At 56.3% G+C, this 113,841-nt stretch carries 106 protein-coding genes, 1 pseudogene and 1 riboswitch (1 of these 108 only partly in view); of the genes and pseudogenes, 41 read left to right on the forward strand and 66 right to left on the reverse strand.

Annotated elements, in window-relative coordinates:
* Positions 1-84, forward strand: a riboswitch (TPP riboswitch). This riboswitch is flagged as partial in the annotation.
* A gap of 58 nt (positions 85-142) precedes the next feature.
* The 4 genes from ACN0V1_RS09090 to ACN0V1_RS09105 all read left to right on the forward strand — a co-directional run bounded on the left by ACN0V1_RS09090 (position 143) and on the right by ACN0V1_RS09105 (position 5,584).
* Positions 143-916 (forward strand): 3-oxoacyl-ACP reductase, encoded by a 774-nt coding sequence (locus tag ACN0V1_RS09090; protein ID WP_417544691.1) that lies wholly within the window; start codon positions 143-145, stop codon positions 914-916.
* A complete protein-coding gene (locus ACN0V1_RS09095) occupies positions 916-2,229 on the forward strand; it encodes an LLM class flavin-dependent oxidoreductase (RefSeq protein WP_417544692.1) in 1,314 nt (437 codons plus the stop codon). The genes ACN0V1_RS09090 and ACN0V1_RS09095 overlap by 1 nt, the downstream gene beginning before the upstream one ends.
* 86 nt (positions 2,230-2,315) lie before the next feature.
* Positions 2,316-3,236 carry a lysophospholipid acyltransferase family protein gene (locus tag ACN0V1_RS09100; protein ID WP_417544693.1) on the forward strand — a complete coding sequence of 307 codons (921 nt, stop codon included), beginning with the start codon at positions 2,316-2,318 and terminating at the stop codon, positions 3,234-3,236.
* A 473-nt stretch (positions 3,237-3,709) separates the two neighbouring features.
* Positions 3,710-5,584, forward strand: a complete 1,875-nt coding sequence (locus ACN0V1_RS09105) for a hypothetical protein (protein WP_417544694.1) — start codon at positions 3,710-3,712, stop codon at positions 5,582-5,584.
* Between the two features lie 23 nt (positions 5,585-5,607).
* Here the strand turns inward: ACN0V1_RS09105 and ACN0V1_RS09110 are convergent, their stop codons facing one another.
* Together ACN0V1_RS09110 and ACN0V1_RS09115 are read right to left on the reverse strand one after the other, a co-directional pair.
* Positions 5,608-6,063, reverse strand: a complete 456-nt coding sequence (locus ACN0V1_RS09110) for an MgtC/SapB family protein (protein WP_417544695.1) — start codon at positions 6,061-6,063, stop codon at positions 5,608-5,610.
* Positions 6,064-6,102: 39 nt separating this feature from the next.
* Positions 6,103-7,269, reverse strand: coding sequence for an AI-2E family transporter (locus ACN0V1_RS09115; protein ID WP_417544696.1), 1,167 nt, complete (start codon positions 7,267-7,269; stop codon positions 6,103-6,105).
* A gap of 238 nt (positions 7,270-7,507) precedes the next feature.
* Between ACN0V1_RS09115 and ACN0V1_RS09120 the strand changes: the two genes are divergently transcribed.
* From ACN0V1_RS09120 to ahpC, 4 genes are all read left to right on the forward strand, one after another.
* Positions 7,508-8,518: a DctP family TRAP transporter solute-binding subunit gene (locus ACN0V1_RS09120; RefSeq protein ID WP_417544697.1), complete on the forward strand. Its 1,011-nt coding sequence runs from the start codon at positions 7,508-7,510 to the stop codon at positions 8,516-8,518.
* Positions 8,519-8,579: 61 nt separating this feature from the next.
* Positions 8,580-9,074, forward strand: a complete 495-nt coding sequence (locus ACN0V1_RS09125; protein ID WP_417544698.1) for a TRAP transporter small permease — start codon at positions 8,580-8,582, stop codon at positions 9,072-9,074.
* The gene (locus tag ACN0V1_RS09130) at positions 9,064-10,368 is read left to right on the forward strand and encodes a TRAP transporter large permease (RefSeq protein WP_417544699.1); all 1,305 of its coding nucleotides are present in this window, start codon (positions 9,064-9,066) and stop codon (positions 10,366-10,368) included. Before ACN0V1_RS09125 ends, ACN0V1_RS09130 begins: the two co-directional genes overlap by 11 nt.
* A 143-nt stretch (positions 10,369-10,511) precedes the next feature.
* Entirely contained in the window at positions 10,512-11,075 is a 564-nt protein-coding gene (ahpC, locus tag ACN0V1_RS09135; protein ID WP_417544700.1) for an alkyl hydroperoxide reductase subunit C, read from the forward strand.
* A 110-nt stretch (positions 11,076-11,185) separates the two neighbouring features.
* On the opposite strand, the gene ACN0V1_RS09140 is transcribed toward ahpC, so the two are convergent.
* Together ACN0V1_RS09140 and ACN0V1_RS09145 are read right to left on the reverse strand one after the other, a co-directional pair.
* Positions 11,186-14,044 carry a cation-translocating P-type ATPase gene (locus tag ACN0V1_RS09140; protein WP_417544701.1) on the reverse strand — a complete coding sequence of 953 codons (2,859 nt, stop codon included), beginning with the start codon at positions 14,042-14,044 and terminating at the stop codon, positions 11,186-11,188.
* 77 nt (positions 14,045-14,121) lie between these two features.
* The gene (locus ACN0V1_RS09145) at positions 14,122-14,853 is read right to left on the reverse strand and encodes a DUF3581 domain-containing protein (protein ID WP_417544702.1); all 732 of its coding nucleotides are present in this window, start codon (positions 14,851-14,853) and stop codon (positions 14,122-14,124) included.
* A 267-nt stretch (positions 14,854-15,120) separates the two neighbouring features.
* On the opposite strand from ACN0V1_RS09145, the gene ahpF reads away from it, so the two are divergent.
* Positions 15,121-16,686 (forward strand): alkyl hydroperoxide reductase subunit F, encoded by a 1,566-nt coding sequence (ahpF, locus tag ACN0V1_RS09150; protein ID WP_417544703.1) that lies wholly within the window; start codon positions 15,121-15,123, stop codon positions 16,684-16,686.
* 17 nt (positions 16,687-16,703) lie between these two features.
* Here ahpF and ACN0V1_RS09155 read toward each other — a convergent pair whose 3' ends face one another.
* The 3 genes from ACN0V1_RS09155 to ACN0V1_RS09165 form a co-directional block, all read right to left on the reverse strand.
* Positions 16,704-17,375, reverse strand: coding sequence for a transglutaminase-like domain-containing protein (locus tag ACN0V1_RS09155; protein ID WP_417544704.1), 672 nt, complete (start codon positions 17,373-17,375; stop codon positions 16,704-16,706).
* Positions 17,376-17,484: 109 nt separating this feature from the next.
* Positions 17,485-18,219, reverse strand: coding sequence for a TrmH family RNA methyltransferase (locus ACN0V1_RS09160; RefSeq protein WP_417544705.1), 735 nt, complete (start codon positions 18,217-18,219; stop codon positions 17,485-17,487).
* Positions 18,216-19,853, reverse strand: a complete 1,638-nt coding sequence (locus ACN0V1_RS09165; RefSeq protein WP_417544706.1) for an NAD(P)/FAD-dependent oxidoreductase — start codon at positions 19,851-19,853, stop codon at positions 18,216-18,218. Before ACN0V1_RS09165 ends, ACN0V1_RS09160 begins: the two co-directional genes overlap by 4 nt.
* 184 nt (positions 19,854-20,037) lie before the next feature.
* Here ACN0V1_RS09165 and rlmE point away from each other — a divergent pair, with 184 nt between their 5' ends.
* A complete protein-coding gene (gene rlmE, locus ACN0V1_RS09170) occupies positions 20,038-20,658 on the forward strand; it encodes a 23S rRNA (uridine(2552)-2'-O)-methyltransferase RlmE (RefSeq protein ID WP_417544707.1) in 621 nt (206 codons plus the stop codon).
* A 26-nt stretch (positions 20,659-20,684) separates the two neighbouring features.
* Here the strand turns inward: rlmE and ACN0V1_RS09175 are convergent, their stop codons facing one another.
* Positions 20,685-21,713 carry a histone deacetylase family protein gene (locus ACN0V1_RS09175; protein ID WP_417544708.1) on the reverse strand — a complete coding sequence of 343 codons (1,029 nt, stop codon included), beginning with the start codon at positions 21,711-21,713 and terminating at the stop codon, positions 20,685-20,687.
* Between the two features lie 162 nt (positions 21,714-21,875).
* Here ACN0V1_RS09175 and ACN0V1_RS09180 point away from each other — a divergent pair.
* The 9 genes and pseudogenes from ACN0V1_RS09180 to ACN0V1_RS09220 form a co-directional block, all read left to right on the forward strand.
* A pseudogene (locus tag ACN0V1_RS09180) lies at positions 21,876-22,046 on the forward strand (ferritin); the annotation flags it as partial.
* A gap of 98 nt (positions 22,047-22,144) precedes the next feature.
* The gene (locus ACN0V1_RS09185; RefSeq protein WP_417544709.1) at positions 22,145-23,671 is read left to right on the forward strand and encodes a flavin-containing monooxygenase; all 1,527 of its coding nucleotides are present in this window, start codon (positions 22,145-22,147) and stop codon (positions 23,669-23,671) included.
* 190 nt (positions 23,672-23,861) lie between these two features.
* The gene (locus tag ACN0V1_RS09190) at positions 23,862-24,317 is read left to right on the forward strand and encodes a DUF302 domain-containing protein (RefSeq protein WP_417544710.1); all 456 of its coding nucleotides are present in this window, start codon (positions 23,862-23,864) and stop codon (positions 24,315-24,317) included.
* Between the two features lie 213 nt (positions 24,318-24,530).
* Positions 24,531-25,385, forward strand: coding sequence for an IclR family transcriptional regulator (locus ACN0V1_RS09195; RefSeq protein ID WP_417544711.1), 855 nt, complete (start codon positions 24,531-24,533; stop codon positions 25,383-25,385).
* A gap of 339 nt (positions 25,386-25,724) precedes the next feature.
* On the forward strand, positions 25,725-26,882 hold the full coding sequence (locus ACN0V1_RS09200; RefSeq protein WP_417544712.1) for a TAXI family TRAP transporter solute-binding subunit: 1,158 nt from the start codon (positions 25,725-25,727) through the stop codon (positions 26,880-26,882).
* Positions 26,883-26,959: 77 nt separating this feature from the next.
* A complete protein-coding gene (locus ACN0V1_RS09205; RefSeq protein WP_417544713.1) occupies positions 26,960-28,903 on the forward strand; it encodes a TRAP transporter permease in 1,944 nt (647 codons plus the stop codon).
* A 27-nt stretch (positions 28,904-28,930) separates the two neighbouring features.
* Complete coding sequence (locus tag ACN0V1_RS09210) at positions 28,931-29,614, forward strand: 3-oxoacid CoA-transferase subunit A (RefSeq protein ID WP_417544714.1); 684 nt, start codon at positions 28,931-28,933, stop codon at positions 29,612-29,614.
* Complete coding sequence (locus ACN0V1_RS09215; RefSeq protein ID WP_417544715.1) at positions 29,601-30,242, forward strand: 3-oxoacid CoA-transferase subunit B; 642 nt, start codon at positions 29,601-29,603, stop codon at positions 30,240-30,242. Before ACN0V1_RS09210 ends, ACN0V1_RS09215 begins: the two co-directional genes overlap by 14 nt.
* Positions 30,243-30,294: 52 nt before the next feature.
* Positions 30,295-31,644: a hypothetical protein gene (locus ACN0V1_RS09220; RefSeq protein ID WP_417544716.1), complete on the forward strand. Its 1,350-nt coding sequence runs from the start codon at positions 30,295-30,297 to the stop codon at positions 31,642-31,644.
* A gap of 14 nt (positions 31,645-31,658) precedes the next feature.
* On the opposite strand, the gene ACN0V1_RS09225 is transcribed toward ACN0V1_RS09220, so the two are convergent.
* Entirely contained in the window at positions 31,659-31,829 is a 171-nt protein-coding gene (locus ACN0V1_RS09225; RefSeq protein ID WP_417544717.1) for a hypothetical protein, read from the reverse strand.
* Positions 31,830-32,073: 244 nt separating this feature from the next.
* Between ACN0V1_RS09225 and ACN0V1_RS09230 the strand changes: the two genes are divergently transcribed.
* Positions 32,074-33,390 carry a DEAD/DEAH box helicase gene (locus ACN0V1_RS09230; protein WP_417544718.1) on the forward strand — a complete coding sequence of 439 codons (1,317 nt, stop codon included), beginning with the start codon at positions 32,074-32,076 and terminating at the stop codon, positions 33,388-33,390.
* Between the two features lie 91 nt (positions 33,391-33,481).
* Here ACN0V1_RS09230 and ACN0V1_RS09235 read toward each other — a convergent pair whose 3' ends face one another.
* Together ACN0V1_RS09235 and ACN0V1_RS09240 are read right to left on the reverse strand one after the other, a co-directional pair.
* Positions 33,482-34,141 (reverse strand): OmpW/AlkL family protein, encoded by a 660-nt coding sequence (locus ACN0V1_RS09235; protein WP_417544719.1) that lies wholly within the window; start codon positions 34,139-34,141, stop codon positions 33,482-33,484.
* A gap of 157 nt (positions 34,142-34,298) precedes the next feature.
* A complete protein-coding gene (locus ACN0V1_RS09240; protein ID WP_417544720.1) occupies positions 34,299-34,769 on the reverse strand; it encodes a winged helix-turn-helix transcriptional regulator in 471 nt (156 codons plus the stop codon).
* A gap of 153 nt (positions 34,770-34,922) precedes the next feature.
* Here ACN0V1_RS09240 and ACN0V1_RS09245 point away from each other — a divergent pair, with 153 nt between their 5' ends.
* From ACN0V1_RS09245 to ACN0V1_RS09255, 3 genes are all read left to right on the forward strand, one after another.
* Positions 34,923-36,035, forward strand: coding sequence for an NADH:flavin oxidoreductase (locus tag ACN0V1_RS09245; RefSeq protein ID WP_417544721.1), 1,113 nt, complete (start codon positions 34,923-34,925; stop codon positions 36,033-36,035).
* Positions 36,036-36,137: 102 nt separating this feature from the next.
* On the forward strand, positions 36,138-36,446 hold the full coding sequence (gene bamE, locus ACN0V1_RS09250) for an outer membrane protein assembly factor BamE domain-containing protein (RefSeq protein WP_417544722.1): 309 nt from the start codon (positions 36,138-36,140) through the stop codon (positions 36,444-36,446).
* A gap of 86 nt (positions 36,447-36,532) precedes the next feature.
* A complete protein-coding gene (locus ACN0V1_RS09255) occupies positions 36,533-37,072 on the forward strand; it encodes a hypothetical protein (RefSeq protein WP_417544723.1) in 540 nt (179 codons plus the stop codon).
* 102 nt (positions 37,073-37,174) lie between these two features.
* Here ACN0V1_RS09255 and pntB read toward each other — a convergent pair whose 3' ends face one another.
* Positions 37,175-38,572 carry a Re/Si-specific NAD(P)(+) transhydrogenase subunit beta gene (pntB, locus tag ACN0V1_RS09260; RefSeq protein ID WP_417544724.1) on the reverse strand — a complete coding sequence of 466 codons (1,398 nt, stop codon included), beginning with the start codon at positions 38,570-38,572 and terminating at the stop codon, positions 37,175-37,177.
* A 12-nt stretch (positions 38,573-38,584) separates the two neighbouring features.
* The gene (locus ACN0V1_RS09265; protein ID WP_417544725.1) at positions 38,585-40,162 is read right to left on the reverse strand and encodes a Re/Si-specific NAD(P)(+) transhydrogenase subunit alpha; all 1,578 of its coding nucleotides are present in this window, start codon (positions 40,160-40,162) and stop codon (positions 38,585-38,587) included.
* 159 nt (positions 40,163-40,321) lie between these two features.
* On the opposite strand from ACN0V1_RS09265, the gene ACN0V1_RS09270 reads away from it, so the two are divergent.
* Both ACN0V1_RS09270 and ACN0V1_RS09275 read left to right on the forward strand, forming a co-directional pair.
* Positions 40,322-40,960, forward strand: a complete 639-nt coding sequence (locus tag ACN0V1_RS09270) for a MarC family protein (RefSeq protein ID WP_417544726.1) — start codon at positions 40,322-40,324, stop codon at positions 40,958-40,960.
* 9 nt (positions 40,961-40,969) lie between these two features.
* Positions 40,970-41,533 carry a gamma-glutamylcyclotransferase gene (locus ACN0V1_RS09275; protein ID WP_417544727.1) on the forward strand — a complete coding sequence of 188 codons (564 nt, stop codon included), beginning with the start codon at positions 40,970-40,972 and terminating at the stop codon, positions 41,531-41,533.
* 135 nt (positions 41,534-41,668) lie between these two features.
* Here ACN0V1_RS09275 and ACN0V1_RS09280 read toward each other — a convergent pair whose 3' ends face one another.
* Positions 41,669-42,586 (reverse strand): DMT family transporter, encoded by a 918-nt coding sequence (locus tag ACN0V1_RS09280; protein WP_417544728.1) that lies wholly within the window; start codon positions 42,584-42,586, stop codon positions 41,669-41,671.
* A 122-nt stretch (positions 42,587-42,708) separates the two neighbouring features.
* Here ACN0V1_RS09280 and ACN0V1_RS09285 point away from each other — a divergent pair, with 122 nt between their 5' ends.
* Complete coding sequence (locus ACN0V1_RS09285; protein WP_417544729.1) at positions 42,709-43,662, forward strand: LysR family transcriptional regulator; 954 nt, start codon at positions 42,709-42,711, stop codon at positions 43,660-43,662.
* Between the two features lie 5 nt (positions 43,663-43,667).
* Here the strand turns inward: ACN0V1_RS09285 and ACN0V1_RS09290 are convergent, their stop codons facing one another.
* The 12 genes from ACN0V1_RS09290 to ACN0V1_RS09345 form a co-directional block, all read right to left on the reverse strand.
* Positions 43,668-44,606, reverse strand: a complete 939-nt coding sequence (locus ACN0V1_RS09290) for an ornithine cyclodeaminase family protein (protein ID WP_417544730.1) — start codon at positions 44,604-44,606, stop codon at positions 43,668-43,670.
* 12 nt (positions 44,607-44,618) lie between these two features.
* A complete protein-coding gene (locus ACN0V1_RS09295; protein ID WP_417544731.1) occupies positions 44,619-45,539 on the reverse strand; it encodes a branched-chain amino acid ABC transporter permease in 921 nt (306 codons plus the stop codon).
* A 7-nt stretch (positions 45,540-45,546) separates the two neighbouring features.
* Positions 45,547-46,443 (reverse strand): branched-chain amino acid ABC transporter permease, encoded by an 897-nt coding sequence (locus ACN0V1_RS09300; RefSeq protein ID WP_417544732.1) that lies wholly within the window; start codon positions 46,441-46,443, stop codon positions 45,547-45,549.
* 38 nt (positions 46,444-46,481) lie between these two features.
* Positions 46,482-47,699: an ABC transporter substrate-binding protein gene (locus tag ACN0V1_RS09305; protein WP_417544733.1), complete on the reverse strand. Its 1,218-nt coding sequence runs from the start codon at positions 47,697-47,699 to the stop codon at positions 46,482-46,484.
* Positions 47,700-47,765: 66 nt separating this feature from the next.
* Positions 47,766-48,485 carry an ABC transporter ATP-binding protein gene (locus ACN0V1_RS09310; RefSeq protein ID WP_417544734.1) on the reverse strand — a complete coding sequence of 240 codons (720 nt, stop codon included), beginning with the start codon at positions 48,483-48,485 and terminating at the stop codon, positions 47,766-47,768.
* On the reverse strand, positions 48,475-49,248 hold the full coding sequence (locus tag ACN0V1_RS09315) for an ABC transporter ATP-binding protein (RefSeq protein ID WP_417544735.1): 774 nt from the start codon (positions 49,246-49,248) through the stop codon (positions 48,475-48,477). The genes ACN0V1_RS09310 and ACN0V1_RS09315 overlap by 11 nt, the downstream gene beginning before the upstream one ends.
* A gap of 247 nt (positions 49,249-49,495) precedes the next feature.
* Positions 49,496-50,266 carry an ABC transporter permease gene (locus ACN0V1_RS09320; RefSeq protein ID WP_417544736.1) on the reverse strand — a complete coding sequence of 257 codons (771 nt, stop codon included), beginning with the start codon at positions 50,264-50,266 and terminating at the stop codon, positions 49,496-49,498.
* A 2-nt stretch (positions 50,267-50,268) separates the two neighbouring features.
* Positions 50,269-51,252, reverse strand: a complete 984-nt coding sequence (locus ACN0V1_RS09325; protein ID WP_417544737.1) for an ABC transporter substrate-binding protein — start codon at positions 51,250-51,252, stop codon at positions 50,269-50,271.
* Entirely contained in the window at positions 51,249-52,022 is a 774-nt protein-coding gene (locus tag ACN0V1_RS09330) for an ABC transporter ATP-binding protein (protein ID WP_417544738.1), read from the reverse strand. The genes ACN0V1_RS09325 and ACN0V1_RS09330 overlap by 4 nt, the downstream gene beginning before the upstream one ends.
* Positions 52,023-52,271: 249 nt before the next feature.
* A complete protein-coding gene (locus ACN0V1_RS09335) occupies positions 52,272-54,773 on the reverse strand; it encodes an acyl-CoA dehydrogenase (RefSeq protein WP_417544739.1) in 2,502 nt (833 codons plus the stop codon).
* Positions 54,774-54,900: 127 nt separating this feature from the next.
* A complete protein-coding gene (locus ACN0V1_RS09340; RefSeq protein ID WP_417544740.1) occupies positions 54,901-55,791 on the reverse strand; it encodes a prenyltransferase in 891 nt (296 codons plus the stop codon).
* An 11-nt stretch (positions 55,792-55,802) separates the two neighbouring features.
* The gene (locus ACN0V1_RS09345) at positions 55,803-56,690 is read right to left on the reverse strand and encodes an AEC family transporter (protein WP_417544741.1); all 888 of its coding nucleotides are present in this window, start codon (positions 56,688-56,690) and stop codon (positions 55,803-55,805) included.
* Between the two features lie 204 nt (positions 56,691-56,894).
* On the opposite strand from ACN0V1_RS09345, the gene ACN0V1_RS09350 reads away from it, so the two are divergent.
* Complete coding sequence (locus ACN0V1_RS09350) at positions 56,895-58,097, forward strand: MalY/PatB family protein (protein WP_417544742.1); 1,203 nt, start codon at positions 56,895-56,897, stop codon at positions 58,095-58,097.
* Here ACN0V1_RS09350 and ACN0V1_RS09355 read toward each other — a convergent pair.
* From ACN0V1_RS09355 to ACN0V1_RS09365, 3 genes are read right to left on the reverse strand one after another with little or no spacing between them, the layout of a single operon-like run.
* The gene (locus tag ACN0V1_RS09355; protein ID WP_417544743.1) at positions 58,081-58,434 is read right to left on the reverse strand and encodes a hypothetical protein; all 354 of its coding nucleotides are present in this window, start codon (positions 58,432-58,434) and stop codon (positions 58,081-58,083) included. The genes ACN0V1_RS09350 and ACN0V1_RS09355 overlap by 17 nt on opposite strands.
* Before the next feature lie 21 nt (positions 58,435-58,455).
* A complete protein-coding gene (locus tag ACN0V1_RS09360) occupies positions 58,456-59,397 on the reverse strand; it encodes a DMT family transporter (RefSeq protein ID WP_417544744.1) in 942 nt (313 codons plus the stop codon).
* Positions 59,398-59,443: 46 nt separating this feature from the next.
* Positions 59,444-60,892, reverse strand: a complete 1,449-nt coding sequence (locus ACN0V1_RS09365; RefSeq protein WP_417544745.1) for a succinylglutamate desuccinylase/aspartoacylase family protein — start codon at positions 60,890-60,892, stop codon at positions 59,444-59,446.
* Positions 60,893-61,094: 202 nt separating this feature from the next.
* Between ACN0V1_RS09365 and ACN0V1_RS09370 the strand changes: the two genes are divergently transcribed.
* Positions 61,095-61,253 carry a YqaE/Pmp3 family membrane protein gene (locus tag ACN0V1_RS09370; protein WP_144777495.1) on the forward strand — a complete coding sequence of 53 codons (159 nt, stop codon included), beginning with the start codon at positions 61,095-61,097 and terminating at the stop codon, positions 61,251-61,253.
* Between the two features lie 17 nt (positions 61,254-61,270).
* On the opposite strand, the gene ACN0V1_RS09375 is transcribed toward ACN0V1_RS09370, so the two are convergent.
* Positions 61,271-62,908 carry an MBL fold metallo-hydrolase gene (locus ACN0V1_RS09375; protein ID WP_417544746.1) on the reverse strand — a complete coding sequence of 546 codons (1,638 nt, stop codon included), beginning with the start codon at positions 62,906-62,908 and terminating at the stop codon, positions 61,271-61,273.
* A gap of 166 nt (positions 62,909-63,074) precedes the next feature.
* On the opposite strand from ACN0V1_RS09375, the gene ACN0V1_RS09380 reads away from it, so the two are divergent.
* Positions 63,075-63,500, forward strand: coding sequence for a thioesterase family protein (locus ACN0V1_RS09380; protein WP_417544747.1), 426 nt, complete (start codon positions 63,075-63,077; stop codon positions 63,498-63,500).
* Here ACN0V1_RS09380 and ACN0V1_RS09385 read toward each other — a convergent pair.
* The 5 genes from ACN0V1_RS09385 to ACN0V1_RS09405 all read right to left on the reverse strand — a co-directional run bounded on the left by ACN0V1_RS09385 (position 63,486) and on the right by ACN0V1_RS09405 (position 68,250).
* Entirely contained in the window at positions 63,486-64,778 is a 1,293-nt protein-coding gene (locus ACN0V1_RS09385) for an MATE family efflux transporter (protein ID WP_417544916.1), read from the reverse strand. The genes ACN0V1_RS09380 and ACN0V1_RS09385 overlap by 15 nt on opposite strands.
* A 311-nt stretch (positions 64,779-65,089) precedes the next feature.
* Positions 65,090-65,587: a thiol peroxidase gene (gene tpx / locus ACN0V1_RS09390; RefSeq protein ID WP_417544748.1), complete on the reverse strand. Its 498-nt coding sequence runs from the start codon at positions 65,585-65,587 to the stop codon at positions 65,090-65,092.
* Positions 65,588-65,656: 69 nt separating this feature from the next.
* On the reverse strand, positions 65,657-66,868 hold the full coding sequence (locus tag ACN0V1_RS09395; protein ID WP_417544749.1) for a Bcr/CflA family multidrug efflux MFS transporter: 1,212 nt from the start codon (positions 66,866-66,868) through the stop codon (positions 65,657-65,659).
* A gap of 222 nt (positions 66,869-67,090) precedes the next feature.
* On the reverse strand, positions 67,091-68,002 hold the full coding sequence (locus ACN0V1_RS09400) for a LysR family transcriptional regulator (RefSeq protein ID WP_417544750.1): 912 nt from the start codon (positions 68,000-68,002) through the stop codon (positions 67,091-67,093).
* Positions 67,999-68,250 carry a hypothetical protein gene (locus ACN0V1_RS09405; RefSeq protein WP_417544751.1) on the reverse strand — a complete coding sequence of 84 codons (252 nt, stop codon included), beginning with the start codon at positions 68,248-68,250 and terminating at the stop codon, positions 67,999-68,001. The genes ACN0V1_RS09400 and ACN0V1_RS09405 overlap by 4 nt, the downstream gene beginning before the upstream one ends.
* A gap of 76 nt (positions 68,251-68,326) precedes the next feature.
* Between ACN0V1_RS09405 and ACN0V1_RS09410 the strand changes: the two genes are divergently transcribed.
* Positions 68,327-69,220, forward strand: a complete 894-nt coding sequence (locus ACN0V1_RS09410) for an acyltransferase (RefSeq protein ID WP_417544752.1) — start codon at positions 68,327-68,329, stop codon at positions 69,218-69,220.
* A 34-nt stretch (positions 69,221-69,254) separates the two neighbouring features.
* Here ACN0V1_RS09410 and ACN0V1_RS09415 read toward each other — a convergent pair whose 3' ends face one another.
* The 10 genes from ACN0V1_RS09415 to folE form a co-directional block, all read right to left on the reverse strand.
* On the reverse strand, positions 69,255-69,476 hold the full coding sequence (locus ACN0V1_RS09415) for a hypothetical protein (RefSeq protein WP_417544753.1): 222 nt from the start codon (positions 69,474-69,476) through the stop codon (positions 69,255-69,257).
* 72 nt (positions 69,477-69,548) lie between these two features.
* Positions 69,549-71,525: a ribonuclease R family protein gene (locus ACN0V1_RS09420; RefSeq protein ID WP_417544754.1), complete on the reverse strand. Its 1,977-nt coding sequence runs from the start codon at positions 71,523-71,525 to the stop codon at positions 69,549-69,551.
* 70 nt (positions 71,526-71,595) lie between these two features.
* Positions 71,596-73,314: a diguanylate cyclase domain-containing protein gene (locus tag ACN0V1_RS09425; protein ID WP_417544755.1), complete on the reverse strand. Its 1,719-nt coding sequence runs from the start codon at positions 73,312-73,314 to the stop codon at positions 71,596-71,598.
* 189 nt (positions 73,315-73,503) lie between these two features.
* On the reverse strand, positions 73,504-73,953 hold the full coding sequence (locus tag ACN0V1_RS09430; protein ID WP_417544756.1) for a DUF411 domain-containing protein: 450 nt from the start codon (positions 73,951-73,953) through the stop codon (positions 73,504-73,506).
* A 141-nt stretch (positions 73,954-74,094) separates the two neighbouring features.
* A complete protein-coding gene (locus ACN0V1_RS09435; RefSeq protein ID WP_417544757.1) occupies positions 74,095-76,734 on the reverse strand; it encodes a heavy metal translocating P-type ATPase in 2,640 nt (879 codons plus the stop codon).
* Positions 76,735-76,740: 6 nt separating this feature from the next.
* On the reverse strand, positions 76,741-77,172 hold the full coding sequence (locus ACN0V1_RS09440; RefSeq protein WP_417544758.1) for a MerR family transcriptional regulator: 432 nt from the start codon (positions 77,170-77,172) through the stop codon (positions 76,741-76,743).
* Positions 77,173-77,393: 221 nt separating this feature from the next.
* Positions 77,394-77,714 (reverse strand): hypothetical protein, encoded by a 321-nt coding sequence (locus ACN0V1_RS09445; RefSeq protein WP_417544759.1) that lies wholly within the window; start codon positions 77,712-77,714, stop codon positions 77,394-77,396.
* Between the two features lie 51 nt (positions 77,715-77,765).
* Positions 77,766-78,203: a CoA-binding protein gene (locus ACN0V1_RS09450; RefSeq protein ID WP_417544760.1), complete on the reverse strand. Its 438-nt coding sequence runs from the start codon at positions 78,201-78,203 to the stop codon at positions 77,766-77,768.
* A gap of 51 nt (positions 78,204-78,254) precedes the next feature.
* Positions 78,255-78,629: a dihydroneopterin triphosphate 2'-epimerase gene (gene folX, locus ACN0V1_RS09455; RefSeq protein WP_417544761.1), complete on the reverse strand. Its 375-nt coding sequence runs from the start codon at positions 78,627-78,629 to the stop codon at positions 78,255-78,257.
* Positions 78,630-78,654: 25 nt separating this feature from the next.
* A complete protein-coding gene (gene folE, locus ACN0V1_RS09460; protein WP_417544762.1) occupies positions 78,655-79,224 on the reverse strand; it encodes a GTP cyclohydrolase I FolE in 570 nt (189 codons plus the stop codon).
* Positions 79,225-79,420: 196 nt separating this feature from the next.
* On the opposite strand from folE, the gene ACN0V1_RS09465 reads away from it, so the two are divergent.
* On the forward strand, positions 79,421-80,335 hold the full coding sequence (locus ACN0V1_RS09465) for an alpha/beta fold hydrolase (RefSeq protein WP_417544763.1): 915 nt from the start codon (positions 79,421-79,423) through the stop codon (positions 80,333-80,335).
* A gap of 16 nt (positions 80,336-80,351) precedes the next feature.
* On the opposite strand, the gene ACN0V1_RS09470 is transcribed toward ACN0V1_RS09465, so the two are convergent.
* The gene (locus tag ACN0V1_RS09470; RefSeq protein WP_417544764.1) at positions 80,352-81,419 is read right to left on the reverse strand and encodes a GGDEF domain-containing protein; all 1,068 of its coding nucleotides are present in this window, start codon (positions 81,417-81,419) and stop codon (positions 80,352-80,354) included.
* 200 nt (positions 81,420-81,619) lie between these two features.
* Between ACN0V1_RS09470 and ACN0V1_RS09475 the strand changes: the two genes are divergently transcribed.
* Entirely contained in the window at positions 81,620-82,702 is a 1,083-nt protein-coding gene (locus tag ACN0V1_RS09475; RefSeq protein WP_417544765.1) for a patatin-like phospholipase family protein, read from the forward strand.
* A gap of 19 nt (positions 82,703-82,721) precedes the next feature.
* On the opposite strand, the gene znuB is transcribed toward ACN0V1_RS09475, so the two are convergent.
* The 11 genes from znuB to pilG form a co-directional block, all read right to left on the reverse strand.
* Positions 82,722-83,546, reverse strand: coding sequence for a zinc ABC transporter permease subunit ZnuB (gene znuB / locus ACN0V1_RS09480; protein WP_417544917.1), 825 nt, complete (start codon positions 83,544-83,546; stop codon positions 82,722-82,724).
* On the reverse strand, positions 83,533-84,345 hold the full coding sequence (znuC, locus tag ACN0V1_RS09485; protein ID WP_417544766.1) for a zinc ABC transporter ATP-binding protein ZnuC: 813 nt from the start codon (positions 84,343-84,345) through the stop codon (positions 83,533-83,535). The genes znuB and znuC overlap by 14 nt, the downstream gene beginning before the upstream one ends.
* Complete coding sequence (locus ACN0V1_RS09490) at positions 84,338-84,829, reverse strand: Fur family transcriptional regulator (RefSeq protein WP_417544767.1); 492 nt, start codon at positions 84,827-84,829, stop codon at positions 84,338-84,340. The genes znuC and ACN0V1_RS09490 overlap by 8 nt, the downstream gene beginning before the upstream one ends.
* 86 nt (positions 84,830-84,915) lie before the next feature.
* Entirely contained in the window at positions 84,916-85,377 is a 462-nt protein-coding gene (locus ACN0V1_RS09495) for a chemotaxis protein CheW (RefSeq protein WP_417544768.1), read from the reverse strand.
* An 11-nt stretch (positions 85,378-85,388) separates the two neighbouring features.
* The gene (locus tag ACN0V1_RS09500) at positions 85,389-86,468 is read right to left on the reverse strand and encodes a chemotaxis protein CheB (RefSeq protein WP_417544769.1); all 1,080 of its coding nucleotides are present in this window, start codon (positions 86,466-86,468) and stop codon (positions 85,389-85,391) included.
* Positions 86,468-93,868, reverse strand: a complete 7,401-nt coding sequence (locus ACN0V1_RS09505) for an Hpt domain-containing protein (protein WP_417544770.1) — start codon at positions 93,866-93,868, stop codon at positions 86,468-86,470. The genes ACN0V1_RS09500 and ACN0V1_RS09505 overlap by 1 nt, the downstream gene beginning before the upstream one ends.
* Before the next feature lie 11 nt (positions 93,869-93,879).
* Positions 93,880-94,779 carry a CheR family methyltransferase gene (locus ACN0V1_RS09510; protein ID WP_417544771.1) on the reverse strand — a complete coding sequence of 300 codons (900 nt, stop codon included), beginning with the start codon at positions 94,777-94,779 and terminating at the stop codon, positions 93,880-93,882.
* Between the two features lie 27 nt (positions 94,780-94,806).
* Positions 94,807-96,882, reverse strand: a complete 2,076-nt coding sequence (locus ACN0V1_RS09515; RefSeq protein WP_417544772.1) for a methyl-accepting chemotaxis protein — start codon at positions 96,880-96,882, stop codon at positions 94,807-94,809.
* A 91-nt stretch (positions 96,883-96,973) separates the two neighbouring features.
* The gene (locus ACN0V1_RS09520) at positions 96,974-97,519 is read right to left on the reverse strand and encodes a chemotaxis protein CheW (protein WP_291947639.1); all 546 of its coding nucleotides are present in this window, start codon (positions 97,517-97,519) and stop codon (positions 96,974-96,976) included.
* 20 nt (positions 97,520-97,539) lie between these two features.
* Positions 97,540-97,902, reverse strand: a complete 363-nt coding sequence (gene pilH / locus ACN0V1_RS09525) for a twitching motility response regulator PilH (protein ID WP_144777547.1) — start codon at positions 97,900-97,902, stop codon at positions 97,540-97,542.
* Positions 97,903-97,934: 32 nt separating this feature from the next.
* Positions 97,935-98,327: a twitching motility response regulator PilG gene (gene pilG, locus ACN0V1_RS09530; RefSeq protein WP_100689151.1), complete on the reverse strand. Its 393-nt coding sequence runs from the start codon at positions 98,325-98,327 to the stop codon at positions 97,935-97,937.
* A 299-nt stretch (positions 98,328-98,626) separates the two neighbouring features.
* Here pilG and gshB point away from each other — a divergent pair, with 299 nt between their 5' ends.
* The 8 genes from gshB (at position 98,627) to ACN0V1_RS09570 (ending at position 104,626) form a co-directional block, all read left to right on the forward strand.
* Positions 98,627-99,586: a glutathione synthase gene (gene gshB, locus ACN0V1_RS09535; protein ID WP_417544773.1), complete on the forward strand. Its 960-nt coding sequence runs from the start codon at positions 98,627-98,629 to the stop codon at positions 99,584-99,586.
* Between the two features lie 45 nt (positions 99,587-99,631).
* Positions 99,632-100,498 (forward strand): TonB family protein, encoded by an 867-nt coding sequence (locus ACN0V1_RS09540; RefSeq protein WP_417544774.1) that lies wholly within the window; start codon positions 99,632-99,634, stop codon positions 100,496-100,498.
* Positions 100,495-101,061 carry a YqgE/AlgH family protein gene (locus ACN0V1_RS09545; RefSeq protein WP_417544775.1) on the forward strand — a complete coding sequence of 189 codons (567 nt, stop codon included), beginning with the start codon at positions 100,495-100,497 and terminating at the stop codon, positions 101,059-101,061. The genes ACN0V1_RS09540 and ACN0V1_RS09545 overlap by 4 nt, the downstream gene beginning before the upstream one ends.
* Positions 101,054-101,500 carry a Holliday junction resolvase RuvX gene (gene ruvX / locus ACN0V1_RS09550; RefSeq protein ID WP_417544776.1) on the forward strand — a complete coding sequence of 149 codons (447 nt, stop codon included), beginning with the start codon at positions 101,054-101,056 and terminating at the stop codon, positions 101,498-101,500. The genes ACN0V1_RS09545 and ruvX overlap by 8 nt, the downstream gene beginning before the upstream one ends.
* Positions 101,500-102,009, forward strand: a complete 510-nt coding sequence (pyrR, locus tag ACN0V1_RS09555) for a bifunctional pyr operon transcriptional regulator/uracil phosphoribosyltransferase PyrR (RefSeq protein ID WP_417544777.1) — start codon at positions 101,500-101,502, stop codon at positions 102,007-102,009. The genes ruvX and pyrR overlap by 1 nt, the downstream gene beginning before the upstream one ends.
* Positions 102,010-102,036: 27 nt before the next feature.
* Positions 102,037-103,050 (forward strand): aspartate carbamoyltransferase catalytic subunit, encoded by a 1,014-nt coding sequence (locus ACN0V1_RS09560; protein WP_417544778.1) that lies wholly within the window; start codon positions 102,037-102,039, stop codon positions 103,048-103,050.
* Positions 103,047-104,348, forward strand: coding sequence for a dihydroorotase (locus tag ACN0V1_RS09565; protein ID WP_417544779.1), 1,302 nt, complete (start codon positions 103,047-103,049; stop codon positions 104,346-104,348). The genes ACN0V1_RS09560 and ACN0V1_RS09565 overlap by 4 nt, the downstream gene beginning before the upstream one ends.
* 200 nt (positions 104,349-104,548) lie before the next feature.
* The gene (locus ACN0V1_RS09570; protein WP_417544918.1) at positions 104,549-104,626 is read left to right on the forward strand and encodes a hypothetical protein; all 78 of its coding nucleotides are present in this window, start codon (positions 104,549-104,551) and stop codon (positions 104,624-104,626) included.
* 33 nt (positions 104,627-104,659) lie between these two features.
* On the opposite strand, the gene ACN0V1_RS09575 is transcribed toward ACN0V1_RS09570, so the two are convergent.
* The 8 genes from ACN0V1_RS09575 to mutM form a co-directional block, all read right to left on the reverse strand.
* Positions 104,660-104,932: an HU family DNA-binding protein gene (locus ACN0V1_RS09575; RefSeq protein WP_291948377.1), complete on the reverse strand. Its 273-nt coding sequence runs from the start codon at positions 104,930-104,932 to the stop codon at positions 104,660-104,662.
* Positions 104,933-105,385: 453 nt separating this feature from the next.
* A complete protein-coding gene (locus tag ACN0V1_RS09580; RefSeq protein WP_291948379.1) occupies positions 105,386-106,483 on the reverse strand; it encodes a histone deacetylase in 1,098 nt (365 codons plus the stop codon).
* Between the two features lie 213 nt (positions 106,484-106,696).
* Positions 106,697-108,229: a phosphoenolpyruvate carboxykinase gene (locus ACN0V1_RS09585; protein WP_417544780.1), complete on the reverse strand. Its 1,533-nt coding sequence runs from the start codon at positions 108,227-108,229 to the stop codon at positions 106,697-106,699.
* A 174-nt stretch (positions 108,230-108,403) separates the two neighbouring features.
* Entirely contained in the window at positions 108,404-109,258 is an 855-nt protein-coding gene (gene hslO / locus ACN0V1_RS09590) for an Hsp33 family molecular chaperone HslO (protein ID WP_417544781.1), read from the reverse strand.
* A gap of 79 nt (positions 109,259-109,337) precedes the next feature.
* The gene (gene hslR, locus ACN0V1_RS09595) at positions 109,338-109,745 is read right to left on the reverse strand and encodes a ribosome-associated heat shock protein Hsp15 (RefSeq protein WP_417544782.1); all 408 of its coding nucleotides are present in this window, start codon (positions 109,743-109,745) and stop codon (positions 109,338-109,340) included.
* A gap of 41 nt (positions 109,746-109,786) precedes the next feature.
* Entirely contained in the window at positions 109,787-110,476 is a 690-nt protein-coding gene (yrfG, locus tag ACN0V1_RS09600) for a GMP/IMP nucleotidase (protein ID WP_417544783.1), read from the reverse strand.
* Positions 110,477-110,581: 105 nt separating this feature from the next.
* Positions 110,582-110,914: a hypothetical protein gene (locus tag ACN0V1_RS09605; protein ID WP_417544784.1), complete on the reverse strand. Its 333-nt coding sequence runs from the start codon at positions 110,912-110,914 to the stop codon at positions 110,582-110,584.
* Between the two features lie 203 nt (positions 110,915-111,117).
* A complete protein-coding gene (gene mutM / locus ACN0V1_RS09610) occupies positions 111,118-111,930 on the reverse strand; it encodes a bifunctional DNA-formamidopyrimidine glycosylase/DNA-(apurinic or apyrimidinic site) lyase (protein ID WP_417544785.1) in 813 nt (270 codons plus the stop codon).
* A gap of 161 nt (positions 111,931-112,091) precedes the next feature.
* Between mutM and ACN0V1_RS09615 the strand changes: the two genes are divergently transcribed.
* Positions 112,092-113,270: a fatty acid desaturase gene (locus ACN0V1_RS09615; protein ID WP_417544786.1), complete on the forward strand. Its 1,179-nt coding sequence runs from the start codon at positions 112,092-112,094 to the stop codon at positions 113,268-113,270.
* On the opposite strand, the gene rsmD is transcribed toward ACN0V1_RS09615, so the two are convergent.
* Positions 113,246-113,841, reverse strand: the 3' portion of a protein-coding gene (gene rsmD / locus ACN0V1_RS09620; protein ID WP_417544787.1) for a 16S rRNA (guanine(966)-N(2))-methyltransferase RsmD. The gene runs 64 nt beyond the window's last position; the window shows 596 of its 660 coding nt (coding positions 65-660); its start codon lies off the right edge, out of view; the stop codon is at positions 113,246-113,248. The two genes, ACN0V1_RS09615 and rsmD, sit on opposite strands and share 25 nt — an antisense overlap.

The following is a 113,841-nucleotide window of genomic DNA, read 5'->3' on the forward strand; positions in this document are numbered from 1 at the left end:
GGGTGTCCTGCTTGCAGGGCTGAGATAACACCCGTTGAACCTGATCCAGTTCACACTGGCGAAGGGATGTCAGCCGCCGGCACATACAAGATAGTGCGCCGCATCTGCCTATTCATACCTTCGCCTCATTTTTGAGGTGTCCATGCAAAATTCTTTACGTCTTGATCAACAACTTGTGCTGGTAACTGGCGCGGCCCGCGGTTTGGGCGAGCATCTGGTGCGCGCGTTCCGGCGGGAAGGGGCCAGGGTCGTCATCAACTATCGCAACAGTGCCGAAGCGGCGAAAAAGCTCGCCAGCGAAACCCCGGATCGGACGCTGGCGGTGCAGGCTGATGTTACCGACAGCGCCGCGGTACAGGCCATGTTTGCCCGCGCCCGGCAGCGTTTTGGTCTGCCTGTGACCACGGTGATCAACAACGCCCTGCCAGATTTCTCATTTAACGGCGACGCCCGCCCGAATGTGGCGCAGTTGACCTGGGAAAACCTGAACCAGCAGTTCTCGGGAGTCGTCGGTGGCGCTTTGAACACCACCCAGGCTGCGCTGGATGGCATGCGCGAGGCGGGGTTTGGTCGCATTGTGAATGTGGGTACAAACCTGTTCCAGAACCCGGTCGTGCCCTACCACGACTACACGGCCGGCAAAGCGGCTTTGCTGTCGCTAACCCGCACCCTGTCGCAAGATCTGGGGCCAGATAACATTACTGTGAATATGGTGTCTGGTGGCCTGCTGCGCACAACCGACGCATCGGCTGCCACGCCTGAGGCGGTGTTTGATTTCATTGCCGCCAGTACGCCGTTGCGCCGGGTAACCACCCCTGCGGAGTTTGCTGACGCCACGCTGTTTTTTGCCTCGCCCTGGGCACGTTCGGTTACCGGGCAGAATCTGGTGGTCGATGGCGGCTTGGTGAAAAACTGATGGCTGCCTCACAGTCCGAGCAGCGCATGATGCATATCAACCTGTTCCTGATGGGCTGCGGTCACCATCGGGCTGCCTGGCGCCATCCGCAATCGGCGGTGGAGCAGCTGGGCGATATTCGCTATTACGAGCGCCTGGCGCAAATCGCCGAACGCGGCAAACTGGATGCGGTGTTTTTTGCCGACAGCAACACGGTGGGTAATGTCTCCGATGGCAACTGGTGGTATCTGGAGCCGCTGACCGCCATTGCCGCCATGAGCCGGGCAACCGAGAACATTGGCTTTATCAGCACCGTTTCCAGCACCTTTTACACCCCGTTTCACGCAGCCCGTCTTGTAGCCTCGCTGGATCACATTTCCGGCGGGCGCATTGGCTGGAATGTGGTCACTTCGATGTTCGATGCGGAAGCGCGCAACCACGGTTATGAAGCCATGCCCGGCCATGCTGAGCGGTATCGCAGGGCTGACGAATTTGTGCAGGCAGTGCTCGGGTTGTGGGATTCCTGGGCTGACGATGCCCTGATGTTTGATCGAAAAGGCCATTATGCCGATCCGGCAAAAGTAAAGCCGATTCATCATCAGGGTGAGTTTTTTCGGGTGGATGGCCCGTTGAATGTACCCAGGCCAGTGCAAGGGCACCCTGTGTTGTTTCAGGCCGGAGCCTCAGAGCAGGGCCGGGAACTGGCTGCCCGATGCGCAGAGGCTATCTACGCTGTGGCTTACGACTTGCCGGCGGCGCAGAGTTATTACCGTGACATAAAACAGCGGGTCAAGGCAGCCGGGCGCGATGTTGCCGTGCCGATTATGCCTGGCCTGGTCACCTACGTAGCTGCTACTGAAGCAGAGGCGCTGGCTAAGCAGCGTGAGTTGGATGAGTTGTTGCCCGTCGATGCGTCTTTGCGCCAGTTGGCCATGTTCATTGATCAGGACTGTTCGGGCTGGGATCTGGACGCGCCGGTGCCACCCTTGCCTGCGCTGGAGGAGTTTAGCGGTCCGCAGGGGCGTTACAGCACCATATTGCGCATTATCGAGACTGAGCATCCCACTTTGCGCCAGTTGCTGGGCCGGCTTGCAGCGGGTGGCGGCCACTGCACCATGGTGGGCACACCGGAGCAGATCGCCGATAAAATGGAGTACTGGTTCAACAATGACGGCGCCGACGGTTTCAATCTGATGCCGCCGTCTTTGCCTTCCGGTATTGAGGATTTTATTGAACAGGTGGTGCCGGAACTGCAGCACCGTGGCCTTTTTCGTACCGAATACAAAGGGCGCACCTTGCGTGACCATCTCGGGCTGGCGCGGCCTGGTGTGTGATCGGACGAGCTTGTTTACAAATGCAAGTACAGTGTCGGGCGGAAGTGTGGCAGGCTCGTTGCCTATATTTAAACAGGCAGTGATGTATGTCAGGACCACCCAAAAACAAAAAACCATCGCTGTGGCACGTTCGTTTATGGCCGTCCTGGGTGCTGGTTTTCACGTTATATTCGTTGTCATTTTTACCGATGACTGCCAGGCAGAAACTGGGAAGGCGACTTGGCCTTATTTTGAGTACCAAGCTGAAATCCCGCGCGCGAGTTGCTGATCGCAACCTTGCCATCTGCTTCCCTGCGCTTGACCACGAAGCCCGAAACCAGTTGGTGCAGGACAATTTTGTCGCCTGCAGCCGGGGTTTCCTCGAGAGTACCTACGCCTGGTGGCAAGATATGTCGCCCTACTGCAAGGCGGCCGAAGTGCAAGGGCTGGAAAACCTCATGGAAGCCCGGAACAAAGGCAAGGGTGTGCTGTTGATTGGTGGGCACTACAGTATTTTTGACTTCGCTCTGCCGCTGGTTGCTTGTCACCTGGAGAACCCTGGGTACGTATACCGGCCTAACAAAAATCCGGTTATTGATCGGATGATCGAAAACGGTCGCCGTCGTCATTTCGGGATCCGGGCATTCGCCAAGCGTGAACTGCGGCCGATGGTCTCGTTTCTTAAAAAAGGTGGCGAAATCTGGTTCGCCTGCGATCAGGATTTCGGTGGGAAAACCGAGTTGTTCGTGCCTTTTTTTGGTGTGGAAACCGGGTGCATTGCGTCTCCAAGCCATATCGCCAAGGTATCGGGCGCCTCGGTGATCTGCGTCAGCCACCTGCGGCTACCCACCGGAGGCTATCGCGTGGTCTTCTCGCCGGTACAGGCCGATTTCGGAGCCGACAAGCAAAAAGATACCGAGTTCTGGAACCGGTATATTGAGGAAGCCATTCGTGAGCAGCCCGATCAGTATTTATGGCTGCACAAGCGCTTCAAAACCCGCCCCGAGGGGGCGGATAAAGTCTACTGAAGGCTACTCGAAGGCCGCGGCCATGTGGGTGTTGCCGGATTCCCGTGCTTTCAGAACGGCGGCGGCTGAATCGTAGAGGGTCCAGTTAACCGTCTATCCCTTGCTGGCGGCAAACTGTGATACCAGGCTGTATTCCGGGCCTATCGGATGTTCATTGCGGTCGATCTAGTTGTTCTGATCGCGTGGCACTGGCGTCAGAACCAGAGTTGCCCTGGCTGCAGCCAGTCGTAATAATGAACGCCAGCGGAAGACGCACTCCCCCAGCATGCGCAGCTTATGAGCTATGAAAGACCTCGTCGTTTGATTTCTTAATGTCATAAGTAGTTTTACGTGTCTAAAGGGACAACATATCACATTGATTTCAAACGGCATAAGCAGTGGAATGTTGGAGCTGAACCCGAAAGATCGCGAGTGCCAAGGCTCTTGCGATCCATAACTAACAGCCATACCAGCCAGGTGAAAGATTCAATCCGATGGATTTGTTCTCGAAAGTCAGCACCAAGCCACACTATGAATCCTATACCTGGGGCAAGCACCGCAGCATTTTTGCATCGGTTATTTACTGGCTGATTTTCGTTCTCAGAATCTTTTCGCCGCTGCAGTGGATAAAGCTCATCTTCCGGAAACGGCAGGCGGCCCATAACGATGAGAAAGAACGGGTTGATTTCCATGCGATGCACTCAGAGCGCTATTTGCTGGTAGTGCTGGGCCTGTCGCTGGTCTTCTATTTTATTCTGTCCTCCACGCCGGCCCTGCCCGGCATTCCAGAGTCGATAAACGCAAACCTGAGCCTGGTGTCGGATTCCATTGCCGCGCTGTTGCTGTTTGAATCGGTGATGTGGGTCTTTTACTACATGCTGCTTCGGATTCTTATCGAAAAGCACCTGACCATATTTAACGAGGCCGAGTATTTCATTGCGTTGCCATTTGTCCTGGCGACACAGTTTTTCCTTTTGGCGGGACTTCTTGGGGTCAGTGTGTCTGAAGTGCTGGCGCTGGCGTTGAGTCTGGAGTTTGACGGGTATCAGAGCACCCAGAGCGCACAGCTGGCCATAGGCACCTTCGGCTACATTTACACGGCTCTGATTATCGCCAATATTATAAACCTGATTCCTGCGATTCCCGTTGGTCGACGGCCGAATATCACGATTATCGGTGCGGGTGATGTGGTCCGGTATCGCATGCTGCCCGCGTTGATCGGAGAAAAACTGTATTTGCCGGGCCAGGTGGCCATCATCAGCGACTGCATCGATGAGAGCTTTCGGAACCAGCTCAAGAAAGATGGCGTGGCTTTTCAGCTATTGACGCGCGGTTCGAACAGTGAGGAAAAATTACAGGAGGTGGTCAAGTTCATAAAAAAGCGATCATCTTATGCGATTATCGCAACACCTACAGAGAGCCATCTTGCATACGTTTCAGCTCTGGCAAAAGAAGGTATTGTGTTTGGCGTTGAAAAACCTTTGGTCGCTACGGCTGCCGAGCTGGCGGTTCTCCGGCAATGCCAGGACCAGTTGATGGAACGGGGGTTCTTGTTCAGTTACTACTGGCTGGAAAAAGCACTGCCCCTCAACTATTTCCTCACGTTGAACCCGCAGTATCACCGCTTCCTTGATATCAACGTGAACAGTAGACCGGACGATCGCACTGCCGGGCCCGACGCGCTTGCCTATCTCCGCCTGCAACTCGGGAAGCTTGTCAGCGTTGATATCACCTTTTTCGAAGGCGAGGATCCCCGCGAGTGGAGCCTGGCGAAGGAGACCGGTGGCCTGTTCTTTGAGACTCTGATACACCCGATAACACTGCTGAGCCATGTGCTGGATCAACCTTTGCAGCTAAAAGATTTGCATGCGCAGTGGTACGTACTGGAAAACTTGCCTGACCTGTTGTGCAGCAAATCGCTTGCCCTGAACGATTATGGTGCCAGCTACGTGTCATTGCGCTCCCCCCGGAATGCAGCCTGCGCAATCAATATACGCACGGGTAAATTTATGGCGACGAAAGAACGCTCAATGGTGATAGGGTTCGAAAATGGTGTTATCCGTATGGATCTGGATACCCGGCAGTGTTCAATCAGCTGCCCTGAAGCAGGGTCTCTGGCGGAAGTAACGATTCTGGCGCGTCCGGAAATAGCGGATGGGGGAGAGTCTCCAAAATACGATATTCAGATGACCCTCTTCGACAGTTTTGTTCACAATCAGGGGGATTGGAGTGCGCAGCGTTATGATGATTACCCTGGTCAGATTGACGTGCTGTCTGCGATGACGGGTTGGCTGAAAGCTGATAATAGCGAGTCACACTTTTACCGGCCAATACCTCTGAGCGAAATGGATTACAGAAAACTCGAGTAACAATCAAGCCAGCCGAGGGCGCTTCAGTTGCCCTTTATGACTTCGTGCTCGAACCGGCCGAGCACCGCCATAATAATCAGCGCCATTAAGGTCACCATACCAGCCAGGGCAAAGATACCCAGGCCGCAGGCCACGCCAACGGCGCCGGCCATCCAGATTGAAGCCCCGGTGGTGATGCCCTGAACGGTGCCGCGACTCTGGATAATGCTGCCGGCCCCGAGAAACCCGATGCCACCAATGACACCCTCCACAATGCGGGTCGGGTCGATGCGTGCTGAGGGGTCGCCTTCTGCAGTGGCAAACAGAATGTGCAAGCCCATGATGATAAAGGCCGAAGCGCCCAACGAAACAAGCATGTGGGAGCGCAAGCCTGCTGCCTTGCCTCTTAGCTCCCTCTCCAGCCCCAGAAGCAGCGCCAAGGCAGCCGCCGCAAGAAGCCGGATAAACATATCCAGTACAGGGATTTCAGTATCGAACATGGCGTGTCTCCTTTTTTTGTTCGGCTATTGGTTGTGGTTCTATTTACCCAACAATTCGCCTACCGGGCGAAGATTTACAACGTGGTCGCACAGGGATTTTATAATCATCAGAATCGGTGTCGCGATGATTAGCCCCACCGGCCCCCAGAGCCAGCCCCAGAAAAGAAGTCCGATAAAAATCACTACGGCATTGAGGCTCGAAACCTGGCTGGTTAACCAGGGGGTCAGCAGGTATCCCTGAATGCTTGTGATCCCCAGTGACGTGCCTGCGACAATGATCGCCATGTCAGCCTCACCAAACTGGATAAATGCTGCTGCGCCAGTCGCAACCAATACCAGAAATGGCCCGAGATAGGGTATGCCGCTGGCTACCCCGGCAACGACGCCCCATAGCATGGCCTGCTCCACGCCCATGGCGAGAAACGCCACCCAGGTCAATAGGCCGACAAAAAGAGCGCCGATCAGCATTACGAAAAGGAATCGCCTCACCTGATGGTGAAAGTCGTTCATTATCCGGGCGGCCTTGCGCATTCGCCCGAAGGAAGGGCCAGAGATTTTTACGATCTTGCGCTTGTACATCGATCCGATAGCCAATATGAAATAAACGAGTAGCAGCACTGAGAAACACTGGGAAACCAGTACCAGCGCAGCGGGCGAGTTTCTCAAAACGTATTTCTGGATATCCATCGGCTTATCCACCACGCGAACAGGTGTTACACCTTGATGTGCGGGCTGCGTGGCGTTTTTTTCCTTGGCAGCAGATTCCTCGATCTTCTTCGCAGCGGCCTGGGCCTTTTCTACCAGGCCTTCCTCTTTATCAGGATTGGCCGCTTCGTTGCGTTGGAATTTGTTGATGGCTACCGGGATCTTGTCCAGCATCGCCATAGCTTCACGCTGAAGGGGAATGCTTGTCGCAGCGATAACGCCGAGCAAGGTAATCAATACGATCGCCGCACTCAGTGGCCGGGGCATTCTCAGGCGATCAAGCATGGATACCAGAGGATCCAGGGCGTAGCTGATTAATACGGCAACGACCAGTGGAAGCAGTACGGCTTGCGCCCAGTTAATGAAATAAACGGTGGCTATGCCGGAAAGGATGACCAGCGATATGCTGCGAACATTAAACGCTTCAATCAGTTCCTTCCCCGGGGTCCTGTTGTTATCTGTGTCGTTCGGGCTGCGCTCATTTTGCTCTTCGCTTACCATGGTCGCCACTGTAGTTGTTGCGGATTTTACGTCCCCTCAATTGTAGACGGCTATGGAGGTGTGTGAACAAAAACAACAGATCTGTAATGGGGCGGCAATTTTAATTTCTGCGCGCCTGGCCTTTCTCCATTGTTTTTGTTTTGCGTCGCGACAACACCCGCTCCTATAATCCTCTATTGCTGCGACGTGTCTGGTGCTCCGTCGCAGACTCTCCCGTGCCAATAAAAAGGAAAACAAAATGCTGAAAACCCGTTCCTTGATCGCTGTTGCTGCGGCGACTCTGCTACTCAGCTCTGCGGCGAACGCTCAATACAAAGACGAATACACGGTTTCTACTGTTCTGCCGTCGGCGTTTCCATGGGGCCAGGCTGCCGATAAATGGGTCGAGCTGGTAAAAGAGCGCTCGGAAGGGCGCATTAACATGAAGATTTACAGCAATTCCCAATTGGTTTCCGGGGATCAGACCAAAGAGTTTTCCGCCATGCGCTCAGGGCTGATCGATATGGCCGTGGGCTCTACCATCAACTGGTCGCCCCAGGTTCCGGAACTGAACCTGTTCTCCCTGCCATTTCTGATGCCGGATAACGCTGCCATTGATGCCATCACCCAGGGTGATGCGGGTAAAGCCGTATTTGAAGCGATTGAAAAGCGCGGTGTAACACCGCTGGCGTGGGGCGAGAACGGCTTCCGTGAGCTGTCCAACTCCAAGCGGGCTATCAGCGAGCCGGCAGATCTGGAAGGCTTGAAAATCCGCGTTGTTGGTTCGCCACTGTTCCAGGATACCTTCTCTGAACTGGGCGCTAACCCTACACAGATGAGCTGGGCGGATGCCAAGCCAGCACTGACCACCGGTGCAGTCGATGGCCAGGAAAACCCGCTGTCGGTTTTTGACGTGGCACGTATTGACCAGGTAGGGCAAGAGCACCTCACATTGTGGCACTACATGGCCGATCCGCTGGTATTTGCGGTCAGCAACCGTGTTTGGGGCCAGTTCAATGCAAAAGACCAGGCACTTCTGAAACAGGCGGCTGTGGATGCCGGCAAGTGGGAAATTGAAAAATCCCGAGCCGAGCTTGAGGACACGCTGCAGGCCATCAAGGATCGCGGTGTAACGGTAACTGAACTGACCCAGGCGCAGCACGAGGCATTTGTTAAGGCGACCCACTCAGTCTATGAAAAGTGGACACCGCGCATCGGTGAAGATCTGGTGAAGCAGGCCCAGTCTGCTGTCGCCAGCCGCAAGCAGTAACACGCTGCTGTTCAGGCACCCGCTGGTTCCGGGGGGTGCCTTTTTCTGAAACGGAGTATTCATGCCCTCCCGCCCCCCGAAGTTTCGGCCGGAAGCCTGGCTGGCATCGCTGGCTCTGATTGCAATCTGTGTCATCAGTCTGGGCAATGTGATTGTCCGCTATACCACCGATGCCTCCTTTGCGTTCACCGAAGAATTCTCAGTCTTTCTTCTGGTGTTGCTTACGTTCGCCGGCGCAGCCGTGGCCGCGCGCAGTAATCAGCACATCCGGATTGAGCTGGTTGAGCATTACCTGCCGCCTGCTGCGCTAAAGGGGCTGTTTGTAGTGCAATGGCTGGTGGGCGTGTCGGTTATGGGGGTAACCACCTTGTATGGCGCCATTTTTGCGATGCAGGAATACGAGTGGGAGTCCCTGTCTCCGGGGTTGGGCCTGCCCAACTGGATTTATGTGATGTGGCTGCCGCTGATGTCGGCTGCGATTATTTTCCGGATGACTCAGAACTTCGTTGACCGCCTGCGTGGCAAGAAAGATGCGGAGGTCATCCATGAGTCCTGATCTTCTGATGATCGGCAGTTTTCTGGTGGTCTTGCTGCTGGGGGTCCCCGTTGCCATTGCGCTTGGATTTGGTGGGCTGGTGGGGATCGTCGCTGGCTTGTCACCCGACATGCTTGCCACCTTCGGCACCAATACCTACAACAGTGTGTCGAAGTATCCGCTTATCGCGATACCACTGTTTATTCTTACCGGCCTTATTTTTGAGCGTGCCGGTGTAGCTGCCAGCCTGGTGCGCTTTGCTCAGGCGATCATCGGCCCTCGCCACGGCAGCCTGACGGTTGTTGCGGTGCTGGTATGCCTGATCATGGGCGGAATGAGTGGTTCGGGACCCGCGGATGCGGCAGCTGTAGCCATGGTGATGCTGCCCAGTATGCGCAAGGCAGGCTATCCGCAGCCTTTCTCCGCTGCGTTGATCGCGGCATCGTCGTCGACTGCTATTCTTATTCCGCCCTCCATTGCGCTGATTCTCTACTCGATTGTGGTGCCTGGCGTAGATTTGCGAGCGTTGTTTGCGGCAGGGTTGTTTCCGGGCATTCTGGCCGGCCTGTCGTTGTTGGTGCCGGCGCTGTACCTCGCCCGCAAGTTCGGCTGGGAGAACCCGGAAACCTCTGAGCGTCCGCCATTCTGGCCCAGCTTCAAGGCGGCCCTGCCGGCCCTGTTTGCCCCGGTTATTATTCTGGGCGGCCTGCGCTCTGGCTTGTTCACCCCTACCGAAGCGGCAGTCGTTGCGGTGGCCTACGGTGTCATTGTGGGCTGCCTGGTATACCGAAACCTGAGTTTGCGCAGCCTGTTTGATCTGATGACAGATGCGGCGGTAACCTCGGGCGTGGTCATGCTGATCATCGCTCTGGCGGGTATTTTTGCCTGGGCGGGCACTACACTGGGTACGTTCCAGCATCTGGCGGATGCGCTGTTATCCCTTTCGGACAACGGTTGGGTGCTGTTGGGCCTGGTAATGGTGCTTGTGTTGATTGCCGGCATGCTGCTGGATGCGGTGTCGATCTACCTGATCCTCATCCCCATCGTGTTGCCGCTGATGAACCATTTTGGCTGGAACCCTGTGTGGTTTGGTATCCTGCTGGCCATGAACATTGCCATTGGCCAGTTTACCCCGCCGGTGGCGGTCAACCTGATGGTTACAACACGTATTGCAAATATTCGCCTGGAACATACCATAGGCTGGGCGTTGATCTTCATTGCCGCGATGAGCGTCAGCTTGCTTCTGGTGATGCTGGTGCCAGGGATTGCGCTTTGGCTTCCGGAGAAGCTCGGCTATGTTGTAGGGCCTTGGTAGAGCCAGGAAAAGCAATGCAGATAGTAAATAGATATCGCCTATCGAGAGTTTGAAGATAATCAATTTTACCAAGGCTGGCTCACTGGATATTATGAGCATCGAAAATTAATCAACACGCAAACGAACCAACAGGAGTGTTTTTAATGGGCCTGATTAACAGCGAAATCAAACCGTTTAACGCAACCGCTTTCAAACGGGGCGAATTTGTAGAAATTTCCGAAGCGGATGTGAAAGGCAAGTGGGCGATCTTTTTCTTCTACCCTGCAGATTTCACCTTCGTTTGCCCCACCGAGCTGGGCGACGTAGCGGATCATTACGACGAACTGCAGAAGATGGGCGTTGAAGTATTCTCCGTGTCTACCGACACGCACTTCACTCATAAAGCATGGCACGACAGCTCCGAGACCATTGGCAAGATCAACTATTTCATGGTTGGTGACCAGAACGGCAGCATTACCAACAATTTTGGCGTAATGCGTGAAGGTCAAGGCCTGGCAGACCGCGCTACTTTCCTGATCGACCCGGATGGCGTGATTCAGGCGATGGAAATTACAGCAGAAGGTATTGGTCGTGACGCGTCTGAACTGATGCGTAAAGTGAAGGCTGCTCAGTACGTGCGCAAGCATCCTGGCGAAGTATGCCCGGCCAAGTGGAAGGAAGGCGAGGCTACACTGTCTCCTTCACTGGATCTGGTTGGCAAGATCTAAGCTTCCCTATCATCGGAAGCACGCAGGGCAGGCTTGGAACACGGGCCTGCTACTGACAAAAAACCCCGGGAATCCGGGGTTTTTTGTGTTCAGTGTTCGGGGGAAAAAGATTAAAGGCCGATTGCAGCGGCTGGGCCAGCCTCGCTCTTTTGCAGGCGAATGATCAGCTTGCTCAGTTCCCGTAGCCATAACACGGAGCTGGCGACCAGTGTGCAGAACAGCCAGTCCTCAAGACTGAGGCTGACGGTGGAAAATGGCTTCTGCAGGAAGGGCAGATAGACCACTGCCATTTGCAGAAGCAGTGACGCGCCCGCAGCCACCCACAGCCAGAGGTTGGAGAACAGCCCGCTGAAGGCACTCTGTTCGTCGGAACGCGAAATAAACACGGTAAACATCGAGAACAGGACCAGAGTGGTGAAAGCCATGGTCTGACCATAGGCAAGATTGCCTGTGCCGGCCACCAGGCCGCCGGGGAGGGAAGCGTCCAACACAAACAGGGTGCCGGTTGCGGTTATCACACCGACAAAGCCGATCCCGGCCCACATGCTGTGCGTAATCACACCTTCCTCCCGGAGCCTTGGCGGTCTGTTCATTGCCTCCTTGTCGCCCGGGTCCAAGCCGAGGGCCAGGGCCGGTGCGCCATCACTGACCATGTTGATCCACAGAATCTGGGTTGCCAGCAATGGCAGAGCCAGGCCGGCACCGTTTGTGGTTAGCCCGATCACATCCGCCAGCAGCACACCAAAGAACATGGTCAGTACTTCGCCAATATTGGATGCCAGAAGATAGCGCAGGAACTTGCGGATGTTGGCGAAAATGGCACGACCTTCTTCCACGGCGGCAACAATGGTAGCGAAGTTGTCGTCGGCGAGAATGATATCCGAGGCCTTGCGGGATACATCGGTGCCGGTAATGCCCATGGATATACCGATATCGGCTGCTTTCAGGGCGGGTGCATCGTTCACACCATCGCCGGTCATGGCGACTGTGTTGGCACCCTTCTGCAAAGCCTTCACGATACGCAGTTTATGCTCCGGGTTAACGCGGGCATAAACAGCGACTTCCTGCACGGTGCGGTGCAGTGCCTCATCTGTCATCCCGTCAATTTCGGCCCCGGTTACGGCACGGCCATCCGTGCAGATGCCCAGCTCCTTGCCAATGACGGCAGCGGTGATCGGGTGATCACCGGTGATCATTACCGGGCGGATGCCTGCATTTCGCGCCAGGGCAACGGCCTGTTTGGCTTCTTCCCGGGGCGGATCAATCATGCCAATCAGGCCGACGAAGACAAGATCCTGCTCGAGATCTTCATCAACCTGTTCTGGCTCGAAACCTTCTGCTGGCAGGAAACGGGCTGCCACACCCAGTGTACGCAGAGCCTCCCCGGCCAGTTGTTCGTTGGTTTGCAGGATCTCGGCGCGGCGTTCTGGCGTTAAAGAGCGGATACTGTCCCCCACGCGCTCACGGTTACAGCGGCCCAGAAGAACATCCGGGGCACCCTTGGTAAAGACCTGAATAGATTCCTGCTGCTGGCTGTCAGTATGCAGCGTGGACATCATTTTGCGTTCCGATGAGAAGGGCACTTCCGCAACCCGCTCATAACGGGTGTCCAGCATGTCTTCCGTCAGCCCTGCTTTTCGCGCGGCAACCAGCAGGGCCCCTTCGGTGGGGTCACCCTGAATGCTCCAGAGGCCTTCTTCTTCGTGAAGAACCGCATTGGTAGCGCGATCACCAACGGTCAGGGCTCGCTCCAGTTCCAGGCGTAACGGCTCTGTGATGGTATGGTCGGCATTATCGGCGGCTGTTCCGTGCACATGCACACTAAGGTCACCCTCCGGCTCATACCCTGTGCCACCCAGCGTGACCCGACCGCTGGCAGTAACGATTGCCCTCACCGTCATTTCGTTGCGGGTAAGGGTGCCGGTTTTGTCGGAAGCGATTACATTGGCCGCGCCCAGTGTTTCTACGGCTGCCAGATGACGGACAATCGCATTACGGCGCGCCATGCGCTGAACACCCAAGGCGAGGACTGCGGTTACTACGGCCGGCAGGCCTTCGGGCACTGCAGCTACCGCCAGAGCGACACCAAGAATCAGCACATCGAAAAGGGCGGAAAAGCCGCTGACATGCTCCATCAGGATGATGGTGAAAATCATCACCATCGCAATGGCGATCACCACCAGCCCCAGTATTCGACCGACCCGGGCCAGATCCTGCTGCAAAGGTGTGGTTTCAGGCGGTGCCTGCTCAAGCATGCCGGCAATCTGGCCCATTTGGGAGTGCATGCCGGTAGCCGTCACCACCGCAGTGCCGTGGCCATAGGTGACGGTGGTGCCGCTGAAAATCATGTTCTGACGGTCGCCGAGGGCGGCCTCGCCGCTGATGGCTTCCGGATCTTTGGATTCGGGCAGGCTTTCACCGGTGAGTGCGGCTTCCGAGGTTTGCAGGGCAACGGAGTGAATCAAGCGGCCATCTGCGGGAATGGTGTCGCCTTCTTCCACCAGAACAATATCGCCGGTGACCAGCTCTGTGGCCGCAACGTTGTATTGTTCGCCGCCACGGATAACCCGGGCCTTGGCGGCCGACATTTGCTGCAACTCCGCCACGGCCTGTTCTGCACGGGCCTGCTGCGCAAAACCCATGGCGGCGTTTAAAATAACAATGGCAAGGATCGCAAGCGCTTCGTAGGGCAGGGCGGAGTCGCGCTCCAATAACCACAGGCCCATGGATACCGCAGCGGCGAGCAATAACAGAATAACCAGAGTATCGGTGAACTGGGCAAGTATTTTGCGCCAGCCGGGAACTGGCTTGGCGGCCGTGAGTTCATTGCGGCCATTGCGTTCCAGCCTGGCTGCGGCCTCATTGGTCTCAAGGCCCCTCTGCCCGTTGGTCTTCAGTGCGGAGATAACGGCGTCAGGGGATAACCGGTAAGCGGCTAATGGCTCCTCTGGTGTACGTTCGCGGGCCATGGTTTACCGTCCTTATGATTGCGAAGCTCATAAGAACCATTGTAATCAGAAACCCCCGCGTGAAAAGACGATCCAGATCAGGAAGCGGCGATATCGACACCATACTGTGAGCCGCGCGCCTTCAAACGATAAAACTCTTCAATTACACCAGCCATGGCGTCCGGGCAATAGGGTCGCAGCCCGCCTAAAAGGAGGCGCTTTGATACTTCACCTACTGGCTTGCCATCAGAGATCAGCCGGTATTCAAGGGTTACATTGCCGCGTTTGCCATTCGCTTCCAGATCGGCATTGTGCAGTTCCATCTCCGGTGAGGCGGCGTCGAGGCGATCCAGTGTCAGGCTCATGCTTTCGTACATCACCATGGGGCGATCGGGGTTGAACATCACATCCTTCGATTCCATCAGTGGTTTCAGGGTGTGGGGGAAGTTCTTGCCGGAGGCGGCCACGTAGCAACGGATAAGCTTCTCAACAACTTGCTCATCCCGGGTTGCTTCACCACTGCGAGTGACTTCCAGATACACCTTGCCGTTCTGGTCGCACACTTCGATGGTCTCGTCACCGCTTTCCCGGAACTCCAGGGGGATACCGTCGCCAAGCAGGGCGCGGAACTGGAAGGTCATGTGCCGGGAAAGGCCGAAGCGTGAAACCACCACGGCAAAAAGCAGATCTCCGGGAACGCAGAACCGGCGTGCATCGGGATCGTGGATGGGATTGAAATCTCCGGCCACTTCCTTGGCGAATTGGCTGGCCTGGGATGCGGAAATATGTACGCGTCCGTCCTGGATTGAATGAAAGCGGTCTGGAAACATGTGCTACTGGTCCTGAGTGCAAGGGGTGGCGTCGCAACGCCTTTCGATATGGTACCGGGGTCGGGCGCTTATGGATATGCGCTATTTGTCCATTTACAGGCAAGGCAAATGATCGGTCTATAGCAGTTTGCTATCAATTGGTTTGGATCAATTAATTTGAGCATTTTGTTGCCGGTCCGTATCGTTTGGATACAGCCGAATCACAGATCATTTTGAATCCAGAAATTCAGACGATCGGTCTAAAGAGCCTACTAGAGGAATCGTTACATGTTGGATGCCAATATCAAGCAGCAACTGAAAGCCTACATGGAAAAACTGCAGCAGCCGATTGAGCTGGTTGCCGCCTACGATGATGGCGCTAAATCTCAGGAGTTGCGACAGCTTCTGGAAGAAATCGAACCGATGTCCGAGAAGATCAGCCTGCGCACGGAAGAGTCGAACGATGTGCGTCGCCCGTCTTTCGCGATAAACCGTGTGGGTAGCGACATGGGTGTTCGCTTCGCGGGCATCCCCATGGGCCACGAGTTTACGTCTCTGGTTCTGGCATTGCTGCAGGTGGGGGGGCACCCGTCCAAGGCCTCTCAGGATGTGATCGAGCAAATTCAGCAACTGGACGGCGACTTTCAGTTTGAGACCTATTTTTCGCTCTCCTGCCAGAACTGCCCGGACGTGGTTCAGGCTTTGAACCTGATGAGCGTTCTGAATCCCGGTGTGCGCCATACGGCGATAGACGGCGCCCTGTTCCAGGATGAAGTGGAAAAACGCGAGATCATGTCGGTACCGAGTGTTTACCTGAACGGTGAGCCATGGGGGCAGGGGCGCATGACGCTGGAAGAGATTGTTTCCAGGCTGGACACAAATTCGGACGAGAAAGAAGCCGAGAAGATTAACCGCAAAGACACCTTTGAGGTGTTGGTGATTGGTGGCGGCCCGGCTGGCTCTGCGGCAGCTATTTATGCGGCGCGTAAAGGTATTTCCACAGGTATTGCCGCTGAGCGCTTTGGTGGACAGGTAGTGGATACAATGGGGATCGAGAATCTGATCTCCGTGCCTTATACCGAAGGCCCCAAGCTGGTTGCGGCCATGGAGCAACACGTTAAAGAATACGACGTGGATATTATGAATATGCAGCTGGCCGAGAAGCTGATTCCGGCTACCAAGCGTGGAATGCCCCATGAGGTTCGTCTGGCCAATGGTGCATCACTTAAGGCTCGTACGGTTGTACTGTCCACTGGCGCTCGCTGGCGCCCGCTGGGTGTGCCTGGTGAGGTGGAGTACCGGAACAAGGGCGTGGCTTACTGCCCGCATTGCGACGGCCCGTTGTTCAAAGGAAAGCGCGTTGCGGTGATTGGCGGTGGTAACTCCGGGGTTGAAGCCGCTATCGATCTGGCCGGTATCGTGGGTCATGTGACACTGATCGAGTTCGGCGCCGAAATGCGTGCTGACGATGTACTGCAGAAAAAGCTGCGCAGCCTGAACAATGTAGACATTATTACGTCTGGCCAGACCACCGAAGTGGTTGGTGAGAACGGCAGAGTGAGCGGCCTGAACTACACGGATCGCAACACTGGTGAAAGCCATCATGTCGCTCTGGAAGGTGTGTTCGTTCAGATTGGCCTGGTGCCCAACACCGAATGGCTCAAGGGTGATATCGAGCTGAGCCAGCACGGCGAAATCATCATCAACGACCGTAACGAAACCTCAATTCCGGGGGTCTTTGCGGCCGGCGACGCCACCACGGTGCCTTACAAGCAGATTGTGATTTCCATGGGCGAAGGCTCGAAGGCCGCACTGAGTGCTTTTGACTTCCTGATCCGCAACTCTGTGGAATAAGGTAATTGGCAGGGTAATCATGAGCCGGGCATGATTCCCCGCGCCAGGCTCCCCTCAACAGCCTCCGGTGCGCCTTTCCCTGAAAACAGATGCCCGTATGCGGCTTTTATCCCGGATAGAATGAAGTCGTGGGGAACGTCGTCGAAAACCCCGTGATCGTTCACGTATTCCATGTGTGCTTCTCCAGCCTCGGTGTATTGCTGGAAAATGGAGTCGTTGACGCCGTCAAACTCAAGAGGCTCTACCTTCATCAGCTCGCACAGCTGCTTGTTGAAAGCGGGTGTGGCTTTTACCCAGCGACCGTTGAGGTAAAGCTCGATATATCCGTGCATGCGGAAAATGTCTGACCGCAGCCATTCAATCAGTTTGGGGCTTGAGAGGTGATTGCGCACATCGGCAAGGCCTAGACGGCTGGGAATGCCGATGGATCGTGCTGCAGCGCCGAGTAATAGCGCTTTTGGAATGCAGTAGCTTTCGCCGGTTTTAAGTGCATAGCTGGCACTGAAGGTTTCGGGTTCGGGGCGGAAAACGTAGGGGTTATAGCTAACGCTGTCCCGGGCAGCGAGATACAGTGTTTTTGCCTGTTCTATCGGATCTTCGGATACACCTTCAAGTCGGGCTGCAATCCAGGCCTTCAGCTCGGGCTGGTTGTAGTCAAAATAAGCAGTGGGCTGGAGATAGCGTTCCATAATCGGGTATCCGGTTCAGGGCATCGGGTTCTGATCATCGCCAATTAGCAAGCTACAGGCAATGGCGATAACCACCAGGATGATTGCCGAAATGGATCACGCTCGCCGGTCAGGAGCCCCGAGCCAGCTCATAAGCACACATGTTGACTGCCGAGGCCAGGTTAAGGGATTCGATCTCGCCTTTGCCCGGGATGGTGTAAGGCGTTGTACCCAGCTGGGCCAGCGCTTCGGGCGGGACGCCGCGGGCTTCGTTACCAAACAGGTAGCAGTCGTGCTGGTGGAATGATTCTGCTGTGAGTTTGTCCCCGTTCAGGTCCAGACAGGCAACCGAGTGGTAGCGGCTGCTCAAGCTGCCCAGGGGCACCTCTGTTTCCAGCGGTACGTGGAAGATAGCGCCCATGCTGGCGCGCACCACTTTCGGGTTGTATGGGTCTACACTGCCGGGGCTTAGCAGGCAGCGAAAACCGCCAAACCAGGCCAGAGTGCGTAAAATTGTTCCGAGGTTGCCAGGGTCCTGAACCTCATGCAGGTAAACCGCTTTTTCGCCGGGTTTCGATGCAGGCTCAATGTCTTTGTCCGGCATGGGCACTACGGCAAGAATCCCCTGGGGCGTTTGGGTATCGGCGAGCAGGGCCATCTGGCGCTCGTTGACATGATGGGTTCTGAACGAGCTTGGCCAATGCTCATACGCACCGGTTACATACAGCTCGGCCGCGTTCAGCTCGGGCTGGCGCATCGCAGCTTTCTGCAGTTCCAGCACCAGGTGTTCGCCTTCAACCAGATAGTGGCCCAGCGCCTGACGGTATTTTTTCTGGTGCAGTTTTTTGATGTCCTCCAGCTTCACGATGGGGCTCCGCTGTTCGTGTCCAGATCTTCCAGCATGGCCAGGGCCAGTGCTTCGGCCACCTTGATGCCGTCTACGCCGGCCGAAAGAATGCCACCGGCATAGCCTGCGCCTTCGCCTGCCGGATAAAGGCCGCGAGTATTCAGGCTTTGCAGACTGGTGCGATCGCGGGTGATGCGCACCGGTGAGGAAGTGCGGGTTTCGATGCCGGTCAGGATGGCGTCCTTCCGGTCAAAGCCCCGGATCTGCTTGCCGAAAGCCGGCAATGCCTCGCGAATGGCTTCGATGGCATACGCCGGCAGGGAAGGCGCCAGGTCCCCCAGTTTGATGCCGGGCTTGTAGGACGGCTCGACGTCGCCCAACTCGGTGGAGGGTTTGCGTTTGATGAAATCTCCCACCAGCTGGGCAGGCGCGCAGTAATCACTGCCGCCGAGCGTATAGGCCAGGGACTCCAGGGCCTCCTGAAATTCCACACCGGCCAGCGGACCGCCTGGAAAGTCTTCTTCGGGATGCACGGCCACTACAATGCCGGCATTGGCGTTGCGCTCATTGCGGGAATACTGGCTCATGCCGTTGGTGACAACCCGCTCGGGTTCGGAGGTTGCAGCCACCACCGTGCCTCCCGGGCACATGCAGAAACTGTAGACCGCGCGCCCGTTGCTGGCGTGGTACACCAGTTTGTAGTCTGCTGCGCCCAAGGCGGGGTGACCGGCGTATTTGCCCAGGCGAGCGTTGTCGATAAGCGATTGCGGGTGCTCGATGCGAAAGCCGATGGCAAAAGGTTTGGCTTCAATAAACACATCGTTGCGCTGGAGCATGCGAAAGGTATCGCGTGCGCTGTGACCGAGGGCCAGAACCACATACCGGCTATCCAGGCACTCGCCGCTGGCCAACTCCACGCCTTCAACGCGGCCATCGCGGATGCGCAGGTTAGTGACTTTGCTTTCAAAGCGGATCTCGCCGCCGAGGCGGATGATTTCCTCACGCATGGTGGCCACCACGCCGGTCAGGCGAAAGGTTCCGATGTGGGGCTTGCTGACGTAAAGGATTTCTTCGGGCGCGCCGGCACGGATAAACTCACGCATCACCTGGCGGCCGTAGAACTTCGGATCTTTGATCTGGCTGTACAGCTTGCCGTCCGAGAACAGGCCCGCGCCGCCTTCACCAAACTGCACGTTGGACTCCGGTGATAGCTGCTTTTTCCGCCACAAGGCCCAGGTGTCCTTGGTGCGACGGCGCACGTCAGTGCCGCGCTCCAGCACAATGGGCCGGAACCCCATTTGGGCCAGAATCAGGGCGGCAAACAAACCACACGGGCCGAACCCGATCACCACCGGGCGTTCGGTGAGCCCTGCGGGCGCCTGTGCGACCGGGTAATAAGCGGTATCCGGTGCCAGCCGCACGTGTTGGTCTTTTTCAAAGCGGGCCAGAATGACGTCTTCGTTGCGCGCGCTCAGATCAACGATGTAAACGAACTTGATCTCGGTGTTTTTCTTGCGGGCATCGTAGCTGCGCTTGAATACGGTGAACTCCGCTAGGTCGGCGTCGTCGACGCCCAGACGCTCGATAATTGCGGCTCTCAGGGCACTTTCGGGATGCTCCAGCGGCAGCGCCAGTTCGGTAAGGCGGATCATAATCAGTCCTGCGCGGCTCTGGCCGCCGATGGCGGGCTGGTTGCCGGGTATAAAGAAATCGGAAAATGTTGCGGCAATTGTACGTGCGCCCGGCCCGGATGTCAGGGTTTTGCCGGGAGGGCGCGCGACACGTACAATGCAGGCTCAATTACCCCTTTTTTGACGACCCTTTTTAAGAGCCCCTATGGCCCGATCCAAAAGCAGTAACCGCTGGCTTGAAGAACACGTAAACGACCCCTTCGTGAAACAGGCGCAGGTCGACGGCTATCGCTCACGGGCCAGCTACAAACTTCTTGAAATCAACAAGAAGGACCGGCTGATTCACCCCAACATGGTCGTCATGGATCTCGGCTCCGCTCCAGGTGGCTGGTCGCAAGTGGCGGTTAATCTGGTGGGTCATAAGGGTCGGGTGTTGGCTTCCGACATACTGCCCATGGACGCCATTGCCGGTGTGGAGTTTATTCAGGGTGACTTTACTGAAAATTCGGTGTTTGAAGAAATCATGACAACTCTGGGCGATGGCCAGGTGGATGTGGTGATTTCCGATATGGCTCCGAACATCAGCGGGGTGACGGTTTCCGACCAGGCATCTTCGATGTATCTGGTAGAGTTGGCGCTGGATATGGCCAGCCAGGTGCTCAAACCCAAAGGTAGTTTTGTTGCCAAGGTGTTTCAGGGTGAAGGTTACGATGAGTACCTGAAAGCCGTCAGAGCCGTGTTCGATAAAGTTGTGGCGCGAAAGCCGGACTCTTCCCGCTCCCGCTCCCGGGAAGTCTATATCGTAGGCAAGGGTTTCAAGGGCTGAACCGGGTCCCGGCCGGCCCCGGTTAATCAACGGCCTTCGAAGCCTTTGAGCACGTTCACGACATTCACGCCAATGGCGTCCACATCGTACCCGCCTTCCATGGTGAATACTGTGGGCAGCCCCAGCTGTTCAATTCGTTTACCCAGAGACACGTAGTCCGCCGATTTCAGTTTAAAGAACGAGATCGGGTCTTCTTCAAAGGTATCCACGCCCAGAGCGATGACCAACGCGTCCGGCTGAAAGGCCGCAATGCGCTCGCAGGCGGTTTCGAGCCCCCGGCACCAAACGCTGTAGGGTGTGCCCGGAGGATAAACGATGTTGAGGTTATAGCCGTCACCTTCGCCTTCTCCGGTTTCATCTTCAAACCCGAGGAAGTGTGGGAAAACCAGGTCGGGATCGCCGTGCAAACTGACGGTCAGCACATCGCTGCGATCATAGAAGATGGCCTGGGTGCCGTTACCGTGGTGGAAATCCACATCCAGAATTGCAACCCGTTGGTAGCCCTGATCTCGAAACGCCTGCGCGGTGATGGCGGCGTTGTTGAAAAAACAGTAACCGCCAAACAGGTCGGCGTGGGCGTGGTGGCCAGGCGGCCGGCACAGGGCAAAGGCGGCGCGCTCGCCGTTGGCGACGAGATTCTGAGCGGACAGTGCAACGTTGGCAGAGGCACACACGGCTTCCCATGTGCCATCAGAGATCGAGGTTTCGGCCGCAAAACTGTAATAACCAAGCCGGCCGTCAATGTCTTTGGGTACACGGGGCCGCATGCCACGGCCACACCACACAGCGGGGATAGCTTCACCGGGCTTGCCTTCAGCCACCCAGTCAGCCCAGCAGTGTTGCAGAAACGCTACATAATCTGCTTTGTGCACCCTTCTGACCGGATCAAGACCAAACTCTTCCGGCTCGAGCACTTCACCAAGAACCTGGGATTTTACTCGCGCCAGAATGGTCTCTGCACGGGAGGGCTTCTCATGGGGCTCAATCAGAACACCGCCATCCAGTTCGGTTTTGACGGAGCGACGACTGTGCAGAGGTGAAAAAATGGTTTTCATGGAGCGGCTACCCGGGCTGTTTTGGCATCTGACTTTGCCACAGGAAGCGAAGTTGCTCAAATGGACGCCGGGTGTTTCAGCGGCTGTTTTTCGGTTATTGTCAAAGCGTATCATTGTGATAAAACGATACCTCACTGACCTGAAAATAAGGAACCCGTTACGGCGAGCGACAGTTATCACGAACCGGTAGACGAACTGACGGATGAAACCCGCAACATGCATCGTGCGGTCAGCTCTCTGATGGAAGAGTTTGAAGCGGTGGACTGGTACAACCAGCGAGTGGATGCCTGCAAGGATCCTGAGTTGAAAGCGATTCTTGAGCACAACCGCGACCTGAGAACGTGCAGGCCAATTTCGCAGGATACCGGGCTGCGCTATCTTGATTTCCAACGCGTTACCAGAATAACGACAGTGAAATTGAGAGATTGGTTATGAGCGAACAGCATTTTGATGTTTTGATCATTGGAGCCGGGGTGTCCGGCATCGGCATGGCATGCCACCTGAGGCAAAAGTGCCCAGGCAAATCTTTCACCATCCTGGAACGGCGTCAGTCGCTCGGAGGCACCTGGGACCTGTTCCGTTACCCGGGCATTCGCTCGGACTCTGACATGTTTACTTTCGGCTACAACTTTCGCCCATGGACGGGTGGCAAGGTGCTGGCAGACGGCGCCTCCATTAAAAGCTACGTCAGTGAAACCGCAAAGGAGCATGGCGTTGAGCGGCACATCCGCTATGGCCTTTCGGTACAAACTGCAGACTGGTCAAGCCTGGATAAATGCTGGAATCTGATCGCCGTGAATGAAGCGACCGGCGAGTCGGAAACCTATACCGCCAGCTTCCTGATCGGGTGTACCGGTTACTACAACTATGATCAGGGCTATAAACCGGATTTTCCCGGTGAGGCGGATTTCAAAGGCCAGATCGTGCACCCGCAGCGCTGGCCAGAAAACCTGGATTTTACGGGCAAGAAGGTGGTGGTGATTGGCAGTGGTGCAACGGCGATTACCCTGGTGCCGAGCATGGCAGGAAAAGCCGCCCACGTGACCATGCTGCAGCGCTCACCAACCTACCTGATGCCACTGCCGTCAATGGACAAGATAGCGCTCGCTTTGCAGAAAGTATTGCCTGCCAGAGCCGCCTATCGGTTGACCCGGGCCCGAAACATCTCAATTTCCCGGTTTTTGTACCAGCGCTCCCGCAAGAGCCCAGAGGCTATGCGCCGTTTGTTCCTGAGCATTATCAAACGCCAGGTGGATGACCAAACCGATATGCGTCATTTCACGCCAGACTACAACCCATGGGATCAGCGCCTGTGCGTGGTGAAAGACGGCGACCTGTTCAAGGCACTGAAAGCAGGCCGGGCGTCGATCGCGACCGATCATATTGAGCGTTTCACCGAGACCGGTATTCAACTGAAGTCCGGTGAGCACCTGGATGCTGACATCATCATTCCAGCCACCGGCCTGGATATTCAGATGCTCGGAGGTATCAAGCCGAAGGTGGACGGCGAGGAAGTGATTCTGAAAAACAAAGTGGTCTACAAGAGTGTGATGGTTGAAGGCGTGCCAAACGCGGGGATAATCTTTGGTTACACTAATATTTCCTGGACCCTGAAAGTGGATATCGCCAGTGAATACCTATGCCGCCTGATCAACCACATGGATCGGCGCGGGATGCGCGTGGCCGTGGCCAGGGATACCGGGAACAGTCTGGGTGAAGATACCGTAATGGGCTCACTGAACGCCGGTTACATCAAGCGCGCTGCGGATCGCCTTCCGCGCCAAGGCACCCACGGCCCGTGGAAATCCTCCCAGAATTACCTGGAGGATGTAAAAACCCTTCGATTTGAGCCAATTGAAGACGGTTACATCGAGTTTGATGGCAAGAAACCCATAGCCCGGGAAAGTGAACCCCGTGGCTTTCTCCGGCCTTTGCGTTCGGCTTTGTTTGGCGCCTGAGTAATACCCGGGTGCAGCGTGTGCTGCGCTCCTTGTTGTCTGTTGACGACCATGCGAAGGCGAAACATCTGGTGTATACGTATTAAAACCTGGTTGGATGAAAACAAACTCTCTGATCAGGTATCCGGATTCCCCCGTAAGGCCAGAGTGGTCTAGTATGAGGTTCACCTGTCATGAAAGGATGCGTTTTATGAATGTTTTCAGAATGATCGCTTTGCCTCTTATCTTCTTGCTCTGTTCGGGCCTGGCCCAGGCTGCAGAAGGCCTGATCGTGGTTAAAAGTAACCAGAGCGTAGCGGCTACCGCCGACAAACTTGAAGCGGTTTTGAGTGAAAACGGCATGAAAATCATGAATCGGATTAACCATGCCGCCGCAGCCGAATCGGCGGGCATGGAGCTGCGCCCGACCGAGCTGGTGATTTTTGGCAACCCTAAAGTAGGCACGCCACTGATGCAGTGCGCGCAGAGTGTGGCACTGGACCTGCCCCAGAAAGCACTGATATGGGAAGACGAAAGTGGCCAGGTCTGGCTCGGCTATAACGATCCGGAGTACCTGAAAGCCAGGCATTCCATAGAAGGCTGTGATGCTGTGCTGAAAAAAGTGAGTGGAGCTCTGACGAATTTTGCCGGCGCCGCAACCCGCTGACAGAGCGCCTGATTTCAGGGCCTGATGTTGTTTTTCGTCGCTTAATCTTCTTTGCCTGCCTCTACTTCGGTTTTCCCACCTGTTCGTGTCAGATTTCCCAGTAATTCCGATGCTATCTTATTATCTGAGATAATCTTATCAACATGTGGTAAAAATGAGCTGCGGGTGAATATCCGCTCGGTAAAACAGATCACTTGACTAGCCCGATTAACCATGACCACCGAAAACAATCAGACCAAAGTCCGACCGGTAGCTTCCAGCACAACGCTGGCAAAAGCCTCTCTGCTTTTGCGCACGGTTGCGAAAATCTTCCCGACCGGAGGCACCTTGTCCCGCATTGCCCGGGAGGTGGGAATGAACACGGCCACAACGTATCGTCTGCTGACGGCGTTGGCTCATGAAGGGTTACTCACCTTTGATCCATACGCCAAGACCTATCATGTCGGCTTTGAGCTGCTGCAGATTGCCGAGTCAGCGCAGGCGGTGGCACCGGATTTAAAGTTGCGTCACCACCTGCGACCGATGTTGGCCAGCATTGCGCGGCGCACCGAAGAATCCACCTACCTTTCCATACTCGCCAATCGTGATTCCGTGTGCATTGATCTGGCCGAAGGGACGTACCCCATCAGCGCCAATACCCTGGTGGCAGGCGCGCGTCGGCCTCTTGGCGTAGGTGCGGGCGCAATGGCGCTGCTGGCCGCTTTGCCTCTGGCGGAAGGTAACCGGATGGTATTACAGAACCAGGAACGCTATGAGCGCTATTCCGATATTACTCTGACCGAGGTGGAGCAAGGCCTGAGTGAGTGCCGCCGATTGGGCTATGCGTTCAACAACGGGCGTATCGTGCCGGAAGTCGCGGCGCTTGGGGTGGCTTTCAGAGTGCCGGATAGCGGGCATTATGTAGCTATCAGTGTTGCTTCAGTGGTGTCTCGTATGTGCACCGAGCGCCGGCAACTCGTTATCGACGTCATTCGGGATGAGATTTGTCAGTGGGTCTCGCAAACGGCGGATCATCTGCCTTTTAAAGGCAGCTGTGTTGGGAGCAGTTTCCGCCATTCGTTTGAGTAAGCCCTAAATTCCGCTCTGCAAACCTAAAATTCATTTTATAGCCCCCGAATTGATCAAATCTTATATCCAAATATAACTTAAGGTATTGTTTCTACTTAATAAAATCAGAATAATTTGTAAATTATTCGTCAATTTACTAAGTTCTCGTGAATAAACATTCTCAACATACGATAAATAAATTGATCAATTTGAGAAAATCATTGACTAGTGTCAGTGCTACGGTCTAATTTCTGACTTGTACTACCGGCCTCGCCGTTTGTTTTTTCTGTGTCATTGCATCCGATGTCGGTCTGGCGGAAAGACTTCACGGCCATAAAACAAGAATGTAAGGAGCCCTCAATGATTCATTCCCTTGCTCTGCGCCGCCCGTTGCTGACAGTAACAGCAGCGACTGTACTCACCACCATGATGACTCTCGGCGCGACCGCAGTCAGCGCCGAAACCGAGCTGCCCGATACCATGACTTGGTCATCATATGACGTTGGATCGGCAGGTTATGCCGAAGCCTCCGCCATCGCCGATGCGTTCGGTAAGAAATACGGCACCCGTGTGCGCATTCAACCATCAGGTTCTGCCATTGGCCGCCTGCAGCCATTGATCAGCGAACGTGCCGACTTCAGCTTCCTGGCCACCGAAACGTTTTTTGCGGCTGAAGGTATCCACGATTTCTCGACCCGCCGTTGGGGCCCGCAGGATCTGCGCGCTGTCGCTGGTCGACCGTCGTCGTTCGGTATTTTCACCGCCGCCGATGCGAACGTTAAAACCCTGAAAGACCTGAAAGGTAAGCGCTTCGCCTACGTTGCCGGCAACCCGTCGATCAACGTCAAGTGTGATGCCTTTCTGGCCTTTGCCGGTCTGACCCGGGACGATGTGGAAGCGATCATGTTTCCTACCTACGCCAACACCATGAGCTCACTGGCCCGCAATGAAGCTGATGCCTCCTGCACCACCACCACGCCGAGCCATGTCTACGAACTGGCTGAATCGCCCCGTGGCATTCGCTGGCTGGAGGTGCCGGCTGAGGACAAGGAAGGCTGGGCGCGCCTGAAAGCAGTGGCACCGTTCTTCCAGCCCTACACCGAGACGATCGGTGCGGGCATCAGCAAAGCAAACCCGGTGGATATCCTGGCTTACCGTTACCCGGTGCTGACCGTTCGTGCGGACACTGATCCTGAGCTTGTCTATACCTTCATCAAGGCGCTGGATGAGACCTACGACATGTATAAGGACGCCACTGCGGTTATGCCCCGCTGGCGTCTGTCCGAAGCCGGTACCCCGGCTATCGATGTACCTTTCCACGCCGGCGCCATCCGTTACCTGAAAGAAAAAGGTATCTGGACCGAGGAGCACCAGGCCTGGAACGATCAGCGTACCGAGCGTTTGAATGTGTTGATCGCTGCCTGGCCCAAGGCGGTGGCTGAAGCGGACGGCAAAAGCGATGACGAGTTCGCGGTTATCTGGGAAAAGCATCGCATGGAAGCTCTGAATTCCCTGTGATCTTTAACTGAGCAAGATCGAACCGGGAGGGTGCCAGCGCGTTCCGGTTCGATCTTCTTTTTCAGAGTATTTCCATTATGAATGCCTCATCCGATACCCCCGCAGAACATACTGGTACGCCTGACGCCACTCCTGGCCGTCTCCAAGGTTTCGCTTACTGGTGCGCGCTAGGGTTGGGCGCGCTGGGTTTGCTGATGGCGATCAACCAAACTTTTAATCTGAAAATCTTGGGTTTCCAGCCGCTGGGTAACGCCTATCTCTATTATCTGATCGGTGTTTTTCTTGCGGCCGCCTTCCTTTGTTTTCCGGCCTGGTCGGGAGCTCGTCATCGGGTGTCCTGGTACGACTGGCCACTGGCGCTAGCCGCTTTGGGTGCCTGTGGTTATCTGGGCTACCACGGTTTGATCATGATCCAGCTGGGCTGGGATTATATGGCGCCAATCGAGGCTACTGTCGCTTCTGCGGTCTTGCTGGTATTGGTGCTGGAAGGCGTTCGTCGTTGTGGTGGTTGGCCGCTGCTCGCGGTGGCTTTGCTGTTCGGCAGCTACCCACTTTACGCGGGCTCTATGCCGGGTTTTCTCTGGGGCAATGAATATGGCCTGACCGAAACCATTCGTGCTCATGTTATGGGTGTAGAGAGCATTATTGGTATTCCGATGCAGGTGGTGGCGCAGCTGGTCATTGGTTTTGTGGTGTTTGGTGCTGCGTTGACGGTCACCGGCGGCGGCGAGTTTTTCATGCGCTTTTCCACTGCCCTCATGGGCAGGAGTCGCGGCGGCCCGGCGAAGGTGTCGGTGTTGTCCAGTGGTATTCTTGGCAGCCTGTCGGGGAGCGTGATCTCCAACATCCTGACCACCGGCCCGATTACCATTCCCACTATGAAGAAAACCGGCTACCCCGCCCATTATGCGGCCGCGATCGAGGCGTGCGCCTCTACCGGCGGTACGCTGATGCCGCCGATCATGGGCGCGGTGGCTTTTATCATGGCGTCGTTTCTGGGGGTGCCCTATTCGGAGATCATTATTGCGGCATTCCTGCCAGCGTTGCTGTTCTATCTGGCGTTGATTTTCCAGGTTGATATCTACGCCGCCAAGCGTGGCCTAAAGGGCATGCCGGAAGCGGACATACCGAGCCTGAAAGAGACCCTGAAAGACGGTTGGCCGTACCTGTTCAGCCTGGTCATGCTGATCTACATGTTGCTGTTCATGCGGCTGGAGGCCTATGCGCCTTACTACGCCACGGTGGTGCTGTTGGGCATCTCGATGTTCAAACGTCGGCACCGGCTCAATCTCAAGCGCGCGCTGGCGTTTATCGCGGACCTGACCACCAGCGTCTCAAACCTGGTGGCTATCCTGGCCGGTATTGGCCTGGTGGTGGGTGGTCTGTCCTACACCGGCGTGGCCGGTGCCTTCTCCCGCGAGCTGCTACTTTACGCCGATGGCAGCATCCCGTTGATGCTGGCGGCCGGTGCGGTGACCAGTTTTGTGCTGGGCATGGGGATGACGGTCAGTGCCTGTTATATCTTCCTGTCGATCCTGCTGGCACCGGCGCTGGTCAATGCCGGCCTCAACCCGCTCGCCAGTCATCTGTTTATCCTGTACTGGGGCATGATGTCGTACATCACCCCACCGGTGGCGCTGGCTGCAATTACCGCTGCCGGTGTCGCCGGTGCCAATGCCAGTAAAACGGGCCTGTACGCCATGCGGCTGGGGGGCATTCTGTTTATCCTGCCGTTCCTGTTTGTGCTTAACCCGTCGCTGATCCTGCAGGGTGCCCTGGGTAACATCCTGGTCTCTGTGGTAACGGCCGTAACCGCGATCTGGCTGATGGCATCTGCTATGGAGGGTTATCTTTACCGGGTGGGCGTCCTGGTCTGGCCGCTGCGCGTGCTGGTCATGACCTCCGGTGTGGTGCTGATCTATCCCGACATCGTGACGGATGTTATTGGCTTTGGTCTGGTCGGCCTGATCTACGCGTGGCACCGATGGGTGCGGCGGCCTGTATCCCTCGAATCCAGTTAACCGCAACCAATGCGATGGTGAACAATCGTGATTAACAAAATCTGTGAATCCCTGCGGGCCGCAGTTGCCGATATTGAAGACGGCAGTGTTGTGATGATCGGCGGCTTCGGTAACTCCGGTATTCCAATGCAGCTGATCGAAGCGCTTCGCCTGCACGGTGCCCGTGAATTGACCATTATCTCCAACAATGCCGGCACCGCCGAAGAAGGCATTGCGTCGTTATTGCGGGACCGTCTGGTGCGCAAGATAGTGTGTTCGTTCCCGCGCTCGTCCGGCTCGATCTGGTTTGAGCGCCTGTACGAAGAAGGCGAGATTGAGCTGGAGCTCGTGCCACAGGGCACCCTGGCTGAGCGCATCCGCGCCGCCGGTGCCGGCTTGGGCGGGGTTTACACACTAACCGGTTATGGCACTCGGCTGGCCGATGGCAAAGAGACCAAGATGATCAATGGCAAGGGCTATGTGCTGGAAACCGCCATGCCTGCCGATGTGGCACTCATCAAAGCAGACCGCGCCGATGCCTGGGGCAACCTGGTCTACAATACCGCTGGCCGCAATTTTAACCCCATCATGGCAACGGCCGCCCGCACCACGATCGCTGAAGTTAAGACCATTGTCGGGGTGGGGGATCTGGACCCGGAGTGCATCGTCACGCCCGGCATTTTTGTCGATCGCGTTGTCGCCCAAGAGGTACAGCAACATGCTGCGGCTTAGTACGGAGGAGATGGCTCGTCGGGTGGCTCAGGACATCCCGGACGGCGCCTACGTGAACCTTGGCATTGGTATGCCGACCTCGGTTTCCAACTATGTATCTGATTATAAACAGGTTATTTATCAAAGCGAGAACGGCATTCTCGGCGTAGGGCCGGCTCCAGAGCCTGATAAGATCGACCCGGATCTGATCAATGCCGGTAAGCAGTATGTGACACTGCTCAAGGGCGGCTGCTACTTCGACAACGCCGAATCCTTCGCGATGATGCGCGGTGGCCATCTGGACATTGCGGTGCTGGGTGCGTTTCAGGTTTCGGCCACCGGCGATCTGGCCAATTGGGCTACCAACAACGACAAGTTTCCACCGGCCGTTGGCGGTGCCATGGATCTGGCGGTGGGTGCCAAACAGTTGTTCGTGCTGATGCGCCACACCACCAAGACAGACGAGCCCAAGATTCTGGAGCAGTGTGAGTACCCACTTACCGGGGCGGGCGTGGTCAAGTGCATCTACACCGATCTGGCGGTGATTGATGTCACCGACGAGGGTTTGCGGGTGCGGGAACTTTATGGCGACAATACCCTGGCCGAGGTTCAGGCACTGACGGCGGCGCCGTTGTTACCACCGTTATAGGGAAATACCTCGTGGTCACTGGATGGACAGATGTTATGCCCCACCCGAGTTTATGAGCCAGGACACCGCCTCATCACTGCTGACCCTGCGTTCCGTGCTTGCCTACCTGGCTTTGGGCGCGGGGGTGCTGTCATTTCTGCCGGGACTCGGGGTTGTAGGTGCGGTCGCGATTATCAGCGCCATCATCCTGGGCTGGCGGGACCTTCGGTTGGTGGCGCGGCTGCTGTTCGGCCTGCTCACGGCGATGACGGTCATTGCGATCGCGACGGCGCCGGGTGCGCTTATCGGCGCAGCCACCAGCATGACCCGCCTGACCGCGCTCATCATAACGGTGATGCTGTTGTCCTCCATGCTGGGTAAATCCGCAGATCTGGGGGTGATTTCCAAGAGCCTGTTTGCGGGCTCGCCGCTGGCCCGCTACTACAGCGTAACCTTCGGCACCGCCTTTCTGTCGATACCGCTGAATTTTGGCTCGGTTGGCGTGGTCGCCACCATGATCCAGGGCGAAAAGGACCAGCAAGGCGACTCTGCAATCACTCGCAATGCTTCTCGCGGCGTACTGCGCGGTTTTGGCGCATCTCCGATTTTTTCACCGCTGTCGATCTCCATTGTCCTGACCGTGACATTTGTACCGTTCCTACACAGTTGGCAGATTATTGCGATCAGTCTGCCACTGGCTGTGGGTTACCTGCTAATAGGGGCACTGTTTCTTGAGCCCGAATCACCCGGGTACCAGCCTGTCGCGGCACCAGAGCCGGGCACAAGACGGGCCCGTATGGCGCCCTGGCTGAGGTTTGCCGCCGTCATCGGGGCGATTTTCGGGGCAACATTCGTCCTCAGTGGCTACTTTGATCTTAGCTACTCGCGTGCGGTGACGCTGAGTTGCCTTGGTGCGGTAGTGATCGGGCTGGCGCATCGGCGTTTACAGGGCTGCAAAATTACCCTGCCGTCGATGGCACCGATGAGCAATGAACTGGTGATAGTTGGAGGCTCAGCCTTTCTCGGGGTACTGATCAGCACCTTTGCCACCCAGTGGCTGGGTGCAGGGTTCAGTCTGCCGGGCTGGGCCTACCCGATAGTCGCATTCGTGGTGCCATCGGTGTTTTTCCTGGGCGGTATGATCGGATTTAACCCGATTGTTATCGGCACCCTGACTGGCGGCGTGCTCGGGCCGATCTGGCCCGTGAGCGCGGTCCTTGGGTTGGGCATCGCCATGGTCTCCGGCTGGGGTCTTACGACTGCGGGTACGCCATACTCAGCCAATTCACTGCTGCTGGAGCGCCTGACCGGTTACAGTGCCCAAGTGGCCTCTTTGCGCTGGAACATGGCGTTGTCGGTATGTTGCCTGTTGTTTAGCGGTGCGTTGGCTGCCGTCATTACCCTGGTGAAGGCTGGACTTTGATCCGACGGTCGCGCTTAACCGGTCTTTTTGCGGATTGTTTTTGCACCGGTTTCGGAGTGCTCCGGCATAAACACCTCTCGCACCGAGAGCGGGTTACCACGGGCATCTTCCACCGCCCATTGGTTGACATCAATGGCATGAGCCACGAAGAAGCTGGCTGGCAGCGAATTGTCTCTAATAGCCACAATAATCACTTATAGCTAATTCTCCGTGCCTCTGTTATGGTTCGTCGCATCCTGCCTCTAGGGATTCCGCAGTTTCAGGCTTCAAGCCTTCTTGCGAACCATCCATACGACCTGTCAGAGGACGTCACCCCGATTACCGGCGCGTGACTGTAGTCGTCTTTTATTCCATGAATCTTCATGGCATCTGCCCGCATTCGCCGAGAACGGTGTTCGTGGAGGCAGAACAATCAAGAGTTAATCATATATGAGTTTTTCTTCACTCGGTCTTTCCGAGCAGCTGGTCCGTGCAACTACCGACCAGGGTTATGACACCCCGTCCCCCATTCAGCTTCAGGCCATTCCTGCCGTACTTTCCGGCAAAGATGTTATGGCTGCAGCCCAGACGGGCACAGGCAAAACCGCCGGCTTTACACTGCCATTATTGCAGCGCCTGGCGGAGAACCCCCGCACCGGCAAAGGCCCACGTGCACTGATTCTGACGCCCACCCGTGAACTGGCGGCGCAGGTTCATGACAGCGTAAATCTTTACAGCAAATACGTTCCTACCAAGGCCGCTGTGGTGTTTGGTGGTGTGAAAATCAATCCGCAGATGATGAAGCTGCGCAAAGGTGTGGATGTGCTCGTTGCAACACCGGGCCGCCTGATGGATCTGTATCAGCAGAATGCTGTGCGTTTCAACGAAGTGGAGATCCTGGTACTGGACGAAGCCGACCGCATGCTGGACATGGGCTTTATCCGTGATATCACAAAAATTCTCGCGTTGTTGCCTGCCAAGCGCCAGAACCTGCTGTTCTCGGCCACCTTCTCTGGTGAAATTCGGGCCTTGGCTAAAGGCCTTCTGAACAACCCTGTACAGGTTGATGTGGCGGTCAGAAATACCACGGCTGAGAGCGTGCTCCAGTCGGTGTATTCGGTTGATCAGAGCCAGAAAACTGCTCTGCTGAGCAAGCTGGTGCGTGATAACAGCTGGGAACAGGTGCTGGTATTTACCCGCACCAAACACGGAGCCAACCGCCTGACCCAGAAGCTTGAAAAAGATGGCATCACCGCGGCAGCCATACACGGCAACAAGTCTCAGGGTGCCCGCACCCGCGCTCTGGCCGACTTCAAGGCCGGGGAAGTGCGTGTGCTGGTTGCCACTGATATCGCGGCCCGTGGCCTGGATATCAAACAGTTGCCTCAGGTGGTTAACTTCGAACTGCCTAACGTGCCGGAAGACTATGTTCACCGCATCGGCCGGACCGGTCGAGCTGGTGAGAGTGGCCAAGCGTTGTCGCTGGTAAGCGCTGATGAACTCAAGATGCTGGTCGGCATCGAAAAACTGATCAAAAAGCAGCTGCCGCGCAAGGAAGTGGAAGGTTTTGAGCCCAAGAACAATCTTGCGCTCAAACCCAAGGCCAAGGCCGATCCGAGTAAGGCACGTGGCCGCAGTGGTGGTGGAAACGGTCGGGCTGATGGCCAGCCCCGCAATTTCGGCGATAAGCCCGGTGGACGCAGTGGTGGTCGTAGCCAGAGTGGCAATGGTCAGCGTGGACGTTCAGGCCAGCGTCAGAGTGCATAAAGATTGTGTGTAGAGTGCCTGACGCCTTGTCGGCGACAGGTAACTGATCAAACAATGCGGAGCTTCGGCTCCGCATTGTCGTTTTCGGGGATCAGAACTTGTAGGTGAAGCCTACCATGTAGACCATCGGATCGATTTCAACGTCAAATTCGTCCAGAGTTTCCACTTTTGCCGTGGTATCGATGTCTGCCCACCACATAGCGGCGTTCAAACCGAAGTTTTCACTAAGCATGTAGTCCAGCCCGATCTCGGCAGCGACGCCGACGCTGTCATCCAGCTCAATGTCCAGGCCGGAGAGTGCGCCTGTCGTTTTTTCCTCAAAGAAAGTCGTGTAGTTGACACCTACGCCTACGAAAGGCTGCAGTGCTGAAGAGCTGTGCATCGGGAAGTATTGCAACGTCAGTGTTGGTGGCAGGTGCTTGGTTTCAGCAAGCTTGCCCGCTGATTCAAGGTCTCCGGCGCCGCTAATGTTGTGTTTGAACGGAGTTGCAGCCAACAGGCCTACACCGATATTACTTGTAAACATATAAGTTGCGCGAATACCGAGCTGAGTATTGGAATCTACTGCGACACGTGCATCGGTTCCTAGCGCGGGTAAGCCGCCAACAGTGATCGTATCGCTGGAATCATCCGGCGCCACATGCGCAGCACCTGCGCGCAGAATGAAATCACCGGCTTCAAAGGCCTGAGCGGCTGGTGCAACGGCCATAACGGCGGCTGCCATAACACTGAGCTTGAACGTACGGGACATATTTATCTCCTTAACCTGAATCGTTGTTGGGCTCAGGGTAAAGGCCTCAGAGATAGGAAACTTGATATAGCGCAATAATCGCGGATGGATCATTTGCGTTGAACCGTCAGATTGACGCAACTCAAGAAACTGGTGAGCAGTGTATTTTTCCGGATTGTCAGGCGGAACTTTTTTTGCTGCGGAGTAGGTTGGCATCAGGCACAAACACGTCCCTTACCGTGATGGGCTCGCCTTCTGCGTTTTGTACCTGAATGGTCTGGACAGGTTGCCCGGTTGCCCGGTCGCGCAAATCCAGTGGAGCCTCATCTGGTGCAGGATTCCATTTGTCGCCCCATTGGCGCAGGGCAATAACCACCGGGAACAGGTCCCGGCCTTTTTCGGTAAGTCGGTACTCGAAGCGGGAGCCGTGTTCGCCAACTTCCACTTTTTTCAGCACCCCGTTATCCACGAGCCGGGCAAGACGGTCGCACAGGATATTCTTGGCGATACCCAGCTCTTGCTGAAAATCCACAAAACGCCGGGTGCCGTACATGGCGTGCAGCACTATAAGCAGCGACCACCAGTCCCCCACCTGATTCAGTGCGCGGGCGACGGAGCAATTGGAGTCATCAAAACGTTTTCTGGCCATGAGATGAAGTGTACAGAATAAGGTTGCATCTTAAAACCAGATTAAATAGAGTTGCGTTAAGAAACCAAATTAGTGAGGTAGCTATCCAGGCTACCGAGTCACTGTAATCAACATCAATCGCTAACATCGATTCTTTTCAGGGAGTAGTTACTGATGACCATGAATCTTGGACCCATGTTTGAGCCTTTCGCTATTCACAACCTCACGCTTCGCAACCGGGTTGCCATGGCGCCCATGACCCGGAACTTCTCGCCTAACGGTGTTCCCGGTGAGAACGTGGTCGCCTACTATCGGCGGCGCGCCGAGGCCGGTGTGGGGCTTGTCATTACTGAAGGCACTACAGTGAATCATCCCGGTGCCAACGGCTACCCGAATGTGCCCGCCTTTCACGGTAACGAGGCGCTCGCTGGCTGGAAGAATGTGGTAGATGCGGTGCACGAAGCCGGTGGCGCTATCTTCCCGCAGCTTTGGCATGTAGGTGCCGTGCGCAAGGAAGGCACAGACCCCGATCCGTCTGTTCCCGGCTACAGCCCGTCTGGCCTGTTTGCGCCTGGCAAGCCTAATGGCAAGGCGATGAGCAAAGAGGACATCGAAGATGTAGTCACTGCGTTTGCCGATGCTGCGCAGGATGCCAAAGCGCTCGGGTTTGACGGCGTAGAGATTCACGGCGCCCACGGTTATCTGTTGGACCAGTTTCTCTGGGAAGGCACGAACCAGCGGGATGACGAGTACGGCGGTCGCATGGAAAACCGCCTGCGCTTTGTCGTAGAGATTGTGGCAGCGGTGCGTCACCAGGTGGGGCCTGATTTCCCGATTATGCTGCGCTTTTCCCAGTGGAAGCAGCAGGATTACGATGCCAAACTCGTAAACAGCCCGGAAGAGCTCGAGCAGTTCCTCAAGCCACTGGTTGAAGCCGGTGTGGATATTTTCCATGCCTCAACCCGTCGCTTCTGGGAGCCGGAATTCGAAGGCTCCAACCTCAACCTTGCGGGTTGGACGCAAAAGCTGTCGGGCAAGCCCACCATGTCGGTTGGCAGCGTGGGTCTGACCGAAGATTTCATCAGCGGCACCATGGCCAGCAAGCAAGAGGCGGTTGAGCAGTCTGGCATCGACGAGTTGGTAGAACGCATGAACAACCATGAGTTCGAGTTGATTGCTGTCGGTCGGGCGCTGTTGCAGGACCCCGAGTGGCTCACCAAGGTGAAGGAAGGACGGCTTGGTGAAGTGGACGATTTCGCCCGCAAGTCCCTCACCAAACTGTACTGAGGCCCGGACAGAATATTTCCTCTCTGTAACAGCACACCCCCATTGCCTGAGCGTATGATGGGGGTGTTTTTTTATGGGTAGAAGTTTACAGGAGGGAAGGCAATGTCTTTGAAGAACGGTCTTTCAGTTTTGATGCTTGCGAGCCTGCTGGCGTTTGCCGGTTGTGCCACCGTAGGCAAAGACTTTTCCACGCACAATATCGATCAGATTACGGTGGATGAAACCACTCGGGCCGAGATTCAGGAAATGTTCGGAGAGCCCTGGCGCACAGGTGTTGAAGACGGAAAGCGCACCTGGACCTACGGCAAATATCGTTGGTCAGCCTTCGGCGATGCGGAAACCACGGATCTGGTTGTACGCTTCAATCCCGACGGCACGGTCTCTTCCTACGTTTATAACACTACTGAGTAAATGTCAGACTACGTAAAGTCGGAGATTTTGAACTAGATTGTTATTATGGAGAACGCTTTATCACTTGGCGATAGAGGGGAAACATCATGATACGCTTGTTCTATCTAGTATCTTCAATTGACAGTGCAAAGGGTATCTCCGACGACTTGCACGAACATGGCATCACCAATTGGCGCTTCCATATTTTCAGCAAGGATGAGGCCGGGCTTTATACCCACCAGCTCCACTCTGCCTCGATTGTGGATCGCACGGACCTACCCCGCTATGTGGAGCGGGGTGCCATCATCGGTTTTATTCTGGCGCTCGCTTTCCTGCTTCCGTTGGCACTGTTGAATATTTTAGACATGCCCGCAGCTGCCTGGATAGCTCTGTTTATCTTTGTGGTAGTTGCCGGGGGCTGGGTCGCTGGCTTCGGTGGTATTCAGAATGAAAACTACCGGATCAAGCCCTTTCACGATGATATTGAAGCGGGCAAGTATTTGATTATGGTGGATGCGCCTAAAAATCACATTCCCAAGGTCAAGGAGCTGGTGACGAAGAACCATCCTGAGGCGGTTCTGCAAGGTCAGGATTCCAGTTTCAATAATCCGTTTGCCGGCAAGCGTAGTCGGGTTCGGCAGGCGTAACTGGCGGCAGGTCTTTCTTGGGCCGATAACATGACCACACGGGTTGTGGTCATGTTATCGAAAGCGGCCTACCAGGGTTCTTCGCCATGGAGGGCCGAGTAATCAGTTCCGTAACCCGCTTACAAGTTTGTCGATGCTGTCTTTGGCATCACCAAACAGCATGCGGGCGTTGTCCTTGAAGAACAGTGGGTTTTCCACCCCGGAATAGCCTGTTGCCATACCCCGTTTCAGAATCACCACCTGCCGTGCCTTCCAGACCTCGAGCACCGGCATGCCGGCAATCGGGCTGCCCGGATCTTCGGCCGCTGCAGGGTTCACCGTATCGTTGGCGCCGATGACCAGCACCACATCTGTTGTCGGGAAGTCCGCGTTGATTTCGTCCATCTCCAGCACGATGTCGTAGGGCACATGGGCCTCTGCCAAGAGCACGTTCATGTGCCCAGGCAGGCGACCGGCGACCGGGTGAATACCAAAACGAACATTCACGCCACGTTCCCTGAGCAGTTTGGTCATATCGCTGACCCCACTCTGGGCCTGGGCCACTGCCATGCCGTAACCCGGCACGATAATCACTGAGTCGGCGTTGCGCAGTTCCTCGCACACTTCGTCTGCGCTGGTCTCCACGGCCGTCCGGTCGTCAGAGCCCGCTGCGGCAGAGCTGCTGCTGGTCTGGCCAAAACCGCCAAGGATAACGCTGATAAACGACCGGTTCATGGCCTTGCACATGATGTAACTGAGAATGGCACCGCTGCTGCCCACCAGCGCGCCGGTCACGATCAACAGGTCATTGCCGAGCATGAAGCCGATGGACGCCGCAGCCCAGCCGGAGTAACTGTTGAGCATGGACACCACCACCGGCATGTCGGCACCGCCAATGGCCATGATCAGATGAATGCCCAATACGGCGGCCACTACGGTCATCAGCGCCAGGGCAAGTACGCCCAGCGCCATACTGTCCGTATTCAGGAACCAGGCACCGAGCAGCACTGATACCGCTATCGCGGCCAGATTCATCAGGTGCCGACCGGGCAGGGTGAGGGCTTTGCTGTCGATACGGCCATCAAGCTTGCCGCAGGCAACCAGCGAACCGGTGAAGGTGATGGCGCCAATAAAGATACCCACAAACACTTCCACCAGTTTGATGGTGTGCTCGGCACCTGTGGTGTGAGCCAGCGGCTCAATGTAGCCGGTGAAGCCAACCAATACTGCAGCCAGGCCCACGAAGCTGTGTAACAGGGCCACCAGCTGTGGCATCTGGGTCATTTCCACCTTGTTGGCGATGGCGATGCCGATACTGGCGCCAGCCAACACCGCGATCACGATGGCGACGAGCCCGCTGTCACTGACACTGGCCATGGTTGCCAGCAGTGCGATGAGAATGCCGGCAACCCCGTAAAGGTTGCCCCGGCGCGCCGATTCCTGATGGCTCAAGCCTCCGAGGCTGAGAATAAACAATACACTGGCGACCACGTAGGCCACACTGACGAGTCCTGTACTCATGGCAGTCGCCTCCTATCTGCGGAACATTTTGAGCATGCGATGGGTAACCCGGAAGCCACCCCCTACGTTGATGCTGGCAATCAGCACCGCCACAAACGCCATGATTCCGACCGCGACGTTTTCTGCCTGGGCCAGGTGCAACATCGCACCAATCACGATAATGCCGCTGATGGCGTTGGTGACACTCATCAGGGGCGTATGCAGGGAGGCGGTTACGTTCCAGACAACCTGCCAGCCAATAAAACAAGCCAGCACAAACACTGTGAAGTGGCGCAGGAAGCTTTCAGGTGCGTGAGCACCAACGCCATACAGAGCCGCAAGGGTGACGATCAGAACGGCGCCCTTGCCAATCAGACTGCGGCGTTGAGATTCTTTGTGCGCGGCTGCTTTCTGTTCGGCTGAGGGCTCTTCTGTACCCGGTGCGGGTTTGGGGCTGGTTGGCGCCTGCGGCTGTGGTGGTGGCCAGGTCACATCCTGATCCAGCACAACTGTAAGACCCCGAATTACGTCATCTTCCATATTCACCTGGGGCTGGCCGTCTTTCTCTGGCGTCAGTTCAGTCATCAGGTGAAACAGGTTGGTGGCGTACAGATCACTGGCCACCTTGGCCATGCGGCTGGGCAGATCCGTGTAGCCAATCAATGTGACGTCGTGCTGCTCGACAATTTTACCGGGTTCGGTGAGTTCGCAGTTGCCGCCACGCTCCGACGCCAGATCGACAATCACACTGCCGGGTTTCATGGATTTCACCATCTCGGCAGTGATCAGCTTGGGCGCCGGCTTGCCGGGAATCAGAGCCGTGGTGATGATGATGTCCACTTCTTTGGCCTGTTCGGCAAACAGGGCCATTTCCGCCTTGATGAACTCATCGCTCATCTGTTTTGCATAACCACCGGTGCCGCTGCCTTCTTCTTCACCAAAATCCAGCTGCAGAAATTCGGCACCCATGCTTTCAATCTGTTCCTTCACTTCCAGCCGGGTATCAAACGCCCGCACGATAGCCCCCAGGCTGTTAGCTGCGCCCACCGCCGCAAGCCCTGCTACACCAGCCCCGATAACCATTACCTTGGCTGGCGGCACCTTGCCTGCTGCCGTTATCTGGCCGGTGAAAAAGCGCCCGAAGTGATTGGCCGCCTCCACCACAGCGCGGTATCCGGCGATGTTGGCCATGGCGCTCAGTGCATCCATTTTCTGGGCGCGGCTGATTCGGGGCAGGCTGTCGATGGCGAATGTGGTGATTTTTCGGGCCGCAAGTTTACTCAGAAGTTCAGAGTTCTGGGCGGGCCAGATATAGCTGATGAGAAAGCCACCTTCCTTCATCAGATCGGCTTCGTGCTTGCCCAGCGCCGGGTTATCCATGGGCGCACGAACCTTCAGGATGAAATCCGCGTCGCTCCACAACGAGTGGGCATCTGCGGCAATGGTCGCGCCAACGGCCTCATAGGCTTCATCACGATAGTGCGCCGCTTCGCCCGCGCCGGACTCAACCGCGACTTCGTAGCCCAGGGCAATCAGCTTGTGCACCGATGGTGGTGTCGCTGCAACCCGTCTCTCGTCTGTAAATATCTCTTTCGGAATACCAATCTGCATGATGCAAACACCCTCTGTTTGGACCAATGAAACAAAAGTGAGCTACCTACATCCTAGTGCAAGTTCAAGACTTTGCCTGCCATACGTTCTGTTGCGTACGGCGGATATCCGGATAAGGCGTTATGCTTCGCGTTTTTGCACCCGCCAGGATTTTTTTCGATGTTCGAGATGTTTTTCAGTACGTATATCAACAGTACGATCCGCTTCCTGTTTTTGCTGGCCCCCTTCTTTGCGGTATCCATGTTTATCGCCTTGACTCGTGGGCTGCCCGCAGCCGAAAAAGTCTCGATTATTCGCCGGGCATGTATCGCTGCCTCCGTTATGGGCGTGATATTGTTCTTTGGCGGCCCTGTGCTGTTCAGTGCCATTGGTATTACTCTGGATTCCTTCCGCATTGGTGCCGGCACGCTGCTGTTTCTGACCGCCATCAGCCTCGTCACCAGCGGCACCCGCAACCACGCCACCGGTCTGCCAGAGGAAGAGCGCGATGACATCGCTGTGGTGCCGTTGGCAGTCCCGGTGATGATCGGCCCCGCCACCATCGGTGCTATTCTGGTTTACGGTGCTGAGCTCAAGAAGGTACCGGAAGTTGCCGGAGGCCTGCTGGGGTTGCTATCTGGCCTGCTGATTCTGGGTATCTTGCTGCATCTGTCCGGGTATCTGGAAAAGGCCCTGGGTAAAACCGGCCTCAACATCCTCTCCAAAATCAGCGGCCTGGTACTCTCGGCCATGGCCGCAGAAATTGTTCTGACAGGCATTACCGGCTTTATCTCCAGCACGGGTCTGATAGGAGCCTAAGGAGGCGCGATGTCCAACGACACCACAGAGCACAACCGAAACCGGCAGGATTTCTCCGGTATCGACTCGATCTGGTTGTTTGGTTATGGCTCGTTGATCTACAAAGTGGATTTCCCGTTTCTGGAACAACGCCCCGCTTCTATCCAGGGCTGGGCACGCCGGTTCTGGCAAGGGTCTCATGACCACCGTGGCACTCCGGAAGCACCGGGCCGAGTGGTGACATTGATTGAACAACCGGGAGCCCAATGCAAAGGCATGGCGTTCCGGGTATCACCGAAAGTGTTTGAATATCTGGATGTACGGGAAAAGAATGGCTATCTGCGATTCACCACAACTCTGACGTTCGATAACGGCAGTCATGGTGAGGGCCTGGTTTACATTGCTACTGAGGATAACGAGGCGTTCCTTGGCCATGCTCCGGAAGCTGAGATCGCCCGTCAGATTGCTTCAGCCGTTGGCCCTAGCGGCCCAAACTCCGAATACCTGCTTAGGCTTGCAGAGTCTTTGCGTGCACTGGGTGATGAGTGCACACACACATTCTCAATAGAAGCGATCTTGAAAGCAGACTCTTAAGCCGGGTACGCAGCACCAAACAAGCAGTAGGGGAAGAAACACCTCCCGAAACTGTGCGGAGCCATGGATGGCGGAGCCAAGCGTACACGGACGTATTTACAGCGTGTTTCGGGAGGTGTTTCTTCCCCTACTGCGTCAGGCCTCCACCGAAGCGACTCGGGACTCCTCTCGGGCGGCGGGATTAAACCCTCTGGGAGGTGACTTGCGGCGCTGGTTCAGGCCAATCAGCACCAACGGCACCACAACCATCATACTGCCCACCAGGAACCACCAGTCCGGTACCTCGTTAAACCAGATCCAGCCAATAGCCACAGCCCAGATCAGCCCTGTGTATTCGGCGCTGGTCACTTGGTTTGCATCGACCTGTCGATAGGCCAGTAACACGGTGATGTTGTAGCCGAGAATAAACACTGCAGAACCGGCTGCGGTGAGCAGGATTTCCGGATGCCAAGAGGCACCCTGTTGCCACTCCCAAATCGCAAGCAATGCAGACGCAGGAATAACCAGCAAGTAGTTGAGAAACAGCTTATGCACGGTCGTCTGATTTTTCGGCAGCTTGCGAACCATCACGGCGTTAACAGCCAGCGTAAGCGCGGACCCCAGAGCCGCTATGGCAGCCCAGTTGAACTCTACCGGGCGCAGGATAACGATGATGCCGGCAAAACCACTGAATACCGCAAACACACTCAGTGGTGTGAGGGATTCCCGGAAGATGACCACCGAAAACACCATCACCAGAATCGGCGCTGCGTAAAACACTGCGTTGGCTGTGGCCAGGGGCAGGTTACTCAGGGCCACGATCATGCACAGGAGGCCCACCAGATGAATGTGCGCTCGCATCGCGTGTATTTTGATGCCGGAAAACAGGTTGTTCCGGTCGATCTTACGCGCCAGTGGCAGCAGGAGCACAAGCGTGAGCATGCAGCGCACGAACGCGAACTGGAAAATCGGCGCGCCCGGTTCCATAAGCTTGATAAAAACGTCCGAGACCAGAGCCATGGCGTTGCCAAGCACAAGCAGAAGAATTGCACTGTTTACGGTTTTGCCCGCCATGTCGTTTTCCTGATAACTGTCTGTGAATAAAGCGCACACGAAGAAAGTGGCAGTACTAGTCTATTTGCGTTTTAATATCCGATAAAATGATGTTTATTGATTAGGTATTAGAAAAACAGATAATGAAACTACCGCCTCTAAAAGCCTTACCCGTATTCGAAGCGGTTGCCCGCCTCAACAGCTTTTCCATGGCTGCCCAGGAGCTCGCGGTGAGCCAAAGCGCGGTGAGCCATCAAATCAAACAGCTGGAAACCTATCTGGGTGAAAAGCTGTTCTGGCGCAGTGGTCGCACGCTTGCGCTGACCGACGAAGGCCGCCAGTATCTGGATGCCATCAGCACCGCTTTGCTCCAGATCGAGCGGGCCAGTGAGCAAGTGCTGGGGCATGAAGAGTCCCGGCTGCGGTTGTCATTGTTCAGTTCCTTCGCCGTGCGCTGGCTCGTGCCCCGCTTACCGGATTTGCAGCGATTGCACCCCCAGGTAGAGCTGGCGCTGGAAATGAGCAGCGAAAACCCGGTGTTGTCAGACCGGGTAGCGGACTGTTTTATCACCATTCACAGAGACTCACCGGCCTACAGTTACGAACTCTTGTACGTGGAACGGCTTTTTCCCGTGTGCAGTCAGGATTATTGGCAGCGCATCCGCCGGGAACTGGGGCAGGAAACAGATGTAACAGGGCGCGATGAGCCCGCCATGACCACAGCGGAGATAGCCCGCTTTCCCCTGTTATCCACCCACAGCATTTACGACAAAGCCGCGGGTGATTGGGAAGCCTGGTATCAAACGATGGGCGAAACGATTCCTTCCGGTGCTCGCGTTCAGCATTTCAGCCACATGCTGCTGGCCCTGGAAGCCGCGCGTTTTCACCAGGGCATAGCGCTGACCAACGATTACATGTTGAGTACCCGCAAGGACTCTGAGGAATTCGTGCGCCTGCCTTGTCATCCACTGGTTACCGGGGACAAGTTCTATTTCGCATGGAAAACCAGTCGCAGGCAGGAGCGCGGTATTCAGATACTGCGCCGCTGGCTGGTCAGTGAGGCGATTGAAGGTGGGCTCCGGAGCGAGGCGGGTTGACTCTGCTAGTTATTTTCCAGGGTTTCCCATATTTCGATGGCGGCGGCGAGATCTTCGAGCGAGGCGCCCACGGATTTGAACAGAGTTATGGCCTCGTCATTCGTGCGCCCGGGCTTGTCGCCCCTAAGCAATTCCGCCAGTTCGGCGCGCAGACTGGTTTCATTGAACGCACCCTCATTGATGGCCTGCAGCAGGTCTCCGGCTTCGCCCATGGCACCGGCGTAAGTATCCACGAATACTTCGCTACGGACCAGGCACTGACTGTCGGTTTCCCGCATGGTTGGCCGGAACGCGCCCACCAGATCAAGATGGCTACCGGGCTGCAGCCATTCCCCCCGGACCAGTGGTTCGGTTGACAGGGTTGCGCAACTGATGATGTCGGCTTCGGGGACAGCGGTTTCCAGGTCATTCACCGACTCACAATCAAAGCGGTCGCGAAAACGTTCAGCCAGCGCTGCGGACTTGTCCGGATTACGACCCCAGATCCGCACCTTGCGGATAGGGCGCACCGTTGAGTGGGCCTCGATCAGCATGGGAGCCAGCTTGCCGGTGCCGACCACCAACAGTGATGAGGCGTCTTGTCGCGACAGCTCACGAGCCGCCAGGGCAGAAGCTGCTGCAGTGCGTCGGCTGGTCAGCGCGCTGCCATCAATGCAGGCCAGAGGTGTGCCGTGCTGGCCTTCGCACAGAATATAAAGACCGGAGATGGCTGGCAGGCCGGCGTTGGCATTTTGCGGAAACACGTTGACCATTTTCATACCGATATAGCCCGCCTGTTCCCAGGCGGGCATTAGCAGCATGGTAGCCTCGCCATCCGGCCGATGCATGGCGTGATGGTGTCGTGGTGGCGCTTCCACGCCATGGCGGAACGTATTGGCGAGGCGTTCGATCAGTGCCGGCCATGCCAGCGCACCAGCCACCTCCTGTGCGGAAATAATACGCATAATGCTTAATCCTTAATTCTGTTTACGGCTGACCAGTCGCTGGATCTCACCGACGATGCCTCGCCGGAACACCATCACACAAACCACAAAGATAGTACCCAGAATCACCTGCACCCAAGAGCCGAAGGCTGAGAGTTCGTGACTGAGGGCACCGACGGTGATGGCGCCAACGACCGGACCAAATACGGTGCCCAGCCCACCTACGAGGGTCATCAGAATGACCTCACCGGAGGTTTGCCAATGGGCGTTGGTGAGTGCGGCAAACTGGAACACGATCGCCTTGGTGGCTCCGGCCAGTCCGGCAATCGTAGCGGAGATAATGAAGGCCAGCAGCTTGAAGCGATCTACGTCATACCCCAGTGACAGGGCGCGGGATTCGTTCTCCCGGATGGCATCAAGTACCACACCAAACGGCGAATAAATGGTGCGGTAGATAATGCCGAACCCGACCAGGAAAATAGCGAACACAAAATAGTACATGGCGAGGGAGTTGTTGAGGTCAATGAATCCGAATAGCTCGCCCCGAGGGATGCCCTGCAAGCCGTTCTCGCCGCCGGTAAACGGCATCTGCAGCGCCAGAAAATAGATGATCTGTGCCAGCGCCAGGGTGACCATGGCGAAATAGATGCCTTGCCGGCGAATCGCCAGGAAGCCAAAAATGCCGCCGAGAACCATGGTAAATCCGGTTCCCGCCAATATACCGAGTAGCGGCGAAAAGCCCCATTCCTTGGTGACATACCCCGTGATGTAGGCCGCTCCGCCGAAAAAAGCAGCGTGGCCAAACGACAAGAGTCCGGCATAGCCCAGTAACAGGTTAAAGGCACACGCAAACAGCGCGAAGCACAGCAGATCCATGACAAACACCGGGTAGGCGAAGAACGGTGCGGTCAGACCGGCAACAAGCATCAGAATAAACAGGATACGATTGGTCATGAGTGGCTCACTTCTCCTTACCGAACAGTCCCGCCGGACGGAATAGCAGCACCAGCACCATCAGGAAGAAAATGACGGTGCTGGCGGCGGGTGGGTAGAACACCTTGGTCAGCCCTTCGATGAGGCCAAGTGCAAGACCGGAGAGAATCGCGCCCATGATGGAGCCCATGCCGCCGATAACCACAACTGCGAACACCACGATGATCAGGTCAGCCCCCATCAAGGGGCTAACCGAGTAAATCGGTGCGGCCAGTACCCCGGCCAGCCCCGCCAGGCCGGCGCCGAAGGCAAAGGTCAGGGTAACCATCAGCGGAACATTGAGGCCAAACGCCTGGGTCAGATCCGGGTTTTCGACACCAGCCCGCAGTCGCGAACCGAGCTTGGTGTGCTCAATGAAGAACCAGGTGGCAAAACACACCACGAGCGACACCACGATGGCGAACAGGCGATAGGTGGGAAAATACATGAAACCAAGATTCACCACCCCACTGAGGCTCTCCGGCTGCCCCGGGTAGGGGGTGCCAGAGACGTTGAAGTAGTTGGAGAACAAACCTTGAAGAATCAGAGTGATTCCGAAGGTCAGAAGCAGCCCGTATATGTGATCCAGTTCGTACAGGCGTCGGAGCAGGAGGCGCTCAATGAGCACCCCCAGCAGGCCGACAAGCAATGGCACCAGAATCAGTGATGCCCAGAAGCCAATCTGGACGCTGACACCGAACCACTGCTCCAGAAAAGAGTAGCCAATCAATGCGATAAAGGCACCGAGCATATACATCGCGCCATGGGCAAAGTTGATGATGTTCAACAGTCCGAATATCACCGCAAGCCCGAGGCTCAACATGGCGTAAAACACACCGACATTAAGCCCAAGCAGCGCCTGGGCCAGAATGACCTGTATCGACACCTTGGCTGTCTCCCTTTAAGTGGTTGTCAAACGGTGTGTTAATTCACCAGCGAACATTTGGTGTCTGCCATTGAGATGTAGGCCTGATCCGCGGGAATCTTTGAGACTACGTTCAGCAGGTCCCACTCGCTTTTTGATTCCGAGGGCTTTTTCACCTCCACCAGGTACATGTCGTGCAACATGGAGCCGTTGGGGGCAATTTTGCCACCCTTCACGAACATGTCGTTCAGGGTCATTTCTCCGAGTTTGGCGCGAACTGTCTCGGTATCGTCCGTTCCGGCTTCCTTGACCGCTTTCAGGTAGTTGGTCACTGCCGAATAAACACCCGCCTGGACCATCGTTGGCATGGCACCATGACGCTCATTGAATCGATTGGACCAAGCTTTGGTTTCCTCATCCTGGTTCCAGACAAAGGCGGTGGTAAATTGGAGACCCTGAGCAATGTCGAGACCCATACTGTGCACATCGGTTAGAAACACCAGCATGCCAGCCAGTTTCTGACCACTCTGGACGATGCGGAACTGATTGGCCTGCTTGATGGCATTGACCGTATCCTGGCCGGCATTGGCCAGCCCGATCACGTCGGCACCGGAGGATTGGGCCTGCAGCAGATAGGACGAGAAGTCATTGGTGGAAAGCGGTGCGTTGACATTGCCGACCACCTCGCCCCCCATGCTTTTCACTACCGCACCCGTGTTATCCCGTAGTGAGTGCCCGAAGGCATAGTCCGCAGTGATAAAGAACCATTTCTTGCCGCCATTTTTAACCATCGCGGTGGCTGTGCCCACCGGCAGGGCATGGGTATCGTAGACATAGTGAATGCCATAGGGCGAGCACTGTTCTTCGGTCAGTGCGGTGGAACCGGCCCCGGTATTCATGGTGATGATTTTCTTGTCCTTGGCGAGGCCCTGCACTGAAAGCGCGACTGAGGAGTTGTCCAGGGCCGTGATCATGTCCACCTCTTTGGCGTCGATCCATTCCCGTGCGGTGCTGGCGCCAATATCCGGTTTGTTCTGATGGTCTGCTGAGATCAACTCAATGGATTTGCCCATGACCGAACCGCCAAAGTCTTCGATGGCCATTTTAGCCGCGATAACGGCACCGGGTCCCTCCAGGGACTTGTAGACCCCCGACATGTCACTGAGTACTCCGATCTTGACCTTGTCGTCAGACAAAGCTCCGGCTGCGGTAAGAGGTAATGTGAGAGACGCCGCAGCCACCGCAACGACCAGTCCTTGTTTCCAGTGCTTGAACATAGTGGGATTCCTTTTGTTATTAGATATCGGGTCGGATCCACGAAGGCGGGGTCCAGGCCCACAGACTCAGACACTCAGGTGTCTGTTCAACTGCTCTTTTTTGGCCTCAAGGTCGGCCGCATCAATCTGTTCTACCACCTGACCGTGCTCGATCACGTAGTGCCGATCGGCCAAAGGTGCGGCAAAGTGAAAATTCTGTTCTACCAGAATGATCGTGAAGCCTCTTTCTCTCAGTTTGCGAATGACATTACCCAGAGTTTTCAGGATGACCGGGGCAAGCCCCTCGGTAATCTCGTCCAGGAGCAGAAGGGTGGCACCAGTACGCAGGATTCGGGCAATCGCCAGCATCTGCTGCTCGCCGCCGGAGAGCTTGGATCCCTGGCTTTTACGGCGTTCTTTCAGGTTGGGAAACATGGTGTAGATTTCGTCCACCGACAGCCCACCTTTGGCGACTACCGGGGGCAATTCGAGATTTTCATCCACGTTCAGGGAGGCAAAAATGCCTCGTTCTTCCGGGCAATACCCCAGCTTGCCCACGTGGGCAATCCGGTGTGTCGGCATATTGATGATTTCGGTGCCGTGGATTTTGATGGAGCCGGTGCGTTTACTGACCAGCCCGAGTATGGCTTTCAGGGTTGTCGTTCGGCCGGACCCGTTTCGGCCTAGCAGGGTAATGACTTCACCCTCCCGTAGTGTCAGGTTCAGGCCATGGAGTATATGGGACTCGCCGTACCAGGCGTGCAGGTTCTCAATCCGCAGTAATTCCGGGTTCTGGTCAGGCTGCATCAGTCGTGCCCATATAGGCTTCCATCACCTCGGGATTATTGGAAATCTCTTCGTAATTGCCTTCTGCAAGGATTTCGCCCCGGTTCAGCACGGTGATCTGGTCAGCGAGCGTTGATACCACATTCAGGTTGTGCTCAACCATGACAATAGTCCTGCCCTCGACCACACGTTTGATCAGATCGGTCACCGTGCTCACATCTTCCGCACTCATGCCTTGTGTGGGCTCATCCAGCAACATCAACCTGGGTTCCAGCGCAATGGTGGTGGCTATTTCCAGTGCCCTTTTTTGTCCGTAAGGCAGTTCAACCGCGTTTACGTCTCCAAACTTGCCAAGACCGACCTGCTCCAGCGTCGCCTGGGCCTTCTCGTTGAGCTGGTCGAGAATTTGCAGCGGGCGCCAGAAGTGGTAGGACACCTGCAGTTTCCGTTGCAGAGCAATGCGAACGTTTTCTCTGGCTGACAAGTGGGGAAACACGGCAGAGATCTGAAACGAGCGAACCAGACCGAGCTGGGCGATGCCTGCCGGCTTGGCGTGGGTGATGTCCTGGCCGTCATAGATAATCTGGCCGGATGTCGGCGTCAGGAACTTGGTCAGCAGATTGAAAAAGGTGGTCTTGCCCGCCCCGTTGGGGCCTATCAAGGCGTGTATCGAGCCGGTCTGGACGCTGAGATTGATGTCTTTGATGGCGGTGAAGCCCTTGAAGTCTTTGGTGAGGCCACGGGTTTCCAGAATAGCGGCCTCTTCCCGGACGTGATCGGTCACTGCAAGCACCCCTGTCAGACCAGTGGTTCAGACACTGGCGATTGTTGTTTATTTTTATTGTCTATCGATGTCAAAAATCGACCGTTTGAGCTTAAGCTCGACATGCCTGGTACGGATCTTAGTAAAGGTGACGAACCGTGATTCTGTCAAGTCAGTCGGCTAAACGAAGGCAAGAGTATAGGGGCAGGAAATCAAGGGGTTGAAAATCATCACGGGCCGCTTGCAGGCCCGTTGATGTATTCCCGTATCAAAGATACTGGTAACGAAGTAGCCGGTGCTTGATGCGCTCAAGTATCACCTGGTCGATCACCGCCGCCAAAATTGCAATAACCAGAATGTTTGTCATCACACCGGTCATATCCGCAATTTCGCCGGAGTAGGCCAGGGACTTGCCAAGTCCGGCGCTGAAACCAACAATCATTTCCGCCGATATCAATGCGCGCCAGGCGTTACCAAAAGCCAACTGCGCGCCGGTAATCAACTCTGGCGTAACCGCGGGGAAGTACACGCGCTTCAGCATCTGCAGTTTGGACGCGCCCATTACCCGTGCTGCAGAAATATGCACTTTTTCAACGCTTTCCGTGGCGTTTATGACACTCAAAGCCGTGGGGAAAAACGCACCAATCGCCACAACAACAATAATGGGTAGATTGCCGAAGCCCATCAGAATGAGGAACAGTGGCACCCAGGCAATCGACGGAATGGATTGCAGAATAATGATGGCCGCCTTCAGAGGGCTTCGCACCACATTAATCGTGCCGCCAACCAGCCCCAGCAGGATTCCGAAAAACAGTGCCGCACCGTAGCCGGCTCCGAGCCGTGTCATGCTGTTGCCAAGCCCTTCATAGAACTCGGCGCTGTTCAGCTCCTCCCACAACCTGAGAATGGCTGTGTGTACATCCGGCATCAAAAAGTCGGGCAGAAACCACGCCGCTACCTGCCAGAAAAACAGGATAACGGCGATGGCGACAACATAAGCCCGCTTGCTTGCGACGCCCATTGTCTGGCTATTGCTCATAGTTAAAGCTCACGCGTCTCTTGCCAGGTCAGGTCCAGCAAGGCGTCAACATCGAAAGCTTCCTCATCAGGAAGAATGCCTTGTTTTTGCATAATGCCTGCCAGCTCTTTCATGCGGTTAATATCGGCTTCGGTCAGTTTGGAGCTGAAATCGTTGGTTTGAATGGCCTGGGCGATTACTTTTTCTGAAGGAATATCGCCTTCGTTGAGGGATTTAACAACATCTTCTTTAATAAAGTAATCGGTGATGTAAGTAGCGGCTTTCTCAGGCTGGTTTTCCAGCATTTCAATGGCGTCACGCTGGGCGTCGAGCGCAGCCCAGATAACGTCTTTGCGGTTTTGCAGAGTATCGCCGGAGGTAATCACTACCATACATGGGAAGGGCCATACTTCACCGATTTCATAAATCTGCTTAACTGGTGCAACCAGCTGGGCAATTCGGTCATAAGGTTCAAACAGGAAGGCGGCGTCGACTCGGCCACCCACCAGAGACTGAACCGCTACTGCCGGCGCCACGCCCATAATATTCAGGTCGTCTGGCTGCAGGTCGGCATTGGCCAACATAACGCCTTTAAGGACGATATCGGCGGTGCTGCCCTGTTTCTGGGAGGCGAGGTTGCGGCCCTTGAGGTCTTCAACCGTTTCAATGCCGGAGTCGTTGCGCACGACCAGTGAGTGGTAACCACGCTGGGCGCCGCCAACAATTTTCAGGTCGGCTCCGCGAGATGACCAGGTGAAGGCATTTGAAAAGCCCAGCACGCCAATATCAAGTTGGCCCCCAACAATGCCCTTGATCAGATCAGTGCCAGAGCTGAATTCAATCAGCTTTGCATCCAGGCCATACTTTTCATAAAGGCCCGCTTCGTGCGCGAGCATGGCCTGGGCATCGTCCATTACACGGACATAGCCCACGCGAAATTCTTCTTTCGCCGACGCAGGTACTGCCAGTGCCAGTGCCAGAACGGATGTCATAAACCAGCGAATCATACAGTTTCTCCTGTTTCTTCGGCGTGAGCCGATGTTGTGTCAGTGTCGATCCCCAACTTGTTCAGCACATCACGCCGGATATCGGCAAAGGCTGATAAATCGTGGGTTTTAGGCATATGGCCAAGCTCGATTTCCCGTAGCACGATGGCAGGTCGGTTGCTGAATACCAGCACCCGGTCGGCAAGATACAGCGCTTCGTCTACATCGTGGGTAACCAGCACGACAGTAGGGCGTTCTTCTTCAATCAGGTCCTTCAGAACACTTTGCAGCGTCATTCGTGTCAGTGCATCGAGCGCGCCAAAGGGTTCATCCAGCAACAACACTTCAGGCCGTGCGATGAAAGCCCGGGCCAGAGCACAGCGCTGTCGCATACCACCTGAAACCTGATGCGGGTAGTAGTGCTCAAAGCCAGACAGCTCTACCTTTGCCAGCCATTTTTGAGCCTCTGCGAACGCTGTTTGCTTAGGGGTATTCTGAAATTCCAGTGCGAGGGCTACGTTTCCGGCCAGTGTCAGCCAGGGGTACAGCGCATGTTCCTGGAATACCAGCGTGCGCCGTGGTGAAGGTTTTTCGATACGCTTGCCACCAGCGGTCAAGGTGCCGGTAGAGGGTGTTTGAAGGCCTGCGAGCATATGCAACAACGTCGATTTCCCGCAGCCAGACGGCCCGAGAAGAGCCACAATTTCTCCGGTTCTGATTGTCGTATTGAAGTGGTCAATGACGTTGAGGTCGCCAAACGACTTTGTCACTTCGCTGAATGTCAGTTCCATATAGCCCGCCGGTATATTGATATATGCTTTAATTGCATAACAATCATATATCTTATTACCAAATTGGAGATCGAAAAAGTGTTTTAGCTACTTTTCTCTGGATGATTTTTTAGGCAGTGAACTTTGGTCGCTAAAGGCAGGCTTGGATTATGCGACGAGCGTGTATGGAAAGTGTATTGAATAATTGCCGGGCAAGGCCCGGCAATTATCAGGTAAGGGCTCGCTTAAGTAGCCCTTTAATCACGTGGTTTAGTCCCTGGCAGGCCTTTCAACCACCTTGCGTTTGCCCTTGGCGCACCGGGATAGCGCCTTCAAGCCCTCTTCATCAAAAGCGTCCACACGTATAACGTCGTACAGAGCAGTCAGCGCTTCCTCAAGTTTATCGCATTCATCTGCCTTCACGACGCCTTCAGCGCAGGCCCAATCGACAAGCTCCTTGCGCTGATGGCCCATCAGCAGTGCGATACCGTCCAGGTCGTCCTCGTCGCGATTGCGAACGGCGTCATGTAAACGGCCGCGCATGTCGGCGGTTTCGTTTGCCAGTTTATAGGCATTCAGAACACGGCCAAGAGAATCGTCGGGATCCATGGTGGTGTAGGCGCCGCGGCTGATGCGCTGGCGTAGCGGGGTGTCTTCAACAATGCTGGCGGCCACGCGGGTGCCCAGCTTGTCATCGGGCCCGTTAAGACCGGTGGCACCCAGTGGGAACACCAGCAGACGCAATGGCCAGCGCAAGGCAGGTACCGGGAAGTTGATAATTGCCTCACGCATGGAGTGCTGCAGATCCCGCAGGCAGGTTTGCAGACACCACTCTACCAGCGGCCGCTGATCGTCCGGGTAGCCCTCTTCATGCCATTGCTTGATCACCGCCGACGCGTAATACAGCTGCACCAGGCAGTCCGCCATACGCCCGGACAGCCTCTGCCGGGCTTTGAGACCACCGCCTACGGACAGCAGGGTTACATCGGTCATCAGTGCAAACCCAGCCGAGAAGCGGGCGAGCTGACGATACGATGATTTGATACCGCCCTGCCTGGGTACCGATTCCAGTAGCCCTCCGGTAAGGCCCAGAACCAGCGCCCGTAGAGCGTTTCGAGTGGTATGGGCCAGATGACGATAGAAAATTCCGTCAAACTTTTTCGCGGCTTTGTCCTCATCTTCCATACCGGCGGCTGCGATTTCTTCAACAATAAACGGATGACAACGAATGGCACCTTGGCCGAACACCATCAGGCTGCGGGTCAGGATATTTGCGCCTTCCACCGTAATGCCAATGGGCACAGCGTTGTAGGCGCGGGCCATGAAGTTGCGGGGGCCGGTAATCACGCCACGGCCTGCTACCACGTCCATGGCGTGGTTGATCACGATCCGCATCAGGTCGGTATTGCGGTATTTCAGTAGTGCTGAGGGCACCGCCGGCCGCACGCCTCTATCCAGCATGCCGGAGGTCAACAGGCGCGCTGCGTCCATCATATAGGTGTAGCCGGCGATGGGCTCCAGGGCTTCCTGTACACCTTCGAACTGGCTTATGGAGCGGCCAAACTGCTCCCGGGTGTAGGCGTAGGAACCGGTCGCGAGGCTGGCAACCTTGCCGGCACCGGTACCGAGCGCGGGCAGGGAAACGGAACGGCCTATGGAGAGGCATTCCAGCAGCATGGTCCAGCCGTTGCCGAGCATGTCCTGGCCCCCGATGACCTGGTCCATGGGGATGAATACCTCGGTGCCCCAGGTCGGCCCGTTCATGAATACAGTGTTCATGGGCAGGTGCCTTGCACCTGCGTGCACACCTTCGGTTTCGCGGGGAACCAGAACGCAGGTCACGCCGATGTCGGCATTATCGCCCAGCAGATTTTCCGGATCATAAACCTTGATGGCCAGGCCAATCAGTGTGGCGACCGGAGCCAGGGTGATATAACGCTTGTTCCAGGTAACTTTCAGGCCCAGCACTTCGTTGCCGTTCCACTCGCCTTTGCACACAATGCCTTTATCCGGAATGGCGCCGGCATCGGAGCCCGCGATCGGGGAGGTAAGGGCAAAGCAGGGAATTTCCTCGCCACCGGCCAGCCGCGGCAGGTAGTGTTTTTTCTGTTCGTCAGTACCGTAATGCATCAGCAACTCACCCGGGCCGAGGGAGTTGGGTACCATCACGGTGACCGCTGCAGACACGCTGCGGGTAGAAATCTTCATCACGATTTCTGAATGGGCTGTGTTGGAAAACCCCATACCGCCGTCTTCTTTCGGAATCACCAGGCCGAAAAAGCCGTTTTCACGAATAAACTTCCAGGCTTTGTCCGGCAGATCGTAGTGTTCGTGAGTAATTTTCCAGTCGTCCAGCATGGCGCAGAGCTTTTCTACCGGCCCATCCAGAAACGCCTGCTCTTCGCTGGTCAGATGCGCAGGTCTGGCATCCAGAAGCTTTGACCACTGCGGCTTGCCGGAAAACAGCTCGCCATCCCAGTCTACAGAGCCGGATTTCAGGGCTTCTTCTTCGGTGGACGATAGTTTGGGAAGGCGGCTGCGAACCCAACCCAGCAGTGGTCGGCTGAACTTATCGAGGCGCAGCTCGCTGGGAATAACCAGAATCAGAGCTAACGCGAGAAAAAGACCACCAAACAGGACACTGGCAAGATGCCACTCATCCTGGAACACGCCCACCAGGGTGGCGATGGACATCACCAGAGCAGCGGTGGTGCCGCCAACTCCCAGATAGATCAAAATCAGGGCACTGATGAGCAGTAAAAGTACACTCACGGGCAGACCTCCGTATCAGGGGTGAATTCTTGAAATGTCAGTTTTAACCTTCGGCCAATGTCCTCGAACATGCAAGGGCCGCGCCTGTGTACCTGTTTGTTGCTGAACTTGTTGCTTGAACCCGGGTTTACAGGCTCAGGCCAACAATCAGCAGCGCCAGTGTAGCCAAAAGAATCGCGACGTTGATGCCTAGCAACACGTTGAGCGCGTCTGGCTCATCAATAGCCCTGGGTAGTTTGTGGGCAAGCCAGAAAGCGAAGGGAGCGGTTACCAGTGACAGTATAGACGGCAATGGCAGCCAGCCGGCGAGTATGCCCGTTATCAGAACCGCGTAGCCCGCAACAAACAGGGCGGGCACAAGCCGCGCGGCGGCAAGCGTGCCGAGGGTGATGACCAGATGACGGCGACCTATTTTGCGATCCGCTTCCGCATCCGGTATCTGGTTTATCAGCAGCAGCTCGCTCACCAGCAGCAGGCCGATCATGGATACGGTGATGGCGGTGGCATCAAGCCTGCCCCCAAGGGCCACCAGCGTGCCCAGAATCATCACCGGCCCAAAGCCGATGCCCGGTGCAAACAGGCACAGTAAAGGGGAGCGGGTAATCCAGCGGGTATAGGTAAGCACAAGCGCCACTCCGGCGGTGCCCAGAACCAGCATGGGCAGACCGCGTTGCCAGAGAAAATACAGGCCAATAAGGATAACCAGAGCCAGAGTGCCAATGGCTGCCGCCAGCACACGCTTCGCGGCGCCCGGAGCCTCTGGAAGGGCGCCGCTGCCGCCGGAAAACGGTGTTCGGGTGGTTAACAGATCCAGCCCGGACACAAAATCCTCATACTCATTGAGCAGGTTCACCGCCGCATGTGCCAGCACGGCACCTATAAAAACCAGGAGCGTGTCCAACAGCGCTGGTGGCTCGCCCTGTTGCCACGCCACTGCAACCCCCAGCCCGACGCACAGAGGCGCAAGTACCAGAAAGTTGGGGCGGGTGGCGCGAACGACGGCAACAGCTTCAGACATTCATGTTTTCCTTAAAGATAGCCTGCGGCAAAGACCAGCCCGAGCACAATGGGCATGACAATCAGGCTGCCCAGATTACTTAACAACACGAGCGAAGCTACTTTATGGGGCTCCTGCTGGTACTGTTCCGCCACCATATAGTTGAGTACCGCTGGTGGCAGAGCTGCGAAAACCCAGAGTGCCGCAACCTGGAGGCCAGGCAAGTCCAGAAGATAAATCATGGGCCAGGCGAGCAGTAAACCACTGAGCGGGCAGGCAATGGCGCCGAGCATGCCCAGCTTCCAGTCGCTGAAGTCGATATCCAGCATGCGTACGCCCAAGGTAAACAGCATAAGCGGAATGCAGACTTCACCAAGCATGTTCAGGGTTTGCAGTAGCCAGCCTGGTAACATTACGCCACCCAGGTTCACGGTCAGCCCGGCGATGCTGGCAAACACAATAGGAAGTCTCAGGCGCTGTAAAATGGAAGTGTGTGGATCAAGCATGTACAGGCCCACGGAAAAGTGCAGAAGCATTTCCACGATAAACAGCACGATGGCCGCGGGTAGCGCCGCCTCACCGAAGGCCAGAACCAGCAGGGGAAGGCCCATGTTGCCCGAGTTGTTGAACATCATGGGTGGCAGAAAGGTTTTCGGATTCAGGTTGAGAAGTCGGGTCAGCGGATACAGAACAATCCCGGAGCCCAGAACAACAACCGTTGCCGCCAGCGCAAGCCCGGCATAATCCTGCAGTGGCGCCTGCTGGTCTGCCAACACGGCGAAGATCAGCATGGGGACAAACAGCTCCATGTTCAGAACGTTCAACCCACGAATATCCGGCGTGCGAAATCGTCCGTAAAGGGCTCCACAGCCGGCAATCAGAAATACTGGCAGCAGGGTGGACAGGATCTGACCAATCATTTACAGCTCCAAAGGCGCGGGGGAGGTTTTGCGCGGGTAAACCGTTAGGTTCGCAAGTATGTGGGTAACTCGGCAAGTATTATTGCATTCCGTTCGACCAAAGCAGAATGCCAGTGTGCGAAGGGGCGAGTTGCGGGGGCGACAATACCCACCCACAATAAGAGCCAGAGTTACCCGATTGCTGACCGATTGTGGAGTACGCCAGTGACAGACTTTTTTGATCAGCCCCTTACGCGGGAAAATACCTGCTCGGTAAAGTTCGATGCCCGCAGGGCGGTGTTCGGTCGTGAGGATGTGATTCCGGTCTGGGTGGCCGACATGGATTTTGCCGCCCCTGAGGCCGTCACCCGGGCGCTTGCAGAGCGTGCCGCGCACCCGGTTTACGGGTATACCCTGTTTCCCGATAGCCTGTTCCAGTCAATAATGGACTGGTTTCGTGAGCGCCATGGCTGGGACATTCAGCGCGAATGGATTCTGATGGCGCCGGGTGTGGTGCCGTCCCTGCACGCTGCCTGTATGGCCTATGCGGCCCCGGGTGAGGGCGTGATTGTGCAACCACCGGTGTATCCGCCGTTCTTCAGCTCCGTGCAGCTCAGTGGCCGGGTGGTGATTGAAAATCCGCTGGTCTGTGACGATGAAACCGGGGAATACCGGATGGACCTGGAGCATCTGGAAGCCTGTGCTGCGCGCCCGGATGCCAAGCTTCTGATGCTGTGTTCGCCCCACAACCCGGTCGGACGTATCTGGTCGGAACAGGAGCTCAAGGCCGTGCTGGATATTGCCCGTCGCCATGAGCTGACGGTGATTTCTGATGAAATCCACTGCGATCTCACCTTTACCGACAAACCCCGACACCGGATGTTGGCAACGCTTGCCGGGCGGGACGATGCCCTGATAACCGCGGTGGCGCCGAGCAAAAGCTTTAACATGCCGGGGTTAGGCTTGTCCGCTCTGATCATACCGGATAGGGAACAGCGCAATGCCATGAAAGCGGTGTTCGATTCCATGCACCAGCCACAATGTAATCCATTCAGCATTGCGGGATTTGAAGCGGGTTATCGCTATGGTGCCCCCTGGCTGGATGGCCTGATGGCGTATTTACAAAAGAACCGGGATTTTGTGGTGGAAACGGTTAACGCCCGCCTGCCTGGCATTCGAACCAGCGCGCCCGAAGGCACCTACCTGATGTGGCTCGATTGCCGAAACCTGGGCATGAATGATGCCGCTTTGAAACGGTTTTTTGTGGAAGACGCCGGCGTGGGTATGAGTCCCGGCATCTCATTTGGTGAGCAGGGCAGTGGTTTCATGCGGCTCAACATCGGCTGCCCCACGACGGTACTGGCCGATGTGCTACAGCGTATTGAAGCGGCACTGCCAGCCATCCGACGGACTACTGACCAACCATAGAACAGTGATCGTCGACAAGTTCCCAGCGCGATGGCTCGTTCATCCCCGGCATATCTCCGCTGGTTTTTTCAATGGCTTTCCACACTTTGCTGCCGTGGAAGGCCATTTCACCCTCTTGGTAGGTCTCGGCCCAAAGCCACTGTTCCGGGCGCTCACAAAGGCCAGCCTTGTTTTCACCGACTGTGCCGGTTGAGTTTGTGGCTGGGTCTGGTGGTTTAACCTGGGAGGGCTCATTACTCTGGGCGTTGGCGGCAGAACCGAATGCTGTAATACATAAAACCAGCAGCGACAACGCCAGCGTACGATGAGCGGATCTGAAAGTGGATGTCATAAGCATGATTGGCTCCTTAAGCATTTGTCAGGACAATTTGCTGTAATCCGGTGCTTGTCGGCCGGCTCGCGTTGCCAGTAGTAACCCGGCGAGGATAAACGCACCGCCAATAACATGGAACAGCCCCAGCGATTCTCCAAGGAAAACACTGGCGAGAATCGCGGCAAACACCGGTGTCAGGTAAATGAAAATGGCTGCTCGCGAAGGGCCAATGCTGTGCACCGCGTAATTCCAGAAGCCGTACGCCAGAATCCCCGGGAAGATCGCGAAGTAGGCTAGCGGCATAGCCGTTTGCCGGGTCAGCTCAAAGCCCCCTGAGAAGAACAGCAGGTCGCCGAGATAAAACGGCAAGATAACCAGTGCACCAAGCAGAATTTGGGTGCTGAGGAAGGTAAACCCGGGCAGAGGTACGGCCTGGCGCCTGAGCAGTACGGAAAACAGGCCCCAGCTGAACACGGCGGCCACCATGATCAGGTCTCCCGGTTGGGCTTGCAGGCCAGAGAGTACCGAAAAATTCCCCCGTGCCACCACGGTGAGAATGCCAAATATCGCCAGGCCAATCCCCAGCGCCTGAATCGGTCGGGTACGATCGCCCAGGACAATCCATGCCAGCAGGGATACGAAAATCGGAATGGTGGCATTGATCAGGGCGATGTTGGTGGCTGTGGTGGTAACCGCAGCAACATACAACAGTGAGTTGAAGGCGCCAACGCTGAACGTAGCGAGCACCAGCATTGAACCCAGATGCTGGCGGATCACTCTGCGGTGTCGCCAGATACCGGGCAGGGCGAAAGGCAGTAAAATGGCGAGCGCGATCACCCAGCGCCAGAACGCCATGGAAAGGGGCGGTATGCTGTCAACAGTGCCCCGTGCAACAACGGCATTGCCGGCCCAGAACAGTGGGGTCAGAACCAGGCCTGCGTAGGTGAGAGTGGCAGATCTGGCTGGACTGTTTCCTGATGAAGACACATCAGCTCCTGTCGGTCATTCGCGAAAGCGCATAAACGATAGGGTACTATTCTCCTGGAACTTTTGCCTTGGTACCAATGTGGTAAGCGGCGAAACCCGCCATAACCACCTGATCCACTGCCATGCCAATTATGCGGCCATCGCTACTGGCGTTAATGGGGTACTGGGCATTGGTGATCGGGTCCGCGATATACCCAAGAACCTGACCCATGGAAACCTTAGCGCCAAGTTGAACCTTGCTGAAAAGAATGCCGCCGTGGTTTGCCCGTACCCAGGCCGAGTCGTAATACACCGGCTCCGGGTCCCCCCACACAAACACGCGGGAGATCATCCCCTGTTTTTCCATCAGGCTGGTCAGGCTGTTTACGCCGGCATCAATCTGGTGCTCCTGAATGCGATGGGACTCGCCGGCCTCCAGCGTTACCGCACGAATGCCTGCATTGACGGCTGCGGTGCGGAGCATTCCGGGTGAACCGCTGCTGTGCACCACCGCCATGCGATCAAAACCCCGGGTGAACTCTGCAACCGTAGGGTTGTTCATGTCGGCGCGAAGCTGTGGCAGGTTGGTGCGCTTCAAAGAGCCGGTGTGAATATCCACCAGCATGTCGCAGTGCCGGATAATGTTTTCGAAAAGCGAGTTGGCAATCCGGTCAGCCAGGCTGCCATTCGTGCTGCCGGGAAAGTGCCGGTTCAAATCACGGCGATCCGGCAGGTAACGGCTGCCCTGTTCGAAACCGGGCAGGTTTACGATGGGGATGCCCACTACGCTGCCGCTCAGCTTCGCTGGATCAAGGTCGTACATGGTCTGGCGGATAATCTCGATGCCATTGAGTTCGTCGCCATGAATCGTGCTTGTCAGACAAAGAGTTGGGCCCGCATTGGCGCCATTAACCACCAGTACCGGGGTGGGCTGCGAGAGGCCGGCAATCTGAATGCCGGATGACCAGCCCAGGCGCGTGGATGTGCCAGGCAGGACTTCACTGCCAAGCAAAACGAGATTTTTGGCGCGCGGCGGCTCTTTGGCCTCGGGTTCGGGTATCGGTTGCTCTTGGGGTTCTGTTGCAGCGTTGGGGGTGATGTCTTCCCCGGCTTCGCGAATTTCCTGGTCTTCGCTGCCCGGGCTTTTTTGACTGCCGGGATCCGCCGGTGGCTCCGGAGTCGGTGCCAGCGCTACGTCTTTAAGGTCAATATTGGGCGCTACTTTTTTGGGCTTCGGCTTCGGCTTCGGCGTGGGCGCAGGCTTTGGTTTCGGGTTTTCCGGCGCAGCATCTGCGGCGGGCGCAGACGCCTTGCGGGCTTTTCGCAGTGGCTCCGACTGCTCCACATCTTCAACGCTTTCATCTTCCGCCAGCTCTGCCAGCAGAATCTCACGGGCGGCCTTTACCTGTTTTTTGTCGGCGGGTGGGTCTGCCATTGTTACGGCAGGCACAGCCAGCATCAGCAGGCATAGAAAGGATTTAATATCGGTCAGCTTGTGCAGCATGGAAAACAGCATGATTCCTCGCGGGTCATCTAAAAGGGCCCAAGGATAAACGTCGAGTGGTGCTCATGAATATGGCAATAACAAAGGTTTAATGCCGTTTTCATACTGTTACGATGAACTTCAGGCAAACTTGTGCAAAGTTACTGGTTTAGCCATCTTGCAGGGGGAATGTCTGCAAGCATGTCAGTTATAACCGACGGAGGGAGTAAACAATATGGACCTTTTGCGAATTCTTATTGCTATTTTGTTACCGCCGCTAGGCGTGTTCTTACAAGTAGGTATTGGGAAGCACTTCTGGATCAACATACTGCTGACCCTTCTGGGCTATATCCCCGGCATCGTGCACGCGGTGTACATTATCGCCAAAAAATAGAAACCGGCAGGCGCGGCTCAGGTTGTTGGCGTGGACTGCCAGAGCCCGTCTTCCTGCAAGGCCCGGCCATCGGTCTCCAGCTTCAACAGATGGGCCAGTGCTGAGCGGGCGGCGACACCGTGAATGGCCGTTGGCACATCACCATAGGCCTTGCTGGTCAGGTCTTTCAGGCTCACGGGGGACAGTGTGTCGAGAGCCCTTGCAACCTTGTGCTCCCGCGACAGGCGGTGGGTGATCAGGTAATCGATGATGGCCTCCGGGTTACCCATCAAAAAGCCGTGCGCCGGCGCTATATAACGAACGGGCTCAGCCAGCAGATCGTAGAGTGACTCCAGATAGGCTTTCATATCACCGTCGGGTGGATTTATAACCACCGTTGAGCCCTGCATGATGTGATCCCCCGAAAACAGCAGCTCCTGGTCTCTCAGCAGAAAACAAAGGTGGTTGGAAGCGTGTCCCGGTGTGTGCAGCACTTTCAAGGTGCCGGCATCGGTGTTGATCAGATCTCCGTGCTCAGGCTGTTGGTCGGGCGCAAACTTCTGATCTTGTGAGGCACCTTCCGGGGCTGATTGGCCATAAACCTTGCAGCCGGTTTTGTCCTGCAGTGCACGGGTGCCTGGGGAATGGTCAAGATGGGTGTGAGTGACGATGACAGTGTCAATCTGCCCCCCGGTCACTTCCAGAATCCGCTCAATATGCCCCGCATGGTCCGGGCCGGGGTCCAGAACGGTAAAGCGCTCGTGCCCCAGAATGTATGTGTTTGTGCCCGGGCCGGTCATCACGCCGGGGTTGGGCGCAGTCAGGCGGATCACGCCTGCTGCAACCTCAACCGCTTCACCGGGAACAATCTCCGATTTCGTGGTACCTGCACCCTCCGGATCCAGCTTTGCAGCTTCATCGTAAGCTGGCGCACCAGGCTCCAGAATCACCGGTTTACCGCGTCGGATGGCTGGCCATGGCTGGCTGGGGTAGGATTCCGGCGGATTCGCCCAGGCATAGCGCATCAGGGTTTCGACGGTCTCAAAGTCCCGTAGAACCCGCAGCGTTCTTATGGTCGGCAGTGTCATTAATCGATGGCCCGCGCGATGCTCTTCCAGTGCTTGTGCCGGGCTGAGCCAAACGTGGCTGATGGTTTCTTCGCCATCATGGCTTACGCGCTGGTTCTCTGGTGCTTCAGTTACAAAGAACCGGGTATCGAAGCGCCGGGGAGGGCCGGGTGGGGTAATCCAGTGGCTCAGGTAGGCCATCCGGTCCAGCGGGATCGTCAGCTTGTGCTTTTGGCAAAGTTCAGCCAGAGAGAGCTCGCCCCTGAACACGGCCTTGCGATCATCATGAGCGGCGTGATCTCCGCTGATTGTGCGCCGGTCGGCATCGACGGCCAGCAGCACGCCGGCTTCTTCAAAGCATTCGCGGACAGCGGCCAGCATATAATCTGTACCACCGTCGCTCAGGCTCATGGTGTGGCTGATTTCAGTGTCTTCCGGGCCAGCTGCGTGCTTACGCCCATGGGATTCCTTCTGATCCACCGCGCCGCCAGGAAAAACGTAATAGCCGGGCAGAAACACCGCGTCCCAGGTACGTTGTAACAGCAGTATCTCAATGCCGTTCGGGGTATCCCTTACCAGTGCCAGCGTGGCAGCAGGTCGAATATCCATAGTGTTTCCGTTATTCAAAACTGTAACCCCAGCGCTAAAACATCAAAAATGAAGATAACCGATTTTCGCGACCAGTTCATGAGATGGACACCTTAACTTAACAGAGTATCATCCGGTTCCGCGTCCCGACACTCTCCGACACCTTGCCAGACAGGTACCTTCCACAGTGGCCCGAATCGAACTTTCTTTCCCTGACGATGTATTCCGTTTCGAAACGCGCATGCAGGTTCGAACGACCGATATCAACGGCGCCAATCATCTGGGCAACGATGCTCTGGTATCGATGCTATCTGAAGCGCGAGCCCAGTTCCTGATAAGTTATGACATTCCAGAGAGCGACAGCGGCGATGAGGGTATTATCGTGACCGATCTGGCCACCATGTATCAGTCGGAATCATTCTTTCCGGAAATGCTGCGCTTTGAGGTCGGTGTAATGGACTTCAACAAATACGGTGGCGATTTTGTGTTCCGGGTGACCAAGGTCGAGAGCGGTCAGGCCGTTGCCCTCGCAAAATACGGGTTCGTGTTTTTTGATTATCACCAGAAGAAAGTGGTGCCCATGCCGGAGAGTTTCCGGTCACGCTTCGCCTGAATTCTTCCCGCCCTTGCGAAGGTGCTTCATGCCGGTGCGATAGAAACTGTATGCCATGACGCCGGCGAACAGGTTGCCCACCAGAGCACCGCTCATCAGGCCATAGATGCCGTTGAGCTGACTGCCTAGCCACAACAGTGGCAGGAAACACAGAAACAACCGCAATGTCGAAACCAGTAACGCCCTCATGGCCAGGCCAAGGGCGTTGCACACCGACACCATCAGCATGCACACCCCAAGGCCGCTGTAGCTGAGCGGCACTCGCACAAGGTAGGCTCCGAGCAAGCCCTGAACTTGTTGGTCGCTACTGAACAGTTCGGAGACAAGGCCGGAGGCGATCAGCCAAAGCAGGCCAATGGCCAGTTGCCAGATCACCACAAAGCGCACCGCCAGCCTTACCAGCTTGCGAATCTGTTCTATGTCTCCGGCACCCAGCATGCGGCCGATCATCGGTGGCATGGACATGGTGAGCGCAAGTACTACCACAATGGAGAAAAACTCAAGGCGTGTCCCTAACCCCCAGGCGGCAACAGCGGCCGAGCCGAAGCCGGCGACCATGGCGGTTGCCAACATGGCTGATGCAGGCGGCATGAGCTGGCTGACCATGGCGGGGGCCATAATGCTGTTGAGCTGTTTGAGGGCGCGGCCCAGAGCGAGTTCGCGAAGATCGAAGCGTGCCCAGCCGCGTTTCAGCAGTTTTGGGTATATAAACAGGCAGCCGACGCCAAAAGAGGTAACCGTGGCCCAGGCGGCGCCGGGTAGCCCCCAGTCGAATACGAAGATATACAGGGGGTCGAGGGCAATGTTGGAAAGGCTGGTGGCCACCATCATGTAGCCGGGCAATTTGGTGTCGCCGTGGGAGCGACAAATGCTGTAACCGAAGTAGAGAAAGGCGCCGATCCAGGCGGAGAACAGCCAGGGTACCCAATAACTGCGCACCAACGGAAGCAGGGCATCTTCTGCCCCGAGCGCGGTCATGATCGGACTTTGCAGAAGCCACAACCCGACACAGAGTACGAACACCAGTGCGCTGCCAACGATCGTGACCAGGCCGCCCAGGCGAAAGGCCCGGAGTTCGTCACCCACACCGAGCGTCCGCGAGATGATGGCAGTAGTGGCAATGCCCAGGCCCACCTGCAGTCCGATGATGAGCTGATGCATGGGGATCGTGAAGCCGAGTGCGGCCAGTGGATCGCGGCCAAGCTGGCCGATAAAGGCGCTGTCAGCCAGCTGGAACGTCATCAGCGAGAGCACGCCAAACAGCATGGGCCAGGTCATGGTGTAGAGCTGGCGGGGGAGGCTGGCGGTTTGGGTGGTATTGCTCACGGGTTTGGGCTGATGCCTTGGTCTTGGATTGGGGTGCTGGAGTCTAACAGGTTTGTTTTTTTGTTTGGGAGTTAGCCTTCCGGGCGGCAGCGCCTTTGCAGACACGCCGTAAACCCATCCATGGGGGCTTGGCATTGCCATCCCTGGCAATGCACAGTCTGCAAAGGCGCTGCCGCCCGAAAGGCCTCATGTTCTGATAAAGCCTGCAGAACACAATTCTTTGACGTGCTCGGGCCTGTTTCAGCCCGGGTGAAGGGTCAGAATCAAAGCACCTTCAGCGCTGCATCGTAGTCGGGCTCGTCTTTGATTTCGTTGACGAGCTGGCTGTGGATAACGTTGTTGTCCTCATCGAGAACCACCACGGCCCGGGCGCAAAGGCCAGCCAGTGGACCGGTCTGAATGCTGACGCCGTAGTCCTGCTGGAAGCTGTAGTTCCGGAAGGATGAAAGCGTTATGACGTTTTCCAGGCCTTCTGCGCCACAAAAGCGGGCTGCTGCAAACGGCAGGTCGGCGGAGACAACCAGTACAACGGTGTTATCCAGGGCGCCGGCTTTTTCGTTGAACTTGCGAGTCGAGGCGGCGCATACGCCGGTGTCGATACTGGGGATGATGTTCAGAATCTTGCGTTTTCCAGCCCAGTTATCGAGTTTTACGTCTTCCAGGCCACTGTTGGTCAGTGTGAAGGGAGGCACGGTGTCGCCGATTTGTGGAAACTTGCCGCTCAGTTCAATGGGGTTGCCGTCGAGAGTTACTGTGCTCATGGGTTGCTCCTTGTTTTCCATATATGTTCAGAACCAGCTTACTCTGTTTAGACCATTTTGGATGAGTTTTCATCCCCGTTGTGGCTCGAACCCGGGAGCAGGATGACGCTGAACGAATAGCAGGTAGCTTGCGAGGGAGCAAACGGCGCAGATGGCAATGATGGTTGCCATCACCAGTGAAGTGCCGTTATGCAGGTAGCCCACGAGCATGCCGGCGAAGGCTGCGACTGACATTTGTGCGAAGCCGAACAGCGCCGAAGCGGAGCCGGCCATGCGCGGGAAATTGGCCATGGCGCCTGCCATGGTCTGGGGCAGAACCATGCCTGTGCCGACCATAAACAATGCCTGGGGCAGGATAACGGCCCACACACTGAAGATTTCAGCGAGTGCCAGTGCAACCATCAGGCCGCCCGCGGTGACGGCAATAAGCAGCCCGCGCACGAGGATCTGGTCTGGCACCAGTCGGCTGCCAAGGCGGATCGCTGAAAGGTTGCCGGTTACATAGCCAACCACGATGCCGGCGAAGTACAGGCCAAACTGTTGCGGTGGAACTTCAAGAAAATCGATCAGTACGAACGAGGAGCCGGAGAGAAACGCAAACAGCCCGGAGAATATCAGCGCGTTGGTCAGGGTATAGCCAAGAAAACTGATATCGGTGCCTATGGCGCGATAGTTCCGTAACAGGCTGCAGAGTTTAAGGGGTTGGCGGTATTCTGGCCGCATTGGCTCGGGAATGCCGAAGGCGACCACCACCGCCATGATCAGGGCATAGCCGCCCAGTGCGAGGAAAATGGAGTGCCAACCCAGACCGGCTACCATCAAGCCGCCGAGTGTGGGGGCCACTGCAGGCGCAAGTGCCATGATGCTGGCAAGAAGCGCCATGATTTTTGCGGCTTCACGGGGTGTGTAAATATCCCGGATTGCAGCACGCCCGAGAACTGGCCCGGCCGACCCGCCCAGCGCCTGCAAAAAGCGACACAGGATGAGGGTTTCAATATTGCTGGCAAGTGCACAGCCAATGCTGGCGATGGCAAACAGTACAAAGCCGCCAATCATGATCGGTTTGCGGCCAAACCGGTCAGCCAGGGGGCCGCACACCAGTTGCGCTATGGCAAAACCAACCATGTACAGGCTCAGGGTTAGCTGAACCTGGCTGGTGCCCGCGCCAAAATCACTGCCGATCTGCGGCAGTGCCGGCAGATACATATCGGTGGCCAGCGGCCCCAGTGCGACGGCGGCGGCGAGCAGTATGGTTGTCCATATACTGGTGAGTGCTAGCATTTATTGTCCATACATTAGGGGAGGCAGATGTGGAATGGGCTTTCCAAAACACGCTCCTTGCGGCACATCCATGTGGCGCTTGGGCTCCGCCATCCATGGCTCCGCACAGTTTTGGAAAGCCCATTCCACACCTGCAATCGACATTGGAGTGGATTCTAGGGGGAGTTTGGCTAAAAAATAACGGCAGTGCTGCTCATAGGATATATGAACAAAACTGATAGGTTATTCGTTCAGGCCATTCATGGTAGCCGCTACGGCGTTCACCTGGTTTCGTAACCAGCGGTGAGCAGGATCATTCTGATTGCGGCGGTGCCAGACCATCAGCAGGGTAAAGGGCTTGTAAGTGAAAGGTAAAGGCGCCCAGGCGAAGTCCCGGAGTAAGTGTTTGCTCATGCGCTCGGGCGCGGTCGCCAGCATGTTGCTGCCCCGAAGAAACTCCGGCAGGCCGGAAAAGTTGGAGACGGTAACCACGTTGCGGCGTGTCAGTCCGCGGGCAGTCAGCCCGGCTTCGAGGGCAGGTTTCTCGCCGCTGCCGAACATCAGGGCGATATGATCGGCCTGCAGGTAATCGGTCACGGTCTCTGGCGCTTCGCGCTGGCTGGGGTCGTAGAAAACCACCATGCGATCGCCCATCAGGCCTCTCTGCATGATGTCGGTGGCTTCCGGCGCGTGGGGCGAAATGATCAGATCACAGATGTCCTTGCGCAGCATGTCCGCGCTCGGAATCCCTGAGGCAATCACCTGCAGCATTATGCCCGGTGCCTGTTGCCTTAAGCGCTGCATCAACGGAGGCAGGAGCAGGTCCCGCTCGAAGTCATTCGCTGCAACGGTGAAGGTAAATTCTGTGGTTTCCGGCGTGAAGGGCGGGCCGGATGCCAGCGAGTGCATGTCGTCGAGAATCTGGCGAACGTGGGGGCCTGCCTGCACCGCATATCGGGTGGGAGCAATGCCACGTCCGGATTTGACGAAAAGAGGGTCGCCCAAGGCGTTGCGCAGCCGATCCAGAGTGTGACTGACCGCCGACTGGCTGACTCCCAGCTTGACTGCCGCGCGGGAAACACTGCCTTCGTCGAGAACCGCGACAAAGGTGTGGAGCGCACGGATATCAAGATTGAATGTATCAATAAGGTTCATGGATAGCAGTGTAATCCAGAACCGCCGTTCCCGGAACCGGACTTCACCATGGTGTCGTCGCTGCCCGCCCGCGCAAAATGATGGGCGTTGAAGTTGTTCAGTTGCACCTGCTCATCCTCAATCTGCTCAGTGCCCCGAGACTCCGGCCGTGCAGCGACAATGAAATCCATGGTAAAAAAACAAGGCTGTCGTGCACCGCCTGGCCGCGCTATGGCACCAGTGTCGTTTGCGGTTGGCGATGCGGTCACAATCGGCCACTGCCCATAGCCCTTGGTGATTGGTATGATTACCCATCACTGGCCAAATAATCACAACAGGAATTGCATGCTCAGCTTCCTACCTGCTCCCGTTATCGGCGTACTCAACTCCTTTTTGCTGGCGATCAACACACTGTTCTGGTGCCTGTTGCTCTATATTCCAGCGCTGCTGAAACTCATTATCCCTCACAAAGGCTTCCGGGTTCTCTGCACCCGCGTCATTATCTGGATTTCGGAATCCTGGGTGGCATGCAATACCGGCTGGATGAAGCTGACCCACGGCACGCAATGGCACGTAACCGGTGCAGAAAACCTGCGTCGTGAAAGCTGGTATCTGGTGCTCAGCAATCACCAGAGCTGGGTGGATATCTTTGCCATGCAGAGAGTCTTCAACCGCCGTGCACCTTTCCTGAAGTTCTTTTTGAAGCAGCAGCTTATCTGGGTGCCGGTTATCGGGCTTGCCTGGTGGGGCCTGGATTTCCCGTTCATGAAGCGCTACACGCGGGAGTATCTGATCAGGCACCCGGAGAAGCGCGGGGAAGATCTGAAAGCCACCCGCCGCGCCTGCGAGAAGTTCCGCTACACCCCGGTGAGCGTGATGAACTTTGTAGAAGGTACAAGGTTTACCCAGGCCAAGCACGACAAGCAGAAATCGCGCTATACCCATCTGCTGACACCAAAAGCCGGTGGTGCAGCCTTTGTTCTGGACACCATGGGGGATTCGATACAGACGCTTGTTGACGTAACCATTGCCTATCCTGGCGGCGCGCCTTCGTTCTGGGACTTTATTTGTGGTCGGGTGCCGGAAGTGAAAATGGAGATTCAGACGGTGGCCATTCCAGAGCACCTGAAAGGGCGGGACTACTCAACCGATGGCGAACACCGGCGCAACGTGAAGAACTGGCTGGCAGAGCAGTGGCAGGCCAAGGATGCCCGTCTGGAAGAAATGCTCCGCCGATAGAGCGCTTTAGCACCCTTGGCAGACTGGAGCGACTTCAGCCTTCCCTGTCGTCATTTTCCTTCTCGTCTGGCTCGACTTCATCGGGGTGTTCCCGCTTGTATCTTTCCCAGTCTTCCCAATCGTGAGGTGTGCCGGCATGGGGTCGGCGCAGGTGCTTGGTATGTTCTATCGCATTATGGCGAAGGCTGTGATCAGGGCTTTCCTCTTCCTTGTCGAAGCCGTGTTTTTTCAGAAACTCATCCGGGCTGATGGGCATGGCGCACCTCCGTGAAGGATCAAACTACTTCTACTGGTACGATGCGCCTGCCTCTATGGTTTTTCAACCGGCTCAGGGGTTGGCAGCTACAGGAATTTCGTCAGCATCCACCAGTTTGAAGTTAATTTGCCGGCGCTCTTCTTCAACCCCGGAGAAACGGACTTTTACAGCCTGCTCCACCTGGAAGATGCGGCCATTCTTGTTGTGAATCAGGCGCAGAGTGACCGGATCAAAGCTGTATTTGCCGTTCAGATCCTTACAGCTGACAAACCCTTCCAGCCCGTTCGCCTCCAGGCGCACAAAAAAGCCGGCAGGAATCGTCCGGCTGATCACGCCGCCCATCGGCTCCTCACCCAGAGTTTTTGCAAAGTCGCTTTTGAGCCAGGTTTCCAGGCTATTGGCCGCTTGGCGTGCCTTGAACTGAGTGCCCTGAAGTGCTGACAGTTGGTCGCTGCTCAACGCCTTCATGGGAGTGTCCCAGAGCGCGGCTTTGATCACGCGATGAACATAGAGGTCAGAATATTTGCGCAAGGGTGATGTGAATGTGGTGTAGGCGTTAAGCCCCATGCCTTGGTGCGGGGCGGCGGTAAATGCCAGTTCTGCCCGGGCCAGCTGGCGCGAGAGGATAGCCTTCACCGGCAATTCCGCATCCAGATCTGCCGTTTGCTTCATCAGCGCCTTGAAGCCTTCCGGTTTGGTGGCGTCGATGTCCGCAAGGTGTGGTGCATAACCTTCGATCAGGGCGCGTATGTTGTCTGTGCGGTCGTCCCGGAGTCCCGGGTGCTGGATAAACAGACCTGATGGCTGGTTGGCCAAAAAATCCGCAGCGCAACGGTTGGCCGCCACCATGCACTCTTCTACCAGACGATGTGCTTCGTTCTGTACTGAAGGCTCAATGCTGCGAATGCGCCGGTTTTCGTCCAACCTGAGCCGGAATTCGGGCCGGTCACCGCTGAGCAGAGCGTGTTCGTTGCGCCATTTGCGCAGCGCGGTCGCGGCCTGATGGAGCTGGTCCAGGCTATTGGCAACGGCGTCAGGCAGGGCTTTGATGTCTTCGTCTTCGCGCCCTTCAATCAGGTTTGATACCAGATCATAGCTGAGCTTTGCCCGGGAGCTGATGACCGCCTGATGGAAGCTGTAGTCGCCCAGAGTGCCATCGTTATTGACCTGCAGGTCACAGACCAGCGCCAGACGTTTTACTTCGGGCATCAGTGAACACAGCCGGGTGCTGATGGTGTCTGGCAACATGGGGAGAGGATCGCCAGGGAAATAAATGGCGGTTGCCCGGTTGAAGGCTTCCTGCTCTGCCGCGCTTTCCGGGTCAATGACCGCAGAGGGGTCGGCAATGGCAATGGACAGCGCCCAACCCGTGGCATTGGGCTCAGCCAGCAGCGCATCGTCCATGTCCTGAGTGGCGGGACTATCGATAGTGACATACGCACGGTCGGTGCGGTCTTCCCGCCCGGCGGCAAGGGCTTCTATAGCCGCTTCGTCGAGGCTTTCCGCCTGCTGTACAACGGAAGCGGGCCAGGCTTCTGCCAGATCGAAGGTGGCCAGCGTAAGAGCGCGTTCAATACCCGCCTCGCCGGCTTTGCCAATGACCCGGAGTACTTTCGCCTGGCCTTTGCCATCATGGATCGGATGTTTGTGTATGCAGCAGTAGAGATAGTCGTCTGGCTGCGCGTTCATGCGTTCTTTCGGGGGAATAAAAATCCAGCGGTTGATGCCCGGCGTTTCCGGCACCACAAAATGCCCTTTGCCCTTCACCAGATAGCGTCCAACAAAGGTACTCAATCGGCTCTCAATGAGCTCGTCCACCACTCCCTGGGTTTTGCCTTTATCCACTTCCTGCTCGGTGACATTAACCCGATCACCCGGAAGCACTTTTTGCATCTCTTCGGGAGGCAGGAACACATCCCGTCCCTCATCCAGAGCGACGAATCCGAAGCGGCCGTTGGTGGCTTTAACCGTTCCCGGAGAAACGACTTTGCTTTCCTCAATATCAGACTTTAGCTGGCGCAACTGGTTGAGAGCGTCGGCGTTGAGCATGGGTTAACCTGGCTGAAAAAATGAATGATGAAGCGGAGTATAACGTTTATAGCCAGACGAGTCAGACCCGTTACGCGGGGTTAATTTCCGTATCTTCCGGGCGACCAATGCAAACGCGGTTGCGGCCCTCATTCTTGGCACGGTATAGGGCTTTGTCTGCATTCCGCAGCACCGTATCGATGTTGTCACCGGGCTTTGAGAAATAGCCACCAACGCTTATGGTGACAGGCGTGCCGGTTTTGCAGCTTTCCTGCTCAACGGTCTCGCGAACACGCCGGGCGACATGTTCCAGCGTTAACAGGTCGCAGGGGGCAAGCAGAATTACGAATTCATCACCGCCCCAACGCCCCGGGTGATCATAGGGGCGAACGCCGGCTTTCAGCCAAAGAGCGACACGGCAGAGGATTTCGTCGCCGGCCTGATGGCCAAGTTGGTCATTGATTGATTTGAAGTGATCAATGTCCAACCAGATGACGCCAAAACCGTTGCCTGATCGTTCTGCCCGCTGAATTTCCTCATCCAGCGCCTCGTCCAGTCCCCTGCGGTTTTTCAGGTTTGTGAGCGGGTCAATGCGAGCCAGACGGTGCAGGTCGTCGGTACGTTGGACAACTTTGTTTTCCAGTTCACGAGTGGTGTCACGCAGGCTCTCGGTCATTTTTTCAAAGTGGTCGACGAGACGCCCGATTTCGTTATCCGGTTTATCCAGCCGGGGCAGCGTAAAGCTGCCGCCGCGAACTTTTTCCACTGCTGCTTCCAGCCCTACGATGGGCTTGACGATGCGCGACTGGATAATGAGGTGGAACACAATCAGTGTGATCAGGAGGCTTGCGATAAAAACAGCCACAAGAGGCCACAGATAGCTTTTGGGCAGCAGCGTGTTCAGATCAAGAAGTGTTATTTCAAACCAGCCAATTGCAGGCAAAAAAGCCACGCCGGCCAGGTTTTTGCGGCCATCTACGGTGACAAAACCGCTCTCGAAGTGACTGACCTTGCCAGAATTTTTCTTCAGCAATTGCAGCATGCCGAGAATTTTCTGTTTGTCTTCGGGGGCGTCAAACAACAGGTCGACCGTGTTTTTCTGGCCTTCGGGCTTGATAACGCTCGCAAAATCAATGTAGTTGCGGTCCCGGTACAGCTGTATCGCACCATTGTAATCTACAAACAGAGTGGTGATACCTTCCTGGTTAATATCGACGATATCCTGCAGAAAGGCGTCGAGGTTCAGGCCAGTGCCGACCATACCCACAATCTGTTTTGCAGAGTTGCGCATCAGGACATCGATCCAGAGCTTGGTAACGCCCAACTCCGTATCCGGATTCACGTTCAGGTGAAAATCACGGCCCTCTTCGATCAGCTTGTAAAACCAGGCATCATCAGGCTTTTCAGGGTTAAGAACGTAACGGAATTGCTTCCCGGCAAACTCATTTTTTTCGTTATTGAAGTAATACCGTCCATTTTCTCTGAGCGCGACAAAATAGCTGCTGTCGCGAAAGTTGGCGCGGAAGCTTTCCATTTCGCGAATAGCGTCATCTTCGAGGGCCTGGTCGCCAGTGTCGCCAGCCCAGTTGATGAGCGCAGTGGAGTCTGCCATCTGACGGGCGAGGCCGATCTCGCGCTCCAGGGATTGCAGGAGGCGGGCGCTGTCATAGCGCACCTGTATCTCAGCAACCTGACGCCCCCAGCGTTCGATGAGGTCTTCGGAGAGCTTTTGGTAAGCTAACCATGAAGCACCTGCAGCGATAACGATCAGGGCGGCGGCAATGCTGAGAAACCGGGATTTAAGGCTCAAAAACTTCCGTCTCCGTTTTCCGGGGGATCGGGAGCAATCATAGAGCACAGGCTGGCGGGTGTGTAGAAAAGAATGTCAGAAAAGCGTGAGAACCTGTTACAGATCAGCGCCGGTGCTTCTATCGCACCGGTACTGATCCGCGCTTCATGCGAAGGTCACTCTGGGCTGATCATTGTCCGCTGGCTACGGCTAGTTGTGCTCGGAATACACCTTGGTCTGGCCGTTGTCGTTAAACATCAGTACCTGGTAATGATCTTTGCGGTCGCCCATTTCCATACCCGGTGAGCCGGCGGGCATGCCAGGCACGGCAAGGCCTCTGGCTTTGGGGGCGTTGGCGATCAGCCGGTGAATGTCGTCAGCAGGTACGTGGCCTTCGATCACGTAGTCACCCACAAAGGCGGTATGGCAGCTCGCCAGGTTGGGACTGAGCCCGGCCTCCATTTTGACGCGGTTCATGTCTTGGGTTTCGGTGACTTCCACCTCAAAACCGTTGCTTTCCAGGTGGTCGACCCAGTCTGTGCAGCAGCCGCATGTGGGCGACTTGTACACGTGAATGCTCTGTGCAGCGCCCGCTGCCAAAAGTGGGGTGCTAAAGCCGAGGGTGGCGACCAGGGTCATTCCGAGAATCTGTTTTTTCATGGTTTTTCTCTCTTTAATGTCGTGTTCAGTGATGGCTGTGATCTTGCGCAGGTGCATCGTTATCCGATGATGAAAGCCAGAACCACCAGACGGTTGCGGCCATCAGAACAAGCCCACCGGCATTGACCAATATTGTTTCCATCAGTTCCGCTCCCATTTCGGTTGTTGGCTTTGGTTTGGCGATTGAGCCGGCTTGTGACTGGATTTGAACAGGCGCAGTCGGTTGGCGTTGGTAACAACGGTAACCGAAGACAGCGACATGGCGGCGCCGGCAAGAATCGGGCTCATCAATATACCCCAGATTGGATACAGCAGGCCTGCGGCAATGGGAATGCCCAGGGTGTTGTAAATGAAGGCACCAAAAAGGTTCTGGTGAATATTCGTCACGGTGGCCCGGGAGATTTCGATGGCATCCGGCACGCCGTGCAGGGAACCGCGCATCAGGGTGATAGCGGCGCTTTCGATGGCGACGTCGGTGCCGGTGCCTATGGCGAAGCCCACATCGGCTGCGGCCAGCGCCGGTGCGTCGTTGATGCCATCACCTACCATGGCGACGGTGTAGCCTTTGCCGCGCATTTCGTTCACTACGTCGGCTTTGTCTTCCGGCAGGACTTGCGCACGGTAATCGTCGATGCCGATTTTTGCGGCAATGGCTTTGGCGGTGGCGTCTATATCACCGGTAACCATCATTACCCGGATGCCGGCATCGTGCAGGCGCCGGATGGCGGCCTCCGAATCCGCTTTGATGGCATCGGCAACGCCCATAACGCCCAGCAATTCTGTGCCACGGGCGAGAAACAGTGGCGTACCAGCCTGTTCGGTAATGGCTTTTTCAGCATCGACCAAGCCATCAAGCGAAATGCCCTCGGCTTCCAGCCAGCGGCGGTTGCCGAGGCGAACCGGTTCGCCCGCAAACTGACCTGTCACGCCTTTGCCATTCAATGCTTCGAAGTCCGTGACGCTCAGGGGCTGTGCGTTTTGTTCTTTGGCTTTATTAACGATAGCTTCCGCAAGCGGATGCTCGGAATGCTGCTCCAAACCTGCGGCCAGTGCGAGCAACTGTTGCTCATCGCCATTTATCGCATGCACGCTGGTCACCGCCGGGTGGCCTTCGGTAATGGTACCGGTTTTGTCGAGAATCACCAGATCCAGCTTGCCCGCGGTTTGCAGGGCATCGCCTTGGCGAATCAGGGCGCCGTATTCCGCCGCCTTGCCAACACCCACCATGACCGACATGGGTGTAGCCAGGCCCAGGGCGCAGGGGCAGGCAATGATCAGAACCGTGGTCGCTGCAATGATCATATGTACAACGGCAGGCTCCGGCCCCACGTTGTACCAGACCAGTGCCGCGGCCACGGCAATGAGCATGACACCGGGTACAAATACCGACGATATTTTGTCAGCCAGCCGACCAATGGCGGGTTTTGAGCCTTGAGCCTTCTTCACCAGGTGGATAATCTGGGCCAATGCGGTTTCGCTGCCCACCCGTGTTGCTTCGTAAACAATCGCGCCGTGGGTATTCAGCGTACCGGCGGAAACCTCGTCATCCACCGCTTTACTCACGGGCATGGGCTCGCCGGTGAGCATGCTTTCGTCGATACGGGTGCTGCCTTCGACGACCCGCCCGTCGACCGGCAAATTCTCGCCGGGGCGAACGCGAATGTGATCGCCTTTGCGCACATCTTCTACCGGAATATCCCGCTCCTGCCCATCCCGGATAACCCGGGCGGTTTTCGCTCGCAGATCCAGAAGCCGGCGAACTGCCTCGGATGTTTTGCCTTTAGCCCGGAGTTCCAGCGCCTGACCCAGATTGATCAGGCCGATGATCATGGCCGAGGCTTCAAAATACACATGCCGCGCCATCTCCGGCAAGGCTTCGGGAATACTCACCACCGTTATGGAATACAGCCACGCGGTACCTGTGCCCAATGCAATCAATGTATCCATATTGGCGTTGTGGTGCCGGAAAGCCTTCCAGGCACCGGTGAAAAAATGCCCGCCGGTACCGGCCATAACCACCAGCGTCAGCATGCCCAGGCCAAACCAGATGCCCTGGTTCGCTTCGGTTATCGTCATGGAGCCAAAACCCATGCCCCAGACCATCAGGCCAACGCCCAAGCCGAGACTGATAGCCATCTTCACCAGCAGGGTCTTGTACCGCTTTTTGTCCTCTTCCTGCTTCTGATCGTCTGCGGCGTCTGCATCTTCAATTACACTGGCGCCGTAACCGGAGCTTTCTACTGCCTTGATCAGAGCTTGCGGATCGGACGCCCCGGTGGCCGTAGCAGTATTGTCCGCAAGATTCATGTGGGCATGGGTCACGCCCGGCACCGACTTCAATGCCTTCTCAATGGTATTCACACAGGAAGCACAGGTAGCGCCGGTTACCGCCAGATGCACCTGATCGTCCTCTGGAGCCGGCGCCGCCGCTTTTTCAGGTTTTTTCTCTGGAGCCTCGGCCTGTTCGCCCTCATCCGTCGCTTGAACCGATGTTGTATCAGCGATAGCGTCTGCTTTTCCAGATTTGGAAGCACAGCAACTGGCAGGCTTCTCAGCCTCAGCCACCGGTTCCGCCGGATACCCGGTCTCGGTCACAATCCTGGCCGCTTCGGTGGCATCAATATCTTCGGGCAGCGCTACAGTCTGATCTTCCAGATTAACTTCCACCAGACCAGCATCACCGGTCAGAGGCTCCAGAGCGTTACGGATTTTCTTCGCGCATCCCTGGCAGGTGGCGCCAGAAATACTGAGAGTGGTCTGTAACACAGGTGCTTCGCTCATAGTGATTTACTCCTCAACCTGCTTATCGGAAGTGTTGTCATCCCAATGTTCAATCAAACGGCAAATGGTATGACCATCCGGCGTACCGTCGGGCATATCCTGCCAGGCGGCCAGTGCCGTCTTCATCCGCTTATGCAGTTGCTGTAACTCGTTAATCTCTCGCTCCACCTCTGCCAGCCGTTGCTGGAATACATCTCGAACCAAAGGGCAGGGCGAGTGATGCTCATCCGCCTGATCCAGAATCTGACGAACCTCGATCAATGAAAACCCCAACTGACGGGCCTTGCGGGCAAAACGCAGCCGCCGAAGATCCTCAGCGTCGTACTGCTGGTAGTTGTTATCGGGGTTCCGAGACGGTTTAAGCAATCCCTCACGTGTGTAAAAACGCACAGTGTCCGGGTTCACACCCGCAGAGGTCGCAAGTTCTTTAACTTTCATACTCAGCAGTGCCCGCCAAATTTAAACGAGCTTTGGTGTGGATGACCCTTCCGAAAATGCTCGGAGCCAGGGAAGGCGGAGAGCAAGCATACATGGACGTATTCACAGCGGTTTTCGGAAGGGTCATCCACATCAAAGCGGTTATAACCGAAACTGGATCGTCCAGAGTGTAAAACTGGAACAACAATAAAACCTATGACCTGCTCACAGGTCAAAGGTTTTCAGGAAGAGGGGCTTTTCGCCCGAAGGAAGGTACCACAGCTTTTGCACTGGTCAGGTGCCATCAATTTGGCCTGCCAGCCAATCTTCTGACCGCAGGCTGGACAAGCCAGGCGCAGTTGCAAAACAATGATCGGAGCAATAAGTGCAGCAATCAGCAAGCCCAGAGGTCCCCAGTCGTCACCGCTGGAAAGCCCGAGCTGGCTGCTGAACACCAGCACAATAACCAAAGCCACGAAAGCAAAAATGAAATAATTCCGGTTCCAGCGCTCCCATCGGCGAAGCTTAGTGTCCTGTTCCGGCGTCAGATAACCCGTGACCATAAAATCTCACCTGGAAAATTCAATCGCTATGTTGGTGGGACCAAAATGCGATTACAAATCAGACCCAATCGCCGGAATACCCTGGCGCGAAATCTCCTGCTTGGGGCACTTATCCATCACAACCGTCAGCCCTGCGGCCTCGGCCTTGGCCGCGCCCACCTCGTTGATAACGCCAATCTGCATCCAGATCACCGGTACCTTCAGCTCGATGGCCTGATCAATCACCGCGTCCGTGCGTTCCGGCGCCAGGAACAGCTCAACCATGTCGACGGGCTCCGGCAGAGAAGCGATGTCGGCGTAAACGGTCTCGCCCAGAAGCTTCTGGCCGGCAAGGCGAGGGTTGACCGGAATAACCCGGTATCCATGCTCCTGCATGAACTCCATGACTTCATGGGACGGCCGGTGCGTTTTCTCGCTAGCGCCTACAAGAGCAATGGTGCGGACACTTTCAAGAATAGCGCGCATTTGATCAGGTTGATTGCTTGGCATCGTATCGAACCACCTGCGTTGAATTAACGTTGTTGAGCTATAGGTATTGAATTAACGGCTCGCTTCAAGACAGACAGACACAGATTTCGCATAGCGTAGCGCGTGTGGCTTGTCGATTTCCACCTGCGCCCACTGCACGGCTCCGTGCTCCATAATGATATTCAGCACCTCGTGGGTCAGGCGCTCAAGAAGCGCAAAGCGATTGCTGTCGACATGGCCGATGATCTGCTTGGTAATGGTGCGGTAGTTGAGCGCAGCCGTAATTTCGTTCCGGTCGATCGCTTCTGCGGCATCGTAGGTCAGGCAGACATTGATGATAACGTCCTGCAGATTGTTAATCTCTTCATCCTTGATGCCAATGTACGCTCGCAACAGCAAATTCTTGATCTGGACTCTTGCCTTGTGGTTGCAGAAAACCTCTGTCATACCGCCTCCATCCGAACCGCGGTGATCAACGATGACTGCTGATCAGATTAAGAAATTCTGAACGCGTTGCCTGGGATTTACGGAACTGCCCGAGCATCATGGAGGTTTTCATTTTCGAGTTCTGCTTCTCCACTCCACGCATCATCATGCACATGTGCTGTGCTTCGATAACCACCGCAACGCCTTTGGCATCGGTAACGCTCTCTACGGCTTCGGCGATCTGGCGCGTCAGGTTCTCCTGGATCTGCAAGCGGCGGGCATACATGTCAACAATGCGTGCAAACTTGGACAGGCCGAGAACGCGACCCTGAGGCAGGTAGGCAATGTGGCACTTGCCAATAAACGGCAGCATGTGATGCTCACACATGCTATAGAGCTCAATATCCTGAACCACAACCATCTCATCCATTGCCGATTCAAATACGGCATTGTTCACGAGATCGCCAAGATCCTGCTGGTAGCCTCGGGTCAGGAACTGCATGGCTTTGGCGGCACGCATCGGAGTGTCTTGCAGACCTTCGCGGTTGGTGTCTTCACCCAGCCCGTTGATGATGGCGCGGTAGTTGCCCGCGAGGTCGTCAAGGAGTTTGGTCATAGTGATTTCCGGTTCTCTTTTTGGTACGAAGGCCAAAGCTTAAGTGAAATTGATTGGCATCTCTACGATTTACGATGGCGCGCTCAGAAAAGACCAGCACCTGTTTACAGTTTATCAAACACAGTTGCCGCCGCTGGCAGGAGGGCCGGGTTTATTCTAAAGTCGCAGGCAATGAAGGATCTATCGGGGACAGCGCGTGGAACAGCAGATACCGGGTAACAGGGATGGAGCGGCAGCGGGCGCTGGAGCGCCTGTGCTTGAGGCGTGGCAACAGGGCGGTAAATGGTTCATTTACGAGGGCCACGCAATATTCAGCCGTATGGCGGGCAGGGGAGAGCCGTTGGTACTGATGCACGGATTTCCTACTGCAAGCTGGGACTGGAATCGGATCTGGCCCATGCTGATTCAGAACAACAATGTGCTGGCTCTGGATTTTCTTGGATTCGGCTTCTCTGACAAGCCCCGGGAGCATGCGTACAGCATTGAAGACCAGGCAGATCTGGTGCAGGGGCTGCTTAAAGGCCTCGGGTTGGAGTCGGTGCATCTTTTAGCTCACGACTATGGGTGCAGTGTCGCCCAGGAGCTTCTGGCCCGGGAGCAGGAAGGGATGTTACCTTTTCAGGTTGCCAGTGTCTGTTTTCTGAACGGCGCGTTGTTTCCGGAAGTACACAACCCCCTGATGATTCAGAGATTGTTGCGCAGCCCGTTGGGCGGACTGATCAGCCGGGGCCTGACGCGGCGCAGTTTCGAGCGCAGCTTTCTGAAATTGTTTGGCAGCAAGAGCCTCCCTGACCAACGGGATATGGACGATTTCTGGCACCTGCTCACCTATAACAACGGCCGTGGAATTCTGCATCATCTGATCCAGTTTATGGAAGATCGCCGGTGCCATCGTCATCGCTGGGTGTCCGCGTTGCAAAATGCCACGCAGCCAATGCGACTGATTTCAGGAATAGCAGACCCCGTATCGGGAGCGGCCATGGCTCTGCGTTATCAGGAAATGATTCCTGAGGCCGATGTGGTGCAATTGCGGAATGTGGGGCACTACCCGCACTTCGAAAGCCCCTGGGAGGTGTTCTGCGCTTACAGGGATTTCCGCAAACGCCGGTGAGACGCCAATCAGCAATCTAGCTGACAATGGGTGCGGGAAATCCGTCAGTATTGCTGCTGTCTGTTGCAAGGTGGCGGGCAGCACCGACCACCTGATTACGTCCCTGGGACTTGGCGTCGTACAACGCCTGGTCAGCGCGATTCAGCCAAACAGACCAGGTTTCGCCATTGCTCACTTCGGCAATACTGGCGCTGGCCGTTACCTTGATATCTTCGAGAAACGGTCGGGCGCTGATACTGGTCAGGAGCTGGTGGGCCAGAAGATTGGCCTCCTGCTGAGCGGTTTCGGGTAGCACGATCATGAACTCTTCTCCGCCGATACGGAAAAGCTGGTCGTTTTCTCTGAGCCGATTGCGCAGCCGCAGGGCCATCTCTTTAAGCACTTTGTCGCCCGCAAGATGTCCCCACTGATCATTGATCATTTTGAAGTAATCCAGGTCCAGAAGGATCAGGCTGGATACCCGCCCATAGCGTTCCCGCATCTGAATCTGGCTGTTCAGAACATCGGCCAGCTGTGACCGGTTGAGGCAGCCGGTGAGCGGATCGGTGGTTGCAAGCCGGGAGAGTTCAGTCTGGAGTTTGCCGACCAGCCAGGCAAAAATCATGGAGAACAGGCAAGTAATACCCAGCGAGAAGGTAATGCGCCAGAAATCAGCTTCGGGAAACTTCATGAAAGAAACCACGGCCATAACGCTGACAAAAACAATATTACTGGCAGTAGCTTCCCGCAGGGGTAACAGGAAAAACAGGGCCGATGCGGCGGGGTAAGCCCAGTATAAGCCCGCGTGACCGTTAATGGCCGTTGAGTATGCGGCGCTGACCACCGCCAGCAGGGGAAACAGGCGCCCTTTGAGGAAGTAAGTGCCGCGGAATCGTAGCAGGCCGATCACCAGAGCAGCGTTAACACAAAAAAGAATCAACAGGCCTGAAAGCAGAAAATGATGGTGCTGCCATTGCACAACGACAAGCGGGGCCACGGCGATGAAGGCCCAAAAATGCAAGTGATAGACAAGTTGGCGCTTGAAGCCAAGCACGGCAATCGTCGGATTGGTAGATCTCGAACCGGTGGAGGAAAGCGTGTTCACAGCATACTCCTGTTGTCCGGATAAAGCCGCTGGCGGGCCTGAACTGAAGTTTAGCACGGGTATCCGTCGGGCGATGCCCGAGTATCAGCTTATTGGCGCCATTAGTTTTGTTGAGTTGGCCCGTGATGCCCGGTTCGTTAAAATTCGTATCTTTTTATGCTGATTTTCATTTTTGCAAACATCCTGACGGAAAAACTGATATGACAGCCATCCACACTCGGGCCCCCGCGCTCACTATCCGTGCAGGCCGCAGAACCCTGCAGCGGTTGCAGGAAAAACCGCTGACTCCGGAGGATGTGCACGTTATACCCGGTGCGGCCGGTGGTCCCAAGGCCCTTGGTCTCAGCGGCCTGGATAAAGCCATTTTTGGTGACTGGTTGCCCCGCATTGAACAAGAGCGCTCCCTTATTGGTTCGTCCATAGGCAGCTGGCGTTTTGCCGCCATTGCTTCTTCGGATAACCCCCGGGCTCAACTTGCCAAACTGGCCGAACTCTATACCTCCCAGCGCTTCTCGAAAGGTGTCAGCGCTGCAGAGGTGACTCGCCAAAGCATTCAGTTCCTTGAAGAACTGATCGGGGGCCGGGAGGAATACATTCTTGAGCATCCGTGGTACCGCCTGAATGTAGTTGTTGTCCGCAGCCTTGGTATGCTCGAACCGGATACCAGAGCCCGCCTGAGCTTCGGTCTGATGACGGCTATCAGTGCCAATATGGTTGGCCGGCGGCACCTGGGACGTTTTATGGAGCGGGGCATTCTCCACGACGCTAGGCTGAAGGCGCCATTGTCGCCACTGGCTGATTTCCACAGCCATGAGGTGCCGTTGAGCCGAGATAACCTGCTACCTGCCTTACTGGCATCAGCGTCTATTCCCATGGTGATGTCCGGTGTCCGGAATATTCCCGGCGCTCCAGATGGTATATACCGGGATGGCGGGCTTCTGGATTACCATCTTGACCTGCCTTATGAGCAGCCGGGCGTGGTTCTGTACCCGCACTTCACCGATCGCATCGTGCCCGGTTGGTTTGACAAGACGCTGCCCTGGCGTCGCGGCGATGCGACTCGTCTGCAGGATGTGTTGCTGGTGGCGCCCTCCGCGGACTATCTGGAACGGCTGCCGGACGGTAAGCTGCCTGATCGCAAGGATTTCGAAACTTACGCAGGAAATGACGGCAGCCGAGAGCGCTCATGGCGAAAAGCCATTGCAGAGAGTGAGCGTCTGGGTGATGAGTTTCTTGAACTGCTGGAAACCGGCCGCCTGGTGGATGTTCTCCAGCCTTTATGACGGCTGGGTAGGCGGCCGCTTAAGCAGAACGCCTTGTTGAGAGCCGGCCAGCGCCGCCATAGACAACAAGAAACGTGACAAAGGCCGTTACCACGACGGAGGGGCCGGCGGGTGTATCCAGATGCCACGACATGCTCAAACCACCTGCCACGGCAATAAACCCGAATACTACCGCCATGGCCGCCATCTGTTCCGGGGTGCTGGCGAGCCTGCGCGCTGTGGCTGCCGGGATGATCAACAGTGCGGTAATCAGCAGAACGCCCACCATTTTCATGGCGACCGCGATCACCAGTGCGAACATCAACATAAGCAACAGGCGCAAGCGCTCAACCGGTACGCCTTCCGCCCGCGCCAGTTCTTCGTGAATGGTGCTCATCAACAAGCCGCGCCAAAGTACGGTTAACAGCGTCAGAATCAGAGCGGCACCGCCATAGATCCAAAGCAGGTCATTGCGGTTCATGGCCAGCAAATCACCAAACAGCAAGCCAGTCAGATCGATTCGGACATCCGGCATGAAGCTGAGTGCTACCAGACCAATGGCCAGAGCGCTGTGTGCCAGAATGCCCAGCAGGGTGTCGGTGGCGAGCGTTTTGTTGCGGGAAAACAGCATCAGGGCGATGGCCAGAATAACACTGGTAATGATAACCCCGAGATTCAGCGGAACACTGATCAAAAAGCTCAAAGCGATGCCCAACAGCGCCGAGTGAGCCAGGGTGTCGCCAAAATAGGCCATTCTCCGCCACACTACAAAACAGCCCAACGGGCCTGCGATCAGTGCCACTCCCAGGCCACCAAGAAGCGCGCGCCAGAAGAAATCGTTCAGTACCGCATCAATGATGGTCATGTTGGCACCCTGTATGGCTATCTTCATGACTGCCGCCATGGCTTATGGCCAGGCTGGAGTGGTCGCTATCGACCACGTTGCCATGCAGATCATGGCTGTGGTTGTGATGATGGTGGTATACCGCCAGAGCCTCAGCCACCGGCCGGCCGAAGGTTTCGATAAAAGCCGGGTCATGGGAAATATCTGCGGGATATCCGCTGCAGCATACATGCTGGTTCAGGCAGATAACCTTGTCGGTTGCGGCCATGACCAGATGCAGGTCATGGGAAATCATGATGACGCCACAATTCAGCTCGTCCCGTAACTGGCGGATCAAGTCATAAAGCGCGGCCTGGCCGTTAATATCAACGCCTTGGGCCGGCTCATCGAGTACCAGAAGATCAGGTTTTCGGGCCAAGGCCCTGGCCAACAGCAGGCGTTGCTGCTCGCCCCCTGAAAGATGATGCACTGAGGCGTCTAGCAGATGGCTGACACCGGTTCTCACCAACGCAGATTCACACTCTGCCAGCGGCCGGCCACTGAGTAGCATGAAGCGCCTGACGCTCAGGGGCAACGTTGATTCCAGGCTCAGGTGCTGAGGCACGTACCCGATAACCAGCTTTTTTTTCCGGATGATGCGGCCACTGGTTACGGCTTGAATGCCCAGAATGGCTTTAATCAACGTGGTTTTACCGGCGCCGTTGGGCCCGATAATGGTGATGATATCACCGCGGTACAGTGACAGGTTTACCCGGTCGACAACCGGCCTGTCATCAAACCGGACGGTAAGGTTTTCGATGGCAACCAGCGCGTCACTCATGGTTTGGTTCCGTTTGACAGCCAGGGCAGACTCCAGCTACTTCCAGCGTAACCGCTTCCGCCCGGAATACTTCGGCACCGGCTGCGTTGCGTATTGCTGTGGATACAGACGCGTCGGTCAGCTCGAGAACATTGCCGCAAATGCGGCAGATAAGAAACATACCCGTGTGGTGCTCGCCCACATGGGCGCAACCGATAAACGCGTTAAGCGAGGCTATACGATGGACCAGCCCGTGTTGCTGCAGAAAATCCAGTGCTCTGTATACCGTTGGGGGTGCTGCGTTGTGGCCTTCAGCGGTAAGCTTTGCGAGCACATCGTAGGCCCCGAGGGGTTTGTGGGATTGCCAGACCAGCTCCAGTACCCGCTCTCGGGTGGGTGTCAGGCGGGCACTCTGCTGCTGGCAGATCGCCCTGGCGTCGGCCAGAGCCTGGCTGACGCAGGCTGCGTGGTTGTGAGGGCGGTACGGGAGCGCACGGGCAGACATGGTCGGGATCCTGCATTTGCAAAAAAGTGCAACATTATAACAGTTGCACGGATCTTCCTGCCACGGGGCGTGCGAATAACCCGGGTTTAGACCAGCGATTCGCTGGCAAGAGATTCCAGGTAGTCCAGGTTGGGAATCCAGGCGGCTTCGCCATCGACTTCGACCAGCATAAGATCGGCAGGGCCGTTTTCGCCCTCCAGTTGCTTGACCTGATCTTCGGTGATGCGAACCTGGCTGGGGATACCCTGAGTGATCAGGGCCATGAAGCGGAGTTTCTTGTTGTTGTCGCTGACGCTGTTGAGTACAACGATCCTGCCACGATTTTCACCGGGCACTGCAAGCGTACCGCCGTTCGCTGCATCGTAGGATATAACGGGCAGATTCAGCCCGCGCCACTCCAACCGGCCAGCCAGCCAGTCCGGTGCGCCGGTACCTGCATCACTGCTGGCGTAGTCCACCACCTCGGCAATGGATACGTTGGGCAGTATAAGCTGCCGCCTGCTTACGGGGATCATAACGCAGGAGAGGGTCTGGCTATTGTCTTTCATTGCTTGTGTCCTCAGGCGGTGTCCCGTTTCTGCCGGCCTTTAAGCAAGCAGGATTTTTCGATGGTTTTGACCAATTCCCGGGCCAGTTGTTCGGGCGTGCCGGTAAAACTGGAGCAGCCTGTGGCGGCTACGGAATCCGGCATCGAGCTATTGCCACAACTGGTGCTTTCCTGAACCCAGATCCGGCTACCATAGGCCTTGAGCAATGGCGCCGCTATCACACCGTCGTTCCCCATGCCAGAAAACAGGATTGCATGGCAGTGTGCGCCATAATGATCTGCAGTATTCAGCAACACCCGTTCAATAGAGGGGCCGTAAGGCCCCGGCCAGGGGCTTTCAAGCTCGGTCAGTACACCGGTGCTTTCAAATGTCCATTCGTGCTCAACCGGCATCAGTACGACATCGCCGTTTTTTACCCGGTAGTTTTCCTCTGCATGCTTTAGTTTGTAGTGCGCATGACGCCCGAGCACCCGGGTGAGTACCTCGGCAAAATTCCCATCAATATGCTGGGCGTAGATAAAACCTATGGGCAAGCCTGGCGGCAGGTTATCCAGAAATGCCTTCACGGCGGCCGGGCCACCGAGTGAGGCGCATAACACCCAGACTTCTTCTGCGACAGAGCCAGGTGTAGCGGGCGTCAGCCACTGAGGAAGTTCCAACGTTACATCGGTCTCCGGAGCCTGCTCGGTAAGCTCTTCAAGGCTGGATTTGGAATCCAGCTGCGTCGGCTCAACTTGCTCTTCCAGCTCTTCCAGCTCTCCCAGCTGTTGCTCCAGCTTGCTCAGGAGCCTGCGCTCCCAGCGGAAATACTCTAAGCTGCCGGACGCGGGGGCCTGATCCAACCCGAACAGAACGGGCGCTTCGGTACTTTCCAGCAAATAGTCGAACAGCGTCTGGTGGTCCGCCTCATCTTTCAGGGTGACCAGCCACAAACCGGCCTCTGGAAACCCGGGTTGTCCCTGAAGCCTTTCAGGGTCACCAGAGAAGCAGACTTCCAGGCCAAACTTGGCGGCTGCAGCCTGTAAACGGTGCCTTTGCAGGACAACATCCGACACAATTCCGACCGGAGCCCGACCGTATTGGCCGGTCATCACTGCTTACCGGTCAGCCGTTCGATTGTCTTCAGCAAGTCAGTCTCCTGGAACGGTTTGCCGAGGTATTCGTTCACGCCAATAGCCAATGCCCGCTCACGGTGTTTCTCGCCGGTTCGCGACGTGATCATGCAGATTGGCATATCACGCAGGTTGTCGTCGTGCCGCACGAAGCTCGCTACCTCAAAGCCGTCCATACGCGGCATTTCGATATCCAGCAACATGATGTCCGGTTTGTGATCCTGCAGCTGCGCAACCGCGTCGAGGCCATCTTTCGCGGTGATGACTTCCATGCCATTGCGCTCCAGCAGGCGAGAGGTAACCTTCCGCACGGTAACCGAATCGTCCACCACCATAACGACCGTAGCGCGCTCTTCGTAGCGGGCCGACTCCCGTGCCTTTTCCAAGTCGGCCAGGTGTTGGCGTTCGGACAGGATGTCGGAGCGGATCATGGCCGGCAAGTCGAGAATGACTACCACGTTACCATCACCAAGAATGGTGGCACCGGATACGCCGCGAACGGTGCTGAACTGCGGGCCCAGGGATTTAACAACAATTTCCCGGCTGCCCATCAGGTTGTCTACCTGCAGCGCCATGGGCTGCTCTGCGCCGCGAACCAGAATCACCGGCAACGGCAGGGCCTGACCCTGGAGCTTGGGATGATGGTCACTGTTCAGCAGGCTGCCGAGATACTGCAGACGGTACTCCTGGCCGGCGTATTCGTACATGGGAGCATCCGGCTTGTAGTACTCCTCAAGCTCATAGGTGCTGACCCGGACAATACCTTCGATAGTGTTCAGCGGGATAGCGTAAAAATCTTCACCCGTGGAAACCATCAGGGCACGGTTTACCGAAACGGTAAACGGCAGCCGAACGGTGAATACGGCGCCCCGGCCCAGCTGTGACTCGATGTCCAGGCTACCGCCGAGCTGTTTGATTTCGCTGGCGACCACGTCCATTCCAACGCCGCGACCGGAAATCTGGGTGATCTGCTGTGCGGTCGAGAACCCGGGTTGCAGAATAAACTGCAGAATTTCCCGTTCAGAGAGATCTTCATCCTCCCGCAAGAGACCTTGGCGGATAGCCTTATCCCGGATGACTGCAGAAGGAATGCCAGCGCCGTCGTCTATCATGCGAAGCACCACATCACCGCCTTCCCGGACAAGCGACAGGGTAACCTGGCCCGCTTCTGCCTTGCCATTTTTCAGGCGGTCGACCGGGCTTTCGATGCCGTGGTCGATTGCGTTACGCAGCATGTGCTCCAGCGGCGCAATCATGCGCTCAAGAATGTTGCGATCCATTTCGCCTTCGGCATTGCGCACATCAAACTCTACTTTCTTGCCCAGCTCACCGCTGATCTGGCGAACAATCCGGCGCAAGCGCGGCACCATGGAGGAAAACGGAATCATTCGGGTCTTCATCAGACCTTCCTGGAGTTCCGTGTTGATACGGGATTGCTGGACCAGCAAGGTTTCCGTATCGCGAACCCGGTCAGACAATGTTTCGCGCAGATCTGCAAGATCCGAAGATGACTCGGTCAGAGCTCGGGACAACTGCTGGATGGATGAGTAGCGATCCATTTCCAGCGGATCGAAGTCGTCGCCGTAGTCCGGGCCGTGCTCTTTCTCGGCACTGAAGAGGATTTGTGTCTCGGTTTCGATTTCCATCCTGCGCAGCTGTTCGCGCAAGCGCTCGATGGTCGCAGCCATTTCATCCAGGGTATTGCCGAAATCACTGCTTTGCTGTTCGAGTCGGCCACGGGTGATACTGGTTTCGCCCGCCAGGTTGACCAGTTCGTCCAGCAGAGGAGCGGATACCCGAATGGTCTCTTGTGCGGCAGTGCGCTGTGCGTCTGCGCCTTTGTTTCGGAGCTTTGCCGGTGCTTTTGCTGGTGCAGGTTTGGGCGTGGGCACTAACGCAACTTCACTCTGCGGTTCTTGTGCCACCGCGCCGGATTCGAAGCGCTTACGTACCTCAGCCACCAGGGCAATGATGCCGTCGTGGTCCTCGGTGATAGCCTGCCACTGGTTGTCGTCTGGTGCTTTGCCGCCAAGTTCAGTCAGGCGGGTTTCAAAACCGTGGGCCTTGTCGCCCAGCACAGAGAGCTGGGACAAGCGGGCACCGCCCTTGAGCGTGTGCAGAGCGCGCTGTGCTTCCTGATTGAAATGGTTACTGGAAGGGTCTTTACGCCAGTCATCAAGGAGCTGCTCCAGTTGATCCATGATTTCGCTGGCCTCTTCCAGGAAGATTTCCAGAATCTCCGGATCAGCCGTTTCCTGGTTTGCCGCTGCGGCCTGCTCTTGAGACAGCTCCAGGCTACTGGCATCAGGATTTTGTGCGCTGTTAAACGCTGCAAGAAGCTCAGGGTCCGCAGCGGGTTCGTTACCCTGCGCCAAAGCGTTGAGCATGGATGTCAGGTCGGCGAGACCGCGGCCACTGAGCGTCAAAACAAGCTTCTGGTTACCGGGGCTGGAAATCAACGCATCAAGCGCGCCGGACCAGGCGTCAGCCAGTTCCGCGATAGGGTCGACATCGGATAGCCGTGCACCACCTTTGAGCGTATGCAATTCTTGCTGCAGCTGCGCAACACCGTCCATTGCCTGCGGGTCTTCGCGCCACTGATCGAGACACTCGCTAATGGCATCGTGGATCTCGTGGCCTTCATCCAGGAATATGCCGGTGAGTTCCTGATCACTGGATTCCGCCTGGACTGTGTCGGTTTCCGGAATCGGTGCAGCAATGTCGCTACTCGCAGGCATTGATTCGCCGCGGAGAATGGCCTCAACCTGATCCACCAGGTCGACGGCAGGAGGGCAGGGTTTACGGGTTGCGACCTGTTCAACCATCTGCGCCAGCCGGTCGTGGCAGGCAAACAGCAGATCGTTCATGGCACTGCTGGCTTCCAGCTGGCCCTCTGCCACTTTCTCGAACAGATCTTCAAGTACGTGGGTCAGGTCGCCAATGGCCTCTACGCCGGCCATCCGGGCGCCACCCTTGAGGGTGTGCACGTCCCGTTGAAGTTCTGCTGCTACCAGGCGGTTGGACGGATCTTCGCTCCAGGTGTGCAGCGCACTGCCTGTGGAGTTAATCAGATCGTAGGCTTCTTCGAGAAAGATACCGATCAGTTCCGGGTCCAAATGGGAGAGGTAGGTCCCGTGCTCGCTCTCTTCAGCTTCGTCAGCTTCCTCAAGTTCTGGTACCGGGAGCCTAATCTCATCAGATGCTGCTTCGGTATACTCGTCGGGTACAGCTACATCTGTGACCGGTCGCGAACCGCTCGTGTTGTCGACGTAGGCGCGGATTTCGCTGATCAGGTCAGGTGCCGGACGCGGAAGCTCCTTCGCTTCCATGTTTTCTACCATGCCGGCCAGCCGGTCATGACAGCGGAACAACAGGTCTGACAGTTCGTCATTAACCGACAACCGTTGTTCTGTCAGCCCTTCAAACAGGTTTTCAAGCTCGTGAGAAAGGTCGCCCACTGCCGGAATATCGGCAAGGCGCGCGCCACCTTTGAGGGTATGCAAATCCCGTTGAAGCAAACGCAGGATATCCAGGTTGCCTGTTGATTCGCTCCAAGTCTGCAGCGCATCGGCTGTGCTATCGATCAGGTCTCGGGCTTCATCGAGAAATATTTCCGCGAGCTCTTCATCCAGCTCGCTGTCGGAGGCCGTGGCGCCTGAGTCGTCAGTCCGGCCGGTTTCCGGCAGGGGCAGGTCGGAAACCGGCAGTTGATCCGTGCCGGTCTCCTCGGCTGCAGACGTTTCAAACTCATCCATGTCAAAGCTGAGATCAATTTCTTCCAGGTTCTCGGTGAACTCCTGGTCGAAAGCGCTGACGGCTTGGGCCTCCTGCCCGGCTAGGGACAGGGCGAGGGTTTCAAGCCCGGAAATCAGCTCGTCGCCAGACTCGATTGCCAGCCCGGCTGCAACCTGATCCATCATATTGATCAGGTGTTCGTGGGCGTTGCGAACGGTCGGGAAAAACTGTTCATCCGTTGCTGCATTCCGGGTGATGGCCGCCTCGTAGACCTCTTGCAAGGCTTCCGCCAACGCGGCAACGTCCGGCACGCCAGCCTCGGTCGCTGCATTGGTAAGCTTTATCAGTTCGGCATTGAGACGATGGAGCGGCCCGGTATCCTGCGGATTATCTGCCCACTGATCAAGGATAAGATCGGCATCCAGAACAACGTCCAGGCCCTCATTGAGGAACAGCTGCAAAAGCTGTGAGGGTGCGGGCTGCTGTTGGTCGTAGTTTGCGTCTTCGTTGTAGGTACGGAGCGTGTCACTGGAAATGCGATCCAGTTTTTCAAGGAAGGCTTCAGTGCCAGGCAGGGTGGTCTGGGGCTTTCGGCGAATCTGCGCCAGACCCTGTGTCAGGAAGCCGCAGGCTGTTTCGATCAACGACAGCGCATCGCGGTCCGCGCGCAAATTCTGGGCGCGAGATTCCTTGACGAAGCGCTCAAGCGGCGCAATGACCGCTGCAATCGGGGCAATTCCTGCCGTATGGGCGCTGCCCTTGAGAGTGTGTAGAGCGCGGGAAAGGTTGTCGGTATAGGAAACGTTGACCTTGTCGCCCGCTGACGCCAGAAACTCATTAAGAGTCTGCAGGTGGGTTTCTGTTTCGCTCTCGAAGATGTCCAGCAGCACCGGATCAACGCCTTCATCTTCGTCGTAGTCAGTTTCGGTTGGCTCAATTGCCCCAGCGGTGCTCTCGGCTTCAGCCGCCGGCATGGTCTCGGGGATTTCGCCGTTGGCCAGAGCGGTGGCTCGTGCTTCAAGACCAGCCGGGTCAATTGACGGCGGCTGATGGTTTTCAAAATCACTAACCAGTGTTGGGAGAATGGCGGTGGCTTCATCCAACAGGCTGGCTATGTCGTCGTTCATGAAAATGCTGCCGTCGATCACGCGGTTCAGCATGTTTTCTACAGACCAGGCCAGCTCACCTACCACCATCGCACCAACCATGCGACCGCTGCCTTTCAGGGTATGAAATGCTCGACGCACTTCCGAAAGGGCACTGCGATCATCATGCTGGCGCAGGAGCATGGGCAGGTATTCGCGGACAGTATCCAGAACCTCGCCGGCTTCCTCGATGAAGATTTCCAGGATTTCATCGTCAATCAGGTCGTCTTGCTGGTCATTGCTGACCGTCGCTTCCAGCTCCGGGATTTCCTCGTGCGCCGGCTCTTCCGAGCTCGCCACAGGCGTAACGGTTGGCTCGATGTCGCTGTCGCTGAGGCGAGTTGTTGTCATGGACTCTGCGCGTTCGGTCAGCGCGGCCACATCACCCGCCACTTGACCATCACGGAATTCCTGAATCAGTAAAGGAAGGCGGGCATTGACTTCGTCCAGCAAAGTGAACAGGTCATCGTTCGGCTTGACGCTCTGGTCGATGACCCGGTTCAGCAGGTCTTCTACAGACCAGGCCAGTTCTCCAAGGCTGTTTGCACCTACCAGGCGACCGCTGCCTTTAAGCGTATGGAATGCTCGTCTGACTTCGGTCAGTGCCGGACGGTCGTCGTGGTTCTGGCGCAGACGTGGGTAAAACTCGTGGATGGTTTGCAGAACCTCCTCGGCTTCCTCCACAAAAATACCAAGAATCTCGTCGTCCAGAAGATCTTCATCCGATGTTTTGGTTTCGGCTTGCTCTACCACCGGTACGTCTTTCTGGACAGGTTCGTGGCCCCAGGTGGGCTCCTCACCCACCGGGAAACCAAGCTTGGCCAGGCTTTCTTCGGCAATTTTCAGGATGTCTTCGTTATCGCTGATGCCCTCAGCCAGCCGTTCCAGGTAGTACTCAATACTGGTGACTGCGTCGGCCAGGGTATCCAGCTGTTTCCAGTCGGGCACGTGTCGGCCGCTGAGCAAAACGTCCGAGATGTAGCGCTCGGCGGAGGCTAGCATGCTGGCCACACGTTCCAGAGGAACCAGGCTCAGGCCACCGCGGATGCTGTGCAACAGGCCCGGGACATGTTCGATTTCACGAGTGTCCCACTGGGACGCAATAAAGTTGATGACAGCAGATTTCACCTGTTCCAGGGTGTTACGCGACTCCCTGAGGAGCGCGCTGCTGGCTTCACCAAGTTCCTGTGAGCCATGGTTGACAGGCAGGTTATCGCTGCCGACTCCAGAGCGCTCGGGCTGTCGATCACTGTCCAGACCCGCGAGGCTGGCTTCCACATAGAGCAAACCTCCGGCGATGTCCATCAAGGTGCCATCATCGACCGGTTCTGCTTGTGCGCTGAGTTGCTCAACCAGTTCGATTTGCTCTGTAATGACTTTTCGTGGAATTCCCAGGCCCAATACCGCGAGTGTGTTACCCACTTGCACCAGCCCGGGCAGAAGATCTTCAAGTTCGCTGTTCTGTCGCCCTTCTGAGCGGACAAACAGATCCAGCTGGTCTTTCAGCTTGGCAAGTTCTTCATTCAGGGCGCTGACAACCGAGTGGATGGCTTCCCGGCCAGGGCCGGAAACGCGATTCCTGGCCGCATCCACGTCATCCTCAGAGGGCAGGGCCTGGTCGAGTTGATAGCGGCTGCGCAGTTCCTGTACCTTTTCCGAATCCAGATCCCGTGCCCGGGCAACGTAGTAGAGCAGATGCTTCAGCAAAGCGTCGGGTGCTGGCTGAGCGAGGATATCCGTATGCTCGTCTATAAGACGACGGATTTCGCTGTCGAGGTCCCGGAGCAGGGATTTGACCGCTGCGTTGACCGGGTTAGCCCGGGCCTGGAGTGTTTCTACGAAGGCCGCTGCGGCTTTCCAGAGTTCCCCGCGGGGGGTTTTCTGGCACAGGCGAATCAGCCGATGAATGACTTTTTGCAGGTAAACAAACTGGGCGTTCAGGTCATCTTCGCGAATGACGCCGGCAAGGGCAAACTGGTACATTTGGCGCAGCTTGCGGATATGGCCGAGTACGGTTGGATCCTGCAGGCGTTGCGAAACGCTGCCTGCGACCTGCATGCGTGAGGGGCGCAGATCGGGCTTGAACAGGGAGGTGTCCGAGAGCAAGGACTCGCCCCGGGCAGCGCGGAGATCGTTCAGCAACGGCAGCAGCAGCATGGGAAAATCATCCTGGCTGCTGGCCAGGTGTTCCAGATACTGTGGAAGCTGCAGAATAGCCTGCATCAGAACATTAACGGCTTCATCTACACTGGTGACGCTGTTGTTCAGCACCGCCTGGGTGAGCTTTTCCATCTCTTCGGTCAGCAAGGCTGCACCGTAAAGCTCAACCATCTTCAGAGTGCCATGCACCTGATGGAGATAATTCAGGCAGAAGCGCAGGCGAGCTGTGTCGTCACGATTCTCGACATACGCTTCCAACGCATGCTGACCCTGAGTCAGCGTGTCCTGTATCTCGCCCCGAACCCAGTCGAGGGCGATGCTGTCATGGTGGTTGCCCATAACCTCTCCGGTTATTCTTCGTCAGCCTGGCGCTTTATCCACGCCAGTACATGTTCCGAGGGAACTCTTTGCAGGCCTGGGGGCTGCCATTCGGTCAGCTCTCCCTGGCCCAGAACCAGTAGTCCCCCGGGCGCCAGCCGCTCTGCAAGTCGCTTGACAATGTCCCGCCGGCGCCAGCGACGGAAATAGATCAGCAGATTCTGGCAGAAAATAATGTTCATCCCGTGCATCGGTGCTTTATCCAGATCCAGCACATTCAATCTGGTGAAGCAGACCCGTTCCCGGATGCTATTGACAATTTCAACGGTATTTCGTTCGGCCGTGCGGAAATACCGGGTCTTCATGTGTTCTTCCATACCCAGCAATTTGCGGGCATTAAACTGGCCTGTCCGGGCTTTCTCGATCACCGGCAAGCTGATATCCGAGCCGGTCACGCCATATAGCGGGTGCAGATCCAGTTGGCTCATACACTCGTTCAATACCATGGCAAGGGTGTAAGGCTCCTCGCCGGTGGAGCACCCGACGCTCCAGGCTTCAAGCGCATGCTTCCGGAACTGTTCTCTGGGCCGTGTGAGAACGTAGTCGGCGACCAGGCGAAAGGCGTCAGGATCCCGGAAAAAACGGGTTTCCTGCACCGTGAGCCGGTCAACCAGCGTCGACCATTCCCGTATGGCATCCGGTCCCGAGACAATCGTCTCGTAGTAAGCCTGATAACTGGTGGAGCCTATTTCCCGCATCCGGATGGCCAGATTGGTTTCCAGAAACGAGCGGCGCTCTGCAGGCAGTGTCATGCCCGTGCGGTGCTCCAGCAGTTCCTGCCATTGGCTGAGCTGCGCCTCGTCCATGCGAGGAAGACGGCGCAGAAACCAAGTACTTTCAGCAGGTGACGGATTGTTATAAAGCTCGGACATAAACCGCCATTAACCCCGGGCCGTGTATCAGCCCACCACCGGAACGTTGCTGTCTTCCTCTTCCTCTTGATCCACCATATCTTCTTCGGGCAGCGTAAAGCCGGCAACGGAGGACCGCAGCTCGGAGGCCATTTCTGCCAGATTCCCGATCGACTTCGCGGTTGCGTTGGTACCGGACGATGTCTGGGAAGTGATTTCCTGGATAACGTTCATGGTATTGGAAATGTGTGCCGCAGAAGATGACTGCTGGCGTGCGGCGTTGGAGATGTTCTGAATCAGCTCCGCAAGACTCATGGATACGTTCTCGATTTCCTCGAGCGCGATACCCGCGTCCTGTGCCAGACGAGCACCACGTACCACCTCGGCGGTGGTGTGCTCCATGGAGATAACGGCTTCGTTGGTGTCGGACTGGATCGTCTTTACCAGGGCTTCAATTTGTTTGGTTGCCGCAGAGGAACGCTCCGCAAGGCGCTGGACTTCGTCCGCAACGACCGCAAAGCCCCGGCCCGCGTCACCGGCCATGGACGCCTGGATAGCGGCGTTCAGGGACAGGATGTTGGTCTGATCGGCAATGTCGTTGATCAGGGATACGATGTCACCGATTTCCTGGGAGGACTCACCCAGACGCTTGATCCGTTTTGATGTTTCCTGGATCTGCTCACGGATGTTATCCATGCCGCGAATGGTGTTCTGTACCACTTCCGCGCCTTTTTTGGCGATAGCAACCGAGCGCTCCGCTACCGCAGAGGATTCTGCAGCGTTGGACGATACCTGGTCGATGGATACGGCCATTTCGTTAACCGCTGCAGAGGCGCCAGCAATTTCCTGAGCCTGGTGCTCGGAAGCATCTGCCAGATGCATGGCGGTTGACTGGGTCTCCTGGGCTGCTGAGGCTACACGTACCGCTGTGCCACGAATCGCCTGTACCAGACCACGCATCTGGTCGATTGCGTAGTTGATGGAGTCGGCGATGGCACCGGTAAAGTCTTCGGTTACCGTCGCTTCTGCGGTAAGGTCACCGTCGGCCAGATCGGCCAGTTCGTCCAGCAGTCGCAGGATCGCATTCTGGTTCTGCTCATTCTGCTCTTGGGTTGTTGCCAGACGAGCCTGGGCTTCCCGGTACAGAGCAAGACCGATAAACACAACCATGGCAGCCATTGCGGCCAGGATAATAAAGGCCAGAGTCGGGCTTACAAGCCGTGAGCCGCTCTGGTCGCGGAAGCTTTCGGCCAGGACAGAGAGTTCAGAAAGCAGGACTTCGGAATTCTGGAAGATGTCGCTGGCGGCTGTGCGTACCTTGAAGAGGTCGGGAGAGGCTTCAAGGATAGCGTCTACGTTCTGGGAAACGAACTCGAACAGCTCATCAACGGCTTCAAGGCCATAAATGGCATCTTCGTCGTTTACTTTGGAAATACCCATCGCCTGGTTGCCGTTGAGCTGGCCTTCGAGTACCCGGCCAAACAGGCTGGCGTCACGGCCGAAACGGTCAGCGGCGATAACAGCGTCTTCGTCACCGGAAAGTACGTTGTTTACCGAACGAACAATCCGCTCTGCCAGCAGCGACTGACGCTGAGCCAGTGCAATCTGCTCCGCCGGTGCGCCGTTGTCCAGCAGGATCTGTACGATGTCGTCGTACTCAACCTGGAGCTGGGGGATGGTTTCGTTCAGGGTGCGCGCTACTTCGTGCAGGCCGAGCACGGCGTCCTGGGTGGAAAGAATGCTGTCGGCATTTTCGCGTACCGTATTCCAGTTTTGCTGAACGCCGCTTTCGCCAGCCAGTTCACTGGGAGGCAGGCCGGTTTCCGGGTTGCCTTCAGTGACGTTGGCCCAGAGCTGTTGGAATTCATCGCGGGAGCGGCGTAACTGGTTGAATGCCTCGGCGGTGCCGCCAGCGGCCTCAGTCGCGTTTTTTGCGATTTCCTGAGAAAGCACCCGGAGTTCAGCTGCGTTTGCGATGTATTCCTGATCGTTCTGGCTGTCCCTGTTAACGATAAACAGGACCACAACTAGCAGGACGGTGAGTGCGATCAGCGAGGCGATCAGGCCGGCAACGAGCTTGTTGCCTCCCTGGCTCATACCGATTCTTCCGGCTCTGTTTTTCATTTTCTGGCTCCCGGCCTCTTCAAGAATTTGGCAAGTTGTTTTAATCAGGCTTCAGGCAGTCAGGGCGTTTGTCCTGCCACGGTCATCACCCTTACCACTGTGCGACATCAAGAAAGCGTTCGTCTTCGAGCAGGTCGACGGCGGAAAACACTTTCCAGACTTCTTCGTTTCGTTCGTATCCGCCTGCGACAAACGGCTGAACGCTTTCAGGCACGCCAGCTGGCGCTGCCTTGAAACTGTCAGTTGCAAAGTACTGCATGCCAAGCACGGTATCGACAACCAGGCCGCTGAAAATATCACCCTGCTCAATAACAAGAACCCGCCGTTCCCGCTGGCTGCGGGATGAGCGGGGGATGTCAAAGAATCCGGCAAGATCTACCAGAGGGAGGAGGCGCCCTCGAACATTGGCGGCACCCATCAGAAACGGCCGCACGCCCGGAATGTGCGTAAACCTGGGCACGTGCAATATTTCAGTGACCTCACCCATGGGAGCCACATAGCGCTCACCAGCGAGAACAAAACCAATGCCGTTCCAGAGTTCTACGGCTTCCTGTTGTTCCGGCAGACCAGCGGCCATAGACCGGCTGCGCTGGGCGATATCCGTCAGAACGGCAAAAGGGGCGGCCTGGGCGGACATGCTTACTCCACGGTTGGGGATCAGGAAATCAGACTGTTGATTGTCTTGATCAGGTCGTCTTCTTTAACCGGCTTTACCAGGTAACCTTTGGCGCCCTGGCGGGTGCCCCACACACGGTCGGTTTCCTGATCTTTGGTGGTGACAATAATCACAGGAATGGATGCCGTCTCCGGAGCACGGGTCAGCTGACGTGTTGCCTGAAAGCCGTTGAGGCCGGGCATGACCACATCCATGAGCACCAGGTCCGGGGTTTCGGCGCGAGCCTTGGCAACACCATCGGCGCCGTTATCGGCGGTAAGCACGTCGTGTTTGTGCTTTTCCAGAATGGTGGAGATTTTCTTAACCTCGGTAGGAGAGTCATCAACAATCAGAATGCGAGCCATGGGTTCCTCGATGGTTCTTTGCGTCAGCAGATTTACTGTGACGTCACGGGTATGTAGTGACGGATCGTATTGAGCAGTTCATCCTTGCTGAACGGTTTCGTCAGGTATTGATCAGAGCCGACGATACGGCCCTTGGCTTTATCGAAAAGACCGTCCTTGCTGGAAAGCATGATAACCGGCGTCTTTTTGAATGAGGAATTATTCTTGATGAGCGCGCAGGTCTGGTAGCCGTCCAGGCGGGGCATCATGATATCCACAAAAATGATGTCCGGTTGTGAGTCGGCGATTTTAGCCAGAGCATCGAAACCGTCTGTCGCGGTGATAACCTCACAGCCAACCTTTTTCAGGAGGGTTTCTGCGGTGCGACGGATGGTTTTACTATCGTCGATCACCATGATCTTCAAGTTCTCGAAGTTGTCATCCATTGTCCAGGTGCCTTGCGCTCAGCGACTGTCATTGTTTTCAAGCGGTGGTTTTTAGCACAAACCTTAAGGTTCTTCTATAAACCCCGCTCATTTATAGATTATCGATGGCCTGATAAAAAGTATTACTTTGTGACTAAATGTACTTCTGCCCGAAACATCACGTAATTGACCAAGGATTTCTGCGGATGCATTCGAGGCTCGGGTACAATACCATCTGATGTCTCAGCATAGCACTTATTGTCCGGTTCACTCTGCAGACCGGTTCGTGTTTTTAACTCTACAGGAACGCAAGAGGCACTATGACAGTTCGACTCGGGATAGTGATGGATCCGATTGAGGACATCCATTTCAAAAAAGACAGTTCATTGGCGATGTTGCTGGCGGCTCAAAATCGTGGCTGGGAAATCGAGTACATGGAGCTGCCAGACCTGTATCTGGATGGTGGCAAGGCCATGGCCCACACGCGCAGCCTGACAGTGCATATGGATCCGGAGAACTGGCACAGTTTCGGCCCGTCCAGGGACCGTGTTCTGGGCGATCTTGATGTGATCCTGATGCGCAAGGATCCACCCGTGGATCGTGAGTTCCTGATTGCCACCTATATTCTTGAATCTGCCGAGCAGCAGGGTGCTCTGGTGGTTAACCCGGCAGCCACGTTGCGGGACTGTAACGAGAAGCTGTTTGCAACCCAGTTTGAGGACCTGACGCCGCCTGTGCTGGTGAGTCGATCGACAAAGCGCTTTCGGGAATTCTACGCTCAGCATGGCGACATTATCATGAAGCCTGTGGACGGAATGGGCGGCCACTCCATTTTCCGCGTCAAGGAAAACGACTTTAACCTGGGAGTGATAATTGAAACCTTGACCAACTATGGCGCACACCAGGCCATGGCCCAAAAGTTCATTCCACAAATCAGCGACGGCGACAAACGCATTCTGATGATCGAGGGTGAGGCTGTGCCTTATTCCCTTGCACGAATTCCTTCGCAGGGCGAGAATCGCGGCAACCTGGCGGCCGGTGGCCGAGGCGAGGGTCGCGAGCTAACCGCCCGAGACCGTGAGATCTGTGCGCGGGTGGCCCCGGTTATAAAGGAAAAAGGTCTGATGTTTGTTGGGCTGGATGTTATCGGTGATTACCTCACGGAAATCAATGTGACCAGTCCGACCTGTATCCGGGAGCTGGATGACACGTTTGGAACAGACATCGGTGGCATGTTGATGGATGCGGTTGAGAAACGTCTGAACCAGAACCGGAGCTGACGGGGAAATCATGGATCAGGGCCAACGACAGAAACGGGCGCAGTAATGGCAGTGCAGGTAAGCGATTTCGACAGGTTTTCCTTTACGCTGTTCATGGCGTTGGCGGTGCATGCGGTTGTGGTGCTGGGAATCACGTTTGCTCCGGAGCTGCCACGTTCTTCTGCCCAGACCATGGAGATCACCCTGTCGCAGTTTGATGACGAGCAGGCGCCCGAGAAGGCAGACTTCCTGGCCCAGACCAGTCAGCAGGGCAGCGGTACCGAGGATGAGCCCCGGGAGATGACCACGCCGCAACCCTCCGAATTCAGTCAGCCAGAGGTTGCTCAGGTACAGCCTGAACCGCAGGCACAAACTGCGCCGGTTCGCCGTCAGGAACAGGCGGTGGTGCAGACTCAGAGCCAGTCGCCCCGACAGGTTCAGCAGCCGGAACAGCGCACCGAGCCGGAAGAAGAGCCCTTGCCGGTGAAAGAAAAGAAGAGCCTGATGGAGCGCAGTCTGGAAATCGCCAGTCTAGAAGCCCGCTTTGATGCCCAGCAGCAAGCCTATGCCCGTAAACCCAGAGTGATGCGGGTAACGGCTGCCTCCACCCTTAAGTCCACCAACGCCTGGTATGTGCAGAACTGGGTCAGCAAGGTGACGCGGGTCGGGAATATCAATTACCCCACCGAAGCCCGCCGTGCCGGAGTTTATGGCACCCTGCGAATGCTGGTATCCATGCAGAAAGATGGCACAATCAAGGAAGTGGCTATTCTGCAATCGTCTGGCAGCACTCTGCTTGATGATGCGGCGATTCGTATTGTCAGGATGGCCGCACCCTTCGCGCCCTTTCCGGATGAGATGCGGAAAGACGTGGATGAACTGGAAATCATACGCACCTGGTCCTTCCAGCAACGGGGGCTGACATCCGGATGACGGCATCGAAACATTCTCCTCATAGCCTGAGGCACCACTTTCTGGTGGCTTCGCCGTATCTGGCGGACCCACGGTTCCACGGTGCTGTTATCTACCTCTGTGAACATTCTGAAGATGGCGCCCTCGGGTTGATGATCAACCAGCCTCTGGATATTCACCTTGGAGAAATTCTGGAGCAGCTTGATCTCCAGGGTGGCGAGCTCGACTTACCTGTGTTCAGCGGTGGTCCGGTTGAGACCGAACGGGGCTTTGTTCTGCATTCGCCGGGCGCGAGCTGGCAGAACACTGCGAGAGTCACTGACGATGTCATGCTGACCACCTCCCGCGACATACTGGCCGGTATTGGCCACAATGAAGGCCCACAAGACTTTCTGATGACTTTGGGCTATTCCGGCTGGGGTGAGGGGCAATTGGAGGAAGAGCTAGGGAGCAATGCCTGGCTGACCTGTCCGGCAAACACAGACATTCTGTTCCGAACGCCTTGGTCTGACCGCTACAACGCCGTCCTCAAGCTAATCGGAATTGATCTGAACCAGCTCAGTGAGACGGTGGGGCATGCCTGAAGCTGGTCGTCGCAGTATTATGGCTTTTGATTTCGGGCTACGCCGAATTGGCGTGGCTACCGGTCAGGAATTGCTCGGCACAGGGCAGCCTTTGGCCATGATTCCCGCTGACAACGGAGCGCCGGACTGGGCTCAGATCGAAAAACTGCTGCAGGAATGGCAGCCGGATATCGTGCTGGTAGGCTTGCCTCTGAATATGGACGACAGTGAAAACGACATGTGTGGTCGTGCCCGCAAATTTGGTAAGCGTCTGCATGGTCGCTTTCATGTTCTTGTGGAAATGGTAGACGAACGCCTGACCAGCTACGAAGCCAAGGGCGACATTATAGCCGCCGGAGGTAGTCGGGATTTTGGTCGCCACGGAGTGGATGATCGTGCCGCAGTGCTGATACTGGAAACCTGGTGTCGGCTGCAAACAGAACAAAAAGGGAGGATTTAATGAGCGCACTGCTTGATGTAGACCAGTTGATGGATAAGCTGGAAGCGGGGCTACGCCGCCTGCTTACTGAGCGTGGTATTGAGTCGCCGGTGCTGATAGGCATACGCACAGGTGGTGTCTGGGTGGCGGATATTCTGGGTAAGCGCCTCGGTATTGAGGAACCGTTCGGAGAGCTGGATATTTCCTTCTACCGGGATGATTTCAGCCGCATCGGCCTGAATCCCAAAGTAACCCCCTCAAGCCTGCCGTTTGATACCGAAGGTCGGGATATCATACTGGTTGATGATGTCATCATGAGTGGCCGCACCATACGCGCCGCTATGAATGAACTGTTCGATTATGGCCGACCAGCCAGTATCATACTCGCTACCCTGATTGATCTTGGTGCGCGCGAACTCCCTATTCAGCCCGATGTGGCAGGGCAGGCACTGGCGCTTCAAGCACGGCAGCGTGTAAAACTTCGCGGCCCGGACCCGCTCCGGATCGAAATCCAGGCACCTGGACAGTAAACTCCCGAACCCGATAGCAGGCAGACCATGACCGCAAACGCAGCTTCCCCCAATCATTTGCAGCTCACCCGGGATGGCCAGTTGCGGCATTTTCTGACACTGGACGGTTTGAGCCGGGATCTGCTGACTGACATTCTCGACACCGCAGACTCGTTTATTGAAGTGGGTGAGCGAAGCATCAAGAAAGTGCCTCTGCTGAGGGGGCGAACGGTGGTTAACCTTTTCTTTGAGTCCAGTACCCGCACTCGCAGCACATTTGAGCTTGCCGCCAAACGGCTTTCTGCGGATGTGCTCAATCTCGATATCAATACCTCTGCTACGTCCAAGGGCGAATCGCTCTCAGATACCCTTTTGAACCTCGAAGCTATGGCCAGCGATATGTTTGTGGTGCGCCATGCCCAAAGCGGGGCGCCACATTTTATCGCTGAGAGTGTTACCCCCGGGGTCGCTATTATCAACGCCGGTGACGGCCGCCACGCCCACCCCACCCAAGCCATGCTCGATATGCTTACCATCCGCCAGCACAAGGGCGCTTTCGAAGGCCTCAAAGTTGCCATAGTGGGGGATGTCCTGCACTCGCGGGTTGCTCGCTCCCAGATCCGTGCGTTGAATGAACTGGGCGCTGAACAGATCCGGATTATTGCGCCCGGAACGCTGTTACCGCGCGATGTTGAGAGCCTCGGTTGCACTGTGGAATATGACATGGCCAGAGGCATGGAGGATCTGGATGTAGTGATTATGCTACGTCTGCAAAAGGAGCGAATGGAGGGTGCGCTATTGCCGAGCGAACGTGAGTTTTACCGGCTTTACGGGTTGAGTCAGGACAAGCTCGCACTGGCGCATCCGGAATGCATAGTGATGCACCCGGGCCCGATCAATCGCGGTGTGGAAATCGAGTCCTCCGTAGCGGATGGCTCACAATCGGTCATCCTGAACCAGGTGACCAACGGTATTGCCATTCGCATGGCTGTGATGTCCATGGCGATGGGCGGGCAGGTGGCTGAGCGCCAGCAAAAACTGACTGAGCGGGGCCAGGCATGAGTGGTAATGAGCGAGCCTTCGGTGCCAGCCTGAAAATTACCGGTGGCCAACTGCTGGATGGCCATGGCGTTGAATCGTCAAACAAGGCTCTGCTGATACGTGGTGGTCGCATTGCTGCCACAGGCGAGGCAGCCGAACAAGCTGATGCAGATCAGACGTTTAATGCCGGTGGCTGTTTGATCACTCCGGGGTTTGTGGATCTCTACTGCAATCTGCGCGAGCCGGGTAATGGCCAGAAAGGCAACATTGCGTCGGAAACCCGCGCTGCGGCACGAGGCGGCTTCACGACGGTGTGTGTGTCTCCGGAAACGTCACCGGTTAATGATTCGAGGGCGGTGACACATCTTATCCGGGACGCAGCATTTACCGATTCTCCCATCCGGGTGTTGCCCGTGGGGGCGGTGACCCGGGGACTGGAAGGTGAAATGCTCAGCGATATGGCGGGCCTTACCGCCGCCGGCTGTATTGCCGTAGGCAATGGATCCCGTGGAGTGCGCAATGCGCGTATTCTGCGTCGCTGTATGGCATACGCCCAGACGTTTGGCCTTACGGTCATGTTCCGCCCGGAAAACCAGTCTCTGGCTGCGGATGGCTATGCTCATGATGGTCTGGTGACATCCCGGCTCGGCTTGCTGGGTATTCCGGAAGTGGCCGAAACCGCATCGGTCATGGAAATGCTTCTGTTGGCGGAAGAAACCGGCGTGCGGCTGCATCTGAGCCAGCTTTCCTGCGGTCGCAGTGTTGAAATGATTGCCGAGGCGCGCCGCCGCGGAATTGCTGTGACAGCCGACGTGGCTATGCACCAGCTCGCCTTCACAGAAGACGCGTTGGCGGGTTTTGACAGCCGCTTTCACTTGCGCCCGCCGCTGCGTTCGGAAGCGGATCGCAAGGCTCTGGTTGCCGGTGTTCGCGAAGGGGTGATCGATGCGATCGTGAGCCAGCACCTGCCTCACGATAGCGCTGCCAAACAGGCGCCATTGCCAGCGACTGAGCCCGGCCTTTCCAGTATAGAGAGCGTGCTTTCACTGGGCCTCGGACTGGTTCGGCGCGGGGAACTAACACTTGCAACGCTGGTGCGCGGGCTTACCTCGGGCCCGGCATCGGTGATTGGTCGAACGGCCTCGATTGGTCATGATGACATCGCTGACCTTTGCGTGTTTGATCCTGGTGCGCACTGGACGCCTGGTGGCCAGTCCCTGATCTCGGCGGGTAAACATGCGCCGGTGCTGGGCCAACCCTTACCCGGTGTTGTTCGATTAACGCTGGTGGAAGGGCAGGAAGCCTGGACCAGCGCCTGAAGCCGTAGGTCCTGTCGAAAATGCGGCAGGGGTTGTCCAACCTCTGTCGATACCATCACATAATCCCGCATGTTGCCTAAAAACTCTTGAAACAGGGCGCCTGTGCCAACGTATTCTTGTGCCTGCCGCCATACCGTTGGCACAACGAAACGTGACACGGCCGCCGAAATCAGTAACTTTCCCGCATCGGGTAGCTCAATCTGAGCGCCTACACCGATGAAAAAGTTGCCACCGACGACTTCAAGGCAGGCCAGTGCGACGCAGTGCTGCTGGTGTAAAAGGCCCACTCGTGAGAGTGGGCGGGTTTTTGCTCAGCGGAAGGCGTCTTTGAATGCCTTGCCTGCTTTGAAGCCCACGGTCTTGCTGGCGGGAATGCGGATAGACGCTCCGGTTTGAGGGTTTCTGCCATCCCGTGCTTCGCGGGCGCGGATATTGAAGGTGCCGAAGCCGATCAGGGTCGTGTCTTCACCGCGCGCAGCGGCAGCCGAGATCTGATCGGTGAAGGCGGTGATCACCTCACTGGCTTTTTCGCGGGTAAGGCCTGTGCGTTCGGCGATAGCGGCCGCGAGTTCAGGTTTGCGCATTGGGTATTCCTTTTTTGTTTTTGTCCATGGGGCCGCAGCCAGGTCGGCGTGCGGCTGCCTGAATCTATAGTGGTTTGCTGCGCTTTGTGCAAATCCCGGTGCGGTTAAAACTGTGTGCACAGGCGTCATTTGCGGCGCCTGTCTCAAAAACCACGGGCGCTGTAGGCCATAATGCCGCTCTGGTTACAGTCTGTAACAGAGGCCGGCAAAACCAGGCGCGATGACGACGCGATCAGAACAATAATACAAAACGTTCAGAAGGTGCAGAAACCATGATGTATTCCGGAATGCCATGTCCAGAGTCTTCCGTACGGGGTAACGCCCGCCCTCATTCTCCCGGGAAAGGACCTATGCGTTCGGCCTACCGGTTCAGAGGCTTTGTTGTCGCTCTGGCCCTTGGTACGGTTCTGTCTGGTCGCGTTTGTGCCCTTGCTGTTCTACGCCGGAGAGGGCTCAATCCGGCTCGAAAGCGCCTTTGTGAAAGTCGATGGCGGTATCGACTTCCTCGATACCAGAGACTCTGGGTTCTGGCGGCTCAGCGCCGGCCAATACGCGCAGGACTGAATGCACGCTTTTGGACAGGGATTCTGTGTTGTAGCCACCTTCAAGAATCATCGCCAGACGGCCGTTGCAGTGTTTATCCGCAATCTGCTGCACAACGCCGGTCATTGAGGCAAAGCCTTCATATGTGACGTTGAGGGCGAGATCAAAAGAGTGCGCGTCGAAGCCTGCGGAGACCAGAATCAAATCGGGTTTGAAATGGTCTGCAGCCGGTACCAGGATTTCCCTCAGCGCTTTCAGATACGCTGCGTCGCCCGCACCGCCAGCCATGGGAACGTTGACGATGGTACCTTCACCCAGTCCTGCACCGGTATCCGTGAGCAACCCACTACCGGGGTAGAAGGGTGAGGCCCGGTGCAGATCGAAAAACAGCACGTCCGGGTCGGCCCAGAAAATATCCTGCGTACCGTTGCCGTGATGGGCGTCCCAATCAATAATCAGCACCCGCTGGCATCCGAGCTCCGCCTGGGCGTGGGCTGCGGCCACAGCAACATTGTTGAAAAGGCAAAAGCCCCGCGCACGGGTGGGCTCGGCGTGATGCCCCGGCGGGCGGACGAGCGCAAACGCGCTGCGGCTTTCGCCTTTCATGACCGTTTCAACCGCTGCGATGGCAGTGCCCGCCGCTACTTCCGCCGCTTCAACGCTGCCCGGTGAGACGGCCGTGGTGTCTACGTCCAGCCAGGCGCTTTGATTGCGCAGTTCAAAAATCTGATCCAGAAAACCGGTTGTATGAACCCGTGCCAGCTGGTCCCGGGTTGCTTTCTGCCCGCCGGCAATCTGTACGCCGGGAATGGGCTCTTTGGCCAGCAGGTCCATGATGGCGATCAGCCGACCGGGGTGCTCGGGATATTTCCACTGCACATTCAATCCCGACAGAATTGCACGAACTCGCTTATCCAGCCTGCCCGGCAGGAACTCGGAGTTGGTATCCGGAAAATGGGCAAGCACTCGCTCATCGTACAGGACAGTTACAGTTCTATTGTCAGCCAAGTTCCACCTCCACCAAGCTTGCTTCCGGAAATACGCTGCTGGGCGCAGCGTGCGAGCTGTTTCTGAACAAGCATAGCCGTAAAACCAACAACGGGCGATCAATCAGATGACTGGGTTCGGTGGGCCCAGGTCCCGGTGAAATGAGGAAGGCGTTGATTCGGGGACAAAAAAAGCGCCGTGCTTTCGCAGGGCGCTTTGCTGTAGCGTGCAGGCTCAGAGCTTCGGGCCTGCCTCTACTATTGCGTCGGATACATCAAATTTCTTGAAATTCTCGACGAACTGACTGATCAGCTCTTTGGCTTTTTCATCATAATGGTCAGCGCTGACCCAGGTGTTACGTGGGTTCAGCAGCCGGGTGTCTACACCAGGTATGTGCTTCGGAACATCTACGTTCAGGGCAGGCAGGTGCTCGGTTTCCACATCGTCCAGATCGCCGTTCTGGATCGCGCTGATGATGGCGCGGGTCGTCGGAATGCTGAAACGAGTGCCTTCGCCGTGCGGACCGCCGGTCCAGCCGGTGTTGACCAGGAAGACCTTGCTGCCGTACTCGTCGATGCGCTTCATCAGCAGCTCAGCGTATACGCCCGCAGGACGCGGGAAGAAGGGCGCACCAAAGCAGGTGGAGAACGTGGACTTCAGCTTGGACGAAGAACCCATTTCCGTGGATCCGACCAGAGCGGTGTAGCCGCTCAGAAAATGATAAGCCGCGCCTTCACGGCTCAGAATCGACACAGGCGGCAGTACGCCGGTCATGTCGCAAGTCAGAAACACGATGTGAGATGGCTCGCCGGCACGATTTTCAAGTACGCGCTTTTCCACGTGTTCAAGCGGATAGGCACAACGGGAGTTTTCGGTGAGGGAAACGTCGTTGTAATCCGGCTCGCGGGTCTCCGGATCAATGGTGACGTTTTCAACGATAGCGCCGAAGCGGATAGCGTCCCAGATAATCGGCTCGTTCTTTTTGCTCAGGTCGATGCACTTGGCGTAACAGCCACCTTCGATGTTGAAGACGGTGCCCGGGCCCCAACCGTGCTCGTCATCACCGATAAGGAAGCGGTGCGGGTCAGCGGAGAGTGTGGTTTTGCCAGTGCCGGAGAGACCAAAGAACAGGCAGGTCTCGCCATCTTCGCCTACGTTGGCTGAGCAGTGCATCGGAAGTACATCTTTTTCCGGCAGCAGGAAGTTCTGCACGGAGAACATGGCTTTTTTCATCTCACCGGCGTAATGCATGCCGGCCAGAAGCACTTTGCGACGGGCAAAGTTAATGATCACACAACCGTTGCTATTGGTACCGTCGCGCTCTGGCACACATTCGAAATTGGCAGCGTTCAGAATCTGCCATTCCTGTTTGTCGGCCTGGTTGTAGTTTTCCGGGCGAATGAACAGGTTGCGGCCAAACAGGTTTTGCCAGGCGGTCTCGGTGGTCATTTTGACCGGCAGGTAGTGCTCGGGGTCGGAACCGACGTGAACCAGGGAAACAAAGCTGTCTTTTTCAGCAATGTAGGCTTCTACACGATCCCACAGGGCATCAAATTTATCGGCCTCAAACGGGCGATTAATCGGCCCCCATTGGATGTCGTCAGACGTGCTCGGCTCTTCGACAATGTAGCGATCCATGGGGGATCGGCCAGTGCGATAACCGGTTTTCACGACCAGTGAGCCATTGGAAGCCAGCTCGCCTTCGCTACGTGCCAGTGCCTGCTCAACCAGCTGTGCTGTACTCAGATCATTATAAGTGTTGCTCACTTCGACCTCGCCCTCGGGATGTCTTGGTGATTGCTCAGGCCGCCCCCCGGAAATTGGCGGAAAAGTGAGCAATCGGATCAGTTCAGGCGCGCTATTATGCCAGAGGCGCCGGTAAAAAACGACTGCTCCGAAAGCCGCATGATTGCTGGCTTACGGGCGAATTCGAAACCCTTTCTAGTGTAGCGTATGGCCAGTGAAAAGATGATCAATATCATTCCTGTCGAAGCGATAGTGCGCATGGCAGAACTGGCAGTCCATGTCTATGGCGCCCTGTTCTTCCAATATGCTGTAGCATTCTTCTTTGCCAATGGCCTCAAGCGCACTAAGCGTTCTTTCTTCGGAGCAACTGCAGTGAAAAGCGACGGCTTCGGCGTCAAAAAGGCGTACTGTTTCTTCATGGAACAGCCGGTGCAGCAAGGTTTCGCTGTCCAGCTCCAAAAGTTCGTCCGCTTTCACGGTTCGGGCAAGATGGTTGACCCGCTCCCAGAGTTCGTCGTCCTTTTCTGTGGCTCCGGGCAGGCGCTGAAGCATCAGTCCTGCGGCCCCCTGTTCACTGGAAAACAGGAACAGACTGGTCGGAATCTGCTCTGAGCGTTCGAAGTACTCCTCAATACACCCTGCGAGGCTGTCACGTTCCCGGGGAACAACGCCCTGATAGCGGCTGCCCTGCTGTGGCGTAATGGTAATAGCCATGCGGCCGTCGCCCAACAGGTCATGGAAGCTTTCTTCGCTTACGGCGTGCTCATCAAATCGCGCCAGGCCGCGGATTTTCCGGTCATGGCTGCATTCCGCCATCAGCGTTCGCAATGGGCCCTCGCCCTGAGCCTGGATGGACAAGGTGCCTTCAAACTTAAGGCTGCTGCTCATCACGATACTGGCTACAAGCGCTTCGCCAAGCAGGCCGCGAATGGATTCGGGGTAGGGTGCCTGGCTGGTAATTTCCCGGTAGCTTTCGTCAAGCTTCACCCAGGCTCCGCGTACCTGACTGTGCTCAAATATAAAACGCTGAAACTGGTCGCGGGACGCCATGGTGGTTCTCCTGAAGCTGAGTGACTGAATCGGTACGTGAAACGTTGGATGGCAGGAACAAGTGGTAGAGCGGTTTGGCTCAGATGCCATTCTGATCACGGAATCGTTGAATGTTGCGGCGGTCTTTCTTGGAAGGTCGCCGGGCTGGTGGCAGTTGAGCGGCTTGCATGGTCTTGCGCTGCCACGAGAGATCCTCCCGTTTTTTCACGCTGTCTTCGGTTTCGTGGTAAAGCTTTTGAGCCTCGGGCGCACCGCGCCGACGCTCGCTTATATCGTCTACGACTACGATCTTTTCCAGCATGCCGAGGCGTAAGGTGAGCGTAGCGCCGGGCTCTACCAGGCGACCGGGTTTGCAGCGCTGGCTATTATAGTGAACCTTGCCGCCTTCAACCGCTTCTTTGGCCAGGGCACGTGTCTTGTAAAAGCGCGCAGCCCAGAGCCATTTGTCGAGCCTTACCCGTTGATCGTCCGAAGTGGATGCCGCCATGTCTCCTCACCTGATGGGCGTATGCCCGGATTATAGCGCTCTCAGCCGATAGATGGCAGGGGCCGTTGCTGGTGAATCTCCGCCAGAATTTCATCGAAGTGATGTACGCAAGGTATTTCCGGGTGAGTTTCCCGGGCGGTTTGCTTGCTATCAGGCGCCAGAATGCCCAGACACTGGGCGATACCGGCAGAGCGGGCGCTTTCCAGTACCGGGAAACTGTCATCCACCATCAAGGTGGCGTCGGCTCGGTAGGGCGCCAGTTGCTGCAGATCCTTCCAGAATGTGATGTCTTCTTTGGGTCTGCCCAGTTGGTGGCTGGAGACAATGCCATCTACGAAGCTATCCAGGCCCGTGCGCTGGAGTTTAAGTTCCAGAGGATCGGGGTGGCAGTTGGTTACGATGACGGATTGCAGCCCGGTACTCTTGAGCGCCTGAAGGAAATTTGCAACATGAGGGCGATAGCCAATCCGGTCGCCGACCTCGGACTTAAGGCTTGTGATGTCCATGGCGAGCCGGTCACTCCAGTAATCGGTGCAATACCAGTTCAGGGTGCCTCTTTCGGCCATGATCATGCTGAGCAGTTGATCTCTGGCTTCATCCGGGTGCAGGTCGTATTGCTCGGCATAGCGGCGGGGCAGGTGCTCAAGCCAGAAGTGGTTGTCGAAGTGCAGGTCAAGCAGTGTCCCATCCATATCCAGGAACACGGTTTCCAGTGAAGCCCAGTTAATCATAAACAAAAACAGCCTGAAGAATTTTCGTCAGGCTGCCGCAGATCCCGGCCTGAAGCAAGCCGGGATGATACTGATGTCATGCAAAGACGGGATTGCAGGCCCGAATCAGTTGCCGGTCTGCTCAACCGTGGCTGTTTTTCGACCTGAGTTGGTGCAGCCCAGGCAGCGTACAAAGGTTGCTTTCGCAGGGCCTACGACCAGAACTTTTCCTGCTTCTCCAGCGTTGCCGCCGAGCAGCGAGAACGGCAGGGACACCAGGTAGACAACGCTCCCCACGATAGTAGTGGCCAGGAGCACAGGACGGACAAATACGGCATCACCTGTCATGGCCAGTGCAGACGGGCTTTCGTCAATGGCGCGGGCGTGGCCTACGGATGAAAAAGCCAGCAGGCAGGCCGCCAAAGTGGCCATCAGGGTGCGTGAAATCTTGCGGGTCATTAGTCTGTCTCCTGAACTTTTTGGGTCCCGTTGATACTGGGTTGTTATGTGCCAGTATCGGATTCGTATCGGGCAGATCGAACCTTATTGTAACTATCGGGCATTAATTCTCTGTTAACTATGAATCATATTTGTGTATTTTCAAACGAATTTTAGTTGCGAATGGTGCAATTCCGGGCAGTTCAGGCAGAGCATTACTTCGGCTAACGTTGGCAGCGGGTGCAGTAAACCGTGGATCGGCCGCTCATGCGGATTTCTTTCAACGGCGCTTCGCACTCCGGGCACGGACTCCCGGTTCGCCCATACACCAGAAGAGACTGCGCAAAATAGCCCGGCTTGCCGTCGCTGTTGACGAAGTCTCTCAGGGTAGTGCCGCCCATCAGAATCGCAGCGCTCAGGGTCTCCCGGATAGCCTCTGCAAGGCGATAGTAGCGATCCAGGCTTATGCGGCCGGCCTTGCGCCGGGGATGAATGCCGGCTTTGAACAGGGCTTCATTGGCGTAGATGTTCCCTACGCCGACAACCACGTGGCTGTCCATGATGAAGGATTTTACCGGCGTATTTTTGCTTCGGGATAACCGGAACAGCATCCGGCCGCTGAATTCTGGCGACAATGGCTCTGGCCCTAGGTTGGCAATCAGGGGGTGTGTCGTTGCAGAGTCAGACCATAGCCAGCAGCCAAACCGGCGCGGATCGTTAAAGCGCAGAATAGCGCCGGAGCGTAGTACAAGATCTATGTGGTCGTGTGTCAGTGCCGGTGTGTCGTCGATGATTATGCGAAGGCTACCGGACATGCCCAGGTGAATGATGGCGGTACCATGATCCAGGTTAAGGAACAGATATTTTGCACGACGTTCCACGGTGCGGATAACCTGGCCTTCCATCTGTGCTGCAAGATCACTGGGCACAGGCCAACGCAGGTTGCCATTGCGCACCTTGATCCGGTCGATGGTTTGCCCTTCGCAGTGGGGTGCAATGCCGCGACGTGTTGTTTCAACTTCGGGTAATTCAGGCACTCAGCCGGTCTCCGGTCATTTAATTGGAAGTTTGTTGTTCAACAGGTCTCAAGCGTAACAAATTTGCCCCTAAAGCCTGTTGTTCTGGCTAACACCTGTACGCTAAAGTAGACGTGCTGGCACCTCTGCGGTCGCCATGAATTTTGATTTGAGGATTAACTATGTGGTTTAACGGTCTTCTTGACCTTTCGGTGATGCAGCTGATTTTGGTTGTACTGGGTATGACCCACATCACTATTATCAGTGTCACGCTTTATCTGCACCGTCATTCGGCTCACAACTCACTGGATTTGCACCCCGTACTGAAGCACTTCTTTCGTTTTTGGTTGTGGCTGACCACAGCACAGAATACCAAAGAGTGGACTGCGATCCACCGCAAGCATCACGCCAAATGTGAGACAGCAGAAGATCCTCACAGTCCGGTGGTGCTTGGAATAAAGAAAGTGCTGTTTGAAGGCGCAGAACTCTACGCCTCGGCGGCCACGACGGAGACGCTTGAGCGTTACGGCCAGCGCACCCCGGAAGACTGGGTTGAGCGCAACTTGTACAGCCGCTACAGAATGCTGGGCATTATGTTGATGGCGGTGATTGATCTGGCGCTCTTCGGGGTGCACGGGATCTGGATCTGGGCGGTGCAAATGGCCTGGATTCCCTTCTGGGCTGCCGGTGTTGTGAACGGTATTGGTCACTGGATGGGCTACCGTAATTTTGAGTGCGCGGACAACGCCCGCAATATTTCTCCTGTCGGGATTCTGATTGGTGGTGAAGAGCTACACAACAACCACCACACCTACCCGAACTCGTCCAAGCTTTCGCGTCGTTGGTACGAAGTGGATATGGGTTGGGGCTACATCCGCCTGTTTCAGTTGTTCGGTCTTGCCAAACCCAAAGGGTATCGCCCGATTGCCCATTATGTGCCGGGCAAGCAGGATATGGATGTAGAAACCGTGCAGGCCATTGCCAACAACCGTTTCGATATTATGCGTCAGTATCGCAAGCGTGTGACGGAGCCGGCTTTGCGTCAGCAAAAAAGCCTGATGGACGATGAGATCCGTCCTCGGTACCGTAAGCTCAAGCAACTTCTGTCACGGGAAGTAACACTGATAAAACCCCGGGAAAAAGAGACGCTGGAGTCGGTTCTGGAGAGCAACGCAGTTTTGCGCCAGATTTACGAGAAGAGTCATGAATTACAGGCGCTCTGGCGCCAGCGTGGGCTCAAGCCCCAGGAAAAGCTGCAAGCGCTAATGGAATGGTGCAAAGAAGCAGAGACCAGCGGTATCCGGTATCTGGAAGATTTTGCAGCCCATTTGCGGGCTTACTCACTGCGCCCGGCGGCTTGAATCACCCGGAATAAACAGTAAGTGACCTGGCCAGATGTTTTCTGACGATGCAGCTGCCAGTTGGCGGGTGCCGTCGGCGCCGGGAGGTCACTCTCATGTTCCACATAGACCCAGCTACCGGGTTTTACCCAGCCATGAACGTCAATCAGTGGAAGCAGGGTGGTCAGCCAGCCCTTCCTGAACGGCGGGTCCATGAAGACAATGTCGAACGGTTGCTGCGCTTGCTGGCCGAGATAGGTGTCGACACTGGTGCAAACCACCGCACCGGACTCCGAGCCGAGCAGCCGCAGGTTATCTCGTAGCGCAGTTGCCAGTGCCGCACTGCTATCAACCAGAGTGGTATGGGCGGCGCCCCTGGAAAGTGCCTCCAGACCCAGCGCGCCGGAGCCGGCAAACAGGTCCAGACAGTGGCTCCCCGCAATATGAAATGAAAGCCAGTTAAAGAGAGTCTCTCGTGTGCGTGCAGGCGTTGGGCGAACGCCACCCGCGTCAGGAAAACGGAGCTTCCGGCTACGCCAGTCACCACCGATAATGCGCAGCTCCCCTGCAGGATTCCTATTGTGGCCGGGGT

The organism is Marinobacter sp. (assembly GCF_048266785.1).
Classification (GTDB): domain Bacteria; phylum Pseudomonadota; class Gammaproteobacteria; order Pseudomonadales; family Oleiphilaceae; genus Marinobacter.

Excerpts from the sequence above, each read along its gene's own strand:
- ACN0V1_RS09090 (WP_417544691.1), top strand. The coding sequence starts at position 143 with ATGCAAAATTCTTTACGTCTTGATCAACAACTTGTGCTGGTAACTGGC.
- ACN0V1_RS09095 (WP_417544692.1), top strand. The coding sequence starts at position 916 with ATGGCTGCCTCACAGTCCGAGCAGCGCATGATGCATATCAACCTGTTC.
- ACN0V1_RS09100 (WP_417544693.1), top strand. The coding sequence starts at position 2,316 with ATGTCAGGACCACCCAAAAACAAAAAACCATCGCTGTGGCACGTTCGT.
- ACN0V1_RS09105 (WP_417544694.1), top strand. The coding sequence starts at position 3,710 with ATGGATTTGTTCTCGAAAGTCAGCACCAAGCCACACTATGAATCCTAT.
- ACN0V1_RS09110 (WP_417544695.1), bottom strand. The coding sequence starts at position 6,063 with ATGTTCGATACTGAAATCCCTGTACTGGATATGTTTATCCGGCTTCTT.
- ACN0V1_RS09115 (WP_417544696.1), bottom strand. The coding sequence starts at position 7,269 with ATGGTAAGCGAAGAGCAAAATGAGCGCAGCCCGAACGACACAGATAAC.
- ACN0V1_RS09120 (WP_417544697.1), top strand. The coding sequence starts at position 7,508 with ATGCTGAAAACCCGTTCCTTGATCGCTGTTGCTGCGGCGACTCTGCTA.
- ACN0V1_RS09125 (WP_417544698.1), top strand. The coding sequence starts at position 8,580 with ATGCCCTCCCGCCCCCCGAAGTTTCGGCCGGAAGCCTGGCTGGCATCG.
- ACN0V1_RS09130 (WP_417544699.1), top strand. The coding sequence starts at position 9,064 with ATGAGTCCTGATCTTCTGATGATCGGCAGTTTTCTGGTGGTCTTGCTG.
- ahpC (WP_417544700.1), top strand. The coding sequence starts at position 10,512 with ATGGGCCTGATTAACAGCGAAATCAAACCGTTTAACGCAACCGCTTTC.
- ACN0V1_RS09140 (WP_417544701.1), bottom strand. The coding sequence starts at position 14,044 with ATGGCCCGCGAACGTACACCAGAGGAGCCATTAGCCGCTTACCGGTTA.
- ACN0V1_RS09145 (WP_417544702.1), bottom strand. The coding sequence starts at position 14,853 with ATGTTTCCAGACCGCTTTCATTCAATCCAGGACGGACGCGTACATATT.
- ahpF (WP_417544703.1), top strand. The coding sequence starts at position 15,121 with ATGTTGGATGCCAATATCAAGCAGCAACTGAAAGCCTACATGGAAAAA.
- ACN0V1_RS09155 (WP_417544704.1), bottom strand. The coding sequence starts at position 17,375 with ATGGAACGCTATCTCCAGCCCACTGCTTATTTTGACTACAACCAGCCC.
- ACN0V1_RS09165 (WP_417544706.1), bottom strand. The coding sequence starts at position 19,853 with ATGATCCGCCTTACCGAACTGGCGCTGCCGCTGGAGCATCCCGAAAGT.
- rlmE (WP_417544707.1), top strand. The coding sequence starts at position 20,038 with ATGGCCCGATCCAAAAGCAGTAACCGCTGGCTTGAAGAACACGTAAAC.
- ACN0V1_RS09175 (WP_417544708.1), bottom strand. The coding sequence starts at position 21,713 with ATGAAAACCATTTTTTCACCTCTGCACAGTCGTCGCTCCGTCAAAACC.
- ACN0V1_RS09185 (WP_417544709.1), top strand. The coding sequence starts at position 22,145 with ATGAGCGAACAGCATTTTGATGTTTTGATCATTGGAGCCGGGGTGTCC.
- ACN0V1_RS09190 (WP_417544710.1), top strand. The coding sequence starts at position 23,862 with ATGAATGTTTTCAGAATGATCGCTTTGCCTCTTATCTTCTTGCTCTGT.
- ACN0V1_RS09195 (WP_417544711.1), top strand. The coding sequence starts at position 24,531 with ATGACCACCGAAAACAATCAGACCAAAGTCCGACCGGTAGCTTCCAGC.
- ACN0V1_RS09200 (WP_417544712.1), top strand. The coding sequence starts at position 25,725 with ATGATTCATTCCCTTGCTCTGCGCCGCCCGTTGCTGACAGTAACAGCA.
- ACN0V1_RS09205 (WP_417544713.1), top strand. The coding sequence starts at position 26,960 with ATGAATGCCTCATCCGATACCCCCGCAGAACATACTGGTACGCCTGAC.
- ACN0V1_RS09215 (WP_417544715.1), top strand. The coding sequence starts at position 29,601 with ATGCTGCGGCTTAGTACGGAGGAGATGGCTCGTCGGGTGGCTCAGGAC.
- ACN0V1_RS09220 (WP_417544716.1), top strand. The coding sequence starts at position 30,295 with ATGAGCCAGGACACCGCCTCATCACTGCTGACCCTGCGTTCCGTGCTT.
- ACN0V1_RS09230 (WP_417544718.1), top strand. The coding sequence starts at position 32,074 with ATGAGTTTTTCTTCACTCGGTCTTTCCGAGCAGCTGGTCCGTGCAACT.
- ACN0V1_RS09235 (WP_417544719.1), bottom strand. The coding sequence starts at position 34,141 with ATGTCCCGTACGTTCAAGCTCAGTGTTATGGCAGCCGCCGTTATGGCC.
- ACN0V1_RS09240 (WP_417544720.1), bottom strand. The coding sequence starts at position 34,769 with ATGGCCAGAAAACGTTTTGATGACTCCAATTGCTCCGTCGCCCGCGCA.
- ACN0V1_RS09245 (WP_417544721.1), top strand. The coding sequence starts at position 34,923 with ATGACCATGAATCTTGGACCCATGTTTGAGCCTTTCGCTATTCACAAC.
- bamE (WP_417544722.1), top strand. The coding sequence starts at position 36,138 with ATGTCTTTGAAGAACGGTCTTTCAGTTTTGATGCTTGCGAGCCTGCTG.
- ACN0V1_RS09255 (WP_417544723.1), top strand. The coding sequence starts at position 36,533 with ATGATACGCTTGTTCTATCTAGTATCTTCAATTGACAGTGCAAAGGGT.
- pntB (WP_417544724.1), bottom strand. The coding sequence starts at position 38,572 with ATGAGTACAGGACTCGTCAGTGTGGCCTACGTGGTCGCCAGTGTATTG.
- ACN0V1_RS09265 (WP_417544725.1), bottom strand. The coding sequence starts at position 40,162 with ATGCAGATTGGTATTCCGAAAGAGATATTTACAGACGAGAGACGGGTT.
- ACN0V1_RS09270 (WP_417544726.1), top strand. The coding sequence starts at position 40,322 with ATGTTCGAGATGTTTTTCAGTACGTATATCAACAGTACGATCCGCTTC.
- ACN0V1_RS09275 (WP_417544727.1), top strand. The coding sequence starts at position 40,970 with ATGTCCAACGACACCACAGAGCACAACCGAAACCGGCAGGATTTCTCC.
- ACN0V1_RS09280 (WP_417544728.1), bottom strand. The coding sequence starts at position 42,586 with ATGGCGGGCAAAACCGTAAACAGTGCAATTCTTCTGCTTGTGCTTGGC.
- ACN0V1_RS09285 (WP_417544729.1), top strand. The coding sequence starts at position 42,709 with ATGAAACTACCGCCTCTAAAAGCCTTACCCGTATTCGAAGCGGTTGCC.
- ACN0V1_RS09290 (WP_417544730.1), bottom strand. The coding sequence starts at position 44,606 with ATGCGTATTATTTCCGCACAGGAGGTGGCTGGTGCGCTGGCATGGCCG.
- ACN0V1_RS09295 (WP_417544731.1), bottom strand. The coding sequence starts at position 45,539 with ATGACCAATCGTATCCTGTTTATTCTGATGCTTGTTGCCGGTCTGACC.
- ACN0V1_RS09305 (WP_417544733.1), bottom strand. The coding sequence starts at position 47,699 with ATGTTCAAGCACTGGAAACAAGGACTGGTCGTTGCGGTGGCTGCGGCG.
- ACN0V1_RS09310 (WP_417544734.1), bottom strand. The coding sequence starts at position 48,485 with ATGCAGCCTGACCAGAACCCGGAATTACTGCGGATTGAGAACCTGCAC.
- ACN0V1_RS09320 (WP_417544736.1), bottom strand. The coding sequence starts at position 50,266 with ATGAGCAATAGCCAGACAATGGGCGTCGCAAGCAAGCGGGCTTATGTT.
- ACN0V1_RS09325 (WP_417544737.1), bottom strand. The coding sequence starts at position 51,252 with ATGATTCGCTGGTTTATGACATCCGTTCTGGCACTGGCACTGGCAGTA.
- ACN0V1_RS09330 (WP_417544738.1), bottom strand. The coding sequence starts at position 52,022 with ATGGAACTGACATTCAGCGAAGTGACAAAGTCGTTTGGCGACCTCAAC.
- ACN0V1_RS09340 (WP_417544740.1), bottom strand. The coding sequence starts at position 55,791 with ATGTCTGAAGCTGTTGCCGTCGTTCGCGCCACCCGCCCCAACTTTCTG.
- ACN0V1_RS09345 (WP_417544741.1), bottom strand. The coding sequence starts at position 56,690 with ATGATTGGTCAGATCCTGTCCACCCTGCTGCCAGTATTTCTGATTGCC.
- ACN0V1_RS09355 (WP_417544743.1), bottom strand. The coding sequence starts at position 58,434 with ATGCTTATGACATCCACTTTCAGATCCGCTCATCGTACGCTGGCGTTG.
- ACN0V1_RS09365 (WP_417544745.1), bottom strand. The coding sequence starts at position 60,892 with ATGCTGTTTTCCATGCTGCACAAGCTGACCGATATTAAATCCTTTCTA.
- ACN0V1_RS09370 (WP_144777495.1), top strand. The coding sequence starts at position 61,095 with ATGGACCTTTTGCGAATTCTTATTGCTATTTTGTTACCGCCGCTAGGC.
- ACN0V1_RS09375 (WP_417544746.1), bottom strand. The coding sequence starts at position 62,908 with ATGGATATTCGACCTGCTGCCACGCTGGCACTGGTAAGGGATACCCCG.
- ACN0V1_RS09385 (WP_417544916.1), bottom strand. The coding sequence starts at position 64,778 with ATGACCTGGCCCATGCTGTTTGGCGTGCTCTCGCTGATGACGTTCCAG.
- tpx (WP_417544748.1), bottom strand. The coding sequence starts at position 65,587 with ATGAGCACAGTAACTCTCGACGGCAACCCCATTGAACTGAGCGGCAAG.
- ACN0V1_RS09395 (WP_417544749.1), bottom strand. The coding sequence starts at position 66,868 with ATGCTAGCACTCACCAGTATATGGACAACCATACTGCTCGCCGCCGCC.
- ACN0V1_RS09400 (WP_417544750.1), bottom strand. The coding sequence starts at position 68,002 with ATGAACCTTATTGATACATTCAATCTTGATATCCGTGCGCTCCACACC.
- ACN0V1_RS09410 (WP_417544752.1), top strand. The coding sequence starts at position 68,327 with ATGCTCAGCTTCCTACCTGCTCCCGTTATCGGCGTACTCAACTCCTTT.
- ACN0V1_RS09415 (WP_417544753.1), bottom strand. The coding sequence starts at position 69,476 with ATGCCCATCAGCCCGGATGAGTTTCTGAAAAAACACGGCTTCGACAAG.
- ACN0V1_RS09420 (WP_417544754.1), bottom strand. The coding sequence starts at position 71,525 with ATGCTCAACGCCGACGCTCTCAACCAGTTGCGCCAGCTAAAGTCTGAT.
- ACN0V1_RS09430 (WP_417544756.1), bottom strand. The coding sequence starts at position 73,953 with ATGAAAAAACAGATTCTCGGAATGACCCTGGTCGCCACCCTCGGCTTT.
- ACN0V1_RS09435 (WP_417544757.1), bottom strand. The coding sequence starts at position 76,734 with ATGAGCGAAGCACCTGTGTTACAGACCACTCTCAGTATTTCTGGCGCC.
- ACN0V1_RS09440 (WP_417544758.1), bottom strand. The coding sequence starts at position 77,172 with ATGAAAGTTAAAGAACTTGCGACCTCTGCGGGTGTGAACCCGGACACT.
- ACN0V1_RS09445 (WP_417544759.1), bottom strand. The coding sequence starts at position 77,714 with ATGGTCACGGGTTATCTGACGCCGGAACAGGACACTAAGCTTCGCCGA.
- ACN0V1_RS09450 (WP_417544760.1), bottom strand. The coding sequence starts at position 78,203 with ATGCCAAGCAATCAACCTGATCAAATGCGCGCTATTCTTGAAAGTGTC.
- folX (WP_417544761.1), bottom strand. The coding sequence starts at position 78,629 with ATGACAGAGGTTTTCTGCAACCACAAGGCAAGAGTCCAGATCAAGAAT.
- folE (WP_417544762.1), bottom strand. The coding sequence starts at position 79,224 with ATGACCAAACTCCTTGACGACCTCGCGGGCAACTACCGCGCCATCATC.
- ACN0V1_RS09475 (WP_417544765.1), top strand. The coding sequence starts at position 81,620 with ATGACAGCCATCCACACTCGGGCCCCCGCGCTCACTATCCGTGCAGGC.
- znuB (WP_417544917.1), bottom strand. The coding sequence starts at position 83,546 with ATGACCATCATTGATGCGGTACTGAACGATTTCTTCTGGCGCGCGCTT.
- znuC (WP_417544766.1), bottom strand. The coding sequence starts at position 84,345 with ATGAGTGACGCGCTGGTTGCCATCGAAAACCTTACCGTCCGGTTTGAT.
- ACN0V1_RS09490 (WP_417544767.1), bottom strand. The coding sequence starts at position 84,829 with ATGTCTGCCCGTGCGCTCCCGTACCGCCCTCACAACCACGCAGCCTGC.
- ACN0V1_RS09495 (WP_417544768.1), bottom strand. The coding sequence starts at position 85,377 with ATGAAAGACAATAGCCAGACCCTCTCCTGCGTTATGATCCCCGTAAGC.
- ACN0V1_RS09500 (WP_417544769.1), bottom strand. The coding sequence starts at position 86,468 with ATGACCGGCCAATACGGTCGGGCTCCGGTCGGAATTGTGTCGGATGTT.
- ACN0V1_RS09505 (WP_417544770.1), bottom strand. The coding sequence starts at position 93,868 with ATGGGCAACCACCATGACAGCATCGCCCTCGACTGGGTTCGGGGCGAG.
- ACN0V1_RS09510 (WP_417544771.1), bottom strand. The coding sequence starts at position 94,779 with ATGTCCGAGCTTTATAACAATCCGTCACCTGCTGAAAGTACTTGGTTT.
- ACN0V1_RS09515 (WP_417544772.1), bottom strand. The coding sequence starts at position 96,882 with ATGAAAAACAGAGCCGGAAGAATCGGTATGAGCCAGGGAGGCAACAAG.
- ACN0V1_RS09520 (WP_291947639.1), bottom strand. The coding sequence starts at position 97,519 with ATGTCCGCCCAGGCCGCCCCTTTTGCCGTTCTGACGGATATCGCCCAG.
- pilH (WP_144777547.1), bottom strand. The coding sequence starts at position 97,902 with ATGGCTCGCATTCTGATTGTTGATGACTCTCCTACCGAGGTTAAGAAA.
- pilG (WP_100689151.1), bottom strand. The coding sequence starts at position 98,327 with ATGGATGACAACTTCGAGAACTTGAAGATCATGGTGATCGACGATAGT.
- gshB (WP_417544773.1), top strand. The coding sequence starts at position 98,627 with ATGACAGTTCGACTCGGGATAGTGATGGATCCGATTGAGGACATCCAT.
- ACN0V1_RS09540 (WP_417544774.1), top strand. The coding sequence starts at position 99,632 with ATGGCAGTGCAGGTAAGCGATTTCGACAGGTTTTCCTTTACGCTGTTC.
- ACN0V1_RS09545 (WP_417544775.1), top strand. The coding sequence starts at position 100,495 with ATGACGGCATCGAAACATTCTCCTCATAGCCTGAGGCACCACTTTCTG.
- ruvX (WP_417544776.1), top strand. The coding sequence starts at position 101,054 with ATGCCTGAAGCTGGTCGTCGCAGTATTATGGCTTTTGATTTCGGGCTA.
- pyrR (WP_417544777.1), top strand. The coding sequence starts at position 101,500 with ATGAGCGCACTGCTTGATGTAGACCAGTTGATGGATAAGCTGGAAGCG.
- ACN0V1_RS09560 (WP_417544778.1), top strand. The coding sequence starts at position 102,037 with ATGACCGCAAACGCAGCTTCCCCCAATCATTTGCAGCTCACCCGGGAT.
- ACN0V1_RS09565 (WP_417544779.1), top strand. The coding sequence starts at position 103,047 with ATGAGTGGTAATGAGCGAGCCTTCGGTGCCAGCCTGAAAATTACCGGT.
- ACN0V1_RS09575 (WP_291948377.1), bottom strand. The coding sequence starts at position 104,932 with ATGCGCAAACCTGAACTCGCGGCCGCTATCGCCGAACGCACAGGCCTT.
- hslO (WP_417544781.1), bottom strand. The coding sequence starts at position 109,258 with ATGGCGTCCCGCGACCAGTTTCAGCGTTTTATATTTGAGCACAGTCAG.
- hslR (WP_417544782.1), bottom strand. The coding sequence starts at position 109,745 with ATGGCGGCATCCACTTCGGACGATCAACGGGTAAGGCTCGACAAATGG.
- yrfG (WP_417544783.1), bottom strand. The coding sequence starts at position 110,476 with ATGATTAACTGGGCTTCACTGGAAACCGTGTTCCTGGATATGGATGGG.
- ACN0V1_RS09605 (WP_417544784.1), bottom strand. The coding sequence starts at position 110,914 with ATGACCCGCAAGATTTCACGCACCCTGATGGCCACTTTGGCGGCCTGC.
- ACN0V1_RS09615 (WP_417544786.1), top strand. The coding sequence starts at position 112,092 with ATGTGGTTTAACGGTCTTCTTGACCTTTCGGTGATGCAGCTGATTTTG.